Genomic DNA, 111,477 nt, shown 5'->3' on the forward strand with positions numbered 1-111,477 from the left:
TCGACGCCATGCGCGGCGAACTGGCTGCCGTATGACCGCGCGCGATCCTCTGCTGCTGACGGGCATCCGCGCTGCCATCATCGACCTTGACGGCACGATGGTGGATACGGCGCCGGATTTCCTGGTCGCCATCAATCGCATGCGTGCCGACCTGTCACTGGCACCTCTGGATATCGATACCATCACGAATTTCGTCGGCAAGGGTACAGAAAACCTGATGCGCCGCGTGCTGGCGGTTGATTATGCGGAGGACGGGGTGGAGCGGCATTTCGACGCGGCGCTGGCGTCGTATCAGCGCCATTACCATGCCATCAACGGCGACTTCAGCAGCGTTTATCCGGAAGTGCATGAAGGCTTGAAAGCCATGCAGGAAAGGCGTTTGCGCCTGGCTTGCGTGACCAACAAGCCGCTGGCATTTGCCCTGCCCCTGCTGGAAAAAACCGGTTTGCGCGGGTATTTCGAGATTGTCTATGGCGGCGACTCCTTCCCGAAAAAGAAACCCGATCCGCAACCGCTGCTGCAGGTCTGCAGCGATTTCGCACTGGCACCGGCGCAAGTGGTTGCGATCGGCGATTCGTCCAACGATGCTATCGCGGCACGCGCCGCGGGATGCCGGGTCTTGAACGTGCCATACGGATACAATCATGGTCAGGCTGTACATGAAATCGATTCGGATGGTATAGTTTCTTCGTTGCTTGAAGCAGCGCATCTGCTTTCAGCCTGAATACTACATAATCAATTTCCGCATGTTCCTCGTTCAAAAACGTGACATCGCATCGCCCGGCACCTTTGAGGCCTGGCTATGGCGACGCTGGCAATTCCGGGCCTGCTAGGCCTGCTGCCGCCCGCCATTTTGTATGGTTGGCAACGTTTTTTGATGCAAATTCCGCGCTATTGCCTGTCCGCTTTACAATAGCGCCTGGAGAGGACTATGACCGAACTCGAATTCAAATCGCTGGCCACGCAAGGCTATAACCGCATTCCCTTGATTGCCGAGGCTTTTGCCGACCTGGAAACCCCGCTGACGCTCTACCTGAAGCTGGCGCAACCGCAGCACGCCGGGAAGAATTCCTTCCTGCTTGAATCGGTGGTCGGCGGCGAGCGTTTCGGCCGCTATTCCTTCATCGGCTTGCCGGCCACGACCCTGCTGCGCAGCTTCGGCAAGCGCATCGAGGTCGTACGCCATGATGAAGTGGTGGAAAACCATGAAGGCAATCCGCTCGAATTCATCGCGCAATTCCAGTCACGCTACAAGGTGGCGGTCAGCCCGGGCATGCCGCGTTTTTGCGGCGGCCTGGCCGGCTACTTTGGCTACGATGCCGTGCGCCATATCGAAAAGCGCCTGGAAAACGGCGCGCCACCGGATGACCTTGGCCTGCCGGAGATCCAGTTGCTGGTCACGGAAGAACTGGCCGTGATCGACAACCTGTCGGGCAAGCTGTACCTGATCGTATATGCCGACCCGTCGCGCCCGGAAGCCTACACCAAGGCGCAGCAGCGCCTGAAGGACTTGCGCGCCATGCTGCGCCGCGCCGTCGATGCGCCGGTCACTTCGGCATCGGTGCGTACCGAGTCGATCCGCGACTTTGACAAGAAGGACTTCCTGGCTGCCGTAGGCAAGGCCAAGGAATACATCATGGCCGGCGACCTGATGCAGGTGCAGGTCGGCCAGCGCATCCGCAAGCCCTATGTGGATTCGCCGCTGTCGCTGTACCGCGCGCTGCGCTCGCTGAATCCTTCGCCCTACATGTATTTCTACAATTTCGGCGACATGCAGATCGTCGGCGCGTCGCCGGAAATCCTGGTGCGCAACGAAGCCACACCGGATGGCCGGAAAAAGGTCACGATCCGGCCACTGGCCGGAACCCGCCCGCGTGGCTCGACGCCGGAACACGACCAGCAACTGGCGCGGGAATTACTGGCCGACCCGAAGGAAATCGCCGAACACGTGATGCTGATCGACCTGGCCCGCAACGATATCGGCCGCATCGCCGAGATCGGCAGTGTGAAAGTCACCGACAAGTTCGTGATCGAAAAATATTCGCATGTGCAGCATATCGTCTCGAATGTCGAAGGCACGCTGAAGCCCGAAATGTCGAACCTCGATGTGCTGAAAGCCACTTTCCCCGCCGGGACCCTGTCGGGCGCGCCGAAAGTGCGGGCGATGGAATTGATCGACGAACTGGAGCCGACCAAGCGCGGCATCTATGGCGGCGCCTGCGGCTACCTGTCGTTCGGCGGCGAAATGGACCTGGCCATTGCGATTCGCACGGGCGTCATCAAGGATGGCATGCTCTACGTGCAGGCGGCCGCCGGCGTGGTAGCCGATTCGGTGCCCGAGATGGAATGGCAGGAAACCGAGAACAAGGCGCGCGCCGTATTGCGCGCGGCCGAGCAGGTGCAAGACGGACTGGATGGGGGAAACTGAGATGCTGCTGATGATCGACAACTATGATTCCTTCACCTATAACCTGGTGCAGTATTTCGGCGAACTGGGCGAGGATGTGCGCACCTATCGCAACGATGAAATCACCCTCGACGAAATCACGAAGCTGAATCCGGCGCGCATCTGCATTTCGCCCGGTCCCTGCACGCCGCACGAAGCGGGCATTTCGGTGCCGGTTCTGCAGCGATTCGCCGGCAAGCTGCCGATCCTGGGCGTGTGCCTGGGGCATCAGAGCATCGGCGCGGCGTTCGGCGGCAAGGTGGTGCGTGCCAAGCAAGTCATGCATGGCAAGACCTCGGCCATCGAACATACCGGCGCCGGCGTCTTCAAGGGCTTGCCCAATCCCTTTACCGTGATCCGCTACCATTCCCTGGCCATCGAGCGCGCGTCGCTGCCGGATTGCCTGGAAGTGACGGCCTGGACCGAGGATGGCGAAATCATGGGCGTGCGGCACAAGGAATTCGCCATCGAAGGCGTGCAATTTCACCCGGAATCGATCCTGTCGGAACATGGTCACGCGCTGTTGAAGAATTTTCTGACAGCCTGAGATGCGTGCCTTGCTTGTCTGCGTCTTGATGCTGGCCACGGGTGTTGCCAGTGCCGATACGCTGGCGACTTGCCAGGCGCAAAAACAGACAGACGATGCGGTGCAATTGTGTGTCGAAACCGCGCGGTTGCACTCGACCAACCAGTTGCGCAAACAGAGCGCGGCGACGCGTGCCGCCGTACGTGCAAAAGCCCAGAGCGGAGAAAGCCAGGGGCTGCTGCACGATTACCGCCGACTGGAAGCGCGCCATGTGCGCGAACGCAATTCCTTGTGCCGCAAACAGGAAACACCGCTGGAACGCGATGCCTGCATCGCCGACATGAACGAGGCGCACGGCGCGCAACTGTCGCGCCTCATGCAGTAAGGGCAAGACCTGAGCGGATCTTGTTTCGGACGGGTATCAGCCCATGGCAGGCGACCAGACAGGCTAAGCCTGCCGGTTGTGGCAGGGATGATTTAATCGAAATATTTTATTCAGGAGTTCTCATGTCCATCACACCACAAGAAGCCCTGTCGCGCTGTATCGACCATCGCGAAATCTTCCATGACGAGATGCTGTCGCTGTTCCGCCAGATCATGAGCGGCGAAGTGTCGCCAGTGTTGATCGCCGCGCTGACCATGGGACTTCGGGTCAAGAAAGAAACCATCGGCGAGATCGCTGCCGCCGCGCAGGTGATGCGCGAGTTCGCCACCAAGGTCGAGGTCGCCAATCCGGACAGGCTGCTGGATATTGTCGGCACCGGCGGCGATGGCGCGCATACCTTCAACATATCGACGACAGCGCTGTTCGCGGTCGCCGCTGCCGGGGGCCAGGTCGCCAAGCATGGCGGGCGCAGCGTCTCTTCCTCGTCCGGCAGCGCCGACGCCATGGAAGCACTGGGGGCGCAGATCAACCTGAAACCGGAACTGGTGGCCAAATCGATCGAACAGTCGGGCATCGGCTTCATGTTCGCGCCCAACCACCACGCCGCCATGAAACATGCGGCACCGGTGCGCAAGGAACTGGGCGTACGCACCATTTTCAATATCCTTGGGCCACTGACCAATCCCGCCGGTGCCGCCAATATCCTGATGGGCGTGTTCCATCCGGACCTGGTCGGCATCCAGGTGCGCGTGCTGCAGCGCCTCGGCGCCAGGCGCGCCGTGGTGGTGTGGGGCCGGGACAACCTCGATGAAGTGACGCTGGGTGCCGGCACCATGGTGGGCGAGCTGATCGACGGCGAAATCCGCGAATATGAAATCCATCCGGAAGATTTCGGCCTGCAGATGGCCGCCACCCGCAACCTGAAAGTCGCCAGCGCCGCTGAATCCAAAGTAAAGATGCTTGAAGCGCTGGATAACAAGCCGGGCGCGGTGCGCGACATCGTCGCCATCAACGCGGGCACCGCCCTGTATGCCGGGGGTGTGGCATCCTCGATCGCCGAGGGCCTGGCCAAGGCGCAGGAAGCGCTGGCCTCGGGCGCTGCGCGCGCAAAGATGGAGCAATTCGTGAAAGTCACGCAAGCGCTGAGCCGCGCCGCTTAAGCCACGTTCCTTCCCTATTTGAAATTCAATTCACTATGTCCGATATTCTCAACAAAATCCTGGCGGTCAAGGCCGACGAAGTCGCCGCTGCCAAGAAATACCAGGACTTCGCCAGCCTGCGGCGCGAAGTCGAAGGCAACACGGAACTGCGCGCCGACCTGCGCGGCTTCGAGGCAGCCCTGCGCGCCAAGATCGCTGCCGGCGGCGCAGCCGTGATTTCCGAAGTTAAAAAAGCCTCGCCTTCCAAAGGCATCCTGCGCGCCAATTTCGATCCGGCAGAAATCGCCGCAAGCTATGCGCAACATGGTGCGGCATGCCTGTCGGTGCTCACCGACGAACAGTTCTTCCATGGTAAGCCTGCCTACCTGCAGCAGGCGCGCAAGGCCTGTGCGCTGCCCGCCATGCGCAAGGATTTTTTGATCGACACTTATCATGTCTACCAGGCACGCGCCCTGGGCGCCGATGCCATTCTCCTGATCGTCGCCGCGCTGGACCATGGCCTGATGGCAGAGATGGAAGCCTGTGCGCATGAATTGGGCATGGGCGTACTGGTGGAAGTGCACGATGCCGATGAATTGAATGCAGCGCTGCGTTTGAAGACCGCCATGCTGGGCATTAATAACCGCAATCTGCGCACCTTCGAGACGTCACTGCAGACCACGATCGATTTCCTGCCGCGCATTCCGCCAGAGAAGCTGGTGGTGACCGAATCGGGCATTCTCGGCCCGGACGATGTCAAGCGCATGCGCGACGCCAACGTCAATGCCTTCCTGGTGGGCGAAGCATTCATGCGCGCGCCCAACCCCGGGCTGGAACTGGGCCGCCTGTTCGCCTGATCCGCCAGCCGCTTAAACCTTCCCGCGGCCCAGCCAGCCCGCGCGCAAACGGGCCGCGGCGGCAGGCTTCGCCTCCATCGTCAGGCTCGCCTGCGGCGTGTCATCGGCGGCAAGCGTCGCCGCTACGCTGAACAGCTCATCGCGCCGGAAAGCGTGGATGGTAACCGTATCGCCGACACGCAACCGGGCCAGCAGCGTATCCAGGTTGGATGCCGTCACACGCAGGCCATCGATTGCTGCGAGCACGTCGCCGGCGGACAACCCCGCACGATGCGCAACGCTGTCTTCATGCACGTTGGCTAGCCGGCAATCGTTGCCCTCCTTCGTGATGCGAACCCCCAGCCCCGGCCTGGCGTCCTTGCGGCCATCGACCAGCGTCACGCCAAAGGGCGCCAGCAGCTTGGCCAGCGGCAAGTCGTCAGTGCCGCTCACGAAGCGCCGCAATGCGCGCCTGAGTGACAGGCCGCTGACTTCGTCAACCAACGCCTCGACCGCCGCTTCGGTGATGCCGCGACCGGCGTCGGGTCCATCGCCATAAAAGTCACGGCCATAGCGCTGCCACAATGCGCGCATCACATCGTCCAGGGATTTCTTGCCCCTGGTCTGGCTGCGGATGGTGAGATCCAGCGCCAGTCCGATCAGCGAACCCTTGGTGTAATAGCTGACGACCGCGTTCGGGGCATTCTCGTCCTGGCGGTAATACTTGACCCAGGCATCGAAGCTCGACTCCGCCACGCTCTGCTTGGTCCGGCCGCTACCGCGCGCAACGCCGTTGATGGTCTTGGCCAGCAGCTTGAAGTAATCCTTTTCATCGATCAGGCCGGACCGCACCAGCATCAGGTCGTCGTAATAGCTGGTGAAGCCTTCGAAGAGCCAGAGCAGCGAGGTGTAGTTTTCCAGGCGCAAGTTGTATGGCGCGAATACCGCGGGCTTGATGCGCTTGACGTTCCATGTATGAAAATATTCGTGGCTGCACAAGCCAAGATAGGTGCGATAGCCATCGCTGATGTCCTTTTTGCCCAGCACCGGCAAGTCGGCGCGCGAACAAATCAATGCTGTGGAGGCGCGATGCTCCAGCCCACCGTAACCGTCGCCCACTGCCAGGGTCATGAAGACGTAGCGGCGCATCGGCGCATGCCGGCTTTGCGGCTCGAACAGGGCAATCTGCGCCTCGCAGACTTTCTTGAGGTCGGCGGCAAGGCGCGGCAAGTCGAGATTCGGCACGCGGCCGGTGATGACGATATCGTGCGGCACGCCATGCGCCTTGAAGGTTGCCAGCGCAAAGTCCCCCATTTCCACCGGATGGTCGATCAGTTCGTCATAGTCGGCAGCCACGTAAGTGCCGAAACCATGGCGCTTGGCTTTCAATTCCGGCAGCGAGGTCGCCACGCGCCAGCTGCTGCATGCCTCGGCCTGCGGACGCTGGATATCGACTACGTGCGGCAGGTGTTCCTGGTCATGCACACTCAGGAACACGCTGGTGCCGTTGAAAAAGCCGTGGGTTTGATCAAGGTGGGCGGCGCGCACCGACAGGTCCCAGGCATAGACTTCATAATGCAATATCAGCGGGCCGGCGCAAGGTGCCGCCTGCCAGGTATGCTTGTCGCGTTTTTGCAGGAGGACAGCAGCGCCCTGCGCTTCGGCGCGGATTTGCACGATATTGCGGGCAAACTCGCGGATCATGTAACTGCCGGGAATCCACGCTGGCAGGGAAAACACTTGGCCCCCCGCATCAGGGGCGGCGACCGTCAGGGTGACTTCGAACAGGTGGCCGGCCAGGTCTTTCGGCACGATGGTGTAGTGAATGGCTTTTTTCATTTCAGGGTTCCCAATGAAAAACGCCATGGCGCGGAAACGAACTTCCGGGCGCCATGGCGGCGGGCATGCAGGTCGGAAGTTGCTTACTTGATCGACGCGAGCTTGGCCTCGACCGCTTTCAGGTCGACTGCGCCGGGAATGCGCGAGCCATCGGCAAAGAAGATGGTTGGCGTACCGGTGATATTCAGCTTGCGCCCCAGCGCCAATATCTTGTCATGGGGATTGGTGAGGCAGTTCTCCGGAGCATCTGCCGGCACCTTGTTGTTCAACATCCAGTCATCCCAGGCTTTCTGGCGATCGGCACTGCACCAGACGTTTTTCGATTTGGCGATGGAATCTTCCGACAGGATGTTGTACATGAAGGTATAGACTGTTACGTTGTCCATGTCTTTCAGAGTATGGCGAAAACGTTTGCAGTAGCCGCAGTTCGGATCTTCGAAGATGGCGAGCACGCGCTTGCCATTGCCCTTGACCATCTTGAGGGCGGAATCGAAAGGTAGTTCGGAAAACTTGACCTTGCTGATGTCGTCGACGCGGGCCTTGGTATAGTCTTCGTAGGTGGTGGTATCGATGACGCGGCCGACGAACAGGTATTGCGCTTTTTTATCGGTGTACAGGATGTCGTTGCTGTCGGTACGAATTTCAAACAGGCCGGAATACGGCGTCCTGGTGACCGACACCACCTTGGCGCGTTCGCCCAGGCGGGGTTCAATCAGCTTCTTGACCGCGGCTTCTTCCGCACCTTGTGCAAAGACCGGGGCGCAGACGAGGCCAAACAAACCGATTGCTGCCAGTTTGATGCTATTCATGTAGTTTCCTGATTCAGATGCGCCTGCTGCCCTCAGGAGGGGCGGCCCAGCGCGTGGGAGATTAACTGCCTTTTCACGAAAGGCAAACGATCGACAAAGTTTAATCCAAGATTGCGGGCGATGCGCAACGGCGCGAAATCGCTGGCAAACAGGCGCTCCAGACCGTCGGTCGCAAGCTGCATGAGCAGGATGTCTTCCTTTCTCGCGCGCGCATAACGTCCCAGCACGCGGGCATCGCCGCAATCGCGCTGCGGTTCGCGTTCATCCAGCACCTTCAGCAGGGTGGCGACGTCGGCAAAGCCGAGGTTCATGCCATGGCCCGCCAGCGGATGTACGACGTGCGCCGCATCGCCCACCAGCGCTACGCGCGGCGCAGTGATCGCATGGGGGCGGATGAGCGCCAGGGGGAATGATTTGACTGCTTCGGGCAGGAGCGGCGTCAAGCGTCCGAGCGGACCGGCACAATAATGTCCAAGGCGCTGCGCCAGCTGCTCCAGGGGATCGGCCAGCAGGCGCTCTGCCAGCACTTCCGGCGCCGACCAGACCAGCGACACGCGCTCGCCCGGCAGCGGCAGCAGGGCAATGATGCCCTCCTCTCCCGCAAACCATTGATAGGCCACGCCGCGGTGCGGCTTTTCGCAAGTAAAGTTAGTGACGATGGCGCGCTGGCCATAGGGCCGGTAATCCATGCCGATTTCGCACTGGTGACGTACCCAGGAGTGGGCGCCGTCGGCACCGACCAGCAGGGCGGCAGACAGCGTATCGCCATTGTCCAGCGACACCTGCGCGGCTTGTGTATCTGTCTGTAGCTGCACTGCCCGGCCATGCACCATGTGGACGTTCGAGGCAAACTTCAGGGCGGCATCCAGCGCCTGGTTCAAATTGGCATCTTCAACAATCCAGGCCAGCTCGCCCACCCGTGCACCGTAGGAATCGAATGCCAGATGGCCGGCAGGCTCCGTACCGTCGCCCCGGACATCCATCGCATCGACCGGAGCAATGCGGTCGGCATGCAGTGCATCCCACACCTTCACGGATGATAATAATTTGTGCGCGACATGATTGACGGCATAAACCCGCACATCCCAGGGAGCATCCACGGCACCCGCTGCAGGAGAAGCCGTGCCGCACAAAAGGCTGACGCGCAGGCCGGCTTGCGCCAGCCCCAGGGCGGCAACCTTGCCGATGACGCCATTACCAATAATACAAATGTCGGTTTGCGAATGCATGAGAACGTACCGTCAAGAGTGTTCGAAAGTGCTGCTATTTACTACACCATTATAGCCGCTCGCCTTTTTTCTCCCTTTTTCATCAGGCTCTTTGCGGAAACAAATTGTTTTGCTATAATCTCGGATCTTGGCCTGGTAGCTCAGTCGGTAGAGCAGAGGATTGAAAATCCTTGTGTCGGTGGTTCGATTCCGCCCCGGGCCACCAAGTACAAAAGGCCAACCCATTGCGGTTGGCCTTTTCGTTTCCTCTCCTCGCAAAAATCGCCTCGGCCACCTTCCTGAACGGGAAGGCATCAAAACCGACCTGTTGCGCGATTCATGTTAAATATTGTCAATCTGAAATTTACAAATTCCCTGCATCAGTAAATCTTGGTAGATTAGAAGCATTCCAAGTTAAAACGACTTCCGAGGCGACTTTATGCGTATCGCAGTGCTGGATGATGACCACAGCCAGACCGACCTGGTATGCCAGGTGCTGAAATCGGCTGGCCATACCTGCTACCCGTTCCAGAGCGGCAAAGAGATGCTGAACCAGCTGCGTCGTGAAAGCTTCGACCTGCTGATCATCGACTGGCAGGTACCGGACCTGAGCGGCCCCGAAGTTTTGCAATGGGCCCGCGAAAAACTGTCGCCCAACCTGCCGGTGCTGTTCATGACCAGCCGCTCGGGCGAGGACGATATCGTCGCCGGCCTGGCAGCCGGCGCCGACGACTACATGATCAAGCCGATCCGCCGCGGCGAACTTACCGCGCGCGTGCAGGCCCTGCTGCGGCGCGCCTACCCCAACCAGGCCAGCGCCGAACAGATCCAGTTCAACCAGTATGTCTTCGAGCCGCGCACCGGCCGACTCACCGCCAACGGCCAGGCAATCGAAGTGACGCAAAAGGAATTCGACCTCGCACTGCTGTTTTTCCGTAACCTTGGACGCCCCCTATCACGCGCCTATATCCTTGAAGCGGTGTGGTCGCGTGACGTCGATATCCCCTCGCGCACCATGGATACCCATGTCTCGCGTGTGCGCAGCAAGCTACAGTTGCGTCCAGAAAATGGTTTTCGGCTGGCACCAGTGTATAGTTACGGTTATCGTCTGGAACAGATAACCGAATAAAGCGCTGATCTGACACGCCGGGCACCAGTCCAGCGGGTCTGCAGGCATGCGCGGGGAGCCAGCATGCGCACCATAGTCCTTCAATTCTTCCTGATGCTGTTTCTTGCAGGCGGCTCGCCCGCGGCATTCGCCAACAGCAATCCAGCCAGCCAGCAAGTCACTGTCAATCGCGCCAGCATTGTCTATGCCACACGCGCCGGCGACACCCTGATGTCGATCGCCGAGCGCTTTACGACCCGCATCGACAACTGGGTCACGCTCAGCAAAGTCAACAACATCGGCAGCGACACTGCCATCCCGATCGGCACGCCGATCACGATTCCGGCCGACCTGCTGCAGGACGAACCCAGCGAAGCGCGGGTGATTGCACTGTCCGGCAACATCACGGCAAGCTCGGAAGGCCAGCCGCTGCTGCTGGCGCTGGGCGCAAAAATCACCGAGGGTATGCAGATCGATACCGGCAACAACAGCTTCCTGACCCTGGAACTGCCTGACCAGTCGCGTATTTCGCTGCCTTCCAACAGCCGCATCCGTATCGCCAAGCTGCGCATGGCACGCTACACCAAGAGTCCGCGCACCGAGATCTTGCTCCTGAACGGCAAGGTCGAATCGAAAGTCGCGCCGCTGGAGCAAAACAAGGGGCGCTTCGAGGTACGCACGCCGATGGCGGTGGCGGGCGTGCGCGGCACCCAGTTCCGGGTCGGCATCAGCGAAAACGGCATGGCGACCGAAGTTTTGTCGGGCAAGGTTGAAGTGGAACGCCAGAGCGGCCGCAGCGGCCAGCACATTAACGGCGGCCAGGGCAACATCACCAATGCCAAGGCCGTTGGCAAGCCGGTCGACTTGCTGCCAACGCCGCAACTGGCAAGTGCGCCGGTGCGTCAGGAGCAGAACAGCGCACAGTTCGTACTGACGCCGGTTGCCGGCGCCCGCGGTTACCATGTCCAGATTGCCACTGACCTGGAAGCGAAAAACATCCTGCTCGAAGGCCATGCCAGGGACACGCGCATGAAGCTCGACGGCCTGCCCAACGGCAGCTACTATGCGCGCATCTCGGCGATCGACAAGCTCGGCCTGGAAGGCCCGGCAAGCACCCATGCCTTCACGCTTGGGGCCGCCCAGCCGGCCGCGTCCGGCCCGTCACCCGCGTCCCCCACGGTCGAAGCAGGCGAATCGAAGCAACTGGCGCTGCGCTGGACTGGCGCGCCGGGGCAGCAATTCACAGTGCAAGTAGCGCGCGACCTGGCATTTTCATGGCTGGTCTATTCCAGCAAGACAGCTGTGCCGGAAGCACGATTCCCGCGCCCGGCATTCGGCACCTATTACGCCCGGGTGCAAGTCAACAATCCTGACGGCAGCGCCAGCCCCTATTCGGCAGCCCAGCCATTCGTGGTGACCGACCAGTGGATCATCCATGACGGCAATCCCGTCAATGCGAGGAACGCTGCTGCGCGCTGAGACGCGTCCAGCAACAATCGCTTTTCATGAAATCAAACTGGCTTTCCCCCTTGGTACGTCGCCTTGCGGTACGCGAATGGTTGTCGATCCTGGTTGCAATGGTGCTGCTGGCGGCGGGCCTGGGCTGGCAAAACGGCCTGGGCCGGCTGGACCAGACCCTATACGACCAGTTCCTGTCCCAAAGTGGCCGGGTGGCGCGCGACGATATCCTGATCGTTTCCATTGATGACTATAGCCTGGGGCAACTGGGTCGCTGGCCCTGGCCGCGCACCCTGCACGCCGATCTGATCGCCCAGATCGCCGCTGCGCGGCCGCGCGCCATCGGACTGGACGTAATCATGTCCGAGCCGGAAGTGACGCAAGGCGACAATAGCCGTTCTGGCGACAAGGCGCTGGCCACGACCCTCCAGCAGAACCAGCGCACCGTGCTGCCCGTGGTAATGGCCAATACCGGCACCGGCCTGAGCGCAGTCTTGCCCACAGCCGGCATTGCCAAGAGCACGCGCGCGTTCGGCCACATCAATCTGGAGCATGACAATGATGGCGTCGTGCGCAGTGTCTATCTGTTCGAAGGCCAGAATGGCATCTGGTGGCCCCATTTTTCCCTGGCTTTGCTGCAACTGGGCGAAGCCGGGCAGGAGCGCGGCAACTTGCGCCTGACCGGCATGCAGGCCCCGGCGCCGGTTGCCGGCGAAGCCACCAAATTCGGGCACTGGCAGCGCAGCCGCAGGCTGCATATCCCGTTTGCCGGCAATAACGGCCACTTCCGCTCGATCCCGTATGTTTCCGTATTGCGCGGTGAAGTTCCGCCGCAATTTTTTACTGATAAATACGTGCTGATCGGCGCCACGGCCATCGGCATGACTGACTCCTATCCCACACCGGTATCAGGCGGGGCCGGCGCGATGGCAGGCATCGAAATTAACGCCAACATCCTTGCCAGCCTGCTGGACCAGGAGGCAATTGCGATCGCCAAACCATGGCAGGCGGCATTGTTTTCCACTCTTCCCGTGCTGGTGGCAGTGTTTGGCTACTTCCTGCTGTCGCCACGCCTGGCGCTGCTGCTCAACGTCGTCATGCTGGCGCTAACCCTCGTCTCCAGTTTTCTTGCCCTGCGTCTGGGCGTCTGGTTCGCACCGGCTGCGGCCCTGCTGACGCTGCTGGTGTCTTATCCGCTGTGGAGCTGGCGCCGCCTGGAAGCCGCCATCGATTACCTTGGCAAGGAATTCATACGACTGGATCAGGAGCCGCATGTGCTGCCGGAACTTGCCAGCAGCAACACCATCATCGAAGACGTGCTGGAACGGCGCATGAACGCCATGGAAACGGCGGCACGACGGGTACGCGACTTGCGCCAGTTCATTTCGGATAACCTCGACAGCCTGCCGGATGCCACGCTGGTGACGACAGTGGATGGCCATGTTCTGCTGGCCAACAAGCATGCCAACCAGTATTTCGCGCTCGCCGGCCACCAGGACGTCCAGGGTGCGCTGCTGCCTTACCTGTTTTCCACGCTGGCAGCGCCCGAACCCATCAATCAAACCATCAGCACGCGCTTCGACTGGTGGCAATTGCTGGACCTTAAATATGTACCGCTGCTGACCGATGGCGTCAGCACCCAGGACCAGCAAGGGCGCGATCTTTTGATCAAGAGCGCGCCGTGCCACTCGGCCAGCAACGAATTGTCTGGCTGGATTGTCAGCGTGATCGATATTTCACCGATTCGCGCCGCCGAACGCAGCCGCGACGAAACCCTGCGCTTCCTGTCGCATGACATGCGCGCACCGCAGGCATCGATCCTGGCGCTGCTGGAATTGCAGCACGACCCGGCTTCCGCGCTGACGCAGCCCGAATTATTTGCCCGCATCGAAAAGGCCACGCGCAAGACGCTGGGACTGGCCGACAACTTCGTGCAACTGGCACGCGCCGAATCGCACGAATACCGGCTGGAAGAAGTCGATTTCCAGGAAATGCTCTTTGATGCCACGGATGAAATGTGGTCGCTGGCCAAGAGCAAGCAGATTGAACTGGTAACCGACATCCAGGACGGCGACTACCCGGTACGTGCCGACCGCTCCCTGATGACGCGCGCGCTGGTTAACTTGATTTCCAACGCCATCAACTACAGCCCGACAGGCACTCGCGTGACGTGCGAAGTCCACCTGCAAAACACGCTGGAAGGCGCACACGTGGTGTGCAGCATCAGCGACCAGGGTTATGGTATCGCGCCGCACGACCAGCTCAAATTGTTCCGGCGCTTCCAGCGCCTGGAGTTGCCAAACCAGCCACGCCACGAAGGCATCGGCCTGGGCCTGGTGTTCGTCAAGACGGTGGTGGAACGCCACCTGGGAGAAATCCGCTTCGCCAGCAAAGTCGGGGAAGGCACCACCTTTACCATTGATTTGCCCAGCGCTTTACCGGCATGAAGCAGCCGTCCGGCGCAAGAACATTGTTGCCTTGATCACATTTTCCGCCCACACCGCCAGTTATGCTCATGCTGCGGTGCAAGCGGCTATAATGCTGCATTATCTCCAGCAGTTTATAGTCCGAAATGCAATTTCTTGCCGTCGGCCTCAATCACACCACCGCGCCGCTTTCCCTGCGCGAGAAGGTCGCCTTTCCTGCCGATCAGATTGGTCAGGCGGTGGCGTCTGCGCGCACCTGGTTTGGACGTGATGGCACGGCAGAAGCCGGCAAGGAGGCGGCGATCCTGTCGACGTGCAATCGCACGGAACTCTACGCAGCCGGCGCAACTGCCGGCAGCGTGGAAGAAGCGATCGATGCGACCGGCCATTTCCTGGCGCATTATCACAAGCTGCCCTATTCGGAACTACGCCCCTATCTCTATTCCCTGCCGCAGGATGGCGCCGTGCGCCATGCCTTCCGGGTTGCCTCCGGCCTGGACTCGATGGTCCTGGGCGAGCCGCAAATTCTGGGGCAGATGAAAGATGCCGTCCGCCAGGCGGAAGCAGCCGGCGGCCTGGGCACTTACCTGCACCAGATGTTCCAGCGTACCTTTGCCGTTGCCAAGGAAGTGCGCAGCACCACCGCCATCGGCGCCCACAGCGTATCCATGGCCGCCGCGGCGGTACGCCTGTCGCAGCGGATTTTCGACACCATCGCCGAACAGCACGTTCTGTTCATCGGTGCCGGCGAAATGATCGAACTGTGCGCGACGCACTTTGCTGCCCAGCACCCGAAATCGCTGACCATCGCCAACCGCACACTGGAGCGCGGCGAGGCGCTGGCGCACCGTTTCAATGGCAGCGCCATCCGCCTGGCAGAGCTGCCGGAACAGTTGGCCAAATTCGACATCGTGGTGTCCTGCACCGCGTCCTCCCTGCCGATCATCGGCCTGGGCCTGGTCGAGCGCGCAATCAAGGCACGCCGCCACAAGCCGATGTTCATGGTGGACCTGGCGGTGCCGCGCGATATCGAAAGCGAAGTCGGGCGCATGGACGATGTGTTCCTGTACACCGTGGATGACCTCGCCAGTGCCGTGCAAACCGGCCTTGAAAACCGCCAGGCGGCTGTCGCGCAAGCCGAAGCCATCATCGAAACGCGCGTGCAATCGTTCATGCACTGGGTCGACAGCCGCGCCGTCGTCCCGCTGATCCAGGACTTGCACGAAACCAGCGAAACCCTGCGACTGGCAGAACTGGAACGCGCGCGCCGGCTGCTGGCGCGCGGCGAGGATATCGATACCGTGCTGGAAGCGCTGTCGAAGGGCTTGACCGCCAAGTTCCTGCATGGCCCGCAACAAGCCCTGCACGAAGCGCAAGGCGACGAGCGCGCACGCCTGGCGACACTCCTGCCGCAACTGTTTCGTACCAAGCGCTAGCTGCGTTTGCCCGGCGGCCATCTGAGCCGCATCAAACGGGAAGCGGATTCGCCGCAATGCCCGCCGGCTCCCGAAATTCCCAGATTCACCCAAGATCCCAAACCGGATACGCCCATGAAACCTTCGCTGCTTGCCAAACTCGACCAGCTGACCCACCGCCTGGCGGAAGTGGGCGACCTGCTGACGCAGGAAAACGCCACTGCCGACATGGATTCTTACCGCAAGCTCACGCGCGAACACGCCGAGCTCGGCCCGCTGGTCGAGCTCTACCAGGCCTACACGCAGGCGAGCAATGACGTCGAAACGGCGCAGGAATTGCTGGGCGACCCGGACATGAAGGATTTCGCCCAGGAAGAAATCACTGCGGCCAAAGCACGCATGGAGCAGCTGGAAATCGACTTGCAGAAAATGCTGCTGCCGAAAGATCCCAACGACGAGCGCAATATTTTCCTGGAAATCCGCGCCGGCACCGGCGGTGACGAAGCCGGGCTCTTCGCCGGCGACCTGTTGCGCATGTACACGCGCTTTGCCGAGCGCAATCGCTGGCAGGTCGAGCTGATTTCCGAATCGGCCTCCGAACTAGGGGGCTACAAGGAAGTGATCGTGCGCATCGTCGGCTTCGGCGCCTATTCGAGGCTGAAATTCGAATCGGGCGGACATCGCGTGCAACGCGTGCCCGCTACCGAAACGCAGGGCCGCATTCACACCTCGGCTTGCACGGTTGCAGTGATGCCGGAAGCCGATGAAGTCGAGGATGTCAACATCAATCCGGCCGAATTGCGCATCGACACTTACCGCGCCTCCGGCGCCGGCGGCCAGCACATCAACAAGACCGATTCTGCAGTGCGCATCACCCATCTTCCCACCGGCATCGTGGTCGAATGCCAGGATGACCGCAGCCAGCACAAGAACAAGGCGCAGGCGATGAAGGTGCTGGCCGCGCGCATCAAGGATGTGCAGCTGCGTGCGCAGCAGGCGAAAGAGGCTGCCACGCGCAAGTCGCTGATCGGCTCGGGCGACCGCAGCGAACGGATTCGCACGTATAATTTTCCGCAAGGCCGCATGACCGACCACCGCATCAACCTGACGCTGTACAAGCTCGACTTCATCATGGATGGCGACCTGGAAGAATTGACCACGGCGCTGGCGGCCGAGCGCCAGGCGGAACTGCTGGCAGAGCTGGGCGAAGGCGCATAGGCACTTGCCGCAACGCCCGATTTCAACAACGATTAAGCAACGGAGCAACGATGAACAAGACCAAACCCACCCTGATCGGCATCGCGCTCGTCGCCATCGCCCTGCTCGGTGCCGCCCTGTACCTGCAGCTGGCCAAGGGCATGCTGCCTTGCCCGTGGTGCATCATCCAGCGCTACATTTTTGCCGCCATTGCGGTGATCTGCCTGGTCGCTTCCTTTCTGCCGCAGGGCGCTGCGCGCGCCGGCGCCGGCCTGGCTTTCCTGACGTCGCTGGGGGGCATCGGCGCCGCCGGCTGGCTGCTGTGGGTAAAGGCAAACCCGAATGTCTCCTGCGGCATCGACCCGATGGAAACCTCGCTCAACAAGATTTTTACCGCAGAGTTGCTGCCGTCCCTGTTCAAGGCGGATGGCCTGTGCACGACCGAATACCCACCCCTGCTGGGCCTGTCGGTAGCGCAATGGTCGGCAGTGTGGTTCGTGATCCTGGCCATTGTGCTCGGCTGGACAGTGTTCCGGCGCCAGCGCTGAATTCCGCCATCGTGGCGCAGGAATCCGCCCCCGATTTCACCCTGGTTGCCGGCGCCACGCTGGCGGCCCTGCTGCGCCAGGCGCCGCTGCCGGCACTGGAAACCCGCATACTTGCCAGCCATGCGCTGGCGCTCACCCGCGTGCAATTGATCACCCAGTCCGAGCGGCCACTGAGTGCAGCAGAAGCGCAGCGCCTGGAAAATTTGATCCAGCGCCGCCTGGCTGGCGAACCGATAGCCTATCTAGTCGGCGAGCGCGAATTTTTCGGATTGTCGTTCATCGTCACGCCTGCCGTGCTGATCCCGCGACCGGACACCGAATTGCTGGTGGAACTGGCGCTGGAACGCCTGCCGCATGCCGGTCGCCTCGTCGACCTGGGTACCGGCTCGGGCGCCATTGCCGTGGCGATTGCACACCAGCGCCCGGACGCTCGCGTTACCGCCCTGGACGCCAGTGCCGAGGCCCTTGCAATCGCGCAGCAAAATGCCGGCCGCAATCAGGCCAGCGTGACATTCCTGCAAAGCGACTGGTATGCCGGACTAGGCAACGAATGCTTCGATGTCGTTGCCTCCAACCCGCCCTATATCGAGAAGGGCGACCCGCACCTGGCGCAAGGCGACTTGCGCTTTGAGCCGGCCAATGCGCTGACCGACCATGCCGACGGCCTGTCGGACTTGCGCACGATCGTATCGGGCGCGAGCCAACATCTGGCCGTGGGCGGCTGGCTGCTGATGGAACATGGCTACGACCAGGCGCAGGCCGTTCGGTCGATGCTGGCAGCGCAGGGATTCAACCAGGTGCAAAGCTGGCGCGACCTGGCAGGCATCGAACGGGTCTCGGGCGGGACCGCGCCACGCGACCTTACGGCAAGTGTGCCTGCAAATCCCTGATCAGTTGCTGCCCCACCTCGACGCCGCGCTCGAACAGCTGTGCGCGCCGGGCCGGGCTCTGGCCATCGTAGTGTGATAGCGCCGTCAATTCTTCGCTGAGAAATTCGATATACGCCGGCGAAGCTGCAATATTATTGCCATCTGCCGGGTCGAGGATCGTGACTTCCCTGCGCTTGCGCAGGCTCTCGGCCAGAGGTGCGCTGGGGGGCACCTGCGCCATGCAGCGGGCGATCTGGTTATTGAGCTCAATGCTTTCGATTTCCTTTTGCAGCGGAATGCTGAAAATCGCATCGAGAAAGCGCTCGTTCAGTTCGGCATGGTTGTTCGGCTCTTCGCGCACATCCTTGCTGAAAAAACGCAGCAACAGGATATGCGTGGCATCCATGTCGATCAGCGGCACCAGCGGCGGATTGCAGCGCATGGCGCCTTCCATCCAGTGTTCAGTCTGGCCCTGCACCGTCACCGGCATGGGGGCGATATAGGGAGGACGCGCGCCGCTGGCGAAAAAATAATCGGGTGTCATCCGCAATGCCTGGCGCCGCTCCCCCTTCCCCGTCAGGGCGCGCTGCTGTTCGGCGTTCGGCGCAGCGCCGGAATAGAGGTAGATTTCCTGGAAATCCCTGGCCCGCGTGGCGTTGGTAAATACCGTCGGCCCGGCTTGGCTGGCGCACAAGGCGGCAAGCCCGGCGGCCTTGCTCGCCGTGAAAAAGGGATTGAAGGCGAGCTGGCCGGGCAATCCGGAACCGAACATGCAAAAATTTTGCCAGGCAGCCGCCAGTTCGGCGGTCGCTGCCGCGCCGTTCGCCCGATCCATGTACTTGAGGCTGGCGCTGGCGAAACGCTTGTGCGCCTCCGTCAGGCCGGCAAGATAGCCGCGCCATGCATCCTGGCGCACGGCAGGCGGGGCAATGCGTTGCCGGGCCCAGGGTGGCAAATGCTTGTCGCCCTCGAGCACGGGCGCGCGCAGGGACTCGTTTGCTTTTTGATCCGCAAGATAAAGCCAGAGCGGCGTGAGCATTTCGACACACCCGGAGGCGGCGACAATCTCCAACGGCTTGCCGCTGCTTGCATGCTCGCCATGCAAGCCATGATTATGGGCGCGGAAAGCATCCAGCAAGCCTGCGGCATAGTCGATGTGGCCGAACGACCCCTGGATGGCCAGCGCCACGCGGGGTGGGCGTGCCTCGGCCGCCTTTCCCTGAATAGCGCCGGATGCGTGGCGGACGTTGGCGGTTTCCCGGGGCTTGACGGCCATGTGACGACTCCCTGTCATTTTGGATTTGTTTGTGCAGGATTATGCCATCACAAGCGGCTCTACTCCGAAACTGATGGCGTCGGCGTTCTTTATTCCCTAGAATTGACCACGCTCAATATAAATACTAAAGCAGGAGACCAAACAGCATGGATTTTCTGGAACTGGACGACATTCTTGCCAATCTTGCCGGGAATATCGTGCGCAGCTACGATTTCGATGGTTATGCAATTGCGCTCTGGAATTCTGCTGACGGCATGCTGATTAACCAGTGCGCGCAATTGCCGCCCCGCCTGCAGGAAATCGAGCCGGCATTGCGCAATTTCCGTTTCCAGCCGAATGGCACGACCATCGGCGGGCTATGCTTTTCCGAAAACCGTGCGCACATCATTGATGCGCAGAGCGTGGCCAGCTATTCCGAGACGATCCAGGACTTGCACCGGCGCTGGCAATTCAGCACTTTTGCCGCCTGGCCAATACGCTTGCAGCGCGATGGTACTGAAACTGTGCTCGGCGTGTTCTCCGCTTTCCTGGACCGGGGCACGATTTCGCCGGAGGCCTCGGCCGTCATCGAACAAAAGCTGGCGACTGCCGCGCCGGCGATTGCCGCAGCACTGGAACATGAACAGGTGGAAGTGCTCGATACGGGCTTGCTGCAGCAGCACGAACTGTTGCGCGCCCTTTCTGCCAGCAATCTGGGCGAATCGGTGAGCGCAGCGGCTGACCCCGTTTGCAATTACCTGCTGCGGCGTACCGATTTCGACATGGCCGCCGTTGTACTGCACGAGGATGATGCGCTGGCGCTGCGCCATGACGTTTTCAAGCCGGGCTACGCGCATTTGCAGGAAAGCTGGCATCGGATGAGCGGGCTGCGCTTTACCCCGGATGTCGGCGATGGCCTGACGACAGTGGTATATGCGCAAAATAATCATTTCATGGTGGATGACGTGCAACACATGTCGCAAGCGCCCTTCTCCGCCAAAGACCGGGAAGTTCTGCAAACCCTGCAATCCGTGCGCAGCTACCTGCTGCTGCCAATCCGCGCAGCGGGAAAACCGGTCGGCGTGCTGTGGCTGTTGTCTCTCGGGCAGCCGGTCGCCCTCGACAAAAATGCAATTGAAACCATGCAGCTGATTGCCGACTTTCTGGGAACCGCACTGCGCAAGGTCGGGTGAAGGCGCATTCACTTGTTCCGGCTAATCTCGCTTGCCGGCCCCCTCAAAATTCCGCGGCTGCTTTTTACTTTCCACCTCGGCAACTTTTCATAGAAATCGTCGGTATCCTGGCTGTCAAGACTGGCGCAATTGCGCGGATTGCGTATCATGTCCGGCTTGTTTTCCTCATTTCGTCACGACATGCTGCCCTCGATTGAACAACGTTTAGCCCTCGAACTCGTCGCCAAGCCGGCCCAGGTTGCCGCCGCCGTCGCCCTGCTGGACGAAGGCGCCACCGTACCCTTCATCGCCCGCTACCGCAAGGAAGCCACAGGCGGCCTGGACGATATCCAGCTGCGCCTGCTGGAAGAGCGGCTGCGCTACCTGCGCGAACTGGAAGACAGGCGCGCCGCCGTCATCGCCTCGATCGAAGAACAGGGCAAGATGACACCTGCCCTGCTGGACGCCATCACCCATGCCGAAGACAAGACCCGCCTGGAAGACCTGTACCTGCCGTACAAGCAGAAGCGCCGCACCAAGGCGCAAATCGCCGCCGAAGCCGGCCTGACGGAACTGGCCGATGCCTTGCTAGCCGACCCGGCCAAAAATCCGGAGGAAGAAGCCGCCAGGTACCTCAAGCCGGCCTTCACTACACCCAATGGCGACAACCCCGGCGTGGCAGACGCCAAGGCGGCGCTGGATGGCGCCCGGCAAATCCTGATGGAGCGTTTTGCCGAAGATGCGGCGCTGCTGCAAGCCTTGCGCGAATACCTGAACGAGCACGGCGTGGTCGAATCGAAAGTGGTCGACGGCAAGCAGGAAGCCGGCGAGAAATTTGCGGATTATTTCGACTATTCGGAAACCCTTGGCACGATCCCCTCGCACCGTGCGCTGGCGCTGTTCCGCGGTCGCCGCGAAGAAATCCTGAACGTGGCGCTGCGCCTGGATAGCGAAGAAGAAAAGCCCAAGTGGGATGCCCCGCACAACCCCTGCGAGGGACGCATTGCCAAGCAGTTCGGCATCCGCAACGAAGGTCGCGCCGCCGACAAGTGGCTGGCCGATACGGTGCGCTGGGCCTGGCGCGTGAAAGTGTTCATGCACCTGGAAACCGAGTTGATGACGCGCCTGCGCGAGCAGGCGGAAACCGAGGCGATCAATGTCTTCGCGCGCAACCTGAAGGACCTGCTGCTGGCTGCCCCTGCAGGCCAGCGCGCCACGATGGGACTCGACCCTGGCTTGCGCACAGGCGTGAAAGTCGCCGTTGTTGACGCCACCGGCAAGGTGGTCGATACCGCGACCATCTATCCGCACCAGCCGCGCAATGACTGGCACGGTTCGCTGCACGCGCTGTCGCAGCTTGCGGAAAAGCACAAGGTGTCGCTGATCTCGATCGGCAACGGCACCGCCTCGCGCGAGACCGACAAGCTGGCGCAGGACCTGATCAAGCTGCGCCCGGAACTGAAGCTCACCAAGATTGTCGTCTCCGAAGCGGGCGCATCGGTGTACTCGGCCTCGGAATTCGCTTCCCGGGAATTGCCGGACCTGGACGTGTCCATCCGCGGCGCGGTGTCGATTGCGCGCCGCCTGCAAGACCCGCTAGCCGAACTGGTGAAGATCGACCCGAAATCGATCGGCGTTGGCCAATACCAGCACGACGTCAGCCAGTCGCAACTGGCGCGCTCGCTCGACGCCGTGGTCGAGGATTGCGTCAATGCCGTCGGTGTCGATGTGAATACCGCTTCGGCGCCGCTGCTGGCGCGGGTGTCGGGCCTGAGCAGCAGCGTGGCACAAAGCATCGTCAGCTACCGCGACATGAAAGGCATATTCGCCTCGCGCGCCGACTTGCGCAACGTGCCGCGCCTGGGCGACAAGACATTTGAGCAGGCAGCCGGCTTTTTGCGCGTCATGGGCGGCGACAATCCGCTGGACGCGTCAGCGGTGCACCCGGAATCCTATCCGCTGGTCGAAAAGATCCTTGCTGACATCAAGAAGGATGTGAAAAGCGTGATTGGCGAAGCCGGCTTGCTGAAATCGCTTCAGCCGGCCAAATATGCCGATGAAAAGTTCGGCGTGCCCACCATCACCGATATCCTCAAGGAGCTGGAAAAACCCGGCCGCGATCCGCGCCCGGAATTCACCACGGCGACCTTCAAGGAAGGCGTCGAGGAAATCCGCGACCTGCGTCCTGACATGATCCTCGAAGGCGTGGTGACCAACGTCGCCGCCTTTGGCGCCTTTGTCGATATCGGCGTGCACCAGGATGGCCTGGTGCACATCTCGGCGCTGTCCAATACCTTTGTGAAAGACCCGCACACGGTCGTCAAGGCTGGCCAGGTCGTCAAGGTAAAGGTGCTGGAAGTCGATGAAAAGCGCAAGCGTATTGCGCTGACCATGCGCCTGTCGGATGCGCCGCCGCAGCCGGGCGCAAACCCCGCCCAGCGCGGCGACCGCAATGACGCCAAGCGCCTGGCGCAGCATCAGAACGTGCGCGAAACCACGGGCAACAGCGCCATGGCGGCGGCTTTTGCCAAGCTGAAGTCGTAAGTCTGCAGCGTGGCCCGGATACTTTTATAATGATGGAATCAATTTTAGCGAGGCAACTATGAGCGACGTACAAACCTGGATCAAGGAAACCGTGACCCAGCACCCGGTGGTGCTGTTCATGAAAGGCACGGCGCAATTCCCGCAATGCGGCTTTTCCAGCCGCGCGGTGCAATTGCTGAAAACCGCCGGCGCCACCGACATCGTCACCATCAACGTGCTGGAAAACCCGGAAGTGCGCCAGGGCATCAAGGATTTCTCCAACTGGCCCACCATTCCGCAGCTCTACGTCAAGGGCGAATTCATCGGCGGCTCCGACATCATGAACGAGATGTTCGAGTCGGGGGAACTGCAGAGCCTGCTGAAGGACTGAGATGTCCGGATCAGCCGGCGCAGTCAAACCGCGGCGGCTGATCGTCGCCATCACAGGCGCCACCGGCGCCGTGTATGGCGTGCGCCTGTTGCAGATCTTGCGCGACATGCCCGGCCTGGAAAGCCATTTGCTGATATCCGATGCGGGCGTGCTGAACATCCACCAGGAACTGGATCTGGGCCGCAAGGATGTCGAGGCGCTGGCACATGTCGTGCATAACGTGCGCGACGTCGGCGCTGCGATCGCCAGCGGCTCGTTTGAGTCCGATGGCATGGTGGTGGCGCCCTGTTCCATGAAATCCCTGGCGGCGGTCGCCCATGGCCTGTCCGACAACCTCATCACGCGCGCGGCCGACGTGGTGCTCAAGGAACGCCGCCGACTGGTGCTGATGGTGCGCGAAACGCCGTTCAACCTGGCGCACCTGCGCAACATGACCGCCGTGACCGAAATGGGCGGCATCGTCTTCCCGCCGCTGCCCGGGTTTTATCACAAGCCGCAAAGCATCGAGGACATGGTGGATCACACCCTGGGACGCGTACTGGATTTGTTCGCCGTCGAGCATGCGCTGGCTCCGCGCTGGCAAGGCCTGCGTGCCAACGAAACTTGAACCCGACGTTTTACCGAATATAAAGAATATGGCTGAGAAAAAAGAGAAACTAACCAGCGCCTGGCTGGCGCGCATTTGCGACCGTCAGACGGCCTGGAGCATGACGCGCGAATGCGGCATCGCCATGCTGTTCTGGGCAGTGGTGCAGGCGGCGTTTTCCTTTAAGTACGGCCAATCCCTACTGATTCACACCGTCATTCTCGCCGTGGGCGGCTTTTGCCTGTTGCGCTGGCAAAGCCGGGCGGCAGCGGTCGTGCTGTTGCTGTATGCATTGGCGGGTACCGGCCTCACACTTGCCATCAATTCGGGGGCCAGGCTCGAAGGCAACAGCAATCTGGCACTGGCCCTGCTGATCTTCTGGACCGCCCTCAAGAGCGCCGAAGCCACGTTCCGCTTGCGCGGCCGCTTTGCTTTCCCTGCGCCTGCCGGGACGTCAGCCCCGACAAACGCAGCCTAGCTGACTCAAGCCTCCTCAAACCTGCGCACCGCTTCACCACCCTCCAGTGTCGATACGTCACGCACGTTCTTTTGCACGGCGACCGCGGCAAACAGGCTAAGCACGTAAGCCATGGCATAAAAGCCTTTTTCACTCGAGGCCATGGTGGCATTCCACAGTCCGACCGCCAGCAGGGTCAACGCGCAGACCACCGAAAACCAGGACAGGCCAAAGTAGATGCCGGTGACGTGCACGCCTTCCATCCTGTCGCGCACGGATTTTTGCAGCGACACGGCGGCATAAAGGCCGTACAGGATCAGCACCAGGTAATATCCCTTTTCATTCAGTTGCATCGTTGAATTCCAGATGCCCATCAGATACACGATGATGCCGATGAATAAGGCCAGCCAGGATGCTGCGATAAATGCCCCGCTGGGTTTGTAGGATTGCTGTGCCATGCGATTTCCTCCTTGCTTGTTATAAAAGATTTAGTGGTTTTACAGTGTTACAACAAAGGCTTGATCGGCAGGTTTTGCAAGAGGCGCACCTTGCTGCGCTTGGCGAGCGGGACGTGGCTGTCGGGATCGTCGGTAGCGGCATTCCAGCTGTTACCCGGTGCCATGTCGACGTCAATGGCCGCCTCCACCTTTTGCGCGACGGTCTCGTCATGAATGATGACGCCGGCTTCGGTATTGAGGTTTTGTGAACGGGGATCAAAGTTATAGGTGCCGATATAGACCCTGGCGCCATCCACGACCATGGTCTTGGCATGCAGGCCGAATACGAGTTTTTTGTTGCGGGTTGCCTCGAACCTGTTCATGAGCGATTGCTGTACCTCCGGATAGGGCTTGTATTCGAAGATTTCAAAACCCATTTTCAGGAGTTTCTTGCGCTGGTTGCGATAGCCGCTGAATGCCGGAATGTTATCGGTGGATGCCAGCGAGTTGGTATTGATGCGCACCTTGATGCCGCGTGCGAGTACGTCCTTGAACAGCGCCAGGGCTTCGCTGGACAGGACCAGATAGGGCGACTGGATGGTAATGCGGGATTGTGCGCCGGCCGCCATGTCTGCCAGGGCATTCGTACTGTAGCCGCCGCCGTGGAGCGAAAAGACATTGGCATTCTTGCCGGGCGTATCGCTGATGAAGTCGACCCTGGTCCAGACAATCTGGCGCACGATGTCGGCAAATGCATCCGGCGCATCGGCAATCGCCTGGCGCACTTCTGGCGTAAAATTTTCCGGCAATTGCGCGTAAGCCCGCAATTCGCGGTACACCGCCTGCACTTCGCTGCTGTCCGCGCTGACATTTTTCTGCATCAGCCCCAGGCCGTTGTACAACTCTTCGACCGCGACACTGAGCGGACTTGCCCAGAAGCGCTCGAAGCTGGCCTGCATGTTCTTGACGGTCGCCCCGAGGAGCAAGACATCGCGGTCGCGGAAATTGAATGCGTGGTTGTAATCATAGTATTCGGCGGCCATGTTGCGCCCGCCGGTGACTGCGATCTTGCCATCGACGATGAAGGTCTTGTCATGCATGCGCTGGTTAATGCCGCGAAAATCACTGACGGCATTCAGGAGGCGCTGCGGCAGGGTGACACCGACAGAACTTTTCGGATTGTAGATGCGGATATCGATGTTCGGGTGATGTGCCAGCGCCAGCAGCGACTTGTCCGGCGCCTTGATGAGCAAGTCGTCGACGATGACGCGCACCCGCACGCCGCGCTCCGCCGCGCGCAACAGGGCTTCCGCGGCAAGTATGCCGATGTTGTCGGTGCTCCAGATGAAGTACTGGACTTCGATGGACTCTTTGGCATGCTCCACCAGCCAGGCGCGGGTGATCAATGCCTCGGTGCCCGTATCGAGGACATGGACACCGCTTTTGCCTTCTTGCCGCGCGATCTCGCTGGCCACGAGCTGCATCGCCGTCGTGGCTTCGGCATGTAGCCAGCCCGGCACGAGTAGCGGCACGCACAGCAGTGCAGCGGCAATCAGTCGATTCAATTTGCCATCCCCGGTCTATTTTTCTTAAACGACGTTTACAGAGTCGGGAAACTGTATCACATTGAAATATATTGTGAAATTACTAATTATCTTGCGTTGTTTTTTATGGCCGAAAAAAAACCCAATCCGAAGATTGGGTTTTTTTGTTTGGTGCCGACTGCAGGACTTGAACCCGCCACCCCCTGATTACAAGTCAGGTGCTCTACCAGATGAGCTAAGTCGGCGAAACTGAAAGAGCGCGTATTGTACTGGATTATTTGATTCTGGTCAGCGTCGGACGCCCACCTTTTTTCGGCGGCTCGTCATTGCCGTCAGGCGTAGCGCTTTCGGGCTTGTCGGCAGCAGGGACAGGCACGGAAGTCAGACCCACCGGCTCGGTGCCACGCGCGGCACCATCGATTTCATTTTCCAGTGCCTTGATTTCGTCGGCAGGCGGCTTGGCGACATCGAATGCCATGCCCTGGCCATTTTCCCGCGCATAAATAGCAATCACGTTATCGACAGGAACGACGATATCGCGCGACACGCCACCAAAGCGGGCGCTGAAATGGATGACATCGTTATCCATCTTCAGGCCGCTGGTGGCGTCGAAGCTGATATTGAGGACGATTTCGCCATTCTTGACGAATTGCATTGGCACGCGCGTACGGCCATCGACCATTACCGCCAGGTACGGGGTATAGCCATTGTCGGTGCACCATTCATAAATGGCGCGCAACAGGTAGGGTTTGGTCGATGTTTCAGACATGCTTTGCAATCAATCTCAAATGGAATCCACCGCTTTAGCGGCGCATCACTTTCTCGGACGGCGTCAGCGCCTCGATGTAGGCCGGACGCGAGAAAATCCGCTCGGCATACTTCATCAGGGGCGCAGCCGTCTTCGACAGCTCGATGCCGTAATGGTCGAGACGCCACAGGAGCGGGGCAATCGCCACGTCAAGCATCGAGAATTCATCGCCCAGCATGTACTTGTTCTTCAGGAACAATGGCGCCAGCTCGGTCAGGCGGTCACGAATTTCGGCGCGGGCCTTGTCGAGACTCTTGTCGCCAGCCTTGGCCTTGTCGTTTTCCAGCGTATGGACGTGGATAAACAATTCCTTTTCGAAATTGAACAGCATCAAGCGCGCGCGGGCGCGCATCAGCGGATCTGCCGGCATCAGTTGCGGATGCGGGAAGCGCTCATCAATGTATTCGTTGATGATGTTCGACTCGTACAGGATGAGGTCGCGTTCGACCAGGATCGGCACCTGGCCGTACGGGTTCATCACCGAAATATCTTCCGGCTTGTTGAACAGGTCGACATCGCGCACTTCGAAATCCATGCCCTTTTCGAACAGGACAAGGCGGCAGCGCTGGGAAAATGGGCACGTCGTGCCCGAATAGAGAACCATCATTTTTGTAGTTCCTTAGAAACAAAGGGGTGAGACGTGTGCCGACTCACCCCGATTCAACTGCCCGGAAGGGGCGTAAGTTATTTGATGTCTTTCCAGTATGCGCGGTTCAGCAGCCAGGCCAAAGTCATCAGCACGCCGAGGAACAGCAAGACCCAGACGCCCAGGCGGCGGCGGGTATCCTGCACCGGCTCGCCCATCCAGGTCAGGAAACTGACCAGGTCGGCGACGTCGCGGTCGTATTCCAGGCTGGACAGCTTGCCCGGCTTGACTTGCTCAAAGCCAGCAAAATGGTGGATCTTCTTGGAGGCATCGTGCGGATCTGCAACTTCCTCGAACTTGGCGGTGCGCACGCCCTGCAATTCCCACAAGGCATGCGGCATGCCGACGCTCGGGAACACCATGTTGTTCCAGCCCGTCGGACGGGTGTCATCCTGGTAGAAGGTGCGCAGGTAGGTGTACAGCCAGTCCGGGCCGCTGCCGTCGCCGGATGCTTTGGCACGGGCGATCACCGACAGGTCCGGCGGCACGGCGCCGAACCATTCCTTGGCATCCTTGGCTGCCATGGTGACGGTCATCAGGCTACCGACCTTATCGGAGGCAAACAGCAAGTTTTCCTTGATCTGTTCTTCCGACAAGCCGATATCGCGCATGCGGTTGTAACGCATGTTGGCGGCGGCGTGGCAGTTCAGGCAGTAATTGACGAACAGCTTGGCGCCATTCTGCAACGACGCCAGGTCGCGGGAGTGGTCCGGCGCGGCTTCGAGCGGAAAGCCGCCACCGGCCGCCAGGGCCATTGCTGGTACAAAGGCCAGCGCTGCGAATACTTTTTTCAGCAATTTCATGTTGTTATATCCTTAGCGGCTTAGTGCGGGTGGAAAGTCACGCGCTTGGGCACCGGCTTGAATTCGCCCATCGTGCTCCACCACGGCATCAGCAGGAAGAAGCCGAAATAGATGAAGGTGCAGATCTGCGCAACCAAAGTACGGCCAGCGGTCGGCGGCAGCACGCCCAGATAGCCCAGGATCAGGAAGGCGATACCGAACACGGCGTACACATACTTGTGCGAGGCCGGACGATAGCGGATCGATTTCACCGGCGAATGGTCCAGCCAAGGCAAGGGTGCCAGGATCATGACCGACACGCCCATCAGCACCACGCCCCAGAACTTCGCATCGAAGATGAACATGCCGCCGAGTGCCACCAGGGCAACTGCAGCGATGGCACCCTTGATGGTGGGCGACAGCTTGGTGCGCAGCATGATCAGCACGACATAGGCAACCACGCCAATTTCCAGCGCATACATGAATTGCGTCGTGGTCGCACGCAGGATCGAGTAGAACGGCGTGAAATACCAGACCGGCGCAATATGCGGCGGCGTCTTCAGCGGGTCAGCCGGGACGAAGTTGTTAAATTCCAGGAAGTAGCCCCCCATTTCCGGCGCGAAGAACACGACCGCGCTGAAAATCAGCAGGAACACCGTCACGCCAAACACGTCATGTACCGAATAGTAAGGATGCGACGGAATCGAATCGACCGGATGGCCGTCAGGACCGAGGTTTTCCTTGACTTCAATGCCGTCAGGATTGTTCGAACCCACTTCGTGCAGAGCGATCAGGTGGGCAACGACCAGGCCCAGCAGCACCAGCGGCACGGCGATCACGTGGAACGAGAAGAAGCGGTTCAGGGTCGCATCCGACACGACGTAGTCACCACGAATCCACAGCGACAGGTCCGGGCCGATGAAGGGGATCGCACCGAACAGGTTGACGATCACCTGGGCGCCCCAGTACGACATCTGGCCCCATGGCAGCAGGTAGCCCATGAAGGCTTCCGCCATCAGGACCAGGAAAATGCCGACGCCGAACAACCAGATCAGTTCGCGCGGCTTGCGGTACGAACCGTACAGCAGGCCACGGGTCATGTGCAGATAGACCACGATGAAGAAGGCCGAAGCACCGGTCGAGTGCATGTAGCGCACCAGCCAGCCCCACGGCACATCGCGCATGATGTATTCGACCGAAGCGAATGCCAGGTTGGCATCCGGCTTGTAGTGCATCACCAGGAAAATACCGGTGACGATCTGGATCACCAGCACCAGCATGGCCAGCGAGCCGAAGATGTACCAGAAGTTGAAGTTCTTGGGTGCGTAGTACTTGCCCCATTGGTCATTCCACAGCTTGGTCAGCGGGAAGCGGGAATCAACCCAGTTCAATGCCTTGGCCGCGGCAGGTGCGTCGGCGGGCAGTTTTTTTTCTACGAAAGCCATGGTTATGCTTCCCCTTTCTCGTCCTTGCCGATCACCAGCTTGGTGTCGGAGACATACATGTGGCGCGGCACTTGCAGGTTGTCAGGCGCCGGTACGTTTTTGTAGACGCGGCCGGCGGCATCGAACAGCGAGCCGTGGCAAGGGCACAGGAAGCCGCCTTGCCAGTCGTCCGGCAGCGACGGCTGCGGGCCTGCCTGCAGCTTGGTGGTCGGCGAGCAACCCAGGTGCGAGCAAATGCCGACGGCCACGAGGATTTCCGGCTTGATCGAGCGATTGGTATTGCGGGCGTATTCCGGCGTCAAGTCATCCGGAGTCCGCTCCGAGTTGGGATCGGCCAGTTTGTCGTCCAGCTTGGGCAGCGCGCCGACCATTTCCGGCGAACGCTTCAGAATCCAGACCGGCTTGCCGCGCCATTCCACGGTTTTTAATTGGCCTGGCGCCAGGTCCGAAATATCCACTTCCACCGGCGCACCGGCGGCCTTGGCGCGCTCGGACGGCTGAAAGGTGGACACAAAGGCTCCCGCAGTGGCAAGACCTGCCACGCCGCCCGCCGCACATGTGGCGACGAGCAAGCCACGCCGACCTGAATCGACCTGCTTTTCGTTACTCATACCTACCCCGATTTAGTCAAATTGCGAAACTTGCACGAAACTTCTAGCAACATTAAATTATAACGGAGTCACCAAGCCTTTCAAAGTGAATCCATGCGGACAAGCCATTTTTCAGGAACTTTTCAAGGACAGGCGAGCACGCGCGCGCCCCATCCAGGCTTTGAGGCCTTCTTGTTTTCGCACCAATCAAACTTTGCGGAATTGTCATTTTGCTGACAATCGCAGGTAGAATTGGCTGCATGTTTGCAATTTATTAAAAGGGGACGGTCATGGGAATGATGAAGGAATTCAAGGAATTTGCAGTCAAAGGCAATGTCGTGGACCTCGCGGTTGCCGTGATTATCGGCACTGCGTTCGGCAAGATCGTCGATTCGGTGGTGCAGGATCTGATCATGCCAATCATTGGCAAGATCCTGGGTGGCCTGGACTTTTCCAACTATTACCTGCCACTGAACGACCAGGGCACGACGCTGACCTTGATTGAAGCGAAAAAAGCCGGGGCAGTCCTTGCTTACGGTAACTTTTTCACAATTTTGCTCAACTTCATTATTCTGGCTTTTATTATTTTCCAGATGGTACGAATCTTGAACAAGCTCAAGAAGGATGAGCCGGCGGCACCCGTGGCAACGCCCGAAGAAATCGAATTACTGCGCGAAATCCGCGATTCGTTGAAGAAATAAATAGGGACGTTGCCGCCCGGTTGCGTCTGACACCGGGTGGCACCCGGCCTACACCGGATTCGGAATGTCGATGAACTGGTGGGTTATGCCGAAACGCTGCGCCAGGTGCTCGCCCAGCGCCTGCACGCCATAGCGCTCGGTGGCATGGTGGCCGCATGCCAGGTATGCCACCCCGGCTTCGCGCGCCAGATGCACGGTTGGCTCGGAAATTTCCCCGCTCAGGTAAGCGCCGGCGCCAGCGGCGATCGCATCGCTTAGATAGTTTTGCGCTGCGCCGGTACACCATCCAATACGCCCCAATGGCTGCAGCGGATCGCCAATGACCTGGGGGGCACGTCCAAGGGCCGCTTCGACCAGGCGCGCGAGATCGCCGACGGTATTGATTCCTGCACCCGCCCTGCCCAGCCAGCCGATATCATCTTCACCAAAGCGCGCCTCGGCCTGCAAGCCGAGTCTTGCCGCCAGTTGCGCGTTATTGCCGAGTTCGGGGTGCATGTCGAGCGGCAGGTGGTAGGCAAACAGGTTCAGCTCATGCTGCAGCAGCTTGCTGATGCGGCGATGCTTGACGCCGACGATCCTCGCATCCTCGCCGCGCCAGAAATAACCATGATGCACGAGCAGGGCATCGGCGCCTGCCGCAACTGCTGCCTCGACCAGGGCCAGGCTGGCCGTGACCCCGGTAACAATGCTCGCAATCCTGGCGCAGCCTTCCACCTGCAAGCCATTTGGGCAATAATCGCGGAAACGTGCGATATTTAGCGCCTGTGCCAAATAGGCATCAAGTTCATTCCGATCCACTGTCTGCTGTTCCATACTTCCTGCTTTCTATGCGACGTTATTGGTTATTGTTTGCGCAAACCGTCACCATCGGCTTGGCGATCTGGTTCATTGTAGCGAGCCTCAAGCCCGAGTGGGCAGGCCGCATGCTCGGCGGCGCCTCGAACGTCCGCCTGAACTGGTCGACCGTACCGGTACAGGAAGCCGCGCCCGGCCTTGCAGCGGTACAGGGCTCCTACCGCGATGCCGCCAAACGCGCCATGCCCTCGGTCGTCAACATTTACACCTCCAAGGCATCTCGCCAGCGTAATCCGATGCTGGACGACCCGGTGTTTCGCCGCTTCTTCGGCGACCGGCTCGACGAGCAGGAAGAAAAACAGTTCAGCCTGGGTTCGGGCGTCATCGTCAGCACGCAGGGCTACATCCTCACCAACAACCACGTCATCGAAGCCGCCGATGAAATCGAGGTCGCTCTGGCCGATGGCCGCAAGGCCGCAGCCAAGGTAGTGGGCACCGATGCCGAGACCGACCTTGCCGTGATCAAGATCACCGTGGAAAATCTTCCCGCCATTACGCTGGGCCGCGTCGAGCAATCCAAGGTGGGCGATGTGGTGCTAGCGATCGGCAATCCTTTCGGCGTGGGCCAGACCGTCACCATGGGCATCGTCTCGGCGCTGGGACGCAGCCACCTCGGCATCAATACCTTTGAAAACTTCATCCAGACCGATGCCGCCATCAATCCGGGCAACTCCGGCGGCGCCCTGATCGATGCCAATGGCCACCTGCTCGGCATTAATACCGCAATCTATTCGCGCTCGGGCGGCTCGCTGGGCATCGGTTTTGCCATTCCCGTCAGCACTGTCAAGACCGTGATGGACTCGATCATCAGCACCGGCCAGGTCGTGCGCGGCTGGATCGGCGTCGAACCGCAGGACATCACGCCGGAACTGGCAGAAAGTTTTGGCCTGGCACAAAAGACTGGCGCCATCATTGCCGGCGTTTTGCGCGACGGTCCGGCAGACCGCGCCGGCATGCGCCCGGGCGACATTCTGGTTGCAGTCGAGGGAAATATCATCAAGGATACGACGGAAATGCTCAACCTGATTGCCCAGCTACAGCCGGGCAAGACAGCGAAGATGACGGTGCTGCGCAAGAACCAGCAAGCCATCCTGGACGTGGTCGTCGGCAAGCGCCCGGCCATCCGGCGCCAGGAACGTGAATAATCGCGGTACCCAGATCCAGGACAGCCATGCATGTACGTGACCTGACCCGCTTTCTGGCCGAGCTGGCGGAAAACAATAACCGCGCCTGGTTCGTCATGAACAAGCCGCGCTACGATATCCTGCGCGCGGAATTCCTGGAACTGGTCACACAACTGATCGCCGAGATTGCCCGCTTCGACCCGGCCGTGGCGGCGTGCAATCCGAAAAAGGCCTTGTTCCGGATTAATCACGACCTGCGCTTTGCACGCGACAAGGCCCCCTACAAGACCCATTTTGCCGCCGCGATTACTGCCACCGGGCTGAAAAGGCCCAGCCAGGGCGGCGGTCCGGCCTATTATTTTCATATCGATGCCGACGGCATGCTGCTGGTATCCGGCGGCGAATACCTGCCGCCGCCGCACCGCCTGCGCGCCATTCGCCAGCATGTCATCGAGGATGCGGTGGGTTTTGGCAAGCAGCTAAAGAATAAAAAGCTCGCGCAAACTTTTGGCGGCTTGCAGGAAGAAGGCAAGCTGTCGCGACCACCCAAGGGATTTGCCCCCGACAGCCCGCATATCGAAGCCATCAAGCTGAAGAGCTTTATTGTCTGGAAAGAAACCAGCCTGCGCAAAAGCATCCCGGCAGACCTGGACAAAGAGTTGCTGGCAGGCTTCCGCGCTGCCTACCCGCTGGTGGCATGGCTGCGGCAAGTACCGGCCTGAACGCAATTTTCAGGCGGCTTCTTCGGGCTTTTGCGTCATCCGCACGAACATCGGCGCCACCAGCAAGCCGATCTCATACAGCAGGCACAGGGGAATGGCGAGGAACAGCTGGCTCATCACATCCGGTGGCGTAACGATCGCCGCGATCACGAAAGCGCCGACGACCACGTAGGCACGGATGCTCTTTAGCTTTTCCACGGTCACCACGCCCATGCGCACCAGCACCACCACCACCACCGGCACTTCAAAGGTCAAGCCAAACGCCAGGCACATGGCCATGACGAAATCGAGATAGTTTTCAATGTCTGGCGCAAACGATATCGACTGTGGCGCAAAGTTGTAGATGAACTTGAAGACCTGGCCAAACACCAGGAAATAACAGAACGCCACGCCGAACAGGAACAGCAGCGAGGTCGAAATCACCAGCGGCGCCACCAGGCGCTTTTCATGGGTATACAAGCCGGGCGCGACAAAGGCCCACGCCTGATAGAGCACCCACGGCAGCGCCACGATGAAAGCCGCCAGCAGGGTGATTTTCATGGGTACCAGGAACGGCGTGATGACGCCGGTGGCAATCAGCTTGGAGCCCGGCGGCAATGCGCTGATCATGGGTTGCGCAAGAAAATCATAAATCGCGCTGGGACCGGGAATGGCCAGCAGGATGGCGAAGACGATCAGGATGCCGACCGAAGCCTTCATGAGGCGATTGCGCAACTCGATCAAATGCGAGATGAACGAATCTTTGACGTCGGCGAATTCTTGGTTGTCAGTCATGGGCGTGCCGCTGCAGCGCGGCGTGATCCATCAATGGAAAAAAGGCGATGATTTACGGGCAGCGGATGCCGGCCGGTATTTGGACACCCGCGCAGAAGCGGACAGCACGCGCGTCTTGTGACCGTTTTGCCGCTTGTACCAGGAGGGAATGGCAGAAGTGCGCAACAGCTTTTTCTTGCGAAAGTTTTTGGCTTTTTCCGCCAGGCGCGCCGGCGTCGGCGGATTCAGGGAAGCATAATCCGACGCGGCATCATCGCGCTCGCTGACGGCGGCGTGGATGGTGCGCCCGGCTTCTTCCAAGTCCTGCTGCAGCTCGCTGGCAGTCTCGCGCATTTCTTGCTGCATCTTGCGCAATTCCTCCATCTCCATTTCACGGCCGACTTCCGCCTTGACCTGGTTTATGTAGCGCTGCGCGCGGCCGAACAGGGTACCTGCCATGCGCGCTACCCGCGGCAGCTTCTCAGGGCCGATCACCACCAGCGCCACCACGCCGATCAGGGCGATCTTGGTCAATCCAATATCAATCATGCTTGGCGGCCGGCTTCAGTGGAAATGCGTCTGTCCTCAAACCTTGTTTTTTTCGCGGGCTTCGACATCGATGGTGGTCTTGTCGGCGACCTGCGCGGCCGGCTCGGCGGGCTTGTCTTCCTCGCCCTTGACGCCATCCTTGAAGCCCTTGACTGCCTTGCCAAGATCCGACCCGACATTGCCGAGTTTTTTGGTGCCGAAAATCAAAATGACCACCACCAGCACAACCAGCCAGTGCATCCAGCTTAATCCACCCATGTTGCTTCTCCTTGGGGAACGACAGGCGTTCCGATATCAATAATGTGCCGATCTAGCCCAGGTTGCGCCATGGACGCGGCCCGCCCAGCACGTGCAAATGCAGATGGTACACCTCTTGCCCGCCTTCCGGGCCGATGTGGAGCTGGGTACGGAAACCACCTTTTCCTGGGCCTTCGGCCGCCGGGGTGTAACCGCAACCCAATTCCCGCGCCAGCTTCGGCGCCAGCAACATCATTTTACCCAACAATGCGGCATGGCTTTCATCGCACTCCGCCAGTGTAGCAACGTGATATTTCGGGATGATTAAAAAATGTACGGGCGCAGCAGGATGAATGTCATGAAAGGCAATGACATCGTCATCTTCATAAATCGTCTTTGACGGGATTTGTTTGGCTGCAATCTTGCAAAAAATACAGTTATCCAAGGCACTCTCCTGGTGAAGGCGGGATAGGGTCAATCCTTGCTTTCTTCCTGTTCGCGCGCCTGCAGCTTGCGGTTGGCTTTTTCCTCGATACCGGAAATGCCTTCGCGGCGTGCAAGTTCGTCAAGCACTTGCTGCGGCGTCAGGTTGAACTGGGCCAGCATGATCATCGAATGGAACCACAGGTCGGCGCATTCATACAGCAGTTTATCCGGCGCGGCGCCGGCGCGCACGTCCTTGGCCGCCATCACCGTTTCCGTGGCTTCTTCGCCAATTTTTTTCAGGATTGCATCGTCGCCCTTGGAAAACAGGCGCGATACGTAGGATTTTTCGGGGTCGCCGCCATTGGCCAGCTTGCGCGCTTCGATCACGGCAGCCAGGCGATTCAGGGTTTCACTCATGATGTTTGCTATTCACTTGTAGATGCTGTCGGGGTCTTTCAGGACCGGCTCGACGGCGTGCCAGGCCCCCCCGTCTTCGAGCTTTTCAAAGAAGCAGGAATGGCGACCGGTGTGGCAGGCGATGCTGCCGGCTTGCGTGACTTTCAGCAGCACCACGTCCTGGTCGCAATCCAGGCGGATTTCATGGACTTTCTGGGTATGGCCGGATTCCTCGCCCTTGTGCCAGAGTTTCTTGCGCGAACGGCTCCAGTACACGGCTTCGCCCAGCTCAACGGTCTTGGCGAGGGCGTCGCGGTTCATCCAGGCGAACATCAGCACGTCGTTGCTGCCGACTTCCTGGGCAATCACCGGCACCAAGCCATTTTCATCCCACTTGACGTGGTTCAGCCAGAGGTTGCCCGTGCTCATGCCAGCCTCACCGGGATACCCTGGGCATCCATGAAACGCTTGGCTTCGCCCACCGTATGCTGGCCGTAATGGAAAATGCTGGCAGCCAGGACGGCATCGGCATGGCCCAGCCTGATGCCGTCTGCCAGGTCCTGCAAGCCACCCACGCCGCCGGAAGCGATGACAGGGACATTGACGGCATCAGAAACCGCGCGCGTCAGCGCCAGGTCGAAGCCGCTCTTGGTACCGTCGCGGTCCATGCTGGTCAGGAGCAATTCGCCCACGCCCAGCTGCTCCATCTTTTGCGCCCATTCGACGACGTCGATGCCGGTCGCCTTGCGCCCACCATGGGTAAACACTTCCCAGCGCCCTTCGCTAACCCGCTTGGCATCGATCGCCACCACGATGCATTGCGAACCGTATTTTTGCGCCGACTCGTAGACCAGCTGCGGATTGGCCACCGCGGCACTGTTCATGCTGACCTTGTCGGCGCCGGCATTCAGGAGGCGCCGCACATCTTCGACGGCGCGCACGCCGCCGCCCACCGTCAGGGGAATGAAGACCTGGGAAGCCACCGCTTCGATGATGTGCAGGATCAGGTCGCGCTCGTCGGAAGTTGCTGTGATATCGAGGAAGGTGATTTCATCGGCGCCCTGTTCGTCATAGCGGCGGGCAATTTCGACGGGGTCGCCGGCATCGCGCAGCTCGACGAAATTGATGCCCTTGACGACACGGCCCGCCGTGACATCGAGGCAGGGGATGATGCGTTTAGCCAGCGCCATATGTGCTTCGTTTAACCTTGTTACGTGTTTGTTGCGTATTGCTGCGATTATTCAGCGTCGCCCAGCTCGTCGGCACGGTCCTGGGCACTGCGCAGGTCCAGCGTGCCTTCATAGATGGAACGGCCGCAGATGACGCCTTCGATACCTTCGGACTCGACCGCGCACAGCGCCTCGACATCCTTGATGCTGTGCACGCCGCCTGAGGCGATGACAGGGATCGTCATGCTTTGCGCCAGCTTCACGGTCGCTTCGATATTGACGCCGCCCATCATGCCGTCGCGGCCAATATCGGTATAGACGATCGATTCGACGCCGTAATCCTCGAATTTCTTCGCCAGGTCGATCACTTCATGCCCGGTCAGCTTGCTCCAGCCGTCGGTTGCGACCTTGCCATCCCTGGCATCCAGGCCAACGATGATCTGCCCGGGGAAGGCGCTGCAGGCGTCGTGCAGAAAGCCGGGGCTCTTGACGGCGGCAGTGCCGATGATGATGTAGGACAGGCCGCCATCGAGATAGCGCTCGATGGTATCGAGGTCGCGGATGCCGCCACCCAGCTGCACGGGGATTTCCTCGATATCGTTTTCAGCGGCAAAATCCTGCACCGCACGGATGATGGACTTCACGGCAGCGGCGTTCTTGGGCACGCCGGCAAAGGCGCCGTTCAGGTCAACCAGGTGCAGGCGGCGCGCGCCCTGTTCCAGCCAATGCCGCGCCATCTTGGCGGGATCGTCGGAAAATACGGTGGCCTGGTCCATGTCGCCCTGTTTCAGGCGAACGCAGTGACCATCCTTGAGATCGATAGCAGGTATGAGCAGCATGGCTAGCGGATGTGTGGTTAATTATTGGTAGTTTAAGGAAGTACTAATGGAATTTACGGCTTCCAGTCCACGAAGTTCTTATACAGGCGCAAACCTGCAGCAGCGCTTTTTTCAGGGTGAAACTGTGTTGCAAAAATATTTTCCCGCACTACTGCGCAGGTGAATAACTGGCCGTATTCGGTTTGACCGGCAATATGCGCCGCATCGTCCGGCACCGCGTAATAACTGTGGACGAAATAAAAGTAGCTGTCGTCGGCGATGCCTTGCCAGAGCGGATGCAGAGACGCCTGCGACTGCCTGACCCGGTTCCAGCCCATCTGCGGCACTTTGTAGCGGGAACCGTCCGGCTGCAACTGGCCATCCAGGCGAAAACGCACCACCTTGCCCGGCAACAGGCCAAGGCCTGGCGTATCGCCTTCCTCGCTCCAGTCGAACAGCATTTGTTCGCCGACGCACACGCCAAACAGCGGCTTGTTGCGCGCCGCTTCCAGCACGGCTTCCTGCACGCCCGACTCGCGCAGGCTGCGCATGCAATCCGGCATGGCGCCCTGTCCCGGCAATACGACCCGGTCAGCCGCGCGAATATCGGCCGCATCGCCCGAGATCCGCACATCGGCCTCGGGGGCCACATGGATCAATGCCTGCGCTACCGAGCGCAAGTTGCCCATGCCGTAATCCACCACCACAATTTTGTTCATGATAAGGCTTGTTGGCGCATTCCTGGTTCAGGACAGCGCTTTTAGTTTCTTGTTACAAACTGCCCTTGGTCGACGGAATCGTGCCGGCCGCGCGCGCATCTAGTTCGGCGGCCATGCGCAACGCACGGCCGAACGCCTTGAACACTGTTTCGCACTGATGGTGGGCATTGTCGCCACGCAGGTTATCGATATGCAGGGTCACCAGGGCATGGTTGACAAAGCCCTGGAAAAATTCGCGGGTCAGGTCGACATCGAATGCGCCAATCATCGAGCGCGTAAACGGCAGGTGATATTCGAGGCCGGGACGGCCGGAAAAATCCACCACCACGCGCGACAGGGCTTCGTCGAGGGGGACGTAGGCATGGCCATAGCGGCGAATGCCTTTCTTGTCGCCCATCGCCTGCGCCACGGCCTGGCCGAGGGTGATGCCGACATCCTCGACAGTGTGGTGGGCATCGATGTGCAAGTCGCCCTTGGCTTCGATGTCCAGGTCGATCAGGCCGTGACGGGCGATCTGGTCGAGCATGTGGTCGAGAAACGGCACGCCGGTATTCAGCTTTTGCTGGCCGCTGCCATCGAGGTTGATGGCGACGCGGATTTGCGTCTCGTTGGTATTGCGCACGACTTCGGCGCTGCGTTGCTTGGACATGGTATTCCGTGACAGACAATAATTATGCGAGCATTTTACCCATATTTTCGGCTGGAATTCGGCGCGCGGGCGGATAGTTGGCAATCCCCTGCGATTGTTCCGGCAAGCCTTGCATGGACAACAACAAAAATTCGCCTCCTGCAGGCTTGCGAGACTGTCTTACTGCCCCTCTTCCGCCGCCGCCAGCTCGGACGGCAATGCATCGAGCCGGCGCTGGATCAGGTCGCAATAGACGGGGTTCAGTTCGAAGCCGACAAAATTGCGCCCGCAGCGCCGCGCAGCCACGGCCGTGGTGCCGCTGCCCATGAAGGGATCCAGCACCACGCCGCCGGGCGGGCACGATGCCTTGACCATGCGCTCGATGATTTCCAGCGGCTTCTGGGTCGGATGGTCAGCGCGCTCGCGGTGTTCGCGGTGCAGGCGCGAGACGCTCCAGACATCCTTGGGGTTGTAACCCATCTCCAGCCACTTGGCGCCGACGAAAATGGCGCGCGTGCGGGCCTTCTTGGTTTGCTCGTCATAGGGAATGCGCACCGCGTCGAGGTCGAAATGATAATCGCGCGACTTGACGAACAAACCGACGTTGTCATGCACCGAGGAGAAGCGCCGGGTGCTGCCGCCCATGGATGGCACGCGCCGGTCCCAGATGATTTCATTCACCATGGTCATGCGCTGCTTCAACAGTACGAACACTTCCGGCGAATAGCGCCAAGTCAGGAAAATATACAAACTGCCCGTCGCCTTCAGCTTGGGCAGCGCGATATCGATCCATTCCTCCATCCACGCCAGGTAGGCTGCCGTGTCGAGCTTGTCGGAATCGTTGCCGTAATCCTTGCCCAGGCCATACGGCGGATCGGCGACGATCAAGTCCACCGAGGCATCTTGCAGACGCGCCATGCCGGTAATCGCATCCTCGCAATGGATGCGGTTGAGCCAGTCGCTCATATGCTCACCCTGGCGCGCCGGGGAATCATTTCAGGCGATACTCGGCCGAGCGCGCGTGGGCCTGCAAGCCTTCGCCGTAAGCCAGTTCAGCCGCCACCTTGCCCAATGTTTGCGCCCCGGCTTCACTGACGAAAATGACGCTGGAACGCTTCTGGAAATCATAGACGCCCAGCGGCGATGAAAAGCGCGCGGTGCGCGAGGTCGGCAGCACGTGATTGGGTCCCGCGCAATAATCGCCCAGGGATTCGGAAGAAAACCGGCCGAGGAACATGGCGCCGGCATGGCGGATCTGGTCGGCCCAGCGTTGCGGCTCGGCAGCGGAAATCTCCAGGTGCTCTGCGGCAATGAAATTGGCGATGTCGCACGCCTCTTCCATGTCGCGCACCTTGACCAGGGCGCCGCGGTTGGTCAGCGAGGTGCGAATCACTTCCTGGCGCGGCATGTCGCCGACCAGCCTGTCGATGCTGGCCTGCACGCGGGCGATGTAAGCGGCATCCGGGCAAAGCAGGATGGATTGCGCCAGCTCGTCGTGCTCGGCTTGCGAAAACAAGTCCATGGCGATCCAGTCCGGGTCGGTGCTGCCATCGCACAGCACGAGGATTTCCGAAGGACCGGCGATCATGTCGATGCCGACAGTGCCGAAGACACGGCGCTTGGCGGCGGCGACGTAGGCATTGCCGGGGCCGACGATCTTGTCCACCGCTGGAATGGTATCGGTGCCGTAGGCCAGCGCGGCGACCGCTTGCGCGCCGCCGATGGTGAAGACGCGGTCGACGCCGGCAATCGCGGCGGCCGCCAGCACCAGCGGGTTCTTCACACCATCCGGTGTGGGCACCACCATGATCACTTCGGCGACGCCGGCGACCTTGGCGGGAATCGCATTCATCAATACCGACGAGGGATAGGCAGCCTTGCCACCCGGGACATAAATGCCGACACGGTCGAGCGGCGTGACTTTTTGCCCCAGCACGGTGCCGTCGGCTTCGGTGTAACTGAAACCGGCCGAACCGCACTCGGCCTTTTGCCGTTCGTGATAAGCGCGCACGCGGTCGGCCGCAGTTTGCAGTGCGGCGCGGCGCGGCGCCGGCAAAGCTTCGAGCGCCGCCAGCAATTCGGCGCGCGGGATTTCCAGGGAAGCCACGGTGGACGCCTGCAGGCGGTCGAACCTGTTGGTGTACTCCAGCACGGCAGCGTCGCCGCGCGCCTTGACCTCGGCCAGGATCGCAGCTGCGGCACGGTCGATCGCCTCGTCCTCGGATGCCTCGAAGGCCAGCACATGGGCGAGCTGCTGCCTGAAGTTGGCCTGGGTGGAATCAAGGGTACGAATCTGGATCGTCATGGCATTTCGCTTTCCGGCGCAGCGCGGGCAGCGCCTCTGATAGTTTGCTTAAGTCGTGGCTTGCGAGGCGCGCTCGAAGGCAGCCAGAATCGGCTGCAGGCGCTCGCGCTTGAGTTTCAGGGCAGCCTGGTTGACCACTAGGCGCGATGAAATCTGCATGATGTGCTCGACCTCGACCAGGTTATTGGCACGCAGGGTGCTGCCGCTGCTGACCAGGTCGACGATGGCATCCGACAGGCCGACCAGCGGCGCCAGCTCCATCGAACCATACAGCTTGATCAAGTCCACATGCACGCCCTTGGCGGCGAAATGCTCGCGGGCGCATTGCACGTACTTGGTCGCCACGCGCAGGCGTGCGCCATGGCGCACCGCGCTGGCATAGTCAAAACCCGCCTGCACCGCCACCGACATGCGGCACTTGGCAATGTTCAGGTCGATCGGCTGGTACAGGCCTTCGCCGCCATGTTCCAGCAATACATCCTTGCCAGCCACGCCGAAATCGGCGGCGCCGTATTGCACGTAGGTCGGCACGTCGGACGCGCGCACGATGATGACGCGCACCTGCGGGTCATTGGTCGGCAGGATCAGCTTGCGCGAGCTTTCCGGGTCTTCCGTGACGCTGATGCCGGCGGCCTGCAAGAGCGGCAGGGTTTCTTCGAAAATACGGCCTTTGGACAGGGCCAGGGTCAGTTGCTGGTCCATTATTTCACCCTTGCGATATCGGCGCCGACGGCGGCGAGCTTGACTTCCATGCGGTCGTAGCCGCGGTCCAGGTGGTAAATGCGGTCCACCAGGGTCTGGCCCTGCGCCGCCAGCGCAGCGATCACCAGCGACGCGGACGCGCGCAAGTCGGTCGCCATCACCGGCGCACCGACCAGCTTGTCGACGCCCTTGACCAGCGCCGTGTGGCCATCGATCTCGATGGCAGCGCCCAGGCGGTTCAATTCCTGCACGTGCATGTAACGGTTTTCAAAGATGGTTTCCGTGATGCGGCCAACACCGTCGGCGAGGCAATCGAGCGCCATGAATTGCGCCTGCATGTCGGTCGGAAAACCCGGGTACTCGGTGGTGCGAAAGCTCACTGCCTTTGGCCGCGAAGCCATCTGGGCACGGATCCAGTCCGGCCCGGAAGTCAGGATGACGCCGGCTTCACGCAGCTTTTCCAGCACCACGTCGAGGATGTCGGTACGCGTGCTGGTGAGCGTGATGTCGCCGCCGGCGGCCGCCACCGCGCACAGGAAAGTGCCGGTCTCGATGCGGTCGGCGATCACGGCGTGGCTGGCGCCATGCAATTGGTCCACGCCCTGAATGATCAGGCGATCGGTACCGATGCCGTCGATCTTCGCCCCCATGGCCACCAGCAGGTTGGCGAGATCGGTCACTTCCGGTTCGCGCGCGGCATTTTCCAGCACGGTCTCGCCTTCGGCCAGGGTCGCGGCCATCAGCAGGTTTTCCGTGCCGGTGACGGTGATCATGTCGGTCACCACGCGTGCGCCCTTCAACTTCTTGGCCCTGGCATGGATGTAACCCGCCTCGATGACGATCTCGGCGCCCATTGCCTGCAAGCCCTTGATGTGCTGATCTACCGGGCGCGAGCCGATGGCGCAGCCGCCCGGCAGGGAAACTTTCGCTTCGCCGAATCGCGCCAGCAAGGGACCCAGCACCAGGATCGAAGCGCGCATGGTTTTCACCATTTCGTAGGGTGCTTCCAGCTTGTCGATGGCATTGCCGTTCAGGGCGACGCGGTCGCCATCCTGCTCGATGCCCAGGCCCATCTGGCGCAAGAGCTTCAACATGGTGGCAACGTCCTGCAGGTGCGGTACGTTCGACAGTTGCACGGTGCCGGCAGTCAGCAAGCCGGCGCAAAGTATCGGCAAGGCGGCATTCTTGGCGCCGGAAATGGCGATTTCGCCTGCGAGGCGCTTGCCGCCGGTAATCAGTAATTTATCCATTGTTTTTGTACTCTTCCGACGTCAGGGTTTTCATCGACAGGGCATGAATTTCCGCTTTCATGCGGTCGCCCAGGGCGGCATACACCAGCTGGTGGCGCTGGATCAGGCGCTTGCCGGCGAAGGCATCGGAAACGATCACGGCAGTGAAATGCTGGCCGTCGCCTTCGACTTCCAGGTGGGAGCAGGCAAGGCCCGCAGCAATATAGCTTTTAACCAGTTCCGGGGTTGGCAGCATGATTTCAGGATTCCTCTCGTCGCCATTCGTGGCAACATAAACAAGGGCGTACGCGGCGGCACGCCCGGTGACACGATCAATGACGCAATTTATAGCCGATTTTCAGCAAGTGGATGGCAAAACCGGCCAACACCAGAAAAAATATCCCGACGATGGCAAGGCTGGTCACGGGATCGACATCCGACTGGCCAAAGAAACCATAGCGGAAGCCGTCGATCATGTAAAAAAACGGGTTGAAGCGCGAGACAGTTTGCCAGAACGGCGGCAGAGAATGGATCGAATAGAAGACGCCCGCCAGAAAAGTTGCCGGCATGATCAGGAAGTTCTGGAAAGCCGCCAGCTGGTCAAATTTTTCTGCCCAGATACCGGCAACCAGTCCCATGGTGCCGAGGATGGCGGCGCCCAGCAAGGCAAACACGCCGATCCACCAGGGCGCAACGAAGGTTAAATCGCCAAACCACGCCGTGATGAGGAAGACGCCTGTGCCGACCACCAGTCCGCGCACCGCGGCTGCCAGCACATAGGCGCCGAACAGTTCCCAGTGCGACAACGGCGGCAACAGGACGAAAACGAGGTTGCCGGTGATCTTGGACTGGATCAGCGATGAAGAAGAATTGGCGAAGGCGTTCTGCAGCACGCTCATCATCACCAGGCCCGGAATCAGGAAAGCGGTATAGCTGACGCGGTCATAGACTTGCACATGTTCTTCAAGCACATGGCCGAAGATCAGCAGGTACAGCATGGCGGTCATGATCGGCGCCGTGATGGTTTGCGTCGCCACTTTCCAGAAACGCAGGATTTCCTTGTAAAACAAGGTCTGGAAGCCGCTCTTCATTTGCCGCCCTCCATGATCTGGATGAACACATCTTCCAGGTCAGCCTGGTGCAGCTGCATGTCTTCGATGCGCGCGCCGGCTTCGCGCAGGCGGGCCAGGATCGGCTCGACGTCGGCATAGTCATTGACGCGCAGGGTGTACTGGCGGTTTGCCGCACCTTCTGCCGGGTGGGTCAGCAAGGGTTGCAGGCTCTCGGGCAATTGGCCTTGCGACAGGGTCACCGCCAGTTGCGATCCGGAGATGCGCTTGATCAGGGCGGCCGTGGTATCCAGCGCCACGACCTTGCCGGCCTTGAGCATGGCGATGCGGTTGCACAGCGCTTGCGCCTCTTCCAGGTAATGCGTGGTGAGCACCACGGTATGGCCTTCGCGGTTCAGGCGACCGATGAATTGCCACAGGGTCTGGCGCAGTTCGACATCGACGCCGGCGGTCGGCTCGTCGAGCACAATTACCGGCGGCTTGTGCACGAGCGCCTGCGCCACAAGGACGCGGCGCTTCATGCCGCCCGACAGCGCGCGCATGTTGGCGTCGGCCTTGTCGGTGAGATCGAGGTTGTGCATCACTTCATCGATCCAGGCGTCATTGTTTTTCAGGCCGAAATAGCCGGATTGCATGCGCAGCGTTTCACGCACCGTGAAAAAGGGATCGAACACCAGTTCCTGCGGCACCACGCCGAGCATGCGGCGCGCCTGGCGATAATCCGCGACCACATCGTGACCGTGGATGGCGACGTGGCCTGCATCGGCCCGGCTCAGACCGGCGATGATGGAAATGAGCGTGGTCTTGCCGGCACCGTTCGGGCCCAGCAAGCCGAAAAATTCCCCCTGCCCGATCGACAGGGAAACGCCGCCAAGCGCCTGGAGCGACTTGTAGCGTTTTTCAACATTAGTGATCTGAATTGCCGCCATGATGGCTGAATGCGCTTCCTGCATGGATTGCCCGTCGGCTTGCCGGCATGGGCTAAGACCTTGGCGAAACCTTTGATTATAGGGGATTTCCGGCCGTCAAGCCGTGCAATACTGATGACTCGGGCGTCTGGTCAGGCCGTCAATGGTGTGGCAAGTCAGTGCGTTGCGCCGGATTTGTCGCTGCAGGCACGGCCACAGGCGCCGCCAACAGCAAATCGGCGACGCCGTACAGGGTCACCAGGCTATGCAGATTGGCTGGCATATTGGTAAAGGTCAGGGTACTTCCCTGGCGTCCTGCGGCGCGCTGCCAGCCGATCAGGGCTGCCACGGCGCTGGAATCGGCCAAGTCCAGGCCCGCCAGGTCGACGCTGGTTTGCCCGGCACGAATCGCCGCCAGCCCTGCCGCATAAAGCGACTTGGCTGTGCCGGCGTTAAATGGCGAAGTGGGACGAAACATGGGCGGGCGGAAAACCGGAAAATCAGGAAGCCTTGGCCGGCTTGGCAGCAGCGGCAGCCAGGCGCTTGTTTTTCTCGCTCAAGACCTTGATCAAGCCGTCGACACCGTTCTTGCTGATTTCCGTGGAAAAGCTGCTTTTGTAGGATTCCACCAGCCAGGCGCCGAGCACATTGACATCATAGATTTTCCATCCAGTCGCCTGTTTTTCAAGGCGGTAATTCAGCTGGATGGGTTCGCCGCGCGGCTGGATCACTTGCGAGCGCACTTCTACTTCGTTGTCCGTCGGGGTCGAACGCAAAGGCTTGAATTCAACTTTCTGGTCACGCACCTGGGAAATGGCACCGGAATAGGTGTAGACCAACAGGGAGCGGAATTCCTCGCCAAGGCGTTTTTGCTGCTCAGGCGTTGCTTCCCGCCAATAACGACCAGCCGCCAGCGCGGTCATCTTTTGGAAATCAATATGCGGCAAAATCTTGGCTTCAACCAGTTCCAGGACTTTTTTCTGATTGCCACCCTGAATGTCCTTGTCTGCCTTGGCCGTATCCAGCACTTCATAACTGATGCGCTTGACCAGCGCATCCGGCGCTTCATCGGCGCTGGCCATGCCTGCAAAGGCAATTGCGCCAAAGGCAAGAATCATCGTCAGTATTTTTTTCAACATAATCAGTAACTTTCTGCAGCGGCTCCAAAGCCAATAGCGACATTATGCATCAGGCGGCAGGTAAGCGTTGCCGGTGCCGCGGATTACCCTGCCTAGTCCTGGCTATCCTTGCCATTATTGCCGTTGTCCGGCGGATCACCGTCGTACACCTGGTTCAGACGCCTTTGCATATAGGCATCGCGAACAAACTGGTAACGGTCGAGCGCCGCATCTTCCAGCAAATTGGAGGCATCGAGTAAAGCCGCGCGGCGGTCAACCAGGCGCACCACCGAGCCGGTATTGCGCCAGTGCACCGGGTCCTTGTACGTCCAAATGTCGCCATAAATATCGGCGGGCAAGGCCACCGTGTCGCGCACCGTGGAGGCGCCGAGGAATGGCAACACCACATAAGGACCGGCCGGGACACCCCAGACGCCGAGAGTCTGGCCAAAATCCTCTTTATGCTTGGGCACCCCGGAATCGGAAGCGATATCGAACAAGCCCAGTACGCCCAGCGTGCTGTTGGCGACGACGCGCACCACATCCTGCGCACCCGCTTCGATTTTACCTTGAAGGAAATTATTCACGGCAGTCCAGACATCCCCCAGATTGCCGAAGAAATTGCCAACCCCGGCTTGCACAAAGTCTGGCAGGACTGCCTGGTACGCCTGGGCGGCCGGCTTCAATGCCGCGCGATCGAGCGTATCGTTAAAATCGAACATCGCCCGGTTGAACCCCTCCAGCGGATCGTGGGCATTGCCGGGACTGGCGCAACCGGTCACGGCAAAAACCAGGGCAATGGCAGCGATGGAACGTGTCAATCCATTCATTATTTTTTCTCCTCGCCTTCTGCTGCCTTACTGAACAGGAACTGGCTGATCAGGTTTTCCAGCACGATGGCTGATTGCGTCATCTTGATGCGGTCGCCGGCCGCCAAGTTGGCCGTATCGCCCCCCGGTTCCAGGCCGATATATTGCTCGCCCAACAATCCGGAAGTCAGGATCTTCGCGGAACTATCCTTGGGAAACTGGTAACGGCTTTCCAGATTCAACGTGACATGCGCCTGAAACGACTTGTCATCAAAGGTGATATCGCCCACCCGGCCAACCACCACGCCGGCACTCTTGACCGGCGCGCGCGGCTTCAGGCCACCAATATTGTCGAACCGGGTGACGACCGGATACGTCTTTTCAAAGGAAAGCGTGCTCATGTTGCCCGCTTTCAGGGCGAGAAACAGCAGCGCCAGCGCGCCTACGAGGACAAACAGACCGACCCACAAGTCGAGGGATTTTCTTTGCATGATGATTACACTACCTTAGATAATCAATTTCATTTTTGTTCATAACGCACGACCGCGCAAACGCTCAGTTGAACATCAGCGCAGTCATCAGGAAATCGAGCCACAGTACCGTCAGCGACGCTGTCACGACGGTGCGGGTGGTGGCGCGCGCCACGCCTTCCGGCGTCGGCTTCGCTTCATAGCCCTGGTACAAGGCGATGAAAGTGACGGCAAAGCCGAACACCACGCTCTTCAGGACACCGTTGAAGATATCCTTCCAGACATCGACGCCCCCTTGCATTTGCGACCAGAAGGCACCCTCATCGACACCGATCAACTGGACACCGACGATATAGCCGCCGATGACGCCAACAGCGCTGAATACCGAAGCCAGCAAGGGCATGGCGATCACGCCGGCCAGAAAACGCGGCGCGATCACGCGGCGCAGCGGGTCAACCGCCATCATCTCCATTGCCGCAAGTTGTTCGCCGGCCTTCATCAAGCCGATTTCCGCGGTCAGCGACGTTCCGGCACGACCGGCAAACAACAATGCCGTCACCACCGGGCCCAGTTCGCGCACCAGCGAGAGCGCAACCAGCAGGCCGAGCGCCTGTTCTGAACCATAGCGGTTGAGCGTGTAATATCCCTGCAGACCCAGCACGAAGCCAACGAACAAGCCGGACACGGCAATAATCACCATCGAGTGATTGCCGATGAAATGCACCTGGCTGACCACCAGGCGCGGGCGCCGCCACAATCCCAGCGAAGCGCTCAAGGTGGCCATAAACAAACGCGTGGCGTAACCGAGATTAACCAGGTACAGACGCAGCGTGCGGCCCAGAAGGGCAATACCGTCAAGAATCATTGGCCACCTTCCAGTCCGAGCGACTCGGCCAGCGACTTTCCGGGATAATGGAAAGGCACCGGACCATCGGCCTCGGCATGCACGAACTGCTTCACGTACGGGTCGGACGAGGCGCGCATTTCTTCGGGCGTACCCTGCGCAACAATCTTTCCATTCGACAGGAAATACACGTAGTCGGCAATCGAGAACGACTCGTGCACATCGTGCGACACCAGGATCGAGGTGGAACCGAGAGCATCGTTCAGCGTGCGGATCAGGTTGGCGGTCACGCCCATCGAGATCGGGTCGAGCCCGGCAAAAGGCTCGTCATACATGATCAATTGCGGATCCAGCGCGATCGCCCGCGCCAGGGCGACACGGCGCGCCATGCCACCGGATATTTCTGCCGGTTTCAGATGTGCGGCATTGCGCAGGCCGACCGCATGCAGTTTCAGCAAAACCAGGTCATGGATCAACTCTTCCGGCAGATCGGTATTTTCGCGCAAGGGAAAAGCGACGTTTTCCAGTACCGTCAGGTCGGTAAACAAGGCGCCATGCTGAAACAGCATGCCCATCTTGCGACGCAAGGCATACAGGGCGCTCGAATCGAGCGCATGCACGTGCTGGCCATCCACGGTCACGGTACCGGCTTGCGGCCGCAGCTGCCCGCCGATCAGGCGCAGGATGGTGGTCTTGCCCGAACCGGAACCGCCCATGACCGCTACCACTTTGCCGCGCGGAAAGGCCATGTTCAGACCGGACAGGATGCTCCGCTCCCCATAGCCGAAATGGACATCGCGAATTTCTACAAGATCAGGCACGAATTTTTAAATGACGAATTAGTTAATTAGTGAGATTGTAGAGCAGAAACCCTTTTTCCCGCTTGCAGCTCGCCGCCAATACGGGATGAATCAAATGGTTTTTGTTGCTAATTTGGCCCATGTTGCATTTAAAACACGGCGAATATTAACGCAATGACAAACGCCCGCTCTTCCAGCGGGCGTTTGCATTTACTTCCCTGCCCGCAGGCAGAAACAGTGGCAATCCTTACCGTGGCAACACCGAGCTACCCATCAGGAACTCATCCACTGCACGGGCGCACTGGCGTCCTTCGCGAATCGCCCATACCACCAGCGACTGGCCGCGACGCATGTCGCCGGCGGCAAAGACTTTGGGCACAGAAGTCTGGTAGCAACCATCGCCATCGGCGGTCGCCTTGGCGTTGCCGCGCGCATCCTTGTCGACACCGAAGGCATCCAGCACTTGCGCGATGGGCGAGACGAAGCCCATGGCCAGCAGCACCAGGTCCGCCTTGATTTCGAACTCGGAGCCAGGCACTTCAGCCATCTTGCCGTCTTTCCACTCGACGCGGGCGGCAATCAGCTTTTCAACCTTGCCATTCTTGCCTTCGAGGCGCTTGGTGGTCACGGCCCAGTCGCGCTCGCAACCCTCTTCATGCGAAGACGAAGTGCGCAGCTTGTACGGCCAGTAAGGCCACACCAGCGGCTTGTTTTCCTGTTCCGGCGGAGTGGGCATCAATTCGAACTGGATGACGCCGGCAGCGCCATGGCGGTTGGAAGTACCGACGCAATCGGAACCGGTGTCGCCACCACCGATGACCACCACGTGCTTGCCGGTGGCTGTGATCTGGTCTTTCAGCTTGTCGCCGGCATTGACCTTGTTTTGCAGCGGCAGGAATTCCATGGCGAAATGCACGCCCTTCAATTCACGGCCCGGCACCGGCAAGTCGCGCGGATTTTCGGCGCCACCGGCGATCACGACCGCATCGAATTCCTTCTCCAGCTGTTGCGGCGAAATGGTTTCCTTGGCCCAGTTGAGGACATTGGCAGGAAAGTCCTTGCCCACCAGGACGCCGGTGCGGAAAGTCACGCCTTCTGCCTTCATTTGCTCGACACGGCGGTCGATGTGGGACTTTTCCATCTTGAAGTCGGGAATGCCGTAACGCAGCAAGCCGCCGACACGGTCGTTCTTTTCAAACACGGTGACATCGTGACCGACGCGCGCCAGTTGCTGTGCCGCGGCGAGACCGGCCGGGCCGCCACCAACCACGGCGACTTTCTTGCCGGTCTTGACAGTTGCCGGCTGCGGCGTGACCCAGCCGTTTTCCCAGCCCTTGTCGATGATGAAATGCTCGATCGACTTGATGCCAACCGCGTCGCTGTTGATGCCGAGCGTGCAGGCGGATTCGCACGGTGCCGGGCAGATGCGACCGGTAAATTCCGGGAAGTTGTTGGTGGAATGCAGCGTGTCGAGCGCCTGGCGATAATTGCCGTGATAAACCAGATCATTCCAGTCGGGGATGATGTTGTTGACCGGGCAACCATTGTTACAGAACGGAATACCGCAATCCATGCAGCGCGCGCCTTGCACTTTGGCATCGGCGTCGGACAGGTGGACGGTAAATTCCTTGTAGTGTTTCAGACGCGATTTGGGCGCTTCGCTTGCTTCCTGCAAGCGCTGGAATTCCAGAAAACCGGTTACTTTTCCCATGTTCTTCCTTCTTTATTCATTTGGCGGGCACGCTTTGCCCTGGCCATTCATTCGGGGTTGGCGGGAGCAACTGCCCCCGCCTTCACTCAGGCGATCAAGCGACGACTTTTTCCTTGGCTTGTGCTGCCGCATGCATCTCGCCCAGCGCCCGCTTGTACTCGGTCGGGAACACCTTGACGAACTTGGTGCGGGCATTGGCCCAGTCATCGAGCAAGTTGCGCGCACGGGTACTGCCGGTATGCTTGAAGTGACGCTCGATCAAGCCTTTCAGGATGGCTTCATCGGTGCGCTTCTCGCCATTGCGCAGCGTGCTGTGCCAGTAGGCGCGGTCGATCGTGGCTTCCTGTTCGGAAGTCGCCGATACCGGCTCCAGCTTGACCATCGCCATGTTGCACTTGCCGGCGAAATCCCCTTCCGGATCGTACACATAGGCGATACCGCCCGACATGCCTGCCGCGAAGTTACGGCCGGTGGTGCCCAGCACGACCACGGTACCGCCGGTCATGTATTCGCAGCCATGGTCGCCGGTACCTTCCACCACGGTGGTGGCACCGGAATTGCGCACGGCAAAACGCTCGCCGGCAACGCCGTTGAAGAACGCTTCGCCAGCGATGGCACCATACAGCAAGGTGTTGCCGCTGATGATGTTGTCGACTGCGCGGCCGCGGAACTCGGTGTTCGGACGCACGATGATGCGCCCGCCCGAGAGACCCTTGCCGACGTAGTCATTGCCCTCGCCCACCAGGTCAAGCGTAATGCCATGTGCCAGGAACGCGCCGGCGGATTGGCCGGCAGTGCCTTGCAGCTGGATATGGATGGTATCGTCCGGCAGGCCTTCGTGACCGTAACGCTTGGCCACTTCGCCCGACAGCATGGCGCCGACGGTGCGGTTGAGGTTTTTTACCGGCGAGATGAACGAGACTTTCTCGCCTTTTTCCAGCGCCGCCTTCGCCTGGGCGATCAGCTTGTGGTCCAGCGCTTTTTCCAGGCCATGGTCCTGGACGTCGACGTGATAGCGCGGCTCTTCGGCGCGGACTTCCGGCAGGTAAAAAATCTTCGAGAAATCCAGGCCCTTGGCTTTCCAGTGCGAAATCGCGCGAGCCTTGTCGAGCAGGTCGGCACGGCCGATCAGATCGTCGAACTTGCGAATACCCAGTTGCGCCATGATCTGGCGCACTTCTTCAGCAATGAAGAAGAAGAAGTTCACCACATGCTCGGGCTTGCCGGAGAACTTGGCGCGCAGTACGGGATCTTGCGTGGCGACGCCGACCGGGCAAGTGTTCAGATGGCACTTGCGCATCATGATGCAACCCTCGACCACCAGCGGTGCGGTGGCGAAGCCGAATTCGTCGGCGCCCAGCAGCGCGCCAATAACGACATCGCGACCGGTCTTGATCTGACCGTCGGTCTGCACGCGGATGCGGCCGCGCAGACCGTTCAACACCAGGGTCTGCTGGGTTTCGGCCAGGCCGAGCTCCCAGGGCGAGCCGGCATGCTTGACCGACGACAGGGGCGATGCGCCCGTGCCGCCATCATGGCCGGCGATCACGACGTGATCGGCCTTGGCTTTGGCCACGCCGGCCGCGACGGTACCGACGCCGACTTCGGACACCAGCTTGACCGAGATCGATGCCTGCGGATTGACGTTTTTCAGGTCATGGATCAGCTGGGCCAAGTCTTCGATGGAGTAAATGTCGTGGTGCGGCGGCGGCGAAATCAGGCCGACGCCCGGCACCGAGAAACGCAGCTTGGCAATGTACTCGGATACCTTGTGACCCGGCAGCTGACCGCCTTCACCCGGCTTTGCGCCCTGCGCCATCTTGATCTGGATCTGGTCGGCCGAGGTCAGGTACTCGGCAGTGACGCCGAAGCGGCCGGACGCGACTTGCTTGATCTTCGAGCGCAGCGAATCGCCCGCCAGCAGCGGCGTATCGACTTCGATCTGGTCATGGCCGATGACGTCAGCCAGGGTGGTGCCCTGCTTGATCGGGATGCCTTTCAATTCCTGACGGTAGCGTGCATCGTCTTCGCCGCCTTCGCCAGTATTGGACTTGCCGCCGATACGGTTCATGGCGACGGCCAGGGTGGCGTGCGCTTCGGTCGAGATCGAGCCGAGCGACATGGCACCAGTGGCAAAGCGCTTGACGATTTCCTTGGCGGATTCGACTTCATCGAGCGGTACCGCCTTGGCAGGATCGATCTTGAACTCGAACAGGCCGCGCAGGGTCATGTGGCGCTTGCTCTGGTCATTGATGATCTGCGCGTATTCCTTGTACGTGTTGAAGTTGTTGGAACGCGTCGAATGCTGCAACTTGGCGATCGCATCCGGCGTCCACATGTGGTCTTCGCCACGCACGCGGTACGCATATTCGCCGCCGGCGTCCAGCGCATTGGCCAGCACGGGGTCGGTGCTGAACGCCAGGTTGTGCAGGCGCAGTGCTTCTTCTGCCAGCTCGAACACGCCGATGCCTTCGACGTTAGATGCGGTGCCCTTGAAGTACTTGTCGATCAGCGGACGGTTCAGGCCGATGGCTTCGAAAATCTGCGAGCCGCAGTAAGACATGTAAGTCGAGATGCCCATCTTGGACATGACCTTCATCAAGCCCTTGCCGACCGCTTTCTGGAAGTTGTAGATGGCTTTTTCCGGCGACAACTCGCCCGGCAGGCCCTTGGCCATGTCGGACAGGGTATCGAGCGCCAGGTACGGGTGCACGGCTTCTGCGCCGAAACCTGCCAGCAGGGCAAAGTGGTGGGTTTCGCGGGCAGAACCGGTTTCCACCACCAGGCCGGTGGAGGTACGCAAGCCCTTGGCCACCAGGTGCTGGTGAATTGCCGAAGTCGCCAGCAGCGCAGGAATCGCGACCTGGTCGGCGCCGACCTTGCGGTCGGAAATGATCAGGATGTTGTGACCCGACTTGACGGCGTCGACGGCCTTGGCGCACAGCGATGCCAGGCGCGCCTCGATACCTTCCTTGCCCCAGGCCAGCGGGTAGCAGATATTCAGTTCATGCGACTTGAACTTGCCGCCGGTGTGTGCGCTGATGTTGCGCAGCTTGGCGATATCGGCGTAATCGAGCACCGGCTGCGACACTTCCAGGCGCATCGGCGGGTTGATGTTATTGGTGTCGAGCAGGTTGGGCTTGGGACCGATGAAGGACACCAGCGACATCACCATGGCTTCGCGGATCGGGTCGATCGGCGGGTTGGTGACTTGCGCAAACAACTGCTTGAAGTAGTTATACAGCGTCTTGTTCTTGTTGGACATGACGGCCAGCGGCGAGTCATTGCCCATCGAGCCGACAGCTTCTTCACCGGTAGCGGCCATCGGCGACATCAGGAATTTCAAGTCTTCCTGGGTGTAGCCAAAGGTTTGCTGCAGGTCGAGCAATGGCACTTCGGATTTTTGTTCGGCCGGTTCGGCGTCGAGTTCGCCCAGCTTGATGCGCACCGAGTCGATCCACTGCTTGTACGGCTTGGCGTTGGCGTAGGTATCCTTCAGTTCCTTGTCGTCGATGATGCGGCCGGCGTCGAGGTCGATCAGGAACATCTTGCCTGGCTGCAGGCGCCATTTCTGGATGATCTTCGATTCCGGGATCGGCAGCACGCCCGACTCGGATGCCATCACGACGAAGTCGTCATCGGTGACGATGTAGCGCGCCGGACGCAGACCGTTGCGATCGAGGGTACCGCCGATGTGACGACCATCGGTGAAAGCCATGGCGGCCGGACCATCCCACGGCTCCATCATGGCGGCGTGGTATTCGTAGAAGGCGCGGCGGTTGTCGTCCATCAGGGTGTGATTTTCCCAAGCTTCCGGGATCATCATCATCATCGCCTGGGCAATCGGGTAGCCGGCCATGACCAGCAGTTCGAGCGCATTGTCGAAGCTGGCGGTATCGGACTGGCCTTCATAAATCAGCGGGAACAGCTTTTGCAGGTCTTCGCCCAGCACGGCCGACTTCATCACGCCTTCGCGCGCGCGCATCCAGTTGAAGTTGCCCTTGACGGTATTGATCTCGCCATTGTGCGCCAGCAGACGGTACGGGTGGGCCAGCGGCCACTCCGGGAAAGTATTGGTCGAGAAACGCTGGTGCACCAGCGCCAGCGCCGAGATGCAGCGCGGATCCTGCAGGTCCTTGTAATACACGCCGACCTGGTCAGCCAGCAGCAAGCCCTTGTAGACCACGGTGCGGGCCGACATCGACGGCACGAAGAATTCCTTGCCATGCAAGAGGTTCAGCGCCTGGATGGCATGACCGGAGGATTTGCGGATGACGTACAGCTTGCGCTCGAGTGCGTCGGTGACCATGATGTCGGCGCCGCGGCCGATGAAGATCTGGCGGATCACCGGTTCCTTGGCGCGCACGGTCGGCGACATCGGCATGTCGAAATCGACCGGCACATCGCGCCAGCCCAGCACGACCTGGCCTTCGGCGAGGACGGAGCGCTCGATTTCCTGTTCGCAGGCGATGCGGGAAGCGTTTTCCTTAGGCAGGAAAACCATGCCCACGCCATATTCACCTGGCGGCGGCAACGCCACGCCCTGCTTAGCCATTTCCTCCCGGTAATACTGGTCGGGAATTTGGATCAGGATGCCGGCACCATCGCCCATCAGCTTGTCAGCGCCAACAGCGCCCCGATGGTCGAGATTTTTCAGGATCAGCAAACCCTGTTCGACGACAGAGTGGCTCTTTTTACCTTTGATATGAGCAATAAAACCAACACCGCAGGCGTCATGTTCATTGGCCGGGTCGTACAAACCTTGCGCGCGCATAAACTTCTCCGCTATTCATGGAATCAAACCCCAAGAATAGTGCAGCGCAATAGATATATCAATTAATTTAAAATGGGGTCAGAGTAAAATTATGCATGCACAATTTCGGGGCAAAATTTTAATGGGGACAGAGTAAATGCACGAACCTTGTATCGCCATCCATCATGAGCCCTGCTTGGAATCAGTTTCCGATAACCCTGCAGTTTTTCTCGGCCGCCCCCGTTTGCCAGGCTGAACCCGTCGTTGCACCTGTCGCTCCAGCGCTTTCATGAACTGTTCCGATCCCAGCGCCCAACCTTTATAAGTTGCATCTTGCAAAGATTGCATTTCCTCGGAAGTGAGTGCCTGCTCCATCAATCCCTTGTAAGCTGCCTCGCGTTCAAATGGCGTATTCCCCAAGCGCCAGAACAGCGGATGGTCCGTAATGTAAGGATCGGAATTGACACCTGTATGGTGCGCACAACTGGACCAGGGATATGTCGCCGGGTCGGAGACGAGGTCCGCTCGCACCGGATTGAGTTCGATGTAGCGCGAACAGGTCAGGAAATAGCGTTCAGAATCGATGACGGTCGCGCGATAGCGCCCTTGCCAAAGCGTGCCGGTGCGCTGGTATTTATGATTGAAGTACGGCACATAGTAGCGCCCCACCCATTGCATCATCCTGCCCAATCCCGTTGCATCGGCGGGCGACGCCAGCAAATGGAGATGATTGGGCATCAGCACATACGCATGCACGGCCACCTTGAATTGCCGGGCAGCCTCACGGAGCCATTTTAAGAAGGCACGATAATCGTCATCGTCATGAAAAATTGCCTGACGATTGTTGCCTCTTTGAATTATATGGTGCGCCTGATGCGGCACCACCAACCGGGGAAGGCGAGCCATACGGAATGTTGTGAACGTTAAAATCGCCCTATTATAATATTCCCAAGCCAAATGACTCCGACCCCAATTAACCAATGATTTCAACCGGCAAGTGACGGCAACGAACGGTATCCGACACGGATGCTTGCCAGCCTTGACTGATAGAACCGCCTGGTCGAAAAAAAACCTGCAATCTTTCGATTACAGGTTCTCGATGTGCTAAGCGGCGCAATGACCACTCAGAATGGAATATCGTCATCCATGTCCGAAAAGTTCGGTGCCGGCTTGGAAGCCGGACGGGAAGCAGCACCCGCCCCACCGCTACTTTGCCGTGCCGGTGCCTGACTGTACTCTTCATCCGGCGCGGCGTTACCACCGCCCATGCCCTGACGACCGCCAAGCATCTGCATGGAGTCGGCAATGATTTCCGTCGTGTAGCGCTCGGCGCCATCCTTGTCGGTCCACTTGCGCGTCTGCAGGCGGCCTTCAATATAGACTTGGGAACCCTTCTTCAAATACTGGCCGGCGATTTCCGCTAGCTTGCGATAAAAGGTAATGCGGTGCCATTCCGTCAGTTCCTTTTTCTCGCCGGTATTCTTGTCTTTCCAGTTCTCGGTCGTGGCGACGGCAATGTTGGTGACCGCATCGCCATTAGGCATGTAACGGGTTTCCGGATCACGTCCGAGGTTGCCGACGATGATAGCTTTGTTGACCGATGCCATGCATTTCTCCTGTTAGGGTGCCGCCGCCGCTTGGCCGCGGCGTGGCAAATTTTTCATGTTGATTGCCATTATAAGCCAGACCATGGTCAGTCCGGCACCTACCTGGAATACTGCCGCGCGGCCTGCATGCTGCACAAGCCAGCCGCCCAGGGCGCCGCCGCAGAACAGCCCCAGAGATTGCAAGGTGTTATAAACACCCAGCGCCGTGCCCTTGGCTGCAGGCGGGGCAATTCGGGATACCAGCGAAGGCTGACTGGCTTCCAGAATATTGAAGGCAATAAAAAACGCCAGCAGTAAACCCACCAGCGCCCAGGCAGGGTGTCCCGCTTGCGCCAGCCACCACCACAAGCCAAGTTGCACAAACAGCAACATGATGATGGCTGCCACAAACACTTGCTTGATTTTGCCCAACTTTTCCCCAATAAAGATGGGCGGCAGCATCAGGATGAACGAAGCCAGCACGACCGGCAGGTAGACTTTCCAGTGGTTTGCCAGGGGCAGATCCAGCGACTGGACCAACGCCGCCGGCACCACCACGAAAATTGCCACCTGGGTCAGGTGCAGCACGAACACGCCCACATTCAAGCGCATCAGCTCGGTATTTTTCAATACTTCGGGCAAGGCGACGCGCCGCGTCTTAATGACTGGAAATGCCGGCACGACATACAACACCACGCCAATGGCGGCAATTGCCAGCAAGCCGGTCAACCAGAAAATGCCGCTCATGCCGATGGCCTGGTACAAGAGCGGTGCGCCGACCATGGATGCGGCAAAGGTAAGGCCAATCGAGCCGCCCACCATCGCCATGGCCTTGGTGCGGTGCTGCTCGCGGGTGGCATCGGCGATCAGGGCTGTAATCGCGGCGGAAATTGCGCCGGCGCCCTGCAATGCACGGCCGATCACCACCCACAAGATATCGTTGGCAAGCGCCGCCACCACCGCGCCGAAGGCGAACATGAGCAAGCCGATGACAATGACCGGCTTGCGGCCATAGCGGTCGGAGGCGATGCCAAAGGGGATTTGGCAAAACGCTTGCGCCAGGCCGTAAATGCCCATGGCCAGACCGACCATGGCGAGGTTGTCGCCGCCGGACATGGTTTTGCCATGCTCGGCAAAGACCGGCAGGATCAGGAACAGGCCGAGCATGCGCAAGGCGAAAATCGAGGCAAGCGAGGCGCTGGCGCGGATCTCTGTGCGGGACATGCGCTCGCTGGCGACGACGGAATCTTGGGAAGACATAAGTTAAGGGACTCGACCGGCGTTTTACCGCCCACTTCAAAACCCGTTATAGTAGCAGGTTGACCCAACTTACTTATCCGCCGTGTTCTGGAAAGCATGTCTTTCTGATACGCCGTGGAAAAATGATTGAATTCATGGAAGAAATTCGCATCCGCGGTGCACGCACGCACAACCTGAAGAATATCAATCTCGATATTCCTCGCAACCAGTTGATCGTCATTACAGGCCTGTCCGGGTCCGGCAAATCTTCGCTGGCCTTCGACACTCTGTACGCCGAGGGCCAGCGGCGTTACGTCGAATCGCTGTCGGCCTACGCGCGGCAATTCCTGCAATTGATGGAAAAGCCCGATGTCGACCTGATCGAAGGTTTGTCGCCGGCGATCTCGATCGAGCAAAAGGCCACCTCGCACAATCCGCGCTCCACCGTCGGCACCGTCACCGAAATCCACGACTACCTGCGTCTCTTGTACGCGCGGGTCGGCACGCCCTACTGCCCCGACCATCCGGAAAATCCGCTGGCGGCGCAATCGGTGTCGCAAATGGTCGATGCCGTGTTGGCCTTGCCGGAAGATACCAAGCTGATGATCCTCGCGCCCGTGGTCGCCAACCGCAAGGGCGAGCACGTCGACCTGTTCGCCGCCATGCAGGCGCAGGGCTTCGTGCGCTTTCGCGTGCAAAGCGGCACGCATGCGGCGAAGATCGTCGAGGTTGAAGACCTGCCCAAGCTGAAGAAAACCGAAAAGCACACCATCGACGTGGTGATCGACCGCGTCAAGGTCAAGGCCGACATCAAGCAGCGCCTGGCGGAAAGTTTCGAAACCGCCCTGCGCCTGGCCGAAGGGCGCGCCATGGCGCTGGAAATGGACAGCGGCGTCGAGCATATCTACTCCAACAAGTTCGCCTGCCCGACCTGCGGCTATTCGCTGCAGGAACTCGAACCGCGCCTGTTTTCCTTCAATAACCCGATGGGTTCCTGCCCGGAATGCGACGGCCTGGGCCACATCGAATTCTTCGATCCGAAGCGCATCGTCGCCTTCCCCAACCTGTCGCTGGCCTCGGGCGCCATCAAGGGCTGGGACCGGCGCAACCAGTTCTATTTCCAGATGCTGACCAGCCTGGCCGAGCATTATGGCTTCGACCTTGACGTGCCTTTCGAGAAGTTGCCGGAGCAGGCGCAGCAGGTCATCCTGTACGGCTCGGGCCGCCAGACCATTCCATTCGCCTACATCAACGAACGCGGACGCACCGTGGTGCGCGCGCATACCTTTGAAGGCGTGGTCAACAACCTGCAGCGCCGCTACCGCGAAACCGATTCGATGGCAGTCAGGGAAGAACTGGCCAAGTTCATCAATGAAAAAGCTTGTCCGTCCTGCCATGGTGCGCGCCTGCGCGTCGAAGCCCGCCACGTCAAGATCGGCGCTGGCCGCCAGCAGCGCGCCATTTTCGAAATCGCCGCCACGCCCCTGCGCGACACACTGGCTTTCTTCGAAACTCTGAAGCTGACCGGTGCCAAGCGCGAAATCGCCGACCGCATCATCAAGGAAATCGTTGCGCGCCTGAAATTCCTCAACAATGTCGGCCTGGATTACCTGTCGCTGGAGCGCAGCGCCGACACGCTGTCGGGCGGCGAAGCGCAGCGCATCCGCCTGGCTTCACAAATCGGCAGCGGATTGACCGGCGTCATGTACGTGCTCGACGAGCCGTCCATCGGCCTGCACCAGCGCGACAATGATCGCCTGATCGAGACCTTGAAGCACCTGCGCGACATTGGCAATACCGTACTGGTGGTGGAACATGACGAGGATGCGATCCGCGCCGCCGATTTCATCGTCGACATGGGTATCGGCGCGGGCGTCCATGGCGGCGACGTGATCGCCCAGGGCAGTCTGGCCGATATCCTCAAGAGCAAGAAATCGCTGACCGCGCAATACCTCAATGGCAAGCGCGGCATTGCCGTGCCCAAGAAACGCACCCCGGCCGACCCGCACAAGCAATTCGTCATCACGGGCGCCACCGGCAACAACCTGAAAAATGTCACGATGAGCCTGCCGGTGGGCTTGCTCACCTGCGTCACCGGCGTCTCTGGCTCGGGCAAATCGACCCTGGTCAACGACACGCTCTACAATGCCGCGTCGCGCCACCTGTATGGGTCGCAAGCCGAGCCTGCGCCGTTCGAGACGATTTCCGGCTTCGAATTCTTCGACAAGGTCATCGCCGTCGACCAGGCGCCGATCGGCCGCACGCCGCGCTCCAATCCCGCCACCTACACCGGGCTGTTTACGCCGATCCGCGACCTCTTCGCCACGGTGCCAACCGCCAAGGAACGCGGCTACGCTGCGGGGCGATTCTCCTTCAACGTCAAGGGAGGGCGCTGCGAAGCCTGCCAGGGCGATGGCGTCATCAAGGTCGAAATGCACTTCCTGCCGGACGTCTACGTGCCCTGCGACGTTTGCCATGGCAAGCGCTACAACCGCGAAACCCTGGAAGTGCAATACAAGGGCAAGAACATCACCGAAGTGCTGGACATGACGGTCGAGGATGCCCATGAATTCTTCCGCCCGGTGCCGGTCATTGCGCGCAAGCTGCAGACTTTGCTGGATGTCGGCCTCGGCTACATCAAGCTGGGCCAGAGCGCCACGACGCTCTCCGGCGGCGAGGCGCAGCGTGTGAAACTCTCGCTGGAACTGTCCAAGCGCGACACCGGCCGCACCCTCTACATCCTTGATGAGCCGACCACCGGCCTGCACTTCCACGACATCGAGCTGCTGCTGAAGGTGATCCACCGCCTGCGCGACCAGGGCAATACCGTGGTCATCATCGAGCACAACCTCGACGTCATCAAGACGGCGGACTGGCTGGTCGACCTGGGCCCGGAAGGCGGCGCCGGCGGCGGACGCATCATCGCCACCGGCACGCCCGAAGATGTGGCGTCGAACCCGGACAGCGTCACTGGCCAGTACCTGGCGCCGCTGTTGCAGAAAAAATGAAGCGGTTCGCCCATGCCTGACGCACCGTCATCGGGCGCACCCCTGGCCAGGCACTTGCGCATCAGCGGCAAGGTCCAGGGCGTCGGCTACCGCATCGCGTTCGAACAGCAAGCGCGGACGCTGGGCCTGGCGGGCTGGGTGCGCAACCGGCTGGATGGTTCGGTCGAAGCGCTCGTGGCAGGCGAGCCCAAAGCGATCGAGGCAATTATCATTTGGTCGCACCACGGGCCTGCGGCCGCACAGGTCGAAGATGTCGCCATTATCGATGCCGGCGACACGGCGCTGGAACCCGGCAAGTTCGAACGCCTCAGGACTGCCTGAGCATACTTTTCCGCAATGACGTGGCGACGGCGTCAGGTGCGCAGGCCCAGCCACAATCCCAGTGGCACGAACAGCAGCGCGGCAAGATTACCCAGCAAAACGATGGAGGCGACCTTGTCCGGCTCCTGCTGGTACTGCTCCGCCATCATGAAGCAAAACACCGCTGGCGGCAGGGCGGCAAACAGATACATTTGCGCGCGCTGATCCGCCGAGAGCGGCAACACTTGCTCCAGCACCCAGGCAACTGCCAGGCCGGCGAGCGGACATACCGCCGCACCCACCATGCCGATCTGCCAGCTTTTGAGCGTGACATCACGCATGCGCACGCCCAGGGCAAACAGCATGACGGGAATGGCGGCATCGCCCAGCATTTTCAAGCCCTGGAAGAGATAGGCCGGCAGGCTGACGTGGGCCGCGGTGACGGCCAGGCCGAAAATCATGGCCACCATCATGGGGTTGAGTAACAGCCGCCACGCGGGAACGCGCGCGTGCGCCTTGCCGGCGGCAAGAATCTTGATGCCGACGGAAAAATAGACCAGGTTGGCGGCAATGAACAGGGTCACCGCCGCCGACAGGCCTGCCTGGCCAAACGCCAGCGCTGCCAGCGGCAAGCCCATATTGCCGCAATTGTTGTAAATCATCGGCGGCAGGAAGGTGCGGGCATCGTAGCCCAGGGCCCTTGCCAGCGGCCAGGCCAATAAACCGGAACCAAGCGAAATCAGCACGCCGGCAACGATCAGCGAGACGTTCTGCAGCAGGTCGAAATCCTTGGCCGCCATGGCGGTAAACACCAGCAAGGGGCCGAGCACTTCGGTGCTGACGCGATTGACCGAAGTCATGTCTGCCTTGACGGCCGGGCCGCGCAGGCGGGCATAGCCATAGCCGACCGCGATGATGCAAAACACCGGCAGGATGATGCCTAGGATACGTTCGATCATGCGGTCATGATTTCAGCAGGCGTTCCTCGGCCAGGGCCAGGCTTGCCGTCGGCCCGCGCAGCACCACCGTATCGCCGTTCAGCAAAAGCAAGCTTGGCTCGACTTCAAGGCGCGTCTGCCCGCGAATCACCACGCTGACCTCGGCGCCCAGCTCTTCGAGCCGCAAGGCGGCGAGCGGACGGTTGACAGCAAATGCCGACTCGCCCAGCGGCACCGAATACAGGCGCAATTGCGCGCTATCGGCACCGTCTGCGGCATCGGTGGCGCCATGGAAAAAGCCACGCAAGGAAGCGTAGCGTTCTTCACGCATGCTCTGCACGCGCCGCACCACCTTACGCAGCGGCACGCCGATCTGCAGCAGCGCGTGCGAGGCCAGCATCAGGCTGCTTTCGATTGCTTCAGGCACCACTTCGGTCGCGCCGGCAGCACGCAGGCGGTCGAGGTCGGTATCGTCGTAGCTGCGCACGATGACCGGGCACAGGGGCGCCAGCTCTTTGGCGAAATGCAGGATCTTCAGGGCCGACGCCGTGCTGGCGTACGTAATCACCAGTGCGGAGGCGCGATTGATGCCCGCCGCCACCAGGCTCTCGCGGCGCGCGGCATCTCCATATGAAACACTGGCGCCACCGGCCTGGGCGTCCCGCACCCGGTCCGGGTCCAGATCGAGCGCATGGTAGGCAATACCCTCGGCCTCCAGCAAGCGCGCCAGGCTCTGCCCGGTGCGGCCAAATCCGGCAATCACCACATGTTGCTGCGCGCCCATGGTTCGGGTGGCAATCTGCGTCAGCGCCAGCGACTGCATCATCCATTCATTGGACGACAGCCGCAGGACGATCGCATCGGCCTTGGCCAGTATGAATGGTGCTGCCAGCATGGACAGCACCATCGACGCCAGTACGATCTGGATCAGTTCGGAATCCATCAGTTTCAGGGCGCCTGCCTGATTGAGCAGCACGAAGCCGAATTCGCCAGCCTGCGCCAGGCCCAGCCCCGTGCGCAGCGCGACGCCCGTAGGCGCGCCCACCAGGCGGGCAATTCCCATGATCAAGCCGAACTTCAGCAACACGATAATGCTCAGGAACAACAGCACGAGCCACCAGTATTCAATCACCAGGCGGACATTGAGCAGCATGCCGATGGTGACAAAAAACAGTCCCAGCAGCACATCCCGGAACGGCTTGATGTCCTCTTCCACCTGGTACTTGAATTCTGTTTCCGAAATCAGCATGCCGACAACGAAGGCGCCCAACGCCAGCGACAGGCCGGCTTTGTCTGTAATCCACGCCACCCCGAGCGTCACCAGCAGCAGATTCAGCATGAATAATTCCTGCGAGCGGCGCTTGACCACCACGCGGAACCAGGCGCGCGTCAACTTCTGGCCGATCACCAGCAGCAGTACCAGGACCATCACCGCCTTCAGCGCCGCCCAGCCCAGTGTGACCAGCAAACCCTCGCCAGGCCGCGCCAGTGCCGGCACCAGGATCAGCAACGGCACGAACGCCAGGTCCTGGAACAGCAGCACCCCCATGATGTTGCGCCCGTGGGCGCTTTCCAGTTCAAGCCGTTCGGCCAGCAGCTTGGAAACAATGGCCGTAGACGACATCGCCAGCGCCGCGCCCAAGGCGAACGCTGCTGGCCAGCTGATATCCGCAAGTTGCGGCAAGGCCCAGGCCAACAGCCAGCCACAGCCCATCACCACGACCGTGGTCAGGCCGACCTGCGCCAGGCCCAGGCCAAATACCGTGCGCCGCATGGAAGACAACTTGGGCAGGGAAAATTCCAGCCCGATCGAAAACATCAGGAATACGACACCCAGCTCGCCCAGGGTATGCGTGGCCGGGCTCTCCTTGGCAAGGCCAAAGGCATGGGGCCCCAGGAGGATGCCCACCACCAGGTAACCCAGCATGGGCGGCAAATTGAGGCTGCGAAAAGCCACGACAGCCAGGACTGCAGAGCCCAGCAACAACAAGGTTAATTCAAGCGCCGACGACATGTTTTCAAGGAAGCGGCAGCGAAGATGCTGCCATTGTGTTAACTCAAGAGGGGCGGTTTGTTTATTTCTGGCAGGTTTTTTGCTTGCCTATTTCGTTTATACTTCTCCCATGAGTGTAACCGATGAAAAAACCTTGACGAAAATTTTTGACGAAAATAGTGCCGCCCATGCCTTGAACCTGGCGCGCGAAACGCTGCAAATCGAAGCCGATGCCATTCTTGCTTTGAAACAGCGCTTTGCCGGCGAGGGAAGCCAGCACTTTACCGATGCGCTCAAGTTGCTTCTTGAATGCAAGGGCCGCGTCGTTGTCTCCGGCATGGGAAAATCCGGCCACATCGCCCGCAAGATTGCCGCCACGCTGGCATCAACTGGCACGCCCGCGCTGTTTGTCCATCCGGGCGAAGCCGCGCATGGCGACCTTGGCATGGTCACCGCGCAAGACGCCTTCGTCGCCATTTCCAATTCCGGCGAAACCGCCGAATTGCTCGACATCGTGCCCCTGATCAAGCGCATGGGCGCAAAAATGGTCGCCATGACCGGCAAGCCCGGCTCGACCCTGGCGCAACTGGCCAATGTGCACTTGAATGTCGCAGTGGACAAGGAAGCCTGCCCGCTGAACCTGGCGCCAACCGCCAGCACCACCGCCACCCTCGCCCTGGGCGACGCCTTGGCCGTGGCGCTGCTGGATGCGCGCGGCTTCCGCGAAGAGGATTTCGCCCGCTCGCATCCCGGCGGCGCGCTCGGCCGCCGACTTTTGACCCATGTGCGCGACGTCATGCGTAGCGGTGCTGCGGTTCCCGCCGTGACCGGAGGACTGTCGCTGTCGGCCGCACTGATGGAAATCAGCCAGAAAGGCATGGCCATGACCGCCGTCGTCGATGATGCCTTCCGCCCGATCGGCGTCTTCACCGACGGCGACTTGCGCCGCATGCTCGAACACACACAGGATTTCAGCAAGCTGAAAATCGCCGACGTCATGCATGCCAATCCGCGCACGATCGGCCCTGACCAGCTGGCGGCGGATGCCGCCCAGATCATGGAGCAGTTCCTGATCAACCAGTTGCTGGTCACCGACACCGATGGCAAGCTGGTCGGCGCGCTCCACATCCACGACCTGACACGAGCCAAGGTAATCTGATGGAACACCAGGCAAGCGCGCGCGCAGCACGAATCAGGCTGATGATTTTCGATGTCGACGGCATCCTCACCGACGGCAGCCTGCACTATGGCCCGGAAGGCGAAGTCATCAAGACGTTCAACGTCCTGGACGGCCATGGCATCAAGCTGCTGCAGCAATCCGGCGTGGCCACTGCCATCATCAGTGCGCGCCAGTCAGCGCTGGTGGTACGCCGGGCCAGTGATCTCGGCATCACCCATGTATTCCAGGGCGTGCACGACAAGCGCGCCGCCTTCGAGCAATTGCTCGACAAGACAGGCATTGCGCCAGAAGCTTGCGGCTTTGTCGGCGATGACGTGATCGACTTGCCGATCCTGTTGCGCGTCGGTTTTGCCGCCAGCGTGCCCAATGCTCATCCCGAAGTGAAAAGCCGCGTGCATTTCATTACCAAGGCGGCCGGTGGCGACGGCGCTGCGCGCGAACTGTGCGATTTCATTTTGCATGCCCAAGGCAATTACGAAGCGGCGCTCGCGCCCTACCTGGCATGAAAGACCGGCGCGCCGCGGCCAACCGCTTCCAGCTTGGGCTGGTGCTGGCGCTCGCCGCATTGCTGGCGCTCGGCAGTTTCTGGCTGCTCGACGTCATGCGGCGCGGCATTGAAGACAGTCTGCCTGCGGTGCAGCGCACCGAACCCGACTATTACGTCGAGCGCTTTAATTTTGTCAGGCTGGCGAAAACCGGCGAAGCCCGTTATCACATTGCCGGCGAACGCATGACGCATAACCCGCAGGACGATTCCTATGAAATTGCCCGTCCGGTCATGAAAGCCCTGAGCGCAAAACGTCCGACGACCACGATCGTGGCCGAACGGGCACTGGCCAACAGTGACATGAGCCAGGTGCGCCTGTTTAACAACGTGAAAATGGAACGCCCCGCATCAACAAGCTCGCGGCATTTGCGCCTGATCTCGGAATATATGCTCGTACTGCCGGATGACGACACCATGAAAACCGACCGCCCAGTGGAACTTGTTTCCGGCACCACCGTTTTGTACGGTACCGGCATGTTTGCCAACCACGCGACGGGAGAATTTAGCCTGGCAAGCAAGGTTCGTGGCACCTTGCAACCCCGAATGACACAATGAAGCAAGTCATTTCCAATGCATCACTGGATTTCTTTCCCATGAAACGATTTTTCTTCTTATCGCTGTTTGCGCTCAATATGCTGGCGACCGGCATTGCCTATGCTGAAAAAGCCGATGCTGACAAACCCACCAATGTCGAAGCCAACCAGATGGCTTACGATGATGTCCGCCAGGTCAATACCTTTACCGGCGACGTCGTCCTGACCCGCGGCACGCTCATCATGAAAGCGCACAAGATGGTGGTAACGCAGGATCCTGCGGGATACCAGTTTGCCACCCTGCACGCAGGCCAGGGCAAACCGGCCAGCTTCCGGCAAAAGCGCGACGGTGGCGCGAACCTGTGGATTGAGGGTGAAGCAGAACGCATTGAATACGACAACAAGGCCGATGTCGCAAAACTGTTTTCCAAGGCCAAAATGCGCCGCCTCGAAGGCACCAAGGTCACCGACGAGGTCGAGGGCGAATTCATTTCTTATGATAATCGCACGGAATTTTTCGCTGTCAACAACACCTCCTCCGATAGCAGCAAACCCGGCGCCGGACGTGTCAAGGCGGTCATTCAACCGCGCAACGAAGCCAAGAAATGAACCAGGAATGATCAGCATGAGCAGCAAACTTCTTGCCCGCGGATTACAGAAAAGCTATGGCGCGCGCCAGGTATTGCGCGACGTTTCTCTGGAAGTGGGCAGCGGCGAAGTGGTCGGCTTGCTTGGCCCTAATGGTGCCGGCAAGACCACCGCTTTTTACATGATCGTCGGCCTGGTGCCGTCGGATGCGGGCGATATCGAGCTCAACGAGGTGAGCATTTCCCGCTTGCCGATTCACCGGCGTGCCAACCTCGGCCTGTCCTACCTACCCCAGGAAGCCTCGGTTTTTCGCAAGTTGACGGTGGCGGAAAATATCCGTGCCGTGCTGGAACTGCAGCGCGATGATGGCAAGCCATTGTCGAAAGCGGTTATCGAAGAAAAGCTCGACCTGTTGCTGGCAGAGCTGCAGATTGAAAAGCTGCGCGACAGCCAGGCCCTGTCGCTTTCCGGCGGCGAGCGCCGTCGCGTAGAAATCGCCCGGGCACTCGCAACCAGCCCGCGCTTCGTGTTGCTGGACGAACCCTTTGCCGGTGTCGACCCGATTGCCGTGATCGAAATCCAGCGCATCGTGCGCTTTCTCAAGGAACGCGGGATTGGCGTGCTGATCACCGACCATAATGTGCGTGAAACGCTGGGCATTTGTGATCGCGCCTATATCATTAACCAGGGTGTCGTGCTGGCCAGTGGCCGCCCGGATGACATCATCGCCAACGAGTCGGTGCGCCGGGTCTATCTTGGCGAACATTTCAGGATGTAAGCAAGCGGCATCGCCATGAAACAGTCACTTCAGCTACGCGTATCGCAGCATCTGGCATTGACGCCGCAGTTGCAGCAGTCGATCCGGCTGCTGCAATTGTCGACGCTGGAATTGCAGCAGGAACTGGAACATATCCTGGCTGACAATCCCATGCTCGAGCGCGTTGACGATCCGCTCGACCATTCGGTGCGCCTGCTTGCCGATGGCGCCATCAACCAGACCAGCAGCCCGGCGGAAAAGTCCGCCGCCGAAGATGCGCCGGCGGCCGATGGCGAAACTGCCTATGAAGGCGCAGAAGGCGGCGAGGCGGCGGATGGCGGCAATGGCGAGGCCGACTGGAGTTTCGACGATGTCGCCCGCACCGGCAAGAACCCTGAAGACGACGACTCACGTCCGCAACTGGAAGCGCACCACATCACGTTGCGCGAACACCTGCTGGAACAGATGCGCCTGACCAGCCATGAGACGCGTGATCGCGCCCTGATGGAATTGATCATCGACGCCATTGACAACAATGGCTACCTGGAAGAGCCGCTCGAGGAAATTCATGCGCGCTTGCCTGCCGAGCTGGAAATCGATCCGGAAGAATTGGCCATCGCCCTGAAACTGGTGCAAAGTTTCGAGCCGGCCGGCGTCGGCGCGCGCGACGCCGGTGAATGCCTCGCACTGCAAATCCGGCGCATGCCGAAAGTGCCGATGGTGACACGACGCATGGCGCTGACCATCGTCGAAAAGCACCTCGGCCTGTTTGCGCAGCGCGACTTCAACAAGCTCAAGAAACTGCTCGATTGCGATGACGAGGATTTGCGCGAAGCACAGTGCATCATCCGCCAGTGCAACCCCCATCCCGGGGCTGTCTTTGCCAGCGATGCCGCCGACTATGTCGTGCCGGACGTAATCGTCAAGCGCGGCAAGAACGGCTGGCAAGTCATGCTCAATCATGATGTGATGCCCCGGCTTCGCGTGAATGCCTTGTACGCGAATATCCTCAAGCAAAACAAGGGTGAGGGCTCACTCACTTCGCAATTGCAGGAAGCAAAATGGCTCATCAAGAACATGCGCCAGCGCTTCGACACGATCCTGCGGGTTTCTCAAGCCATTGTGGAGCGACAACGCAATTTCTTTTCGCATGGCGCCGTCGCCATGCGCCCTCTTGTCTTGCGCGAAATAGCTGATACACTAGGTTTACACGAGAGTACTATTTCTCGTGTAACAACGCAGAAGTACATGCTGACGCCGCATGGCATGTTTGAGCTGAAGTATTTCTTCGGCAGCCATGTCGCCACAGAAGCCGGCGGCGAAGCTTCATCAACGGCGATACGGGCGTTGATCAAACAATTGATAGGAGCTGAAGACCCCAAGAACCCCCTCTCTGACAGCAAGATTGCAGAAATGCTGGGGGAGCAAGGCATGGTCGTTGCCCGGCGCACTGTGGCCAAGTACCGCGAAGCCTTGAAAATCCCGCCAGTCAACCTGCGCAAGTCCTTGTAGTAGTCCTTGCAGTATTTGTTGTATTCGTTGCTGTGTTCAGGCGACACGCACTTGCCTTTGTCGACCGTGAACCGCCAGTGACCTTATTTTAAGGAGCGCTGTATGAATCTGACCATCAGTGGACATCATCTCGAACTGACCCCTCCTATCAGGGAATATGTGCATGCCAAGCTGGAGCGCATCAGGCGCCACTTCGACCATGTCATTGATGCTGCGGTCATCCTCACCGTGGACAAACTTGCAGAGAAAGACAAGCGCCAGCGGGCTGAAATCACCTTGCGCATGCGGGGCAAGGATGTCCATGTGGAATCCATCGCGCATGACCTTTATGCCGCAATCGATGGGCTGGTCGACAAACTCGACCGTCAGGTCCTCAAGTACAAGGCCATCCTCCAGGATCACCAGCACCAGGCCATCAAGCACTTGCCGGAATCCATGACGGCCGCACCGGAAGAATAAAACCGGCGCAATCAACTTCTGCAAATGTAACCAGGGGCGCGCCAAGCGCCCTTTTTATTACCCGATCATGAACGACCATATCCTGACCCGCATCCAGCATCGCACTGGCATGCTCACCCTGAACCGCCCGCAGGCACTGAACTCGCTGTCACTGGAAATGGTGCGCGCCATGACGCGCGCGCTGCTGGACTGGCGCGATGACGATGCAATCAAGGCGGTGTTCATCCACAGCAATAGTGAAAAAGCCTTTTGCGCCGGCGGCGATATCCGTTTTTTTTACCAGTCCGGGCAAGCCACGCCACAGCAAGGCAGCGCCCTGATAGAGGATTTTTTTACCGAGGAATATGCGCTTAACCGGCTGATCCATCACTACCCCAAGCCCTACATCGTGCTCATGGATGGCATCGTGATGGGTGGCGGCATGGGCATTGCCCAGTGCCACTCAGCCGGAAGGCTGCGGATCGTCACTGAACGCAGCAAGCTCGCCATGCCCGAAGTGAATATTGGCCTGTTTCCGGACGTCGGCGGAAGTTATTTCCTGTCGCGTGCGCCGGCTCAGATCGGCACCTGGCTGGCCCTGACGGCCAATCCCGTCGGCGCCGCCGATGCCCTGCATGCGGGGCTGGCGGATGTGTTTATTCCGGCGGAGCGGCTGGCGGACCTGCACGCCTTGGCGGGCACAGGCGACGGCAACGATATCGACCAGGACGTGCGCCACTTTGCCGCGCAATTTTCTGCAGGCGACACCGGCGAACTGGCACGGCAGCGTGACGCCATCGACCACCACTTTTCCTTTGACGACGTGCCATCGATCATGGATTCGCTGGCCGGCGATGCCTCGGCGTTTGCGCAGACCACCCTGGCAACCATGCAAAAGCGCTCGCCGCTCATGCTGTGCGTGACCTTGCGGCAGTTGCGCGCGGGCGCCGGCATGACATTCGAAGAGTGCCTGCGCATGGAACGTTCGATGATGCGCCACTGCTTCAAGCAGGGCGAGGCCTTCGAGGGCATCCGTGCCGCCGTGATCGACAAGGACTTGTGCCCGGCATGGGGATCGCCCTCGCCGCAAGCCGTCAGCGCAGAAATGGTGGCAGGATTTTTCCAGCCTGCGTGGCCGGCGCATGCGCACCCGTTGCGCACTTGGCTCTAGAGGCCGCGGGCTTCAGATCTCGTCGATCATGAACAGGCGGCGGTGTTCGCGCATGGCGTAGCGATCCGTCATGCCTGCGATATAGTCGGCAACCTTGCGCGCCTGCCGTGCCGGATCGCCGCCAGCCACCTGGTAGTCCGGCGCCAGCAGGCGCGGCTCTGCCATGAACGTCTCGAAAAGCTCGCGCACGATCCGTTTGGCCTTGCTGGTCATGCGGTTGACCTGGTAATGCCGGTACAGGTTCTCGCGCAGGAAACGTTTGAGCAGCAACTCTTCCTTGCGCATGGCATCGGAAAAACTGATGAGTGCGGGCGCGTTGCGCACCTGTTCGAGGCTTTGCACGCCAGCATCCTGAATTTTTTGTCCGGAAGTGCTGATCAGGTCGACGATTAGGGTATTGATCATCCGCCGCACGGTCTCGTTGATCATCCGCCGCCCGCCGATACCCGGAAACGCAGCTTCCGCCTCGCGCCGATGGCGCGCGAAAAAATCGATTTCGTCGAGCTGCTCGATGGTCAGCAAGCCTGAGCGCAAGCCATCGTCGATATCATGGTTGTTGTAGGCGATTTCATCGGCGAGGTTGGCCAGTTGCGCTTCCAGGGTTGGCTGCTTCTTTTCCAGGAATCGCTGCCCGAGCTCGCCCAGCATGTGCGCATTCTGCGAGGAACAGTGCTTCAAAACGCCTTCGCGCGTTTCAAACATCAGGTTTAATCCATCGAATGCGCCATAGCGCTCTTCGAGCTTGTCGACCACCCGCAGGCTCTGCAAGTTGTGTTCGAAGCCGCCATATTGGTCCATGCAGGCGTTGAGGGCATCCTGCCCGGCGTGGCCGAACGGCGTATGCCCGAGGTCGTGGGCCAGCGAAATCGCTTCAACCAGGTCTTCATTCAGGCGCAGATTGCGCGCGATCGAGCGGGCAATCTGTGCCACCTCAATGCTATGCGTCAGGCGCGTGCGGAACAGGTCGCCTTCATGATTGACGAACACCTGGGTCTTGTATTCCAGGCGGCGAAAGGCGGTGGAGTGGACGATGCGGTCACGATCGCGCTGGAACTCGGTACGCGAGGTGGCGGGCGATTCGGCGAAACGCCTGCCTCGCGATGTCGCGGAATGTGCCGCATAGGGAGCGAGGTAGGCTTCGAGATTCATGTCAGCCGATGCAGGCGTTGATGCTTTCAATCAGGATTTCCTGAGGCACCGTGGTGATGACGGCAGTCCCCAGGGGCTTGAGAAGAATGAACTTGATCTGCCCGGCCTCGTTTTTCTTGTCGACTTGCATGAGTTCGATCCAGCGCGCGGCGCCAAGGTCAGGTGCGCGCACCGGCAAGCCTGCTGCGCGCACCAGCGCCGCAATACGCTCTTTTGCGGCAGCGTCGATGTAACCCAGGCGTTGCGACAATTCTGCAGCCATGACCATGCCACAGCCGACCGCTTCGCCATGCAGCCATTCGCCATAGCCAAGCCCCGCCTCGATTGCATGGCCGAAGGTATGGCCGAAATTGAGGATGGCGCGCAAGCCGCCTTCCCGCTCGTCCTGGCGCACCACGTCTGCCTTGATCTCGCACGAACGCTGGATGGCATAGGCGATCGCATGGGCATCACGCGCCATGAGCTTGGCGATGTTCGTTTCAATCCAGTCGAAAAACGCGGCATCGATAATTGCGCCATGCTTGATGACTTCTGCCATGCCGGCCGATAGCTCGCGCGACGCCAGGGTATCCAGCGTCAAGGTATCGGCGATCACGGCTTGCGGCTGGTAAAAGGCGCCGATCATGTTCTTGCCCAGCGGATGATTGATGCCGGTCTTGCCGCCCACCGAGGAATCCACTTGCGCCAGCAGCGTGGTCGGCACTTGCACGAAAGGCACGCCACGCATGTACGTGGCCGCGGCAAATCCTGTCATGTCGCCGATCACGCCGCCACCGAGCGCCACCAAGGTTGTCTTGCGGTCGCATTTTTGCGCCAGCAAGACATCGAAAATGCGCATCAGGTTTTCCCAGGTTTTCTCCTCCTCCCCATCAGGCAGGATAATCGTTGTCACCTGTTTGCCGGCAGCTTGCAGCGAAGACGTCAGCCGCTCCAGATAAAGCGGTGCCACAACCGTGTTGGTGACAATCGCGGCGCGGGGGCCGGCGATATGGTGCCCCACCACATTCGGATTTGCCAGCAAGGACTGGCCAATCGTGATCGGGTATGCGCGTTCGCCCAGATCGACCTGCAATTCAATGGGCGTAAAAGACTGGTTGGACATGGTTATCTCAGAAAAAACGGTCGTTCAGGCTTCCGGGGCGGCTTTCGCCTGCTCTGCCGCTTCCAGCCGTTCGAGTTCGGTCAGAATGGTCTGTACCAGTGATTGTACGTTAGGGCGACCGGTTTCGACGACCAGGTCCGCCACTTCGAGATAGAGCGGTTCACGTATACGTGCCAGTTCCTCAAGGCGGGCGCGCGGATCCGCAGTCTGCAGCAGGGGCCGGTTCTTGTCATGGCTGGTACGCTGCAAAATGCTCGAGATGCTGGCACGCAGGTAGATCACCACGCCCCCAGCTTTCAGGCATGCCCGGTTTTCCGGCTTGAGGATGGCGCCGCCCCCTGTGGCCAGGACGATGCCTGGCTGTGCAGTCAAGTCGCGGATGGCTTCTGTTTCGCGCTGGCGAAAACCTTCCTCGCCCTCGATCTCGAAAATCAAAGGAATAGAGGCGCCGGTACGCGCCTCTATTTCATGATCCGAATCGATGAAACGCCGATTGAGTTTTTTGGCAAGGGCACGGCCGACGGTAGTCTTGCCTGCGCCCATGAGGCCGACGAGGAATATATTTTTGTTCATACAATTCAGGGCTGGAAACGCAATTTTATTGCTTTTCCCTCATTCGCGCGAGCCCAGACCCTGAATTGTGAAACGTTCTCTCGCTGATTACCGTACCGACAGCTTGTCACTCAGGATCTTCGGCGTCAGGAAGATCAGAAGTTCGGTCTTGTCATTGGTACGGCTGGTGGTCTTGAACAGGTTGCCCAGGACAGGAATATCGCCGAACAATGGCACTTTGGAGACTGAGTCACGCTCAACCTGCTGGTAAATACCGCCCAACACGATCGTGCCGCCATTTTCAACCAGCACTTGCGTTTTTACGTGCTTGGTGTCGATCGCAAAACCGGAAATCGTTTGCTGGCCGACGCTATCCTTGTTCACATCGACATCCAGAATCACATTGCCATCCGGCGTAATCTGCGGGGTTACTTCGAGTTTCAGATTGGCTTTCCGGAAGGCGACAGAAGTAGCACCACTGCTGGTCGCTTGCTGGTATGGCAATTCCGTACCCTGCTCGATCAAGGCTTTCAACTGATCAGCAGTCACGATACGCGGGCTGGAGATAATCTTGCCCTTGCCATCCGCTTCCAGGGCCGATAGTTCCAGGCTAATGAAGCGCGTTGCGGCGGCATTGAATAATGATACCGCGATGGTACCTGCGGTATTGCCGAGCAAGCCATTAGCCGGCAAATTCACGTTATTGCCATTCACTGTTTGCAAATTGGTCAGATTGAGGCCGGGAGCCGCTGCATCAGCTTCTTGCCGACCGCCGACTTCCACCACGTTGCTACCGCCGGACGTGCTTCTTTGCAAGCCAAAACCCAGTTTCGCACCCAGGTTCTTACTAAAGGTATCGCTTGCCTCGACAATGCGTGCCTCGATCAATACTTGCTTGGATGCAACGTCAGTTTTTTGGACCAGCTTGCGTACTTCTTCCAGCTTGGACGGAATATCCGTTACAAACAATTGATTGGTACGCGGATCAATCACAGCGCTACCGCGCTTGGACAGAATTCGGTTAGTGGTCCCCCCAGCGCTATCCAAGGCAAACACCTGCTTGAAGGATTCCGCTTTTTGGTAATTCAACTGGAAGATTTCGGTTTTTACCGGTTCCAGTTCAGCGATCTGCGCCTTTTGCTCCAGCTCCAGTTTTTCCTTGGTCAGCAATTCATCTTTTGGCGCAATCCACAATACTGTTCCATTCTTGCGCTTGTCCAGGCCTTTGGCCTGCAGCACGATATCCAGTGCCTGATCCCAAGGAACGTCCTTGAGACGCAGTGTCAGGTTACCTGTCACCGTATCGCTGGTAATGATATTCAGGCCCGTAAAGTCAGCAATTACTTGCAGCACTGCGCGCACTTCCACATTCTGGAAATTCAGCGACAAGCGCTCGCCACTATAGCCTTGCGTTCCCTGCACCAGCTTGTTCGGATCTTCCTTGATTGGCTTGACTTCAACCACCAACTGCGTATCACTCTGATAGGCACTGTGCTCCCACAGCCCGTGGGGCGTGATCACCATGCGCACGTTCTCACCCTGCGGCGTGGTTGTGACCGTCTTTACTGGTGTGCCGAAATCGCTGACATCCAGGCGTCGACGCAATACGTCAGGCAAGCTTGTTTTCAGAAAGTCGACAACGATCGTCTGCCCCTGCTGGCGTACATCCACGCCAACCTGGTTGTTCGGCAAATTAACCACCACACGCCCCTCGCCGGATGCGCCGCGACGGAAATCAACGTCGCGCAATGCCGCCCTGCCCACGTTCGCCGGCGCAGCGGCCGCTATTGACGTACCCGCGGCATTGACCGGCGTTGCGACGCCGCCGGAGCCATCGATGGTCACCACGACGGCATTTCCTTCGATCACGGTGGCGTAGTTGAGAGGCCGCAACAGGTTGAATACCAGGCGCGAACGCTCGCCGGCCTGGACTACATTCACATTACGGACATCGCCCAGATTGATGCTTTGTGTGGCTACTCCCGTCGCATTGGCTGTACCCGGAAAATCCAGGGCAATACGTGACGGGTTGGTAATGGAAAACCCGATGGGCGGCTTTTCCATCGGGTTCTTCATCGTCACCTTGACGATGACATTGGCACCCTGCTGATTGGCCGTGATCGACTCGATGGCGTTTTCCTGTGCACTAGCAAATGCACAAGTACTGCCAAGTAGTGCGAAGGCAAAAAGTTGCCATACCTTGCGTTGTAACGCGCCGGCGTTCTTGAATTGTTCTCTTAACGCATTCATTATTTAATCTCCTGCAACTCTAACTTGGCTTGACGTTCGACCCATTCGCCGGACGCATCTTGGACAATTTCTTTTAACTCAACTGCAGTGTCGGTGATATTCGTGATCATGCCGAAATTCTGGCCGACGTAATTGCCGACCTTGAGATGAAACACCGTCCTGTCTGCCTGAATGAGTGCATAGTTGATGCCAGGCTTTTGCATGGTGCCGACCATCCGCAGAGTGTCGAGCGGATAACTTTCCAAAGCTTCGCGGCGGCGCTCCATATCGGGTTTTAATATGCTGCTCGAATTGCCTTTGGCCTTGGCCAAGGCAATTGCCAGTTTGGTTGGGCTATAAGGATCCACGGTATCGCGTTGATCATAAGAAAAAGGCAGGAATTTCTTTGGCTCGGACAACTTGGGTACGTTTACCTTGGTTTGCTGCCTTGTCTCATCCATCCATTGCCGCACTTCATCGAGGCCGCCATTGTCACACCCGCTCAACGCCGCCGCTCCCGCCAGCGCCAGGCCGATGCAATACAACCGGGTGGTCATCATTTTTTGGCTCCCTTCTTCTTTTTACCCGCTACCGCACGCTGCGCGTCCACTTCCTCGCGATCCAGATAACGGAAGGTTTTCGCCACTGCATCGAGACTCAGCGTTCTGTCCTTAGTCGTGGTCAGCTGCAGATTATTCAAGGTAACGATTCGTGGCAAATTAGCAATATCGCCTGTAAATGCGCCGACATCATGATAACTGCCAGTCACCTTAATGCTGATAGGCAGTTCTGCATAATAGTCTTTCACGATCACTTGGCCAGGTTTGAATAATTCAAATTGCAACCCGCGACCCAAGCCAGCCTGATTGATGTCCGAGAGGAGTGCGTCCATCTCAGCCTTGCTTGGCAATTGTTTTTCCAGAGTGGCGACATATTCCCCCACCTGTTCCTTTTGCCTGCGCAAGGCATCCAGATTAACTGCTTGCCTGACCTTATCCTGATAAGCAGTCCTGAGAGTAAGCTCTGCCTGCTTGCCTGCTTCCAGTTCTTCCAGTTGCGGGCTCCAATACAGATACCAACCGAGAAAAACCACAAGAGCCAGTGCACCGAATGCACACAACAAGCGTGGTGCAATTGGCCACAAGCCCGGGTGACGTCCGTTCAAGCCGCGAAATTGCGCGGATAACGACTCGCCTAAATTATTCAGATCTGCCATGGCGTCATTCCTGTCAAGGTGCCTTGGGCGCCGCCGGCGCCGCAGCAGTACCAGCCGCAATTGCGGCCGGCGGTTGTTGTACCTGATCGCGGGGACGCTTGATCCCGACATTGACCGTGAAGTCAAAAACCCTCTTGGCATCCCGTCCAGTGCCAACGCCAGCGGCGCGAATTTCGATCAGGTCTGGACGCTCCAGCCATGTCGAATTGTTGCCGAGATTGCGCAGCAATTCTGATACACGCTCATTGGATTGCGCGTAACCATTCAAGGCAACCCGCTGTCCTTCTTGCTTGAAGGATTTCAGGTACACCCCTTCCGGCACCTGCTTGACCAATTCATCCATCAGATACACTGGTTGATTGCGATCGCTTTGCAAGTCTTCGACCGCCTGCTGGCGCGCCTTGAGCGCTTCGATTTCCTCGCGCAGCGTGGCAATTTCCTTGATCTGTACATCCAGCTTGGCGTTTTCTGCCTTGATGAATTCATTGCGCTCGGTTTGCGCGGAAATCTGTGCCGCGATAAACCCGCCGCCGGCCAGCACAATCAAGCCGCCAGCCAATGCCGCACTACCCAGCAAGGCAATAAATCCGGCCTTGCGTTGCTTGCGCTTTTCCTCACGATGAGGAAGCAGATTAATCTTGACCATCAGTCAAACCTCCGCATTGCCAGGCCGCAGGCCACGAGATAGGCGGGCGCTTCCGTGCGTAATTGTTTTTCCCGGATACTTGATGCCAGTTGCATACCCTTGAATGGGCTGACGACCGATGCTGAAATTTTCGTCCGGTCGGCGACAACATCGACCAGGCCGGGAATCGCGGCACATCCCCCTGCCAGGAAAATCTGGTCGATCCGGGTATAAGGCGTGGAGGTGAAGAAAAATTGCACAGCGCGTGTGACTTCCATCGCGGCGCTTTCAAGGAAAGGCTCCAGCAACTCGTGCTCATAACCTTCAGGCAGATCCCCACTTTTCTTTTTCGCTTCGGCTTCGTCATGCGACAAGCCGTAGGCGCGCACAATATCTTGCGTCAATTGCCCGCCACCGAAGGGCTGCTCCCGTTCGTAGATGGTCTGACCATCCAGCAATACGGAAATATGCGTGACCTGCGTACCAATCTGCAATAACGCGACAATCTGCCCCTGTCCCCCGCTTGGCAATTGCGCCACCAGGCGGTCGACTGCGGCGCGGGCGGCATAGGATTCGATATCCATCACCAGCGGCTTTAAGCCGGCCGCCTCTGCGACAGCAACACGGTCTTCGACTTTTTCCTTGCGCGTTGCTGCCAGTAAAACTTCAACATCTTCCGGAGAATTTTGCGCTGGACCGCATACGTCAAAATCCAGGCTGACTTCATCCAGCGCGAAGGGAATATATTGGCTGGCTTCGGTTTCCACCTGAATTTCCAGCTCTTCTTCGATCAAGCCGCCGGGCAAAATAATCTTTTTCGTAATCACGGAAGCCGGGGGCATACCCAACGCCACGTGCTTGGCCTTGGTACCACTCTTTTTCCAGACACGCCGAACGGCTTCAGACACCTGCTCGATGTTTTCAATATTGCCGTCCACAACGGCGCCGCGCGGCAAAGGTTCTGACGCGAAACGTTCTAACCGCAATTCATTTTTGCCAGCTTGAGACAACTCCACGAGCTTGACGCCCGAAGTGCTGATATCAAGACCGACCAACGGCGAATTTGCTTTGCCGAATAAGGATCCAAGATCTAGAGCCAAAGCCAGGTCTCCCCCGAAAATACGCCCGTATTGAACTGTTCGCCTAACTACCTGCCTAACAGACGAATAAAATTGCGCGTGGAAAATCTTGTTTAAAAACCAGTGTTTAGACGACTTTTGTCAAACGTTACATTAAATCGTAGCAATAAGGTTCAGGCGATGTAAAGCAATTTCCTTACAGTAATTTACAAATCCGTTGCCAAAACCCCACGCGAGCAAGCTCCCCAGCTGGTTTTCATTGCTTTGCCGTAGAGACGTTCAGTACAGGTTTGCCGGACGTTTATAATGAGCTGGATACTATTTCCATAGATAAAGCGCATGATGTTAGATCCTTCCACCGGAGAAACGCCTTCCCCGGTACGCAACGCCCTGCCCAAACTGCTTTTGCGTTCATTCGCCGCACTGATCGGTGTGTTTGCCGCATTATTTCTGGCCGGCGTCCTGGTCATCGTCTTTGTTCTGGCAATGGCCTATCCCAACCTGCCGGCCCTGGATACCTTGATGGATTACCGGCCGAAAATCCCTTTACGGATTTTTTCTGCCGATAACGTCCTGATTGGCGAATTCGGGGAAGAACGCCGCAATATGGTGCGCGTCAAGGATATTCCCGAGATCATGAAAAAGGCGGTGCTGGCGATCGAAGATGACCGCTTTTATGAACATAGCGGCGTCGATTACCTCGGCATCCTGCGCGCAGCGCTTCACAACGTCAGCGGTGGCGCCAAACAAGGCGCATCCACGATCACGCAGCAAGTGGCGCGCAATTTTTTCCTTTCGAGCGAACAAACGGTCAAGCGGAAAGTATATGAAATGCTGCTTGCCTGGAAAATCGAGCAAAACCTGTCAAAAGACCAGATCCTCGAGATTTACATGAACCAGATTTACCTGGGTCAGCGCGCTTATGGATTTTCTTCGGCGGCACAAATCTATTTCGGCAAGAAGCTGGATAAATTGACAATTGCAGAGGCGGCCATGCTGGCCGGCTTGCCCAAAGCGCCTTCTGCCTACAATCCGGTCGCCAACCCGAAACGTGCCACGGCACGCCAGCAATACATCATTTCGCGCATGTACCAACTGGGCTACATCACGCAAGACCAGTATGAAAAGGCACGCAATGAAGAATTGAAGGTCAAGACCGACAGCGCAGCCTTTGGCATCCATGCGGAATATGTTGCGGAAATGGCGCGTCAGATGGTGTACGAGCAATTCAAGGAAGATACCTATACACGCGGCTTGAATGTCTTTACGACCATTACCAAGACGGACCAGGATGCGGCCTACCTGGCATTGCGGCGCGGCGTGATGGATTATGAAAAGCGCCATGGCTACCGCGGTCCGGAAGGCTTCATGGAAATCCCGAATGCGAAGGAAGAAGCGGATAACGCCATAGAACTGGAATTGGCCGACCACCCTGACAGCGAAAACCTCGTCGCCGCGGCGGTACTGGAAGCGACGCCCAAGCAGGTCCGCGCCATGCTGGCATCCGGCGAGGAAATCGAGATTCCGGCAGCCGGCCTGGCCTTTGCGGCCAGCGGCTTCAGTGAAAAGACGCCGCCCAACAAGCGCATCCGGCGCGGCGCCATCATTCGTGTTACCCAGGAAGGCAAGATCTGGCACGTAACGCAAATGCCGGAGGTCGAGGCAGCGTTTATCGCAGCCAATACCGAGGATGGCGGCATCCGCGCGCTGGTCGGCGGCTTCGATTTCAACCGCAACAAGTTCAACCATGTCACCCAGGCGTGGCGCCAGCCTGGCTCGTCATTCAAGCCCTTCATTTACTCGGCAGCCCTGGAAAAAGGCTTATCGCCCGGCACCACGATTAATGACGCCCCGATCAGCTTTGACGCCGGGCAGACTGGCGGCCAGGCATGGGAGCCGAAGAATTACGATGGCAAGTACGAGGGGCCGATGTCGATGCGCCGCGGCCTGACCAAGTCGAAGAACATGGTATCGATCCGTATCCTGCACAAGGTTGGCGCGCGTTATGGCCAGGAATTCGTTACCCGCTTCGGTTTCGATGCCGACAAGAACCCGCCCTACCTGACCCTGGCGCTTGGCGCCGGCAACGTGACGCCGCTGCAAATGGCCGGTGCCTACGCTGTGTTCGCCAATGGCGGCTACAAGGTCAATCCCTATCTGATTGCCCGGGTTACCGACAGTACCGGCCGGGTATTGTCGCAAGCGGCACCGGATCGTGCTGGCGATGAGAGTAACCGCGTGCTTGACCAGCGCAATGCCTTCCTGATGACCAGCATGATGAAAGATGTGGTCAAATCCGGCACCGCTACCCGCGCGCTGGTCTTGAATCGCCCTGACATTGCCGGCAAAACCGGCACCACCAATGACTCGGTCGATGCATGGTTCGCAGGCTACCAGCCCAAGGTGGTGGGGATTGCCTGGATCGGTTTCGACCAGCCAAAAAACCTTGGCAATCGGGAAACCGGTGGCGGATTGGCCTTGCCGATCTGGATCAATTACATGCAACAGGCGCTGAAGGATATTCCGGTGATGGAAAGCGTCATTCCCGATGGCGTCATCCAGGTGGGCAGTGAATATTATTACGCCGAAAATCCTCCTGGCAGCGGGGTGCGCAGCCTGGGCACGGCGGAAGCACCGGAAAAACGTGCGCCAGCCGAAGAAGGCGCCACCAAGGACGAAGTCAAGAATCAGCTATTCTGAAGCCGGGCGGCCAGCCGGCGACTAGGCACGCGTAAGGATCAGGGTTCAGGCAGGGTCGAGCTGGATGACGCAGCCTGCCTGCTCGCCAACCAGTCGCCCCAGCGCGGCGAACAGTTCCTCGCTGCCGCGCGTGTCGATCCAGCGGTTGTCCACCCGCTTGTAGTGAAAGCCGCCGGAGCGTGCGGCAACCCAGATTTCCTGCATCGGCGCCTGGCTGTTGACGATGATTTTTGCACCGCTGTCGATCAGTTCGATTTCCAGCACGTTGCCGGCGCGGCTGCACTCGATATCCAGGTCTGCGCCATCGGCGGCGTTTTCCAGGGCGCGCTCGATATTGCCCAAGGTGGTTTCCGCCAGGGCCAGGAATTCTGATTCGGTCATGCTACACTCCAATGCATTTCTAGAAACCGTGATTGTAAACGTGAAGCCCCATTTTATTCTGTCGCGCCGCGCACTTGCCGGCTTGGTGGCCGTCCTGCCATTGCTGGCCGCCTGCGGGCAGCGCGGACCGCTTTACATGCCCAGCCGGCCACCGCTTGCAACGCCAGTGCCCGCCACGGCACCCGAACCGGCGGCGGCCAAGCCAGCAGAATCAAACGCGCCGGTATCCCCGACCACCTCGAAATAAGCCAACCAACCTGTACCGCCATGTCGCATTTTACTTATCGTAACGGCGTGCTTTGCGCCGAAAATCTGCCTCTGACTGAAATTGCCGAGCGTTTCGGCACGCCCACTTATGTTTATTCCAAGGCGGCGTTACTGGAAAATTATGCCGCTTATGCCGACGCCTGCAAAAAACATGGCCGCGATGAAAAGACAGCCCTGGTCTGCTATTCGGTCAAATCCAATTCCAATCTGGCCGTGCTGAACTTGCTGGCACGCCAGGGGTCCGGCTTCGACATCGTTTCCGGCGGCGAATTGCTGCGCGTGCTGGCCGCCGGCGGCGATCCGCGCAAGGTCATCTTTTCCGGCGTGGGCAAGTCGCGCGAAGAAATGCGGCTGGCGCTGTCACACGATATTCTGTGCTTTAACGTGGAATCGCTGGCGGAATTGCATCGTCTCAACGACGTCGCCGGCCAAGAGGGCAAGCAGGCGCCTGTTTCGCTGCGCGTCAATCCGAATGTCGACCCGAAGACGCATCCGTACATTTCTACCGGGCTCAAGGAAAACAAGTTCGGCGTGGCGTTTGAGGAAGCACTGGATATCTACCGCACGGCCGCAGGCTTGCCGCATATCCGCGTAACCGGCATCGATTGTCATATCGGCTCGCAATTGCTCGACGATGCCCCCCTGCTGGAAGCGCTGGACAAGCTGATCGAACTGATCGACACCCTGAGCGCCGAGGGCATCGCCATCCACCACCTCGACATCGGCGGCGGCATCGGCATCGTTTATGACCAGGACCAGCCAGTGGCCGTCGGCGACTATCTTGGCCGCCTGTTTGCCCGCATCGATGCGTGGCGCGCCGCGCGCCACGGCAATGCACCCATCACGGTATTGTTCGAGCCCGGCCGCTCGATTGTCGGCAATGCCGGCGTGCTGATCACGGAAGTGCAATACCTCAAGCATGGCGGCGCCAAGAATTTTGCCATCGTCGATGCTGCCATGAATGACCTGATGCGTCCGGCCATGTATGAAGCCTGGCATGGCGTGCAGGCAGTGCGTCAGCGCGAAGGCAGCGCCAGCACTTATGACGTGGTCGGCCCGGTATGTGAATCCGGTGACTGGCTGGCACGCGCACGTGCCCTCAACATCGCGCAAGGCGACTTGCTGGCGATCCTGTCAGCAGGTGCCTACGGCATGACCATGTCGTCCAACTACAATACCCGCGGCCGTGCGGCCGAGGTCATTGTCGATGGGGCGGAAATGCATCTCGTGCGACCGCGTGAGTTGCCGGAACAATTGTTTGCACAGGAAAAGCTGCTGGCGTAAGGCGGCGATTTTCGTGATCAACGCGGTGCGGCCCCAAGCGGGGCCGTCTTGCTGCGCGCAAAGCGCCAGTAGAGTCGCGCCCCGAGCAGCGCTGCAACGATGACGCCGAACAGCAAGGGCTCGGCAAAATCATTCTTGCCCGCCTTCATCCACCAGAAATGCAGGATGCCGAGCGGGGCAATCACGTAAATCAAGCGGTGCAGCCACTGCCAGCGCTTGCCCCCCAAACGCCTGACCATGGCATTGCTGCTGGTTGCCGCCAACGGGATCAGCAAGACAAACGCTGTGAAGCCCACGGCAATGAAGGGACGCTTCAGGACATCACGCCACATTTCCGCGATATCGAAAAAGTGGTCGAACCAGAGAAACGTCGTGAAATGCAGGACGGCATAAAAAAAACAGAACAAGCCCAGCATGCGGCGCAACCGGATCAGCCAGGGCCATTGCAGAATCCGGCGCAAGGGTGTCACGGCCAACGTCAGGCACAGCATGTACAAGGTCCAGTCACCGGTACTGCGCGTAATGAATTCGATCGGGTTGGCGCTCAAGCTGTCGGCAAAGCCTAACCAAATCAGCCGTGCCAGCGGCAGCAGTGCTGCGGTAAACACGGTCAGCTTGATTGCCTGCAATTGTCTTGGCGCGGGATGAAACATCAGCACGATTCCCTCGCCATTCAAAAGAATTTTTGCAAGTCCATGCCGGTATACAGCGAAGCCACCTCGGCATAGCCGTTGAACATCAGCGTCTTGCGCTTCCGCGCAAAAAAGCTGTCTTCGCCAATGCGGCGCTCGCTGGCTTGCGACCAGCGCGGATGGTCGACACCGGGATTGACGTTGGAATAAAAACCATATTCACTCGGGGCCGCCAGGTTCCACGCGGTTTTCGGCTGATCGCGTGTGAAGCGGATCCGCACGATCGACTTGGCCGACTTGAAACCATACTTCCAGGGCACGACCACGCGCACGGGTGCGCCATTTTGCTTGGGCAAGACTTCGCCGTACATGCCAAGAGTCAAAAACGTCAGCGGGTGTCGTGCCTCATCCAGGCGCAAACCTTCGACATACGGCCAGTCCAGCACCGGGCTACCGAGCCCCGGCATTTGCCGCTTGTCCGCTAAGGAAATCAATTCGATGTATTTGGCATTGCCGTTCGGCTCGACCTTCTTGATCAATTCTGCCAGCGAATAGCCAATCCAGGGGATCACCATCGACCAGCCTTCGACACAACGCAGGCGGTAGATCCGCTCTTCCAGCGGCGCCAGCTTGCGCAAGCCATCAAGATCGAGAACTTGCGGCTTGTTGATTTCGCCTTCGATCGACACCGTCCAGGGTTGCGTTTTCAGGGTATCGGCATACTTCACCGGATCACCCTTGTCGGTGCCGAACTCGTAAAAATTGTTATAGCTGGTCGCATCCTTGTAAGCGGTCGGCTTATCGACCACCACATAGGCGGCATTGGCTTTAGCGGACAGCTTTTGCGCGGTGGCGGATTGCGCAAAAGCTTCCCGCGTCGCCATTTCCATCAGGGCGCCACCGGCGATCGTGCCGAGTGCCATCTGGTGAATGAAGTGGCGGCGCGACTCAAACACCTCACGCGGCGTGATTTCGGAAGCAAACGGCCGGTCAATACCGTTGGGATTATGCTTGATTAACATGGACGTTCCATTCTGACTGGGCTTGAGATGCAGTTTAGTCGATCATCTTGTCCAAAACCTTACACAGCGCTTCAAGAATAATTAAGGTTGCAGACTGGCATGCACAGCATGCGCCACATCGAGTATACGCGCCTTGGTGATGCCGCCAGACAAGGCATAGCCATAATCCCTGTCAATCCAGTAGAACACGGCATGCCCATTTGTTTCCATTAACTGGAAGCCGCTTTCCGGCTGCTGCCGTTCGGCATGTCTGACAGTCAGCGTCAATCGTTCACCTGCTGCCGACTCATACATCAGTTGTGCGAGCGGCCCTTCGTCACCCGGCAACAAACGGCCACCGAGCAAGGTGAAACCCTGGTCCCGCAAATCCGGGGCGTGGATCGGCGCCTCCAGGCGCTTGGACAGCCAGGCCAGCAAATGCGCTTGCTGCTCGGCCGTCACTTCCACAGGATGGCGTTTTTCCGCAGCGTAAAGCACATGGGCTGCCAATGCATTCCTGGCAAATGCTGAAGAGGCTGTTGCGGTTCCGGGCGTCGTCAGGGCGCCATGAGCAAACCAGCCAGCACCCAGGCCGCATGCGAGGCAAGCAATGCCTGCCGCCAGCGCATGCCGCATCGGTTGCGGCTTCGTCGCAGCCGTCAGTTGCCGGGGAATCGCTTCATTCATGACGCCATCGTACAGGCGATGCAAGGCGTGATTTTGATTGCGCCATTGCCGTACTTGCTCCTGGGCATGTGGCTGGCTCGCCAGATAGCCATCGACTTGGGCGCGGCGACCGGCATCGAGTTGGCCGTCGACATATGCATGCAAATCCTTTTCGTCAATCTGGACTGTCATTTCACTTGACCCTGCTTAAATGCGCTGGGGCAGCGGCAGCCGTGCCTTCCTGCCCCGTCAATATTGCGCGCAACTGGGTGCGTGCCCGCGCGAGCCGCGACATGACTGTTCCCACTGGCACGTCGAGGATTGCCGCCGCGTCCTTGTAACTGACCTGTTCCAAGCCCACCAGGACGATCACCGCCCGATGCTCGGCAGACAAGCGCGCCAAAGCCCGCTGCATGTCAATGTGCCAGCCATCTTCGACCGTACTGCCGGATTCCGGCAATGCCGTATCGACGTCTATTTCCAGCCGCCTGCGCTTGCTCGCCATGTCATTCAGGTACAAACGGTACAGGATTGTCATCAGCCACGATGTCAGATTGCCCTGGATGCGGAACAGCCAGCGACGTCGCAGCGCGCGTTCCAGCGCATCCTGTACCAGATCATCCGCCCAGGCGGCATTGTGCGTCAGTGCCCGCGCATAACGCCGTAAACGCGGGATCTGCAATGCCAGTTCCTGGGAGAAGTCCAGCATGGTGGTCCGTGCTCAGGGCTTGACGACATGCCACTGGTTATTGAGGAAGCCGTCGCCAGTCTTGTCGCCCGGCTTCTGGTCCTTGCCCCAGGTATACAGCGGCTTGCCTTTGTGGGCCCACTGTTTTGAGCCGTCGTCGCGCGTGATGATGGTGTAATCGCCGGCAGGCTTGGCATCGGCCTGGGCGGTCAGTGGCGGCCAGTTTGCGGCACAGGGCCCGTTGCATGCACTCTTGCCGTCACCGTCTTTATCAAATGTGTACAGCGACATGCCAGCCTGGTTGGTCAGCACGCCATCACTGACCTTGGCCGGAGTCTGCGCCACTGCCATCGAAGCACAGGTAGCCAGCAGTATGGCCGTGATGGCAGGAAAAACAGCGGAAATGGATTTCATGGAGTCCTCACTAAAGGGTTGATCAAGATAGATGCGGCAAACGCTGCCACACCTACAGTAAACAACCGGGACCGCAGGACTATTCCATCCACATCAATATTTTTTAAAGTTCCCCATAAGAATGGAGGCCTGACAGGAACATGTTCACGCCAAGGAAGGCAAATGTCGTCACCAGCAAGCCGACCAGCGCCCACCAGGCCGCCATCTGGCCGCGCAAGCCCTTCATCAGGCGCATATGCAACCAGGCAGCATAGTTGAGCCAGACGATCAGCGCCCAGGTTTCCTTGGGGTCCCAGGACCAGTAACCACCCCAGGCTTCCGCTGCCCACAAGGCGCCAAGGATGGTCGCGATGGTAAAGAAGGCAAAGCCCACGGCAATCGCCTTGTACATCACATCATCGAGCAGTTCCAGTGAGGGCAGGCGGTCGGCCAGGATCCCCTTGGATTTGAGCAAATAGGTGACCGATACCATGGCGGCCAGGGCAAAGGTGCCGTACCCGATGAAATTGGCCGGCACATGGATTTTCATCCACCAGCTTTGCAGCGCGGGCACCAGCGGCTGGATCTGTGCGGCATCGCGGCTGACCGAGTACCACAGCAAAAAGCCCACCGCCGCCGAAATGATCAGCAAGACGAACGCGCCCAACTGGCGCGTCTTGTAATGCTGTTCGTAATACAGATAAAACAGCGCCGTCAGCAGGCAGAACAGGACAAAGACTTCATACAGGTTGGAGACAGGAATATGGCCGACGTCGCTACCCACGAGATAAGACTCATACCAGCGCACCAGCATGCCGACAAAACCCATCACCACCGCGCCCCAGCACAGCAGACTGCCAATCGCATTGCCGGTGTCGGAGCGGGCCAGCAGGCCACCCCAGTAAAACAGATTGGCCAGAAAGAACAACACGCTCATCCACAGGATGGCCGACTGGCTCGAAAAGAGATATTTGAGCAGGAATTTCTGGTTTCCGGCGTCCAGGACACCGCCGTACAGGCCAACTGCCGAGAGCGACAGCAAGCCCAGCAGCGCCATCAGCCAGCGTACCGGCTTCCAGTACCATCCCAGCCAGATGAAGGTCGGCGCCGACAGGACCAGGACGCCCTGTTCGTAATAATCCATGTAGGCGCTATAGCGTTGCAAGGCAAACAGCATGGCAGCCGTCAGGCCAACCGCGTAAATCCAGTCAAATGCTGTCAGGCGCTTGAAGAACCCGGGGGCCGGGGCATAACTCGAAGCATTATTTTGCGTTAGTTCCATGGCAATTCTCCGCGAGCCAGCCGCAGCAAGCGGCGTGGCAGTGTGCTGCATATCAGCGTGAAAGATTTTCCGGCGAGGCCGAACCGGTTTGCAGCATTTGCTGCCTGAATGCCTCGAATTCCTTTTCGAAGTCCAGCGTCTTGCGCTGGGAACTCATCGCCATCAGTGCCTGCGCGTTCCCGGATGGATTGGATTTTACCCAAATCCAGACACGGCGTTCGCGAATGTACAGCATAGCGAAAATTCCCAATACCAGCAGGAGGCAGCCAAGGTACACCACTTTCTGGCCGGGCGAGCGCGTCACTTGCAAAACCGAGGCCTTCACCTCGGTAAATTCCTGCAATTGCAGATAGACCGGGGCGCCATAGGCGAAAGAGTCCGCCAGTGCATTGGCCGCCAATTGCATGAATCGGGCATTCTTTTCATTCGCCTCAGCCGCCTTCAGGCCATCGCTGGCGCGAGCAGCCTGCCAAAGATCCCACAAGGTGCCGTTGAGAATTTTCATGAAAATGTCAGCCGCCTTTTCCTGCTGGTCAGCCGGCACTTTTTGCAGGAAGCGCGACACGGCCACGTAACCGCCCTCTTCCTCGGCGCCGGCAAAAATCGCCAGGCCGCGCTGCGCCGATGCCTGCAATTGTTCGCGCAACTTTGCCGTCGATGCTTCCTTGCCCGGCAAGGCCCGCTCGGCATAGCGCTGCGCTGCCTGCTGGCGCAATTCCGGCGTCATCAGCGCAGCGCGCAAGCGCATCCACTCGGCGACCGAAGCATTCTCATCGGCAGGGATACGCAAGTAACGGAAAGGCTCGCTGGGCGACTCGCGCAAGCCCGCTAGGAAGACATCGCCACCCTCGGTTTCCACCGGCAGCATGTAATTGTGGAATTCACGCGCCTGGCCAGTCTTGTCGCGCAACTTGTATTGCACGCTGGGGCCGATATTCTTGAAAGCCTTGCCGTCGGCGCCGCGGGCAGCCGATCCAAGCTGCTTGTCCAGGCCGGTGGAAAGGCGCTGGTTAAAGGATTGCGCAGGATTCACGGCACGCACGTCCTGGCCATTGTTGGCCATGTTCTCAACGTTAAACGGCCTGAATCCCGACCATTCCACCGTGTAGTCGGCATATTGCGCCGCCGCCAGCGGCGTCGTCCCGCCGACTTCGCCGGCAAGTTCAAAGCGCTTGTTGCCGCTGCCATTCATGGGATAGCCGGCCAGCTTGAGCTTGCTGCCGCCATCGTCGAAGCTCGACTGGTATACCGCCATGCCCTTGTGAATCAGCGGCTGGTTGACCTTGATGACCGTCGAAAACCGCTTGCCGGTATCGTGGTCGATCACCGTCACCTCGCTGGCAAACAATTTCGGCATGCCCGTCGAGTAATAATCAATGATGAACTTGTCAAGCTGCAGGGTAAAGGGCAAATCCTGGATCAGCACGCCCTTGGCGCGGGGCAGAATCGCCGTATTGCTGCTGGCACCTTCCGGAATGAAGGTATTGCCGCGGAAGCTGGGATTGCTCTGGCTTAATCGATGTTTCGCCGGGATTTGCGCAATGACACCAGTGCCGCCGAATGGCGTCTTGCCATGCATCCATTCCTGGTAACGGATCGGCAGGTCCGAATCAAGCAAACCGCCGACGCAAATGATGACAATGGCGCTGTGGGCAAAAATGTAACCCCATTTGTTGGCAGCGCCCTGCTTGGCGGTGATCAGCATCGCCTCGCCCTTGTCGACCACGCGCGCCTTGTAACCGTTGGCATGCACCCGTGCCAGCAACTGCGACACCAGTTCGGCCGGCGCCATCGGCGCCTGCCATTCCGCCTTGTGATGGAAGTTACGCAGCGATTGCTCGCGCACGTTTTCCCGCCAGCTGCGCATGTCTTTCAGCATTTTCGGGGCATTGCGCGCGATGCACAGCGACGTCGACACCACCAGGAAGGCCATGATCAGCAAGAACCACCAGGTCGAATAGACCGCATACAGGCCCAGCTTGCCAAACACCTCGAACCAGAATGGCCCGAACTGGTTGACGTAATTGGTCATGGGCTCGTTTTGCTTGAGCACGGTGCCAATCACGGATGCGATTGAAATCAGCGTCAAAAGGCTGATGGCAAAGCGCATCGATGAGAGCAGTTCCACCAGGTCCGCCAGCCAGCGGCGCTGGGTCTTCAACTGAAGTCCGGAAGTCGTTGTTTCCATTTTCTCTACAAAAAAGCAAAAGGGGTGGCTTGCGCCACCCCCCTTCAACCAGTACAAGTCACTTGGTCGTTATTTCAAGCCGGCCACGTAGTCTGCCACAGCCTGGATTTCTTCGTCAGACAAGCGCTTGGCAATCGTCGTCATCTGGGGACTGTTCTTGCGGGCGCCGGAGCGGAAGGCCTTCAACTGGGCATCGGTATAATCCTGGTGCTGGCCGCCGATGCGGGCAAACTGTGCGGGAATGCCCGCGCCAGTGGGGCTGTGGCAGGCAGCACATGCCGGCACATTTTTCTCGGCAATGCCACCGCGGTAGATTTTCTTGCCCAGTTCAACGGTATCCTTGTTCTTGGCAGCGCCGGGCTTCTGGACTTGTGCATCGAGGAATGCGGCGATGTTGCGAATATCATCATCCGTCAGTGCCTTTGCAATCGTCGTCATGACGGGATTGTTTCGCTGCGGACCTTTGAAGTCATGCAATTGCTTGACCAGGTAAGCCTCATGCTGATCGGCCAGTTTCGGGTTTTGCGCAATAGTCGAATTGCCCGCGGCGCCGTGGCAAGCCACGCAAGCCGTGATATTGCGGGAAGCATCGCCATTGACATACAGCGCTTCGCCGCGTGCCAGGTCAGCTTTTTTAGGCGCAGCATCGGACGCCACCGCGAAAGAAGACACGGCCAGCAAACCGACGCACAAGGATTTCACCAATTGAGAAAATTTCATTCAAACACCCTGAGACTTAATATTAATATTCTGGCCGCATGACGGCAGTTCACCGCACCACGATAATCCGCAAACGGCTGGGTTTTGCAACGCAATAACCGCAACCCCTTATTGTACAATAGCTTTTCGGCATTTCGCCTGTTTCGCTGTATTTTCTGCTCCTTCTATGTCCCTACTCTGGCAAGCCCGCTTTTTCACTACGGTGAACCACTTGCGTGATTTGCCCACGACGCAAGTCCCCGAAATCGCCTTCGCCGGTCGTTCCAACGCCGGCAAGTCGACTGCGCTCAATACCCTGTGCAACCAGAAAAAACTGGCCTTCGCCTCCAAAACCCCGGGGCGCACGCAGCATATCAATTATTTTTCCATTGGTGGCGCCCACGTCGGCCAGCACCGCAAGGACGAGACCCGGGTCGAAGAAATCCGCGCCCTGCTGGTCGATCTGCCCGGCTATGGCTATGCCGAAGTCTCGGGATCAGCCAAGCTGCACTGGCAGCAATTGCTGGGGGATTACGTGCAACGGCGCGAACAATTGTGCGCCCTCGTCCTGATCGTCGATGCGCGCCGTCCTTTCACCGACCTGGATATCCAGATGCTGGAATGGTTTGCCCCGACTGGCAAGCCGATTCACTGCATCCTCTCCAAGGCCGACAAGCTCAATCGCAATGAGCAGGCCAACGCCCTGCGCCAGGCCCGCACCTTCCTGGGCAGCTATGTCGATGAGGAAGGTAGTCCGTTCCCCTTCACCGTGCAGTTATTTTCAGCCCTGAAACGCCAGGGATTGGAAGAGGCCGACGAACGCATCCTCGACTTGCTGGGCCTTGCCGGGGAGGAAGGAGAAGGCGCCAATGACGTTGAAGCGGATGCTGCAACCGCCACAGAAGATGATGCCGGCGGGGTTCCCGAGCCGACGGAAAAGCCGGCAACACCACCGGAAAATCCTTGAGAACCAAAATATCCACGCAAAAAAAAGCCCTGAAGAAAGGGGAGTATCTTCAGGGCACGAACGCCTTATCGCTTATGCCACGATAGGCCCCGCTCAGGGAGGAGAAGCGGGAGGTGAACGAATCACCTGTTACTCAGAGCCTGATATTTGCTAAAAGTTTCAATCAATTTTCAAGTTTTGTTTAAAAAGTTTCTGAAACCCAATTCGATCCAGACCATGCCTACCATTCCACACACCTCTGCCTTTCCGGCCATCCGGATGCGCCGCATGCGGCGGGATGCTTTTTCCCGCGCCATGATGCGCGAGAATGTCATTACTCCGGCCGACCTGATTTACCCGGTCTTCATCCTGGACGGCCAGAACCAGCGCCAGGCAGTCGGTTCCATGCCCGGCGTCGAACGCCTGTCGCTCGACCTGCTGCTGCCGGTCGCGGAAGACTGCGTCAAGCTCGGCATTCCGGTCATGGCGCTATTCCCGGTCATCGATCCGTCACTCAAAACTGCGGACGGCAGTGAAGCGGCCAACCCCGAAGGCCTGGTGCCGCGCGTCGTGCGCGAACTGAAGGCGCGTTTCCCGGAACTGGGCATTCTCACCGATGTCGCACTCGACCCTTACACCAGCCACGGCCAGGACGGCGTGATTGACGACACCGGTTACGTCCTCAACGATGAAACCAGCGTCCTGCTGGTGCAGCAGGCGCTCGTGCAGGCCCAGGCCGGCGTCGATATCGTCGCCCCCTCGGACATGATGGATGGCCGAATCGGCGCGATCCGCGCCGCGCTGGAAGAAGAGCGCCACATTTATACCCGCATCATGGCGTATTCGGCCAAGTACGCATCGGCCTACTACGGCCCGTTTCGCGATGCGGTCGGCTCGGCTGCCAACCTGGGCAAGGGCAACAAGGCGACCTACCAGATGGACCCGGCCAACGGCGATGAAGCCCTGCGGGAAGTCGCGCTTGATCTTGCCGAAGGCGCCGACATGGTGATGGTCAAGCCCGGCATGCCCTACCTGGATATCGTCCGCCGGGTCAAGGATGAATTCAGGGTGCCGACTTTCGCCTACCAGGTCAGCGGCGAGTACGCCATGATCAAGGCGGCGGCGCAAAATGGCTGGCTTGACCACGACAAAACCATGATGGAGAGCATGCTGTGCTTCAAGCGCGCAGGCGCCGACGGCGTGCTGACCTACTTTGCCCGCGACATCGCCCGCCTGCTCAAGGCCGGCTAAACCTTCCAGACAAGGTCACCCTCCTGCGCCAATGGACATCCTATTCATCAGCGATCAGCGAGCGTCGCACATCAGCGACGCCGATGCCCTCAACCTCAAGGACAACGGCTTCCTCTGGCTTGACGCCACGCTTGCGGAAGTCACCGCGGATGTACCGGCATGGCGTGCGGCCGTCGAACGCATCACCGGCACCGAGTTGCACGACCTGCACGTCAGCGATGCCATCAACATCCGGCATCCCTCCTACTTCGACTCGACGCGCGACTATGAAATGGTGGTATTTCGCAAGCTCGCCCTGGCGCAGGAAGCGGATGCCGAGGCTGTGCGCCACGCCGAGCCTGGGGCAGAAGCCAGGCGCAAGATCCCCCCGGCCCTGACCAGACTGGCGACCCAGCCGGTGACGTTCCTGGTCATGGACCGGGCGCTGGTCACGGTGCATGGCGAACCCGGGCGCACCATTGCACAGGCGCGCAAGCGCCTGCTTGACTACGAGTTCAAGGCGGGCGCCAGCCATGCCAGCCGGCCGCCGGCGTCGCCGCGGGAATTGATGCTGCGCCTGTTGAATGCGATGGTCGACCAGTACCTGGAATTGCGCCAGCCGCTCACCACCCAGATCGATCGCTGGCAGCGGGCCTTGCTCAATCCGCGGCGCCCCTTCAATGACTGGACTGCCCTGCTCGATGCGCGCATCGAATTGCGCAAGCTCGACCTGCTCTGCGAAGAGCAGCACGACGCGCTGCAAGAATTGCGCGACCATTTCGTCGATACCTGGCACGCCAGCGAGAACGGCCACGCCAAGGATGTGCTGCTGGTGCGGATCAACGATGTGATGGAGCATGTCGCCCGGGTCCTGAACCACGCGCGCCGCCTGGAAGCCTCCATCGAATCTGCCGTACAGATCCATTTCTCCGCCATGGCGCACCGCACCAGCGAGATCATGCGCACCCTGACGGTATTGACCGCACTGTTCATGCCGCTCACGCTCATCACCGGGATATTCGGCATGAACTTCATTGAAATGCCGCTTTTGAAGCATCATGACGGTTTCTGGATCATCATGGGCATGATGGCTGCCACCGTCGCAGTCGCGCTGCTCATCTTCCGCCGCAAGCGTTTTCTGGAAGATCGCAACGCCGATAGCTGAAAATCAGGCAGGCCTGATGCCTGCCTTCGCCATAAAAAAACGCCCGGGAATGCCAGGCGTTTTTTGCGTTTACTGGGTCAAACCATCACTTGTTCGGCTGTGGCGTCAGGCGCAGGTAGGGACGCGGCGCAGTGTAACCCTTTGGATATTTTTCCTTGATCACTGCCTCGTCCTGCACGGTCAACGGGATGATCACGTCATCGCCATCACGCCAGTTGCCAGGTGTCGCCACCGTGTATTTGTCGGTCAGCTGCAGGGCGTCGATCACGCGCAGCACTTCATCGAAATTGCGGCCGGTGCTCATCGGATAAGTGATGGTCAGGCGTACCTTCTTGGCCGGATCAATCACGAACAGCGAGCGCACCGTGGCAGTGACCGACTGGTTCGGATGGATCATGTCATAGAGCGTCGAGACGGTCTTGTCCGCATCGGCAATGATGGGAAAGCCAACCACGGTCTTCTGGGTTTCCTCGATATCCTTGATCCAGTCCTTGTGCTTGTCGACCGGGTCGACCGACAGTGCAATCGCCTTGACGTTGCGCTTGTCGAATTCGCCCTTGAGCTTGGCGGTCAGGCCCAGTTCGGTAGTGCACACCGGCGTGAAATCGGCTGGATGGGAAAACAGCACCACCCAGGAATCGCCTGCCCACTCATGAAACTTGATCTTGCCGATGGAAGAATCCTGCTCGAAATCAGGTGCGGTATCGCCCAGACGCAAACTCATGTCATGCTCCTTATGCGGTTAATCATGAAGCAACAATATACCGGCTCACGCGGCACTTACCAACGACATTAATCAACTTTGCAAATAACATTCCGCTATATCTGATTGACCCGCTCCAGCGCCTGCAAAAAACGCTCGGCATTCTGGAAGCCGATGACCCGGCCGCCCGGGATCTCCTGCCCCTGTTTGTCGAAAAATATGATCCCCGGCGGCCCAAACAGCCTGAACCGCTTGAGCAGGGCCTTGTCGTCATCGTTATTTGCCGTGACATCCGCCTGCAACAATACCATCTGGTCGAATTGCGCCTGGACGCGCGCGTCGGTGAAAGTGAACCGCTCCATTTCCTTGCAGGAGACGCACCAGTCGGCATAAAAGTCGAACATGACGACCTTGCCTTGCGCCTGCGCCAGGGCCGCTTCCAGTTCGGCCAGCGATTTGACCCGGCGAAACTCGACATGGCGCACTTCCGTGCCGCGCAGCTTTGCCAGCGGCGCCAGAGGGTCCGTCGCCCCGGTGGCCACCCCGGTCATCTGCAGCACTCCCAACAGGGCGAATACCAGCCCGCACGCCTTGGCCAGCCAGCCAGCCTTGCGGCTCCAGAGGAGGAATGCGCCATAGCCGCCGGCGAGCAAGGCCCACCCGAGCATTTGCATCTTGACCGACAACAACGGCGACACCATCCACAAGGCCATCGCCAGCATCAGCACGCCGAAGAAGCGCTTGACCTCCACCATCCAGGCGCCCGCGCGCGGCAGCAAGGTACCTGCGGAAATCCCCACCAGCAGCAAAGGTATGCTCATGCCCACGGCCATCGCAAACAGGGCGCCGCCGCCGACCAGCACATCACGTGTCTGGCTGATGTAAATCAGCGCTCCCGCCAGCGGCGCGGCAACGCAGGGGCCAACGATCAGCGCCGAGATTGCGCCCATGGCAAACACCCCCAGCAGCTTGCCGCCCGCCTGCTTTCCCGAGGCCTGCAGCAGCCGGTTCTGAATGAATGCCGGCATCTGCAGTTGATAGACATCGAACATGGCCAGGGCGAATGCCACCATCAGCACGGCAAATCCGGCAAGGAAAACCGGCTGTTGCAGCGCCGCGGCTAACCCTTCTCCGACCAGGCCTGCGGCGATACCCAGCGCGGTATAGACCAGCGCCATGCCGAGTGCATACGCAAGCGACAGGATAAAGGCGCGCTTGCGGCCGATGCCGGTTCCCTCGCCGACGATGATCGACGACAGGATCGGCACCATCGGCAGCACGCAGGGCGTAAAAGCCAGACCGAGCCCGAGAACCAGGAACAGCGGCACGATGACCAGCAACTTGCCGCTCTTGAGCGCAGCTTCGATACGCCCCATCTCGCCCGTAGAGGCGCCCGCAAGCCCAGCGCTGGCAGACGCCGGCACGAGCCGCGTATCCAGTTTTGCGACCGACTCCATCGGGGCATAGCACAAGCCCTTGTCTGCGCAGCCCTGGCTGGCCACCTTCAGCGTGAAAGCGCCACTTGCATCAACGGGCAGGGTCACTGTCACGGCATCGCGATAGGTTTCGACATCCTTCTGAAACGTTTCATCAAACTTTACCTTGCCAGGCGGAATCTGCGGCGTGCCCAGACGCGCTCCCTCCGCGGCAAAGCCAAAGCGTTCGCGATACATGTAGTAGCCTTTGGCGATGGCAAAGCGGACTTCAACGCTGGCCGCATCCTTCATGCTGGCAGAAAATTTGAAAGCCTCTTGCGGCGGCAGGTAATCCTCGTCGGCGTGTGCGCCGGTCACCGCCACGGTCAGCAGCACCGCGCACAACAGGCGCAGCATTGCAGCCATCAAATTGGCAGTTCGTTCAGACATCGGTGTTCTTTCTGGTTTCTTCGGCGATCCATGCCAGGTAGGGCTGCCAGCCCGCACATGGCGTTATCGCGATAATTTCCGGAACTTGATACGGATGCGCCTGCCGGATCGCCAACTCCAGTGCGGCATACTGGTGCAGCACGGTCTTGATCAGCAGGGTCGTTTCTTCAGCCTCTTCAATCGCGCCCTGCCAGCGATACACCGATCGCACGCCCGGCAGGCAATTGACACAGGCGGCAAGTCGGGCGTCGACGAGGCTGCGCGCGAGACGATTCGCGCTCGCCGCATCCGGCATGTTCGTCATTACAAGCAGCACCGATTCCATTGTCGTTCCAGGGACCGCTTGCAACGGCGGTCAAGTCAAGAGGCGGCGGCGCGTGAGGATCACGGCGAGATAGAAGCCGCCGAAGCAATAAAACAGCAGGATTGCCAGGTTTCCCCAGGCCCCTGCAGGCACGCCGCCAAGAATCAGGGGCCGCACCAGTTCGACCGCAGCGCGCAACGGCAAAAATCGTGAGATTTTTTCAAGCCAGCCCGGCAACTGCGACACCGGGTAGTATACCCCCGAGAGAAAAACCATGGGCGTGAGCACCAGCGTGAAGTAATACGTGAAAAAATCATAACCGCGCGCCAGCGCATTGACGATCAGGCCAAGCGCTGAAAAGCATATCCCCACCAGGAACAGCAATGGCAACACGAGCAGTGTTTCCAGGTGCAGGCCGATGCCGAGGACGAACATGACCGCCACGATCGCCACGCCGGAAAACAGCGCCTTGGTCGCTGCCCACAGCGCCTCCGCCAACACCACATCGTCCAGCGAGAGCGGCGCATTCATCAGCGCTTCCCAGGTTTTCTGCACATGCATGCGCGAGAAAGCCGAATACAGGGCCTCGAACGACGCCGCCATCATGATCGACATGCAAATCGACCCCGATGCCAGGTAGTGAAGATACGGCACGCCGTCGATGCTCTTGAGCAGGCTGCCCAGGCCATAGCCGAACGCAATCAGCGTAATCAGCGGATCGGCGATATTGCCCAGGACGCTGGCTTTTGCCAGCTTTTTCCAGACCAGGAAATTGCGCTGCCATATCGGCACGAAACGCAGGGTAAATTCCGGTAATCGATACAAGGGGTTCGTCATCTCAGTCTCGCATTTCCCGGCCTGTCAGCTTCAGAAACAGGTCTTCGAGGTTGGCCGGCCGATGCAGATAGCGGATACCGGGCATGTCCTGCAATCCTGCCAGCAGGCTTCGGGCATCGTTCGTATAGCAGAAGACCGTCTCGCCGCTGAATTCCATGCGCGCCGACTTGCTGCGACCTTCACGTTCGCCCCACGCCAGGGCATTGTCGCCATAAACTTCCACGACTTCAGCTTCGATATGCCGGCCAATGAGTTCGCGCGGCGTGCCTTCGGCGATAAGCTTGCCGTGATCGATGACTGCGAGGCGATCGCACAGGCGCTCGGCCTCGTCCATGAAGTGCGTCGTCAAAAGAATCGTCTTGCCCTCGGCGAGCAAGGACTTCAGGCGCTCCCAGATCATGTGGCGGGCCTGGGGATCGAGCCCCGTGGTCGGCTCATCCATGAAAATCAGGTCGGGGTCATTGACCAGCGCGCGCGCCAGCGTCAGCCTCCGCTTCATGCCGCCAGACAGCTCACCGATGCGCGCATCGCGCTTGGCTGTCAGGTTGGAGAACTCCAGCAAGGCCGGGATGCGCGCCTTGATCGTCGCATCCTCCATGCCGAAGTAACGCCCATAGACGAGCAGATTCTCGGACACCGTGAAGTCGGGGTCCAGCGTGTCGCTTTGAGGAACGACACCAACACGCAAGCGGGCCTCCCGCGCATCCAGCGGTACGGGTCTTCCCACCAGGGTGATCTCGCCGGAATCGGGAGCAGTCAAGCCCAGGCACAAGCGCAGGGTGGTAGTCTTGCCGGCGCCATTGGGGCCCAGCAAACCATAGCATTCGCCACACCTGAGCGAAAACGACAAGCCATCCACCACGGCAGTTTTTTCCTCGCCTTTGCCGTAGCACTTGCGTAAATTTTGTACTGACAGAATAGAAGGATCGCTCATGGTCGAAATACGTCTGGGTAACGGATCTAGTTTGCCACAGATAGCGCCATGCAGAAAAAACAAAAGCCAGGCATTGCCTGGCTTTTTTTAGCGCTGAAACAGCAGTGGCAAATTACTCGCCGCTGGTGTCTTCGACAGCTTCGGTGGTTTCCGGACGATCGACCAGTTCAACGAATGCCATGGGTGCATTGTCGCCAACGCGGAAGCCCATTTTCAGGATACGCAGGTAGCCGCCGTTGCGGGTGGCATAACGCGGGCCGAGTTCCGAGAACAGCTTGCCGACGATTTCGCGGTCGCGCAGGCGGTTGAATGCCAGGCGCTTGTTTGCCAGCGTATCGGTTTTACCCAGGGTCAGGATCGGTTCGACGACGCGGCGCAGTTCCTTGGCTTTCGGCAAGGTGGTCTTGATGGCTTCATGACGCAGCAGGGAAACGGTCATGTTGCGCAGCATTGCGAGGCGATGCGACGAAGTGCGGTTGAGCTTACGAAGGCCGTGACGGTGACGCATGGTAGTTCCTTTCAAATTTAAGTTTAAATCCAGCTCTTCTATCGACTACCCAGTGCAGTCGCGGGCCGGTAAAAATCAATGGCTTACAGCGGTACAACAACGGGGCCAAGCTACAGCCCCGCAATACAATTACTTCTCCAGACCAGCCGGCGGCCAGTTTTCGAGTTTCATGCCGAGGGTCAGACCACGCGACGCCAGCACTTCCTTGATTTCATTCAGGGACTTGCGGCCCAGGTTCGGGGTCTTCAGCAATTCGTTTTCGCTACGCTGGATCAGGTCGCCAATGTAGTAAATGTTTTCTGCTTTCAGGCAGTTAGCCGAACGCACGGTCAGTTCGAGGTCATCCACCGGACGCAACAGGATCGGATCGACCGACGGTGCACGCGACGGCGCTTCAGCAGCGGCTTCGGTGCCTTCCAGTGCGGCAAACACGCTCAACTGGTCAACCAGCACGCGGGCAGACTGACGGATCGCTTCTTCCGGCGAGATGACGCCGTTGGTTTCGATATTGATGACCAGCTTGTCCAGGTCGGTACGCTGTTCCACGCGGGCGGATTCGACCGCATACGAAACACGGCGCACCGGCGAGAACGACGCATCCAGAATGATGCGGCCGATCGTCTTGTTGGCATCTTCCGACAGGCGGCGCACATTGCCTGGAACGTAGCCACGGCCTTTTTCGACCTTGATCTGCATGTCCAGCTTGCCGCCGACCGTCAGGTGGGCAATCACGTGATCCGGGTTGACCAGCTCAACGTCATGCGGCAGATCGATGTCCGAAGCCAGCACGGCTCCTTCGCCTTCCTTCTTCAGGGTCAGGGTCACTTCATCGCGGTTATGCAGCTTGAACACCACGCCCTTCAGGTTCAACAGCATGTCGACGACATCTTCCTGCACGCCATCCAGCGAAGAATATTCATGGACCACGCCGGCGATCGTCACTTCGGTCGGTGCATAGCCGACCATCGACGACAGCAGTACGCGGCGCAGTGCATTGCCGAGCGTGTGGCCGTAGCCGCGCTCAAATGGCTCCATCACGACTTTGGCGTGACCGGCGCCCAGCGCCTCGACTTCAATAATACGGGGTTTCAACAAGCTGTTTTGCATGGAGGAATGTCCTTTTCAATACCCTCGGCTCGTTACACCGATAAGGCTGATGGAGTAGATCGACTATTGTAGAACGGAGAAACTAAACTGCTTGGGGACAGGGCGCCGAATACCGGCATCCTGTCCCCAACTGAATCAGATAAGCGGATTAACGCGAATACAATTCGACGATCAGCGATTCATTGACGTCATTGGCGATTTCGCTGCGGTCTGGAGCGGACTTGAAAGTACCTTCCATCTTCTTGCCGTCAACCGACACCCACGATGGCAGGCCAACTTGCTCAGCCAGCGAGAGGGCTTCGACGATACGGGTCTGCTTCTTGGCCTTTTCACGCACGGCAACCACGTCGCCCGCTTTCACTTGATAGGAAGCGATGTTCACGACGGTGCCATTGACGGTGAATGCCTTGTGGCTGACCAGCTGGCGCGCTTCAGCGCGGGTCGAACCAAAGCCCATGCGATAGGCGACATTGTCCAGGCGCTGTTCCAGCAGCTTCAGCAGGGTTTCGCCGGTGTTGCCCTTGCGACGCTCGGCTTCAGCGAAATAGCGGCGGAACTGGCGCTCCAGGATGCCGTACATACGCTTGACCTTTTGCTTTTCGCGCAACTGGTTGCCGTAGTCGGAGGTACGGGCGCCGGAAGTACGGCCATGCTGACCAGGCTTGGAATCCAGCTTGCACTTGGAATCCAGCGAGCGGCGTGCGCTCTTGAGGAACAGGTCGGTGCCTTCACGGCGTGAGAGTTTAGCTTTAGGTCCGATGTAACGTGCCACGGTAATTTCCTTTGTTTATAAATGACGCCCCGAGCCACGACTGGCCAGGCGCTAGTTTGATCTGTTGGCGATCAAACGGTGGTCTTAAGGACAAAACCCGCCAGGCAAGCCGGCGGGCAATTTACTGCCAACAGCAAATTATATCTTAAATGCGACGACGCTTTGGCGGACGGCAACCATTGTGCGGCACCGGCGTCACGTCCTGGATCTGGGTGATCTTGATACCCAGGTTGTTCAGAGCGCGAACCGCGGATTCGCGGCCAGGGCCCGGGCCCTTGATGCGCACTTCCAGGTTCTTCACGCCGCATTCCTGAGCAACCTTGCCAGCAGCTTCAGCCGCGACCTGGGCTGCGAACGGCGTCGATTTACGCGAACCCTTGAAGCCTGCGCCACCCGAAGTCGCCCACGACAGGGCATTGCCCTGACGGTCGGTAATCGTGATGATCGTGTTGTTGAAGGAAGCGTGGATGTGCGCGATGCCTTCAGCGACGTTCTTTTTGACTTTTTTACGCACGCGTGCTGCTGCGGCGTTATTTGGTGCTTTTGCCATAATGGTTTTCCTTGAATCCGACGAGAGCCTGGATTATTTCTTCAGCGATTGCGCTGCCTTGCGCGGGCCCTTACGGGTACGTGCATTGGTGCGGGTACGTTGACCACGGCACGGCAAGCCCTTGCGATGACGCATGCCGCGATAGCAGCCCAGGTCCATCAAACGCTTGATGTTCATGGACAATTCACGACGCAGATCGCCTTCGACAACAAACTTGCCGATTTCGTCGCGCAGCTTTTCAAGCTCGCTGTCGTCCAGGTCTTTGACCTTCTTGTTGGTCGGAACACCGGTCTTGACGCAGATATCCTGTGCGCGCGGACGACCGATACCATAAATGGCGGTCAGGCCAATCACGGTGTGCTGATGGTTGGGGATATTGACCCCTGCGATACGTGCCATTCGTTATTCCTCGATCAATAACGTTAATTAACCCTGGCGCTGCTTATGACGCGGTTCGGTGCAGATCACACGAACAACGCCCTTGCGCTTGATAATTTTGCAGTTGCGGCAGATCCGCTTCACGGATGCGAGCACTTTCATTTTTGCCCTCTTTCTTTCATTTTCTAAAACATCGCGGGACGGCTAGAACACCGGTGCCCAATCAGTCACTACTTGGTGCGGAATACGATGCGCGCACGACTCAGATCGTACGGCGTCAATTCCACCGTTACCTTGTCACCGGGCAGGATGCGAATGTAGTTCATCCGCATCTTGCCCGATATATGGCCAAGTACGACATGACCATTTTCCAGCTTGACCCTAAACGTAGCATTGGGAAGGTTTTCAAGAACCTCGCCTTGCATCTGAATTACGTCATCCTTTGCCATGCGCCTAGCTCATTCCCCCGACGCTCAACGTAGCGGCAGGCCACCCTTGAAATTTGCTTTCTTCAACAGCGATTCATATTGCTGCGACATTACATAGTTCTGCACCTGCGCCATGAAGTCCATCGTCACGACCACGATAATCAGCAGGGACGTGCCACCGAAGTAGAATGGAACTTGCCACTTCGCAATCAGAAACTCCGGCAACAGACACACCAGGGTGATATACACCGCACCGACCAGAGTCAGGCGCGTCAAAATCTTGTCGATATACCGCGCAGTCTGATCACCAGGCCGGATCCCCGGCACAAAGGCGCCACTTTTCTTCAGGTTGTCCGCAGTTTCCTTGCTGTTGAATACCAGAGCGGTATAAAAGAAGCAGAAGAACACGATGGCAACCGCGTACAGCAGGGCATGAATCGGCTCGCCAGGGGCCAGCGATGCAGCCAGATCTTTCAGGAAGCTCACTGCCGGGCTGGACGCATTGCTGCCCGAAGTGAACCAGCTGGTAATCGTCGCCGGGAACAAGATGATCGACGAAGCGAAGATGGGTGGAATCACACCAGCCATGTTCAACTTCAGCGGCAAGTGACTGCTCTGACCGCCGTAAATCTTGTTGCCAACCTGACGCTTGGCATAGTTGACCAGGATCTTGCGCTGACCGCGCTCAACAAACACGACCAGATAAGTCACCGCAGCCGCCACCACGCAAATCAGGATCGCCGACAGCGCATTCATGGAACCCGTACGAACCAGTTCGAACAAGCCACCCAGCGCACTTGGCAGTCCCGCCGCAATACCAGCGAAAATGATGATCGAGATACCGTTGCCCAGGCCACGCTCGGTAATCTGCTCACCCAGCCACATCAAAAACATGGTGCCGGTAACCAGTGTCACCACAGCCGTCATGCGGAATCCGAAACCCGGATCCAGCACCAGGCCGGCTTGCGACTCCAGGGCAATGGCGATGCCAAAAGCCTGGAACAAGGCCAGCAACAGCGTGCCGTAGCGCGTGTACTGCGTAATCTTGCGCCGACCGGATTCACCTTCCTTCTTGATCGCTTCCAGCTGCGGTGAAACAACTGTCAGCAACTGCATGATGATCGACGCCGAGATATACGGCATGATCCCCAGTGCAAAGATCGTGAATCGCGAAAGTGCACCGCCGGAAAACATGTTGAACATCCCCAGGACGCCGCCCTGGTTTTGCTTGAACAGTTGAGCCAGCTGTGTCGGGTCAATGCCCGGCACCGGAATATGCGCACCAATCCGATACACCACCAATGCGCCCAGCAGGAACCAGAGTCGACCCCACGGAAAGCCGCTCGCCGAGCGCTTGGCGGTTTGAGGAGCAGTAGCCAATTCTTACTCCAGGTTAGCCGTAACTTTAAGCAACCGAGCCGCCAGCGGCTTCAATCGCAGCCTTGGCACCCTTGGTTGCAATAACGCCCTTGAGGGTGATCTTCTTGCTGATTTCGCCAGCCAGAATGACGCGCACGACACGTGCCAACTCGCCAACCAGGCCTGCCTGCTTCAATGCCAGCACGTCGACTTCAGCGACTGGCAGATTATTCAGGTCGCCAAGGCGCACTTCTGCCTTGTACGGGGTCGCCAGCGACTTGAAGCCACGCTTGGGCAGACGGCGTTGCAGAGGCATTTGACCGCCTTCAAAACCGACCTTGTGGAAACCGCCCGAACGGGATTTCTGACCTTTGTGGCCGCGGCCGGCAGTCTTGCCCAGGCCCGAACCGATACCGCGACCGACGCGACGCTTGTAATGCTTGGCGCCTTCTGCCGGTTGAATGCTATTCAATTCCATGGTTTGCTCCGCTCGCAAGCACTAGGCTTACGAGATCACTTTCACGAGATAGGAAACCTTGTTGATCATGCCGCGAACCGACGGAGTATCTTGCAGCTCCGAAACGGAATTCACGCGACGCAGGCCCAGACCACGCACGGTTGCGCGATGGTCCTGACGTGTGCCGATCAAACCCTTGACCAATTGCACTTTGACTGTATTTGCCATGTCGATCACCTTAACCCAGAATTTCTTCAACGGACAGACCGCGCTTGGCAGCGATTTCCGAGGCAGTATTCATCTTGGCCAGGCCGTCCAGGGTCGCACGCACCATGTTGTACGGGTTGGTCGAGCCATTCGACTTGGCCACCACGTTGGTCACGCCCATCACTTCGAAAATAGCGCGCATCGGGCCGCCGGCAATCACGCCGGTACCTTCCTTCGCCGGCGCCATCAGCACCTTCGAGGCGCCATGCTTGCCGTTGACGGTATGCTGCAGGGTGCCGTTCTTCAAGGTGACCTTGATCATCTTGCGGCGGGCTTCTTCCATTGCCTTCTGCACGGCGACCGGCACCTCTTTCGACTTGCCCTTGCCCATGCCAATGCGGCCATCGCCGTCACCGACCACTACCAGCGCTGCGAAACCCATGATACGGCCGCCCTTCACCACTTTGGTGACGCGATTAACCGCAATCATCTTTTCGCGCATGCCGTCATCGGGCTTGTCGCTTTGCTGTTTTGCTTGCATCTTTGCCATGACGATTCTTCCTTAGAACTTCAGACCAGCTTCGCGGGCAGCTTCAGCAACTGCCTTGATGCGGCCGTGATAACGGAAACCGGAGCGGTCGAAGGCGACTTCGGCGATACCGGCCTTCAAAGCCTTCTCGGCGACGCGCTTGCCAACCAGGGCAGCCGCGGCTGCGTTGCCACCGGCGCCGGACTTGCCAGCCAATTCCGCACGCACTTCCGCTTCGAGGGTCGAAGCCGATGCCAGCACGGTTGCATCCGGACCAATGACGCTTGCATAGATATGCAAGTTGGTACGATGCACTGCCAGGCGGTTCACTTTGAGCTCTGCGATCTTGGCACGGGTTTGGCGTGCGCGGCGCAGACGTGATTGTTTCTTGTCCATCATCAGCCCCTATTACTTCTTCTTGGTTTCTTTGATGATCACCACTTCGTCCGAATAACGGACGCCCTTGCCCTTGTAAGGCTCAGGACTGCGGTAAGCACGAACTTCGGCGGCCACTTGACCGACGCGCTGACGATCGACACCCTTGATCAGGATTTCGGTCTGGGTCGGGGTTTCAACCTTCACGCCAGCCGGCATCTGATGCACGACCGGGTGCGAAAACCCCAGCGACAGGTTCAGCTTGTCGCCCTGGGCTTGCGCCTTGTAACCGACGCCAACCAGGGTCAGCTTGCGCTCGAAACCCTTGGTGACACCGGTAACCATATTGTTGACCAGAGCACGCAGGGTACCCGACATGGCATTGGCTTCACGGCTTTCGTCGACAGGCTCAAACTTCAGCGTGCCGTTGTCGTTCTGCACCTTGACCAGACCATTAAGCGATTGCGTCAGGCTGCCCAGCGGGCCCTTGACGGAGATCTGCGCTGCGTTGATGGCGACTTCGGCGCCCTGCGGCAGTGCGATCGGCATTTTACCTACACGAGACATTCTGGACTCCTTATGCCACGTAGCAAATAACTTCGCCACCGACACCGGTTGCGCGCGCTTTGCGATCGGTCATGACGCCTTGCGGAGTCGACACGATGGCCACACCCAAACCGTTCATGACGTTCGGAATATCGTCCTTGCCTTTGTAGACGCGCAAACCAGGACGGGACACCCGTTCCAGGCGCTCAATGACAGGACGGCCTGCATAATATTTCAAGCCGATTTTCAGCTCGGATTTGCCAGCTTCTTCAGCTACGGCGAAATCCTCGATGTAACCTTCAGCTTTCAACACGTTGGCGATAGCGACCTTCACTTTGGAAGAAGGCATCACCACGGTGGTCTTCTGCACAACTTGCGCATTGCGAATGCGGGTCAGCATATCGGCGATAGGATCGCTCATACTCATAGCTTATTCTCCTATTACCAGCTAGCTTTAGTCATACCCGGGATATCACCACGCATGGCGATTTCACGGAGCTTGATACGGCCCAGACCGAACTTGCGGAAAGTGCCACGCGGACGACCAGTCAAAGCGCAGCGATTACGCTGACGAGTCGGAGCGGAATTCCGCGGCAACGCCTGCAACTTCAGGCGTGCTTCGTAACGCTCTTCTTCCGACTTGGATTGATCGTCGATGATTGCCTTCAACTCGGCACGCTTGCCGGCGAATTTCTTCACCAGGTCAGCGCGCTTTTGTTCACGGTTAATCAGTGCCAGTTTTGCCATGGCAGCCTCAGTTTCTGAACGGAAATTTAAATGCGGCGAGAAGCGCTTTTGCCTCGTCGTCGGTCTTCGCAGTCGTGGTGATGCTGATATTCAGGCCACGCAGCGCATCGATCTTGTCGTACTCGATTTCGGGGAAAATGATCTGCTCTTTCACACCGATGTTGTAGTTGCCACGACCATCGAAAGCACGACCGGATACACCACGGAAATCGCGCACACGCGGCAGAGCCACGGTAATCAGACGATCGAGAAACTCGTACATTTGCGCGCCGCGCAGGGTCACCATGCAACCGATCGGATAACCTTCGCGAATCTTGAAACCCGCGATAGCCTTGCGAGCCTTGGTCACGACAGGCTTCTGGCCTGCAATCTTGGTCAGGTCGCCGACAGCGTGCTCGATGATCTTCTTGTCAGCAACAGCTTCCGACAAGCCCATGTTCAGGGTGATCTTGGTCAGACGCGGCACTTCCATGACCGACTTGTAACCGAATTTCGCGGTCAGGTCGGCTGCGACTTTTTGTTTGTAGAATTCTTGGAGACGGGCCATGATCTTTACACCTTCACGACTTCGCCGCTGGACTTGTAGACGCGGACTTTTTTGTCATCCACAGTCTTGTAGCCCACGCGATCGGCCTTGCCAGTCGCCGCATTAAACAATGCAACGTTGGACACATGAATTGGCATCAGCTTGTCGACAATGCCGCCAGTTGCACCGGTCATCGGGTTCGGCTTGGTCGCCTTCTTGGCGACATTCACACCTTCAACCACGACGTAGTTGGCATCCACGCGCTGCTTGACGACGCCGCGCTTGCCTTTATCTTTGCCGGTCAGGACGATTACCTCGTCGTTTTTAACAATCTTGCTCATGACGACTCCTTACAGAACTTCAGGCGCCAGGGAGACGATTTTCATGAAGCGCTCGGTACGCAACTCACGAGTAACCGGCCCGAAAATACGGGTACCGATCGGCTCAAGCTTAGCGTTCAACAAGACTGCAGCATTACCATCGAACTTCACCAGCGAACCATCCTGGCGGCGCACACCTTTAGCGGTACGCACGACCACGGCGTTATAAATTTCGCCTTTCTTGACACGGCCACGCGGGGCAGCGGACTTAACCGTGACCTTGATGACATCGCCAATGCTGGCATAGCGGCGCTTGGAACCACCCAGCACCTTGATGCACATGACTTCACGCGCACCGGTATTGTCGGCTACTTCGAGCCGGCTTTCAGTTTGAATCATGATGTTTTCTTTCCCAACTTAACCCGGATTCCGCACAATGCAGTATCACGGTCAGTCTTGGTCCCGTCGCCAACCCTGCAATACAAGGCCGCCGATTGGGTGGACAATTCCAAAACTCTTGCTAAGACGATTTTTACAAACTGCAGAGCTTTACTTGCAACAACATTCTCACAAATGGCTTTGCGAGAACCAAGCCCGTCACTATGACAGATAACTACCGGGCCTGCAAGCTTTTTTTGCGATACATGATCCGGCGCGTCGATTTACGCCACGCCGGATCAATTATCAGACTACTTGCGCTACCTGGACGATGCGAGTCACGGTCCAGGCCTTGGTCTTCGAAATAGGACGACCTTCCTGGATTTCGACCGTATCACCGGCTTTCGCCTGGTTGGCTTCGTCATGCGCATGGTACTTGTTCGAACGCATGATGATTTTGCCATACAGCGGATGCTTGACACGGCGCTCGATCAGCACGGTCACCGTCTTGTCCATCTTGTCGGAGACCACCTTGCCAACCAAGGTGCGCTTGAGCGCGGGTTTCACTTGATCGTTCATTATTTGGCGTCCTTCTGGTTCATGACGGTTTTCACGCGAGCGATGTCGCGGCGCACTTTCTTCAGTTGCGAATTGTTGCTCAACTGTTGAGTCGCGACCTGCATGCGCAGGCTGAATTGCGCCTTCAGCAGTTCAGTCAACTCTTTCGCCAGTGCTGCCTCGTCCTTGCCGCGGAGTTCAGATGCTTTCATATTTCACTCCAATTATTGGCCGACTTGGCGAACGACAAACGTCGTCCTCAGCGGCAGTTTAGCGGCGGCCAAGCGGAACGCTTCACGCGCCAAAGTCTCGTCGACGCCATCCATCTCGTACAACATTTTGCCTGGTTGAATCTCGGCAACGTAGTACTCCGGATTACCCTTACCGTTACCCATACGAACTTCAGCCGGCTTGTTCGAAATTGGCTTGTCCGGGAAGATACGGATCCAGATGCGGCCGCCACGTTTGATGTGACGGGTCATGGCGCGACGCGCTGCTTCGATTTGACGGGCAGTGATACGACCGCGGCCGACCGCTTTCAGGCCAAACTCGCCGAACGAAACGGCAGTGCCGCGCTCGTGCGAGATACCCGTATTGCGGCCTTTTTGCTCTTTGCGATATTTTCTGCGTGCTGGTTGCAGCATGTTTATTCTCCTGCTTTCTCAGCCGGGGCTGCGCCTGCCGGCTTCGTGGCACGGACCCGCTTGGCGCCAGGAGCAGCTGCACCAGGTGCACCTGCAGGAGCCTGGCCTTCGGGACGGGCGGTACGCGGGCGGCTGCCCGGCTTGCCATCGTCACGACGCGGACCGCGACGCTTCTTGTCATCTTCCACCGGCGATTCAATGGTCGGAGCTTCACCGGAGGCCAGACGGTCGCCGCGATAAACCCAAACCTTGATGCCGATGATGCCGTAGGTCGTTTCTGCTTCGCCGAAACCGTAATCGATATCTGCGCGCAGGGTGTGCAGCGGCACACGGCCTTCACGGTACCATTCGGTACGGGCGATTTCGATGCCATTCAGGCGACCGGACGACATGATCTTGATGCCCTGGGCACCCAGACGCATGGCGTTCTGCATCGCACGCTTCATGGCGCGGCGGAACATGATGCGCTTTTCCAGCTGTTGCGCGATCGAATCGGCGATCAGCTGCGCATCAATTTCCG

The 111,477-nt window shown here is 59.1% G+C and carries 122 protein-coding genes, 2 tRNA genes and 1 pseudogene (2 of these 125 cut by a window edge); 39 read left to right on the top strand and 86 right to left on the bottom strand.

All coding sequences use genetic code 11. The features are described 5' to 3' along the window. From rpe to trpC, 7 genes are all read left to right on the top strand, one after another. On the top strand, window positions 1–35 hold the end of the coding sequence (gene rpe / locus EKL02_RS17360) for a ribulose-phosphate 3-epimerase (RefSeq protein WP_128903198.1). 631 nt of this gene lie to the left of the window's left edge; 35 of the gene's 666 nt are visible here — the last part of the coding sequence; its start codon lies off the left edge, out of view; the stop codon is at window positions 33–35. Next, the gene (locus tag EKL02_RS17365) at window positions 32–724 is read left to right on the top strand and encodes a phosphoglycolate phosphatase (RefSeq protein WP_128903199.1); all 693 of its coding nucleotides are present in this window, start codon (window positions 32–34) and stop codon (window positions 722–724) included. Before rpe ends, EKL02_RS17365 begins: the two co-directional genes overlap by 4 nt. Before the next feature lie 207 nt (window positions 725–931). Continuing rightward, complete coding sequence (gene trpE, locus EKL02_RS17370) at window positions 932–2,428, top strand: anthranilate synthase component I (RefSeq protein ID WP_128903200.1); 1,497 nt, start codon at window positions 932–934, stop codon at window positions 2,426–2,428. A gap of 1 nt (window position 2,429) precedes the next feature. Next, on the top strand, window positions 2,430–2,993 hold the full coding sequence (locus EKL02_RS17375; protein WP_128903201.1) for an aminodeoxychorismate/anthranilate synthase component II: 564 nt from the start codon (window positions 2,430–2,432) through the stop codon (window positions 2,991–2,993). 1 nt (window position 2,994) lies between these two features. Next, entirely contained in the window at window positions 2,995–3,357 is a 363-nt protein-coding gene (locus EKL02_RS17380) for a hypothetical protein (RefSeq protein WP_128903202.1), read from the top strand. A 122-nt stretch (window positions 3,358–3,479) separates the two neighbouring features. After that, complete coding sequence (gene trpD / locus EKL02_RS17385; protein WP_128903203.1) at window positions 3,480–4,517, top strand: anthranilate phosphoribosyltransferase; 1,038 nt, start codon at window positions 3,480–3,482, stop codon at window positions 4,515–4,517. 35 nt (window positions 4,518–4,552) lie between these two features. After that, complete coding sequence (gene trpC, locus EKL02_RS17390) at window positions 4,553–5,353, top strand: indole-3-glycerol phosphate synthase TrpC (RefSeq protein WP_128903204.1); 801 nt, start codon at window positions 4,553–4,555, stop codon at window positions 5,351–5,353. Between the two features lie 12 nt (window positions 5,354–5,365). Here trpC and EKL02_RS17395 read toward each other — a convergent pair whose 3' ends face one another. The 3 genes from EKL02_RS17395 to EKL02_RS17405 form a co-directional block, all read right to left on the bottom strand. Continuing rightward, on the bottom strand, window positions 5,366–7,171 hold the full coding sequence (locus EKL02_RS17395) for a M61 family metallopeptidase (protein ID WP_128903205.1): 1,806 nt from the start codon (window positions 7,169–7,171) through the stop codon (window positions 5,366–5,368). Between the two features lie 83 nt (window positions 7,172–7,254). Beyond that, window positions 7,255–7,980, bottom strand: a complete 726-nt coding sequence (locus EKL02_RS17400) for a DsbC family protein (RefSeq protein ID WP_128903206.1) — start codon at window positions 7,978–7,980, stop codon at window positions 7,255–7,257. Window positions 7,981–8,012: 32 nt separating this feature from the next. After that, on the bottom strand, window positions 8,013–9,209 hold the full coding sequence (locus EKL02_RS17405; protein ID WP_128903207.1) for a UbiH/UbiF family hydroxylase: 1,197 nt from the start codon (window positions 9,207–9,209) through the stop codon (window positions 8,013–8,015). Between the two features lie 129 nt (window positions 9,210–9,338). Here EKL02_RS17405 and EKL02_RS17410 point away from each other — a divergent pair. The 8 genes from EKL02_RS17410 (at window position 9,339) to prmC (ending at window position 18,230) form a co-directional block, all read left to right on the top strand. Beyond that, a tRNA-Phe gene (locus EKL02_RS17410) sits at window positions 9,339–9,414 on the top strand. 213 nt (window positions 9,415–9,627) lie between these two features. Continuing rightward, window positions 9,628–10,317, top strand: coding sequence for a response regulator transcription factor (locus EKL02_RS17415; protein WP_128903208.1), 690 nt, complete (start codon window positions 9,628–9,630; stop codon window positions 10,315–10,317). 63 nt (window positions 10,318–10,380) lie between these two features. Next, window positions 10,381–11,775, top strand: coding sequence for a FecR domain-containing protein (locus EKL02_RS17420; protein ID WP_128903209.1), 1,395 nt, complete (start codon window positions 10,381–10,383; stop codon window positions 11,773–11,775). A gap of 26 nt (window positions 11,776–11,801) precedes the next feature. Beyond that, complete coding sequence (locus EKL02_RS17425; RefSeq protein ID WP_128903210.1) at window positions 11,802–14,201, top strand: CHASE2 domain-containing protein; 2,400 nt, start codon at window positions 11,802–11,804, stop codon at window positions 14,199–14,201. A gap of 125 nt (window positions 14,202–14,326) precedes the next feature. Beyond that, window positions 14,327–15,616 (top strand): glutamyl-tRNA reductase, encoded by a 1,290-nt coding sequence (gene hemA / locus EKL02_RS17430; RefSeq protein ID WP_128903211.1) that lies wholly within the window; start codon window positions 14,327–14,329, stop codon window positions 15,614–15,616. 114 nt (window positions 15,617–15,730) lie between these two features. Then, complete coding sequence (gene prfA, locus EKL02_RS17435; protein ID WP_128903212.1) at window positions 15,731–16,813, top strand: peptide chain release factor 1; 1,083 nt, start codon at window positions 15,731–15,733, stop codon at window positions 16,811–16,813. Between the two features lie 50 nt (window positions 16,814–16,863). Continuing rightward, window positions 16,864–17,340, top strand: coding sequence for a disulfide bond formation protein B (locus tag EKL02_RS17440; protein WP_128903213.1), 477 nt, complete (start codon window positions 16,864–16,866; stop codon window positions 17,338–17,340). 11 nt (window positions 17,341–17,351) lie between these two features. After that, complete coding sequence (gene prmC, locus EKL02_RS17445; RefSeq protein ID WP_241687754.1) at window positions 17,352–18,230, top strand: peptide chain release factor N(5)-glutamine methyltransferase; 879 nt, start codon at window positions 17,352–17,354, stop codon at window positions 18,228–18,230. On the opposite strand, the gene EKL02_RS17450 is transcribed toward prmC, so the two are convergent. Then, window positions 18,202–19,485, bottom strand: a complete 1,284-nt coding sequence (locus EKL02_RS17450) for a hypothetical protein (protein WP_128903215.1) — start codon at window positions 19,483–19,485, stop codon at window positions 18,202–18,204. The two genes, prmC and EKL02_RS17450, sit on opposite strands and share 29 nt — an antisense overlap. Before the next feature lie 146 nt (window positions 19,486–19,631). On the opposite strand from EKL02_RS17450, the gene EKL02_RS17455 reads away from it, so the two are divergent. The 5 genes from EKL02_RS17455 (at window position 19,632) to EKL02_RS17475 (ending at window position 24,614) form a co-directional block, all read left to right on the top strand. Next, window positions 19,632–20,657 (top strand): GAF domain-containing protein, encoded by a 1,026-nt coding sequence (locus EKL02_RS17455; RefSeq protein ID WP_128903216.1) that lies wholly within the window; start codon window positions 19,632–19,634, stop codon window positions 20,655–20,657. A gap of 180 nt (window positions 20,658–20,837) precedes the next feature. Further along, on the top strand, window positions 20,838–23,180 hold the full coding sequence (locus EKL02_RS17460; RefSeq protein WP_128903575.1) for a Tex family protein: 2,343 nt from the start codon (window positions 20,838–20,840) through the stop codon (window positions 23,178–23,180). Window positions 23,181–23,238: 58 nt separating this feature from the next. Next, a complete protein-coding gene (gene grxD / locus EKL02_RS17465; protein ID WP_128903217.1) occupies window positions 23,239–23,550 on the top strand; it encodes a Grx4 family monothiol glutaredoxin in 312 nt (103 codons plus the stop codon). Window position 23,551: 1 nt separating this feature from the next. Further along, window positions 23,552–24,157 carry a UbiX family flavin prenyltransferase gene (locus EKL02_RS17470; protein WP_128903218.1) on the top strand — a complete coding sequence of 202 codons (606 nt, stop codon included), beginning with the start codon at window positions 23,552–23,554 and terminating at the stop codon, window positions 24,155–24,157. A gap of 28 nt (window positions 24,158–24,185) precedes the next feature. Further along, a complete protein-coding gene (locus EKL02_RS17475) occupies window positions 24,186–24,614 on the top strand; it encodes a hypothetical protein (RefSeq protein WP_128903219.1) in 429 nt (142 codons plus the stop codon). 5 nt (window positions 24,615–24,619) lie between these two features. On the opposite strand, the gene yiaA is transcribed toward EKL02_RS17475, so the two are convergent. The 8 genes from yiaA to petA all read right to left on the bottom strand — a co-directional run bounded on the left by yiaA (window position 24,620) and on the right by petA (window position 30,866). Further along, complete coding sequence (gene yiaA / locus EKL02_RS17480) at window positions 24,620–25,051, bottom strand: inner membrane protein YiaA (RefSeq protein WP_128903220.1); 432 nt, start codon at window positions 25,049–25,051, stop codon at window positions 24,620–24,622. A gap of 47 nt (window positions 25,052–25,098) precedes the next feature. After that, on the bottom strand, window positions 25,099–26,595 hold the full coding sequence (locus EKL02_RS17485; protein ID WP_206732421.1) for a phospholipase D family protein: 1,497 nt from the start codon (window positions 26,593–26,595) through the stop codon (window positions 25,099–25,101). Window positions 26,596–26,743: 148 nt separating this feature from the next. Beyond that, a tRNA-Thr gene (locus tag EKL02_RS17490) sits at window positions 26,744–26,819 on the bottom strand. Window positions 26,820–26,848: 29 nt separating this feature from the next. Continuing rightward, window positions 26,849–27,343, bottom strand: a complete 495-nt coding sequence (locus EKL02_RS17495; protein WP_128903221.1) for a ClpXP protease specificity-enhancing factor — start codon at window positions 27,341–27,343, stop codon at window positions 26,849–26,851. Between the two features lie 34 nt (window positions 27,344–27,377). Then, window positions 27,378–27,989: a glutathione S-transferase N-terminal domain-containing protein gene (locus EKL02_RS17500; RefSeq protein WP_128903222.1), complete on the bottom strand. Its 612-nt coding sequence runs from the start codon at window positions 27,987–27,989 to the stop codon at window positions 27,378–27,380. Between the two features lie 77 nt (window positions 27,990–28,066). Further along, complete coding sequence (locus EKL02_RS17505) at window positions 28,067–28,831, bottom strand: cytochrome c1 (RefSeq protein ID WP_128903223.1); 765 nt, start codon at window positions 28,829–28,831, stop codon at window positions 28,067–28,069. 20 nt (window positions 28,832–28,851) lie between these two features. Next, a complete protein-coding gene (locus EKL02_RS17510) occupies window positions 28,852–30,255 on the bottom strand; it encodes a cytochrome bc complex cytochrome b subunit (RefSeq protein ID WP_128903224.1) in 1,404 nt (467 codons plus the stop codon). A 2-nt stretch (window positions 30,256–30,257) separates the two neighbouring features. Beyond that, window positions 30,258–30,866 (bottom strand): ubiquinol-cytochrome c reductase iron-sulfur subunit, encoded by a 609-nt coding sequence (petA, locus tag EKL02_RS17515; protein ID WP_128903225.1) that lies wholly within the window; start codon window positions 30,864–30,866, stop codon window positions 30,258–30,260. A 269-nt stretch (window positions 30,867–31,135) separates the two neighbouring features. Here petA and mscL point away from each other — a divergent pair, with 269 nt between their 5' ends. Continuing rightward, the gene (mscL, locus tag EKL02_RS17520; protein WP_128903226.1) at window positions 31,136–31,546 is read left to right on the top strand and encodes a large conductance mechanosensitive channel protein MscL; all 411 of its coding nucleotides are present in this window, start codon (window positions 31,136–31,138) and stop codon (window positions 31,544–31,546) included. 48 nt (window positions 31,547–31,594) lie between these two features. Here the strand turns inward: mscL and EKL02_RS17525 are convergent, their stop codons facing one another. Next, complete coding sequence (locus EKL02_RS17525; RefSeq protein WP_128903227.1) at window positions 31,595–32,359, bottom strand: Nif3-like dinuclear metal center hexameric protein; 765 nt, start codon at window positions 32,357–32,359, stop codon at window positions 31,595–31,597. Window positions 32,360–32,373: 14 nt separating this feature from the next. On the opposite strand from EKL02_RS17525, the gene EKL02_RS17530 reads away from it, so the two are divergent. Together EKL02_RS17530 and EKL02_RS17535 are read left to right on the top strand one after the other, a co-directional pair. Further along, window positions 32,374–33,546 (top strand): Do family serine endopeptidase, encoded by a 1,173-nt coding sequence (locus tag EKL02_RS17530; RefSeq protein WP_128903228.1) that lies wholly within the window; start codon window positions 32,374–32,376, stop codon window positions 33,544–33,546. Between the two features lie 26 nt (window positions 33,547–33,572). Then, window positions 33,573–34,247, top strand: coding sequence for a DUF2461 domain-containing protein (locus tag EKL02_RS17535; protein ID WP_128903229.1), 675 nt, complete (start codon window positions 33,573–33,575; stop codon window positions 34,245–34,247). Window positions 34,248–34,256: 9 nt separating this feature from the next. Here the strand turns inward: EKL02_RS17535 and tatC are convergent, their stop codons facing one another. The 28 genes from tatC to EKL02_RS17675 all read right to left on the bottom strand — a co-directional run bounded on the left by tatC (window position 34,257) and on the right by EKL02_RS17675 (window position 59,471). Continuing rightward, on the bottom strand, window positions 34,257–35,021 hold the full coding sequence (gene tatC, locus EKL02_RS17540) for a twin-arginine translocase subunit TatC (protein ID WP_128903230.1): 765 nt from the start codon (window positions 35,019–35,021) through the stop codon (window positions 34,257–34,259). A 30-nt stretch (window positions 35,022–35,051) separates the two neighbouring features. Then, entirely contained in the window at window positions 35,052–35,549 is a 498-nt protein-coding gene (gene tatB / locus EKL02_RS17545; RefSeq protein ID WP_128903231.1) for a Sec-independent protein translocase protein TatB, read from the bottom strand. Window positions 35,550–35,585: 36 nt separating this feature from the next. Continuing rightward, on the bottom strand, window positions 35,586–35,807 hold the full coding sequence (gene tatA / locus EKL02_RS17550) for a Sec-independent protein translocase subunit TatA (RefSeq protein ID WP_128903232.1): 222 nt from the start codon (window positions 35,805–35,807) through the stop codon (window positions 35,586–35,588). 52 nt (window positions 35,808–35,859) lie between these two features. Continuing rightward, on the bottom strand, window positions 35,860–36,231 hold the full coding sequence (locus tag EKL02_RS17555; protein WP_128903233.1) for a histidine triad nucleotide-binding protein: 372 nt from the start codon (window positions 36,229–36,231) through the stop codon (window positions 35,860–35,862). A 29-nt stretch (window positions 36,232–36,260) separates the two neighbouring features. Further along, a complete protein-coding gene (locus tag EKL02_RS17560) occupies window positions 36,261–36,629 on the bottom strand; it encodes a phosphoribosyl-ATP diphosphatase (RefSeq protein ID WP_128903234.1) in 369 nt (122 codons plus the stop codon). A 12-nt stretch (window positions 36,630–36,641) separates the two neighbouring features. Next, window positions 36,642–37,037 (bottom strand): phosphoribosyl-AMP cyclohydrolase, encoded by a 396-nt coding sequence (hisI, locus tag EKL02_RS17565; RefSeq protein WP_128903235.1) that lies wholly within the window; start codon window positions 37,035–37,037, stop codon window positions 36,642–36,644. Further along, complete coding sequence (hisF, locus tag EKL02_RS17570; protein ID WP_128903236.1) at window positions 37,034–37,798, bottom strand: imidazole glycerol phosphate synthase subunit HisF; 765 nt, start codon at window positions 37,796–37,798, stop codon at window positions 37,034–37,036. The genes hisI and hisF overlap by 4 nt, the downstream gene beginning before the upstream one ends. Before the next feature lie 47 nt (window positions 37,799–37,845). Beyond that, window positions 37,846–38,616, bottom strand: coding sequence for a 1-(5-phosphoribosyl)-5-[(5-phosphoribosylamino)methylideneamino]imidazole-4-carboxamide isomerase (hisA, locus tag EKL02_RS17575; RefSeq protein WP_128903237.1), 771 nt, complete (start codon window positions 38,614–38,616; stop codon window positions 37,846–37,848). 53 nt (window positions 38,617–38,669) lie between these two features. Next, complete coding sequence (gene hisH / locus EKL02_RS17580; protein ID WP_128903238.1) at window positions 38,670–39,314, bottom strand: imidazole glycerol phosphate synthase subunit HisH; 645 nt, start codon at window positions 39,312–39,314, stop codon at window positions 38,670–38,672. A 52-nt stretch (window positions 39,315–39,366) separates the two neighbouring features. Continuing rightward, window positions 39,367–39,963 (bottom strand): imidazoleglycerol-phosphate dehydratase HisB, encoded by a 597-nt coding sequence (gene hisB / locus EKL02_RS17585; RefSeq protein ID WP_128903239.1) that lies wholly within the window; start codon window positions 39,961–39,963, stop codon window positions 39,367–39,369. Between the two features lie 159 nt (window positions 39,964–40,122). Continuing rightward, complete coding sequence (locus tag EKL02_RS17590) at window positions 40,123–40,908, bottom strand: site-specific DNA-methyltransferase (protein ID WP_128903240.1); 786 nt, start codon at window positions 40,906–40,908, stop codon at window positions 40,123–40,125. Window positions 40,909–40,933: 25 nt separating this feature from the next. Further along, window positions 40,934–42,247 (bottom strand): histidinol dehydrogenase, encoded by a 1,314-nt coding sequence (hisD, locus tag EKL02_RS17595; protein WP_128903241.1) that lies wholly within the window; start codon window positions 42,245–42,247, stop codon window positions 40,934–40,936. Between the two features lie 48 nt (window positions 42,248–42,295). Further along, complete coding sequence (gene hisG, locus EKL02_RS17600; protein ID WP_128903242.1) at window positions 42,296–42,949, bottom strand: ATP phosphoribosyltransferase; 654 nt, start codon at window positions 42,947–42,949, stop codon at window positions 42,296–42,298. Beyond that, window positions 42,949–44,199, bottom strand: coding sequence for a UDP-N-acetylglucosamine 1-carboxyvinyltransferase (gene murA / locus EKL02_RS17605; protein ID WP_128903243.1), 1,251 nt, complete (start codon window positions 44,197–44,199; stop codon window positions 42,949–42,951). The genes hisG and murA overlap by 1 nt, the downstream gene beginning before the upstream one ends. After that, window positions 44,192–44,434, bottom strand: coding sequence for a BolA family protein (locus tag EKL02_RS17610; protein ID WP_128903244.1), 243 nt, complete (start codon window positions 44,432–44,434; stop codon window positions 44,192–44,194). Before EKL02_RS17610 ends, murA begins: the two co-directional genes overlap by 8 nt. 76 nt (window positions 44,435–44,510) lie before the next feature. After that, window positions 44,511–45,269 carry an ABC transporter permease gene (locus EKL02_RS17615; protein ID WP_128903245.1) on the bottom strand — a complete coding sequence of 253 codons (759 nt, stop codon included), beginning with the start codon at window positions 45,267–45,269 and terminating at the stop codon, window positions 44,511–44,513. Next, the gene (locus EKL02_RS17620; protein ID WP_128903577.1) at window positions 45,266–46,177 is read right to left on the bottom strand and encodes an ABC transporter ATP-binding protein; all 912 of its coding nucleotides are present in this window, start codon (window positions 46,175–46,177) and stop codon (window positions 45,266–45,268) included. Before EKL02_RS17620 ends, EKL02_RS17615 begins: the two co-directional genes overlap by 4 nt. Before the next feature lie 139 nt (window positions 46,178–46,316). After that, window positions 46,317–46,634 (bottom strand): STAS domain-containing protein, encoded by a 318-nt coding sequence (locus tag EKL02_RS17625; protein ID WP_128903246.1) that lies wholly within the window; start codon window positions 46,632–46,634, stop codon window positions 46,317–46,319. 22 nt (window positions 46,635–46,656) lie between these two features. Continuing rightward, window positions 46,657–47,274, bottom strand: coding sequence for an ABC transporter substrate-binding protein (locus EKL02_RS17630; RefSeq protein WP_128903578.1), 618 nt, complete (start codon window positions 47,272–47,274; stop codon window positions 46,657–46,659). Window positions 47,275–47,387: 113 nt separating this feature from the next. Beyond that, window positions 47,388–48,104, bottom strand: a complete 717-nt coding sequence (locus EKL02_RS17635; RefSeq protein WP_128903247.1) for a VacJ family lipoprotein — start codon at window positions 48,102–48,104, stop codon at window positions 47,388–47,390. Continuing rightward, window positions 48,104–48,574 carry an outer membrane lipid asymmetry maintenance protein MlaD gene (gene mlaD, locus EKL02_RS17640; protein ID WP_128903248.1) on the bottom strand — a complete coding sequence of 157 codons (471 nt, stop codon included), beginning with the start codon at window positions 48,572–48,574 and terminating at the stop codon, window positions 48,104–48,106. The genes EKL02_RS17635 and mlaD overlap by 1 nt, the downstream gene beginning before the upstream one ends. A 64-nt stretch (window positions 48,575–48,638) precedes the next feature. Then, window positions 48,639–49,418, bottom strand: a complete 780-nt coding sequence (mlaE, locus tag EKL02_RS17645; protein WP_128903249.1) for a lipid asymmetry maintenance ABC transporter permease subunit MlaE — start codon at window positions 49,416–49,418, stop codon at window positions 48,639–48,641. Continuing rightward, entirely contained in the window at window positions 49,415–50,218 is an 804-nt protein-coding gene (locus EKL02_RS17650; RefSeq protein WP_128903250.1) for an ABC transporter ATP-binding protein, read from the bottom strand. Before EKL02_RS17650 ends, mlaE begins: the two co-directional genes overlap by 4 nt. A 226-nt stretch (window positions 50,219–50,444) precedes the next feature. Next, the gene (locus EKL02_RS17655) at window positions 50,445–51,908 is read right to left on the bottom strand and encodes a glutamate synthase subunit beta (protein WP_128903251.1); all 1,464 of its coding nucleotides are present in this window, start codon (window positions 51,906–51,908) and stop codon (window positions 50,445–50,447) included. A 94-nt stretch (window positions 51,909–52,002) separates the two neighbouring features. Then, the gene (locus EKL02_RS17660; RefSeq protein WP_128903252.1) at window positions 52,003–56,682 is read right to left on the bottom strand and encodes a glutamate synthase-related protein; all 4,680 of its coding nucleotides are present in this window, start codon (window positions 56,680–56,682) and stop codon (window positions 52,003–52,005) included. Between the two features lie 162 nt (window positions 56,683–56,844). Then, a complete protein-coding gene (locus tag EKL02_RS17665) occupies window positions 56,845–57,567 on the bottom strand; it encodes a transposase (RefSeq protein WP_128903253.1) in 723 nt (240 codons plus the stop codon). 218 nt (window positions 57,568–57,785) lie between these two features. Beyond that, window positions 57,786–58,268, bottom strand: coding sequence for a single-stranded DNA-binding protein (gene ssb / locus EKL02_RS17670; RefSeq protein ID WP_128903254.1), 483 nt, complete (start codon window positions 58,266–58,268; stop codon window positions 57,786–57,788). Window positions 58,269–58,280: 12 nt separating this feature from the next. After that, on the bottom strand, window positions 58,281–59,471 hold the full coding sequence (locus tag EKL02_RS17675) for an MFS transporter (RefSeq protein WP_128903579.1): 1,191 nt from the start codon (window positions 59,469–59,471) through the stop codon (window positions 58,281–58,283). Between the two features lie 170 nt (window positions 59,472–59,641). Between EKL02_RS17675 and uvrA the strand changes: the two genes are divergently transcribed. Together uvrA and EKL02_RS17685 are read left to right on the top strand one after the other, a co-directional pair. After that, on the top strand, window positions 59,642–62,494 hold the full coding sequence (gene uvrA, locus EKL02_RS17680; RefSeq protein ID WP_128903580.1) for an excinuclease ABC subunit UvrA: 2,853 nt from the start codon (window positions 59,642–59,644) through the stop codon (window positions 62,492–62,494). Between the two features lie 12 nt (window positions 62,495–62,506). After that, window positions 62,507–62,815, top strand: a complete 309-nt coding sequence (locus EKL02_RS17685; RefSeq protein ID WP_128903255.1) for an acylphosphatase — start codon at window positions 62,507–62,509, stop codon at window positions 62,813–62,815. A 32-nt stretch (window positions 62,816–62,847) separates the two neighbouring features. Here EKL02_RS17685 and EKL02_RS17690 read toward each other — a convergent pair whose 3' ends face one another. After that, window positions 62,848–63,753, bottom strand: coding sequence for an AEC family transporter (locus tag EKL02_RS17690; protein WP_128903256.1), 906 nt, complete (start codon window positions 63,751–63,753; stop codon window positions 62,848–62,850). Window positions 63,754–63,757: 4 nt separating this feature from the next. Next, on the bottom strand, window positions 63,758–65,746 hold the full coding sequence (locus EKL02_RS17695) for a monovalent cation:proton antiporter family protein (RefSeq protein WP_128903257.1): 1,989 nt from the start codon (window positions 65,744–65,746) through the stop codon (window positions 63,758–63,760). A 109-nt stretch (window positions 65,747–65,855) separates the two neighbouring features. Between EKL02_RS17695 and EKL02_RS17700 the strand changes: the two genes are divergently transcribed. The 8 genes from EKL02_RS17700 to EKL02_RS17735 all read left to right on the top strand — a co-directional run bounded on the left by EKL02_RS17700 (window position 65,856) and on the right by EKL02_RS17735 (window position 72,451). Beyond that, complete coding sequence (locus tag EKL02_RS17700) at window positions 65,856–66,884, top strand: KpsF/GutQ family sugar-phosphate isomerase (RefSeq protein WP_128903258.1); 1,029 nt, start codon at window positions 65,856–65,858, stop codon at window positions 66,882–66,884. After that, the gene (locus tag EKL02_RS17705) at window positions 66,884–67,411 is read left to right on the top strand and encodes an HAD family hydrolase (RefSeq protein ID WP_128903259.1); all 528 of its coding nucleotides are present in this window, start codon (window positions 66,884–66,886) and stop codon (window positions 67,409–67,411) included. The genes EKL02_RS17700 and EKL02_RS17705 overlap by 1 nt, the downstream gene beginning before the upstream one ends. Continuing rightward, window positions 67,408–68,007, top strand: a complete 600-nt coding sequence (gene lptC / locus EKL02_RS17710; RefSeq protein ID WP_128903260.1) for an LPS export ABC transporter periplasmic protein LptC — start codon at window positions 67,408–67,410, stop codon at window positions 68,005–68,007. The genes EKL02_RS17705 and lptC overlap by 4 nt, the downstream gene beginning before the upstream one ends. Before the next feature lie 38 nt (window positions 68,008–68,045). Further along, complete coding sequence (lptA, locus tag EKL02_RS17715; RefSeq protein WP_128903261.1) at window positions 68,046–68,594, top strand: lipopolysaccharide transport periplasmic protein LptA; 549 nt, start codon at window positions 68,046–68,048, stop codon at window positions 68,592–68,594. Window positions 68,595–68,610: 16 nt separating this feature from the next. Beyond that, window positions 68,611–69,351, top strand: a complete 741-nt coding sequence (gene lptB / locus EKL02_RS17720; protein ID WP_128903262.1) for an LPS export ABC transporter ATP-binding protein — start codon at window positions 68,611–68,613, stop codon at window positions 69,349–69,351. Window positions 69,352–69,366: 15 nt separating this feature from the next. Next, window positions 69,367–70,842 carry an RNA polymerase factor sigma-54 gene (locus EKL02_RS17725; protein WP_128903263.1) on the top strand — a complete coding sequence of 492 codons (1,476 nt, stop codon included), beginning with the start codon at window positions 69,367–69,369 and terminating at the stop codon, window positions 70,840–70,842. A 102-nt stretch (window positions 70,843–70,944) separates the two neighbouring features. After that, window positions 70,945–71,301: a ribosome-associated translation inhibitor RaiA gene (gene raiA / locus EKL02_RS17730; protein ID WP_128903264.1), complete on the top strand. Its 357-nt coding sequence runs from the start codon at window positions 70,945–70,947 to the stop codon at window positions 71,299–71,301. A gap of 67 nt (window positions 71,302–71,368) precedes the next feature. Beyond that, window positions 71,369–72,451: an enoyl-CoA hydratase/isomerase family protein gene (locus EKL02_RS17735; protein WP_128903265.1), complete on the top strand. Its 1,083-nt coding sequence runs from the start codon at window positions 71,369–71,371 to the stop codon at window positions 72,449–72,451. A gap of 12 nt (window positions 72,452–72,463) precedes the next feature. Here EKL02_RS17735 and EKL02_RS17740 read toward each other — a convergent pair whose 3' ends face one another. The 7 genes and pseudogenes from EKL02_RS17740 to EKL02_RS17770 form a co-directional block, all read right to left on the bottom strand. After that, window positions 72,464–73,600, bottom strand: a complete 1,137-nt coding sequence (locus tag EKL02_RS17740) for a deoxyguanosinetriphosphate triphosphohydrolase (RefSeq protein ID WP_128903266.1) — start codon at window positions 73,598–73,600, stop codon at window positions 72,464–72,466. Between the two features lies 1 nt (window position 73,601). Further along, window positions 73,602–75,275: pseudogene (aroKB, locus tag EKL02_RS17745) on the bottom strand (bifunctional shikimate kinase/3-dehydroquinate synthase AroKB). A gap of 87 nt (window positions 75,276–75,362) precedes the next feature. Further along, window positions 75,363–77,504 carry a type IV pilus secretin PilQ gene (gene pilQ / locus EKL02_RS17750; RefSeq protein WP_128903267.1) on the bottom strand — a complete coding sequence of 714 codons (2,142 nt, stop codon included), beginning with the start codon at window positions 77,502–77,504 and terminating at the stop codon, window positions 75,363–75,365. Next, window positions 77,504–78,043: a pilus assembly protein PilP gene (locus tag EKL02_RS17755; RefSeq protein WP_128903268.1), complete on the bottom strand. Its 540-nt coding sequence runs from the start codon at window positions 78,041–78,043 to the stop codon at window positions 77,504–77,506. Before EKL02_RS17755 ends, pilQ begins: the two co-directional genes overlap by 1 nt. Then, window positions 78,040–78,699: a type 4a pilus biogenesis protein PilO gene (locus tag EKL02_RS17760; RefSeq protein ID WP_128903269.1), complete on the bottom strand. Its 660-nt coding sequence runs from the start codon at window positions 78,697–78,699 to the stop codon at window positions 78,040–78,042. Before EKL02_RS17760 ends, EKL02_RS17755 begins: the two co-directional genes overlap by 4 nt. 13 nt (window positions 78,700–78,712) lie before the next feature. Beyond that, entirely contained in the window at window positions 78,713–79,345 is a 633-nt protein-coding gene (locus EKL02_RS17765) for a PilN domain-containing protein (RefSeq protein ID WP_128903270.1), read from the bottom strand. Continuing rightward, window positions 79,345–80,424 (bottom strand): pilus assembly protein PilM, encoded by a 1,080-nt coding sequence (locus tag EKL02_RS17770; protein ID WP_128903271.1) that lies wholly within the window; start codon window positions 80,422–80,424, stop codon window positions 79,345–79,347. The genes EKL02_RS17765 and EKL02_RS17770 overlap by 1 nt, the downstream gene beginning before the upstream one ends. A gap of 318 nt (window positions 80,425–80,742) precedes the next feature. Between EKL02_RS17770 and EKL02_RS17775 the strand changes: the two genes are divergently transcribed. Continuing rightward, window positions 80,743–83,103 (top strand): penicillin-binding protein 1A, encoded by a 2,361-nt coding sequence (locus EKL02_RS17775; RefSeq protein WP_128903272.1) that lies wholly within the window; start codon window positions 80,743–80,745, stop codon window positions 83,101–83,103. A 45-nt stretch (window positions 83,104–83,148) separates the two neighbouring features. Here EKL02_RS17775 and cyaY read toward each other — a convergent pair whose 3' ends face one another. Beyond that, entirely contained in the window at window positions 83,149–83,484 is a 336-nt protein-coding gene (cyaY, locus tag EKL02_RS17780; protein WP_128903273.1) for an iron donor protein CyaY, read from the bottom strand. On the opposite strand from cyaY, the gene EKL02_RS17785 reads away from it, so the two are divergent. Together EKL02_RS17785 and lysA are read left to right on the top strand one after the other, a co-directional pair. Then, window positions 83,483–83,731, top strand: coding sequence for a lipoprotein (locus tag EKL02_RS17785; protein ID WP_128903274.1), 249 nt, complete (start codon window positions 83,483–83,485; stop codon window positions 83,729–83,731). The two genes, cyaY and EKL02_RS17785, sit on opposite strands and share 2 nt — an antisense overlap. A gap of 20 nt (window positions 83,732–83,751) precedes the next feature. Then, on the top strand, window positions 83,752–85,035 hold the full coding sequence (lysA, locus tag EKL02_RS17790) for a diaminopimelate decarboxylase (RefSeq protein ID WP_128903275.1): 1,284 nt from the start codon (window positions 83,752–83,754) through the stop codon (window positions 85,033–85,035). Window positions 85,036–85,052: 17 nt separating this feature from the next. Here the strand turns inward: lysA and msrQ are convergent, their stop codons facing one another. The 8 genes from msrQ to EKL02_RS17830 form a co-directional block, all read right to left on the bottom strand. Continuing rightward, window positions 85,053–85,688, bottom strand: coding sequence for a protein-methionine-sulfoxide reductase heme-binding subunit MsrQ (gene msrQ / locus EKL02_RS17795; RefSeq protein WP_128903581.1), 636 nt, complete (start codon window positions 85,686–85,688; stop codon window positions 85,053–85,055). Between the two features lie 20 nt (window positions 85,689–85,708). Further along, the gene (msrP, locus tag EKL02_RS17800) at window positions 85,709–86,689 is read right to left on the bottom strand and encodes a protein-methionine-sulfoxide reductase catalytic subunit MsrP (protein ID WP_128903276.1); all 981 of its coding nucleotides are present in this window, start codon (window positions 86,687–86,689) and stop codon (window positions 85,709–85,711) included. 81 nt (window positions 86,690–86,770) lie between these two features. Beyond that, window positions 86,771–87,526 carry an anti-sigma factor gene (locus tag EKL02_RS17805; protein ID WP_128903277.1) on the bottom strand — a complete coding sequence of 252 codons (756 nt, stop codon included), beginning with the start codon at window positions 87,524–87,526 and terminating at the stop codon, window positions 86,771–86,773. 1 nt (window position 87,527) lies between these two features. Next, the gene (locus tag EKL02_RS17810) at window positions 87,528–88,043 is read right to left on the bottom strand and encodes an RNA polymerase sigma factor (protein WP_241687755.1); all 516 of its coding nucleotides are present in this window, start codon (window positions 88,041–88,043) and stop codon (window positions 87,528–87,530) included. Window positions 88,044–88,055: 12 nt separating this feature from the next. Beyond that, window positions 88,056–88,436: a hypothetical protein gene (locus tag EKL02_RS17815; RefSeq protein WP_206732423.1), complete on the bottom strand. Its 381-nt coding sequence runs from the start codon at window positions 88,434–88,436 to the stop codon at window positions 88,056–88,058. Between the two features lie 103 nt (window positions 88,437–88,539). Further along, window positions 88,540–89,697 (bottom strand): c-type cytochrome biogenesis protein CcsB, encoded by a 1,158-nt coding sequence (gene ccsB, locus EKL02_RS17820; protein ID WP_128903278.1) that lies wholly within the window; start codon window positions 89,695–89,697, stop codon window positions 88,540–88,542. Window positions 89,698–89,749: 52 nt separating this feature from the next. Next, a complete protein-coding gene (locus EKL02_RS17825) occupies window positions 89,750–91,885 on the bottom strand; it encodes a cytochrome c biogenesis protein ResB (protein ID WP_128903279.1) in 2,136 nt (711 codons plus the stop codon). A gap of 69 nt (window positions 91,886–91,954) precedes the next feature. Further along, the gene (locus EKL02_RS17830; protein ID WP_128903280.1) at window positions 91,955–92,605 is read right to left on the bottom strand and encodes a c-type cytochrome; all 651 of its coding nucleotides are present in this window, start codon (window positions 92,603–92,605) and stop codon (window positions 91,955–91,957) included. 166 nt (window positions 92,606–92,771) lie between these two features. On the opposite strand from EKL02_RS17830, the gene yihA reads away from it, so the two are divergent. The 3 genes from yihA (at window position 92,772) to EKL02_RS17845 (ending at window position 95,925) form a co-directional block, all read left to right on the top strand. Further along, window positions 92,772–93,551 carry a ribosome biogenesis GTP-binding protein YihA/YsxC gene (gene yihA, locus EKL02_RS17835; RefSeq protein ID WP_128903281.1) on the top strand — a complete coding sequence of 260 codons (780 nt, stop codon included), beginning with the start codon at window positions 92,772–92,774 and terminating at the stop codon, window positions 93,549–93,551. A gap of 216 nt (window positions 93,552–93,767) precedes the next feature. After that, complete coding sequence (gene hemB, locus EKL02_RS17840; protein ID WP_128903282.1) at window positions 93,768–94,781, top strand: porphobilinogen synthase; 1,014 nt, start codon at window positions 93,768–93,770, stop codon at window positions 94,779–94,781. A 31-nt stretch (window positions 94,782–94,812) separates the two neighbouring features. Next, on the top strand, window positions 94,813–95,925 hold the full coding sequence (locus EKL02_RS17845; RefSeq protein WP_128903283.1) for a magnesium transporter CorA family protein: 1,113 nt from the start codon (window positions 94,813–94,815) through the stop codon (window positions 95,923–95,925). A gap of 85 nt (window positions 95,926–96,010) precedes the next feature. On the opposite strand, the gene EKL02_RS17850 is transcribed toward EKL02_RS17845, so the two are convergent. From EKL02_RS17850 to rpsC, 27 genes are all read right to left on the bottom strand, one after another. Then, on the bottom strand, window positions 96,011–96,649 hold the full coding sequence (locus tag EKL02_RS17850; RefSeq protein WP_128903284.1) for a peroxiredoxin: 639 nt from the start codon (window positions 96,647–96,649) through the stop codon (window positions 96,011–96,013). A gap of 95 nt (window positions 96,650–96,744) precedes the next feature. After that, entirely contained in the window at window positions 96,745–98,493 is a 1,749-nt protein-coding gene (gene dsbD / locus EKL02_RS17855; RefSeq protein WP_128903285.1) for a protein-disulfide reductase DsbD, read from the bottom strand. Continuing rightward, window positions 98,486–98,818, bottom strand: coding sequence for a divalent-cation tolerance protein CutA (cutA, locus tag EKL02_RS17860; RefSeq protein ID WP_128903286.1), 333 nt, complete (start codon window positions 98,816–98,818; stop codon window positions 98,486–98,488). The genes dsbD and cutA overlap by 8 nt, the downstream gene beginning before the upstream one ends. A gap of 30 nt (window positions 98,819–98,848) precedes the next feature. After that, window positions 98,849–99,634, bottom strand: a complete 786-nt coding sequence (locus EKL02_RS17865; RefSeq protein WP_128903287.1) for an ABC transporter permease — start codon at window positions 99,632–99,634, stop codon at window positions 98,849–98,851. A gap of 1 nt (window position 99,635) precedes the next feature. Next, the gene (locus tag EKL02_RS17870; protein WP_128903288.1) at window positions 99,636–100,568 is read right to left on the bottom strand and encodes an ATP-binding cassette domain-containing protein; all 933 of its coding nucleotides are present in this window, start codon (window positions 100,566–100,568) and stop codon (window positions 99,636–99,638) included. A gap of 112 nt (window positions 100,569–100,680) precedes the next feature. Then, window positions 100,681–101,076, bottom strand: coding sequence for a 50S ribosomal protein L17 (gene rplQ / locus EKL02_RS17875; RefSeq protein ID WP_128903289.1), 396 nt, complete (start codon window positions 101,074–101,076; stop codon window positions 100,681–100,683). 129 nt (window positions 101,077–101,205) lie between these two features. After that, window positions 101,206–102,183, bottom strand: a complete 978-nt coding sequence (gene rpoA / locus EKL02_RS17880; RefSeq protein WP_128903290.1) for a DNA-directed RNA polymerase subunit alpha — start codon at window positions 102,181–102,183, stop codon at window positions 101,206–101,208. 148 nt (window positions 102,184–102,331) lie between these two features. Next, complete coding sequence (gene rpsD / locus EKL02_RS17885; protein WP_128903291.1) at window positions 102,332–102,955, bottom strand: 30S ribosomal protein S4; 624 nt, start codon at window positions 102,953–102,955, stop codon at window positions 102,332–102,334. Window positions 102,956–103,100: 145 nt separating this feature from the next. Further along, window positions 103,101–103,505, bottom strand: a complete 405-nt coding sequence (rpsK, locus tag EKL02_RS17890) for a 30S ribosomal protein S11 (RefSeq protein WP_128903292.1) — start codon at window positions 103,503–103,505, stop codon at window positions 103,101–103,103. Window positions 103,506–103,538: 33 nt separating this feature from the next. After that, window positions 103,539–103,904, bottom strand: a complete 366-nt coding sequence (rpsM, locus tag EKL02_RS17895; protein ID WP_128903293.1) for a 30S ribosomal protein S13 — start codon at window positions 103,902–103,904, stop codon at window positions 103,539–103,541. A gap of 27 nt (window positions 103,905–103,931) precedes the next feature. Continuing rightward, window positions 103,932–104,045, bottom strand: coding sequence for a 50S ribosomal protein L36 (gene rpmJ, locus EKL02_RS17900; RefSeq protein ID WP_014004415.1), 114 nt, complete (start codon window positions 104,043–104,045; stop codon window positions 103,932–103,934). Between the two features lie 68 nt (window positions 104,046–104,113). Then, on the bottom strand, window positions 104,114–104,332 hold the full coding sequence (gene infA / locus EKL02_RS17905; RefSeq protein WP_010812378.1) for a translation initiation factor IF-1: 219 nt from the start codon (window positions 104,330–104,332) through the stop codon (window positions 104,114–104,116). Between the two features lie 24 nt (window positions 104,333–104,356). Further along, on the bottom strand, window positions 104,357–105,691 hold the full coding sequence (gene secY, locus EKL02_RS17910) for a preprotein translocase subunit SecY (RefSeq protein ID WP_128903294.1): 1,335 nt from the start codon (window positions 105,689–105,691) through the stop codon (window positions 104,357–104,359). A 25-nt stretch (window positions 105,692–105,716) separates the two neighbouring features. After that, the gene (gene rplO / locus EKL02_RS17915; RefSeq protein WP_128903295.1) at window positions 105,717–106,148 is read right to left on the bottom strand and encodes a 50S ribosomal protein L15; all 432 of its coding nucleotides are present in this window, start codon (window positions 106,146–106,148) and stop codon (window positions 105,717–105,719) included. 27 nt (window positions 106,149–106,175) lie between these two features. Beyond that, the gene (gene rpmD / locus EKL02_RS17920) at window positions 106,176–106,355 is read right to left on the bottom strand and encodes a 50S ribosomal protein L30 (RefSeq protein ID WP_128903296.1); all 180 of its coding nucleotides are present in this window, start codon (window positions 106,353–106,355) and stop codon (window positions 106,176–106,178) included. A gap of 10 nt (window positions 106,356–106,365) precedes the next feature. Continuing rightward, window positions 106,366–106,884 carry a 30S ribosomal protein S5 gene (gene rpsE, locus EKL02_RS17925; RefSeq protein WP_128903297.1) on the bottom strand — a complete coding sequence of 173 codons (519 nt, stop codon included), beginning with the start codon at window positions 106,882–106,884 and terminating at the stop codon, window positions 106,366–106,368. A gap of 12 nt (window positions 106,885–106,896) precedes the next feature. After that, window positions 106,897–107,259, bottom strand: a complete 363-nt coding sequence (rplR, locus tag EKL02_RS17930) for a 50S ribosomal protein L18 (protein WP_128903298.1) — start codon at window positions 107,257–107,259, stop codon at window positions 106,897–106,899. Between the two features lie 12 nt (window positions 107,260–107,271). Next, complete coding sequence (gene rplF / locus EKL02_RS17935) at window positions 107,272–107,805, bottom strand: 50S ribosomal protein L6 (RefSeq protein ID WP_128903299.1); 534 nt, start codon at window positions 107,803–107,805, stop codon at window positions 107,272–107,274. A 10-nt stretch (window positions 107,806–107,815) separates the two neighbouring features. Beyond that, entirely contained in the window at window positions 107,816–108,211 is a 396-nt protein-coding gene (gene rpsH / locus EKL02_RS17940; protein WP_128903300.1) for a 30S ribosomal protein S8, read from the bottom strand. A 14-nt stretch (window positions 108,212–108,225) separates the two neighbouring features. Further along, window positions 108,226–108,531: a 30S ribosomal protein S14 gene (gene rpsN / locus EKL02_RS17945; RefSeq protein ID WP_128903301.1), complete on the bottom strand. Its 306-nt coding sequence runs from the start codon at window positions 108,529–108,531 to the stop codon at window positions 108,226–108,228. A gap of 7 nt (window positions 108,532–108,538) precedes the next feature. Continuing rightward, a complete protein-coding gene (gene rplE / locus EKL02_RS17950; protein ID WP_128903302.1) occupies window positions 108,539–109,078 on the bottom strand; it encodes a 50S ribosomal protein L5 in 540 nt (179 codons plus the stop codon). Window positions 109,079–109,083: 5 nt separating this feature from the next. Next, entirely contained in the window at window positions 109,084–109,398 is a 315-nt protein-coding gene (gene rplX, locus EKL02_RS17955) for a 50S ribosomal protein L24 (RefSeq protein WP_128903303.1), read from the bottom strand. Between the two features lie 9 nt (window positions 109,399–109,407). Then, window positions 109,408–109,776: a 50S ribosomal protein L14 gene (gene rplN, locus EKL02_RS17960; RefSeq protein ID WP_057289732.1), complete on the bottom strand. Its 369-nt coding sequence runs from the start codon at window positions 109,774–109,776 to the stop codon at window positions 109,408–109,410. 285 nt (window positions 109,777–110,061) lie between these two features. Continuing rightward, entirely contained in the window at window positions 110,062–110,334 is a 273-nt protein-coding gene (gene rpsQ, locus EKL02_RS17965) for a 30S ribosomal protein S17 (RefSeq protein WP_128903304.1), read from the bottom strand. Beyond that, window positions 110,334–110,525, bottom strand: coding sequence for a 50S ribosomal protein L29 (gene rpmC / locus EKL02_RS17970; protein WP_128903305.1), 192 nt, complete (start codon window positions 110,523–110,525; stop codon window positions 110,334–110,336). The genes rpsQ and rpmC overlap by 1 nt, the downstream gene beginning before the upstream one ends. A gap of 12 nt (window positions 110,526–110,537) precedes the next feature. Continuing rightward, a complete protein-coding gene (rplP, locus tag EKL02_RS17975; RefSeq protein WP_128903306.1) occupies window positions 110,538–110,957 on the bottom strand; it encodes a 50S ribosomal protein L16 in 420 nt (139 codons plus the stop codon). A 2-nt stretch (window positions 110,958–110,959) separates the two neighbouring features. Then, window positions 110,960–111,477, bottom strand: partial view of a 30S ribosomal protein S3 gene (rpsC, locus tag EKL02_RS17980; RefSeq protein ID WP_128903307.1) — the 3' portion only. 325 nt of this gene lie beyond the right edge of the window; only the last 518 of its 843 coding nucleotides appear in the window; its start codon lies off the right edge, out of view; the stop codon is at window positions 110,960–110,962.

The sequence above is a fragment of the Janthinobacterium sp. 17J80-10 genome (genome assembly GCF_004114795.1).
Lineage (GTDB): Bacteria > Pseudomonadota > Gammaproteobacteria > Burkholderiales > Burkholderiaceae_D > Paucimonas.

Bases quoted from the DNA above. Each gene is read 5' to 3' on its own strand.
- EKL02_RS17590 (WP_128903240.1), bottom strand. From the start codon at position 40,908: ATGAGCGACTGGCTCAACCGCATCCATTGCGAGGATGCGATTACCGGC.
- EKL02_RS17665 (WP_128903253.1), bottom strand. From the start codon at position 57,567: ATGGCTCGCCTTCCCCGGTTGGTGGTGCCGCATCAGGCGCACCATATA.
- EKL02_RS17505 (WP_128903223.1), bottom strand. From the start codon at position 28,831: ATGAAATTGCTGAAAAAAGTATTCGCAGCGCTGGCCTTTGTACCAGCA.
- trpC (WP_128903204.1), top strand. From the start codon at position 4,553: ATGTCCGATATTCTCAACAAAATCCTGGCGGTCAAGGCCGACGAAGTC.
- ssb (WP_128903254.1), bottom strand. From the start codon at position 58,268: ATGGCATCGGTCAACAAAGCTATCATCGTCGGCAACCTCGGACGTGAT.
- hemB (WP_128903282.1), top strand. From the start codon at position 93,768: ATGCCTACCATTCCACACACCTCTGCCTTTCCGGCCATCCGGATGCGC.
- rpsQ (WP_128903304.1), bottom strand. From the start codon at position 110,334: ATGAACGATCAAGTGAAACCCGCGCTCAAGCGCACCTTGGTTGGCAAG.
- EKL02_RS17675 (WP_128903579.1), bottom strand. From the start codon at position 59,471: ATGTCCCGCACAGAGATCCGCGCCAGCGCCTCGCTTGCCTCGATTTTC.
- EKL02_RS17405 (WP_128903207.1), bottom strand. From the start codon at position 9,209: ATGCATTCGCAAACCGACATTTGTATTATTGGTAATGGCGTCATCGGC.
- rplP (WP_128903306.1), bottom strand. From the start codon at position 110,957: ATGCTGCAACCAGCACGCAGAAAATATCGCAAAGAGCAAAAAGGCCGC.
- raiA (WP_128903264.1), top strand. From the start codon at position 70,945: ATGAATCTGACCATCAGTGGACATCATCTCGAACTGACCCCTCCTATC.
- msrP (WP_128903276.1), bottom strand. From the start codon at position 86,689: ATGTTAATCAAGCATAATCCCAACGGTATTGACCGGCCGTTTGCTTCC.
- trpD (WP_128903203.1), top strand. From the start codon at position 3,480: ATGTCCATCACACCACAAGAAGCCCTGTCGCGCTGTATCGACCATCGC.
- petA (WP_128903225.1), bottom strand. From the start codon at position 30,866: ATGAGTAACGAAAAGCAGGTCGATTCAGGTCGGCGTGGCTTGCTCGTC.
- mscL (WP_128903226.1), top strand. From the start codon at position 31,136: ATGGGAATGATGAAGGAATTCAAGGAATTTGCAGTCAAAGGCAATGTC.
- tatC (WP_128903230.1), bottom strand. From the start codon at position 35,021: ATGACTGACAACCAAGAATTCGCCGACGTCAAAGATTCGTTCATCTCG.
- murA (WP_128903243.1), bottom strand. From the start codon at position 44,199: ATGGATAAATTACTGATTACCGGCGGCAAGCGCCTCGCAGGCGAAATC.
- EKL02_RS17865 (WP_128903287.1), bottom strand. From the start codon at position 99,634: ATGACGAACCCCTTGTATCGATTACCGGAATTTACCCTGCGTTTCGTG.
- EKL02_RS17500 (WP_128903222.1), bottom strand. From the start codon at position 27,989: ATGATGGTTCTCTATTCGGGCACGACGTGCCCATTTTCCCAGCGCTGC.
- mlaE (WP_128903249.1), bottom strand. From the start codon at position 49,418: ATGATTCTTGACGGTATTGCCCTTCTGGGCCGCACGCTGCGTCTGTAC.
- EKL02_RS17815 (WP_206732423.1), bottom strand. From the start codon at position 88,436: ATGAAATCCATTTCCGCTGTTTTTCCTGCCATCACGGCCATACTGCTG.
- rplE (WP_128903302.1), bottom strand. From the start codon at position 109,078: ATGGCCCGTCTCCAAGAATTCTACAAACAAAAAGTCGCAGCCGACCTG.
- EKL02_RS17470 (WP_128903218.1), top strand. From the start codon at position 23,552: ATGTCCGGATCAGCCGGCGCAGTCAAACCGCGGCGGCTGATCGTCGCC.
- mlaD (WP_128903248.1), bottom strand. From the start codon at position 48,574: ATGCAAAGAAAATCCCTCGACTTGTGGGTCGGTCTGTTTGTCCTCGTA.
- EKL02_RS17690 (WP_128903256.1), bottom strand. From the start codon at position 63,753: ATGATCGAACGTATCCTAGGCATCATCCTGCCGGTGTTTTGCATCATC.
- rpsK (WP_128903292.1), bottom strand. From the start codon at position 103,505: ATGGCAAAAGCACCAAATAACGCCGCAGCAGCACGCGTGCGTAAAAAA.
- EKL02_RS17725 (WP_128903263.1), top strand. From the start codon at position 69,367: ATGAAACAGTCACTTCAGCTACGCGTATCGCAGCATCTGGCATTGACG.
- trpE (WP_128903200.1), top strand. From the start codon at position 932: ATGACCGAACTCGAATTCAAATCGCTGGCCACGCAAGGCTATAACCGC.
- rplX (WP_128903303.1), bottom strand. From the start codon at position 109,398: ATGAGCAAGATTGTTAAAAACGACGAGGTAATCGTCCTGACCGGCAAA.
- EKL02_RS17830 (WP_128903280.1), bottom strand. From the start codon at position 92,605: ATGAAATTTTCTCAATTGGTGAAATCCTTGTGCGTCGGTTTGCTGGCC.
- EKL02_RS17870 (WP_128903288.1), bottom strand. From the start codon at position 100,568: ATGAGCGATCCTTCTATTCTGTCAGTACAAAATTTACGCAAGTGCTAC.
- lptC (WP_128903260.1), top strand. From the start codon at position 67,408: ATGAAAGACCGGCGCGCCGCGGCCAACCGCTTCCAGCTTGGGCTGGTG.
- EKL02_RS17525 (WP_128903227.1), bottom strand. From the start codon at position 32,359: ATGGAACAGCAGACAGTGGATCGGAATGAACTTGATGCCTATTTGGCA.
- rplR (WP_128903298.1), bottom strand. From the start codon at position 107,259: ATGGACAAGAAACAATCACGTCTGCGCCGCGCACGCCAAACCCGTGCC.
- EKL02_RS17735 (WP_128903265.1), top strand. From the start codon at position 71,369: ATGAACGACCATATCCTGACCCGCATCCAGCATCGCACTGGCATGCTC.
- EKL02_RS17805 (WP_128903277.1), bottom strand. From the start codon at position 87,526: ATGACAGTCCAGATTGACGAAAAGGATTTGCATGCATATGTCGACGGC.
- lptB (WP_128903262.1), top strand. From the start codon at position 68,611: ATGAGCAGCAAACTTCTTGCCCGCGGATTACAGAAAAGCTATGGCGCG.
- EKL02_RS17535 (WP_128903229.1), top strand. From the start codon at position 33,573: ATGCATGTACGTGACCTGACCCGCTTTCTGGCCGAGCTGGCGGAAAAC.
- EKL02_RS17440 (WP_128903213.1), top strand. From the start codon at position 16,864: ATGAACAAGACCAAACCCACCCTGATCGGCATCGCGCTCGTCGCCATC.
- EKL02_RS17810 (WP_241687755.1), bottom strand. From the start codon at position 88,043: ATGCTGGACTTCTCCCAGGAACTGGCATTGCAGATCCCGCGTTTACGG.
- rpsN (WP_128903301.1), bottom strand. From the start codon at position 108,531: ATGGCAAAACTGGCACTGATTAACCGTGAACAAAAGCGCGCTGACCTG.
- EKL02_RS17620 (WP_128903577.1), bottom strand. From the start codon at position 46,177: ATGGCGGCAATTCAGATCACTAATGTTGAAAAACGCTACAAGTCGCTC.
- EKL02_RS17630 (WP_128903578.1), bottom strand. From the start codon at position 47,274: ATGATTCTTGCCTTTGGCGCAATTGCCTTTGCAGGCATGGCCAGCGCC.
- EKL02_RS17415 (WP_128903208.1), top strand. From the start codon at position 9,628: ATGCGTATCGCAGTGCTGGATGATGACCACAGCCAGACCGACCTGGTA.
- EKL02_RS17700 (WP_128903258.1), top strand. From the start codon at position 65,856: ATGAGTGTAACCGATGAAAAAACCTTGACGAAAATTTTTGACGAAAAT.
- rplF (WP_128903299.1), bottom strand. From the start codon at position 107,805: ATGTCTCGTGTAGGTAAAATGCCGATCGCACTGCCGCAGGGCGCCGAA.
- rplO (WP_128903295.1), bottom strand. From the start codon at position 106,148: ATGGAATTGAATAGCATTCAACCGGCAGAAGGCGCCAAGCATTACAAG.
- rpsH (WP_128903300.1), bottom strand. From the start codon at position 108,211: ATGAGTATGAGCGATCCTATCGCCGATATGCTGACCCGCATTCGCAAT.
- EKL02_RS17760 (WP_128903269.1), bottom strand. From the start codon at position 78,699: ATGGCAGATCTGAATAATTTAGGCGAGTCGTTATCCGCGCAATTTCGC.
- hisG (WP_128903242.1), bottom strand. From the start codon at position 42,949: ATGGACCAGCAACTGACCCTGGCCCTGTCCAAAGGCCGTATTTTCGAA.
- EKL02_RS17775 (WP_128903272.1), top strand. From the start codon at position 80,743: ATGATGTTAGATCCTTCCACCGGAGAAACGCCTTCCCCGGTACGCAAC.
- EKL02_RS17705 (WP_128903259.1), top strand. From the start codon at position 66,884: ATGGAACACCAGGCAAGCGCGCGCGCAGCACGAATCAGGCTGATGATT.
- dsbD (WP_128903285.1), bottom strand. From the start codon at position 98,493: ATGTCTGAACGAACTGCCAATTTGATGGCTGCAATGCTGCGCCTGTTG.
- EKL02_RS17380 (WP_128903202.1), top strand. From the start codon at position 2,995: ATGCGTGCCTTGCTTGTCTGCGTCTTGATGCTGGCCACGGGTGTTGCC.
- EKL02_RS17400 (WP_128903206.1), bottom strand. From the start codon at position 7,980: ATGAATAGCATCAAACTGGCAGCAATCGGTTTGTTTGGCCTCGTCTGC.
- lptA (WP_128903261.1), top strand. From the start codon at position 68,046: ATGAAACGATTTTTCTTCTTATCGCTGTTTGCGCTCAATATGCTGGCG.
- hisA (WP_128903237.1), bottom strand. From the start codon at position 38,616: ATGCTGCTCATACCTGCTATCGATCTCAAGGATGGTCACTGCGTTCGC.
- rpsM (WP_128903293.1), bottom strand. From the start codon at position 103,904: ATGGCACGTATCGCAGGGGTCAATATCCCCAACCATCAGCACACCGTG.
- hisF (WP_128903236.1), bottom strand. From the start codon at position 37,798: ATGGCGCTGGCTAAACGCATCATCCCCTGCCTCGATGTCACGGCGGGC.
- tatA (WP_128903232.1), bottom strand. From the start codon at position 35,807: ATGGGTGGATTAAGCTGGATGCACTGGCTGGTTGTGCTGGTGGTGGTC.
- grxD (WP_128903217.1), top strand. From the start codon at position 23,239: ATGAGCGACGTACAAACCTGGATCAAGGAAACCGTGACCCAGCACCCG.
- EKL02_RS17395 (WP_128903205.1), bottom strand. From the start codon at position 7,171: ATGAAAAAAGCCATTCACTACACCATCGTGCCGAAAGACCTGGCCGGC.
- EKL02_RS17615 (WP_128903245.1), bottom strand. From the start codon at position 45,269: ATGAAGAGCGGCTTCCAGACCTTGTTTTACAAGGAAATCCTGCGTTTC.
- msrQ (WP_128903581.1), bottom strand. From the start codon at position 85,688: ATGTTTCATCCCGCGCCAAGACAATTGCAGGCAATCAAGCTGACCGTG.
- rpoA (WP_128903290.1), bottom strand. From the start codon at position 102,183: ATGCAAAACAGCTTGTTGAAACCCCGTATTATTGAAGTCGAGGCGCTG.
- EKL02_RS17475 (WP_128903219.1), top strand. From the start codon at position 24,186: ATGGCTGAGAAAAAAGAGAAACTAACCAGCGCCTGGCTGGCGCGCATT.
- prfA (WP_128903212.1), top strand. From the start codon at position 15,731: ATGAAACCTTCGCTGCTTGCCAAACTCGACCAGCTGACCCACCGCCTG.
- hisB (WP_128903239.1), bottom strand. From the start codon at position 39,963: ATGTCCAAGCAACGCAGCGCCGAAGTCGTGCGCAATACCAACGAGACG.
- EKL02_RS17375 (WP_128903201.1), top strand. From the start codon at position 2,430: ATGCTGCTGATGATCGACAACTATGATTCCTTCACCTATAACCTGGTG.
- EKL02_RS17845 (WP_128903283.1), top strand. From the start codon at position 94,813: ATGGACATCCTATTCATCAGCGATCAGCGAGCGTCGCACATCAGCGAC.
- EKL02_RS17610 (WP_128903244.1), bottom strand. From the start codon at position 44,434: ATGCTGCCAACCCCGGAACTGGTTAAAAGCTATATTGCTGCGGGCCTT.
- rpmC (WP_128903305.1), bottom strand. From the start codon at position 110,525: ATGAAAGCATCTGAACTCCGCGGCAAGGACGAGGCAGCACTGGCGAAA.
- EKL02_RS17825 (WP_128903279.1), bottom strand. From the start codon at position 91,885: ATGGAAACAACGACTTCCGGACTTCAGTTGAAGACCCAGCGCCGCTGG.
- EKL02_RS17765 (WP_128903270.1), bottom strand. From the start codon at position 79,345: ATGGTCAAGATTAATCTGCTTCCTCATCGTGAGGAAAAGCGCAAGCAA.
- EKL02_RS17685 (WP_128903255.1), top strand. From the start codon at position 62,507: ATGCCTGACGCACCGTCATCGGGCGCACCCCTGGCCAGGCACTTGCGC.
- hisI (WP_128903235.1), bottom strand. From the start codon at position 37,037: ATGAGCACGGGCAACCTCTGGCTGAACCACGTCAAGTGGGATGAAAAT.
- hemA (WP_128903211.1), top strand. From the start codon at position 14,327: ATGCAATTTCTTGCCGTCGGCCTCAATCACACCACCGCGCCGCTTTCC.
- yihA (WP_128903281.1), top strand. From the start codon at position 92,772: ATGTCCCTACTCTGGCAAGCCCGCTTTTTCACTACGGTGAACCACTTG.
- EKL02_RS17455 (WP_128903216.1), top strand. From the start codon at position 19,632: ATGGATTTTCTGGAACTGGACGACATTCTTGCCAATCTTGCCGGGAAT.
- EKL02_RS17755 (WP_128903268.1), bottom strand. From the start codon at position 78,043: ATGATGACCACCCGGTTGTATTGCATCGGCCTGGCGCTGGCGGGAGCG.
- EKL02_RS17785 (WP_128903274.1), top strand. From the start codon at position 83,483: ATGCTACACTCCAATGCATTTCTAGAAACCGTGATTGTAAACGTGAAG.
- EKL02_RS17460 (WP_128903575.1), top strand. From the start codon at position 20,838: ATGCTGCCCTCGATTGAACAACGTTTAGCCCTCGAACTCGTCGCCAAG.
- EKL02_RS17530 (WP_128903228.1), top strand. From the start codon at position 32,374: ATGCGACGTTATTGGTTATTGTTTGCGCAAACCGTCACCATCGGCTTG.
- pilQ (WP_128903267.1), bottom strand. From the start codon at position 77,504: ATGAATGCGTTAAGAGAACAATTCAAGAACGCCGGCGCGTTACAACGC.
- EKL02_RS17495 (WP_128903221.1), bottom strand. From the start codon at position 27,343: ATGTCTGAAACATCGACCAAACCCTACCTGTTGCGCGCCATTTATGAA.
- EKL02_RS17560 (WP_128903234.1), bottom strand. From the start codon at position 36,629: ATGAGTGAAACCCTGAATCGCCTGGCTGCCGTGATCGAAGCGCGCAAG.
- rpmD (WP_128903296.1), bottom strand. From the start codon at position 106,355: ATGGCAAATACAGTCAAAGTGCAATTGGTCAAGGGTTTGATCGGCACA.
- rpmJ (WP_014004415.1), bottom strand. From the start codon at position 104,045: ATGAAAGTGCTCGCATCCGTGAAGCGGATCTGCCGCAACTGCAAAATT.
- rpsE (WP_128903297.1), bottom strand. From the start codon at position 106,884: ATGGCAAAGATGCAAGCAAAACAGCAAAGCGACAAGCCCGATGACGGC.
- EKL02_RS17660 (WP_128903252.1), bottom strand. From the start codon at position 56,682: ATGCGCGCGCAAGGTTTGTACGACCCGGCCAATGAACATGACGCCTGC.
- EKL02_RS17510 (WP_128903224.1), bottom strand. From the start codon at position 30,255: ATGGCTTTCGTAGAAAAAAAACTGCCCGCCGACGCACCTGCCGCGGCC.
- EKL02_RS17420 (WP_128903209.1), top strand. From the start codon at position 10,381: ATGCGCACCATAGTCCTTCAATTCTTCCTGATGCTGTTTCTTGCAGGC.
- hisD (WP_128903241.1), bottom strand. From the start codon at position 42,247: ATGACGATCCAGATTCGTACCCTTGATTCCACCCAGGCCAACTTCAGG.
- infA (WP_010812378.1), bottom strand. From the start codon at position 104,332: ATGGCAAAGGATGACGTAATTCAGATGCAAGGCGAGGTTCTTGAAAAC.
- yiaA (WP_128903220.1), bottom strand. From the start codon at position 25,051: ATGGCACAGCAATCCTACAAACCCAGCGGGGCATTTATCGCAGCATCC.
- hisH (WP_128903238.1), bottom strand. From the start codon at position 39,314: ATGAACAAAATTGTGGTGGTGGATTACGGCATGGGCAACTTGCGCTCG.
- EKL02_RS17365 (WP_128903199.1), top strand. From the start codon at position 32: ATGACCGCGCGCGATCCTCTGCTGCTGACGGGCATCCGCGCTGCCATC.
- EKL02_RS17740 (WP_128903266.1), bottom strand. From the start codon at position 73,600: ATGAATCTCGAAGCCTACCTCGCTCCCTATGCGGCACATTCCGCGACA.
- EKL02_RS17425 (WP_128903210.1), top strand. From the start codon at position 11,802: ATGAAATCAAACTGGCTTTCCCCCTTGGTACGTCGCCTTGCGGTACGC.
- cyaY (WP_128903273.1), bottom strand. From the start codon at position 83,484: ATGACCGAATCAGAATTCCTGGCCCTGGCGGAAACCACCTTGGGCAAT.
- uvrA (WP_128903580.1), top strand. From the start codon at position 59,642: ATGGAAGAAATTCGCATCCGCGGTGCACGCACGCACAACCTGAAGAAT.
- EKL02_RS17655 (WP_128903251.1), bottom strand. From the start codon at position 51,908: ATGGGAAAAGTAACCGGTTTTCTGGAATTCCAGCGCTTGCAGGAAGCA.
- tatB (WP_128903231.1), bottom strand. From the start codon at position 35,549: ATGATTGATATTGGATTGACCAAGATCGCCCTGATCGGCGTGGTGGCG.
- EKL02_RS17695 (WP_128903257.1), bottom strand. From the start codon at position 65,746: ATGTCGTCGGCGCTTGAATTAACCTTGTTGTTGCTGGGCTCTGCAGTC.
- ccsB (WP_128903278.1), bottom strand. From the start codon at position 89,697: ATGGAACTAACGCAAAATAATGCTTCGAGTTATGCCCCGGCCCCCGGG.
- rplN (WP_057289732.1), bottom strand. From the start codon at position 109,776: ATGATTCAAACTGAAAGCCGGCTCGAAGTAGCCGACAATACCGGTGCG.
- lysA (WP_128903275.1), top strand. From the start codon at position 83,752: ATGTCGCATTTTACTTATCGTAACGGCGTGCTTTGCGCCGAAAATCTG.
- EKL02_RS17635 (WP_128903247.1), bottom strand. From the start codon at position 48,104: ATGAATGGATTGACACGTTCCATCGCTGCCATTGCCCTGGTTTTTGCC.
- EKL02_RS17850 (WP_128903284.1), bottom strand. From the start codon at position 96,649: ATGAGTTTGCGTCTGGGCGATACCGCACCTGATTTCGAGCAGGATTCT.
- rplQ (WP_128903289.1), bottom strand. From the start codon at position 101,076: ATGCGTCACCGTCACGGCCTTCGTAAGCTCAACCGCACTTCGTCGCAT.
- EKL02_RS17450 (WP_128903215.1), bottom strand. From the start codon at position 19,485: ATGGCCGTCAAGCCCCGGGAAACCGCCAACGTCCGCCACGCATCCGGC.
- cutA (WP_128903286.1), bottom strand. From the start codon at position 98,818: ATGGAATCGGTGCTGCTTGTAATGACGAACATGCCGGATGCGGCGAGC.
- EKL02_RS17625 (WP_128903246.1), bottom strand. From the start codon at position 46,634: ATGTTTCGTCCCACTTCGCCATTTAACGCCGGCACAGCCAAGTCGCTT.